The following is a 115,343-nucleotide window of genomic DNA, read 5'->3' on the forward strand; positions in this document are numbered from 1 at the left end:
GCGACGGTGGCGGGGATTTTCTCGCCGGTCAGTTTCAGGTCGGAGACGGTGACGTCCGCGTACTTGAAGCCCGGGCCGACCGTCGTCTGCGGTCCCTCGTCGCCTGGGCCGAGGAGGAAGTGGTAGCCGGTGGAGTAACGCGCCATGTGCCGGATCGAGCCGTCGAACGCGACCGCCCGGCCCGCATACTTGGTCGCGAAGTCCAGGTTCGTGCCGTCGCAGGTGCCCCCCGTCAGCAGCAGCGCCGCGAACTCCGGGTTGTTCTCAGGCGTGATCACCTCAGTGGCAGCCGACTCGGCCGCGGTCGGAGTCGGCGTGGCGGAAGGCTTCTCGTTCGCAGCGGCCGTCGACTTGTCCGACTCGGCCTTCTTCTCGTCTCCGTCGCTGAGCGCAGACGCAACGCCGATGACGATGGCCAGGACCACGAGGACGGCGGCCCCCGCACCGATCAGGAGCAATGGCTGCGGCTTCTTCGGCCGACGGAAGTCGAGGGTGGAGCGAAGTGTGCCCGGGACCTGTTCCACGAGCTCCCAGCCATCCTTCTGCATCTTCGAGATCACCAAGCCGTCGGTGCCGCGAACCGTCCGCACGGTCTTGTGCTCGTACTTGATCTCGCCGGCCATGCGGCTCCGCGCCCCCTGAATGAACTGTTCATACCAACTGCCTCGCGAGCATAAGGGACTCCGCGAGGAACTCGGCATCACCGACGTCACCCTCGGCCCCGAGCTCGCGATGCGGACCGAGGAGCACTCGGTCCGAGGCAAGCTGGCCCGCCAGGTCGAACGCTGCTGTGCGACATCCCGTGAGTTCTCCTGAGCCCGTTGAGTTTCCAACCTCGTGGCCAGGGGGTTGTCCTCTCTCTGGTGGCTCCTCGGGCCCTGACGTAATTTCGGGATTCTTGAAGCGTTCTCACTGTGTCTGACCGCTCGACGGTCAGGGCGAAGCGAGGGGTCTTCGGACTCGACGAGAAGACCGCGATGCGCTATGCGGACTCCGCACGGGCGCTGCTGCAGCAGGCCGCCGAACAAACCCGCGAGAGCCGGCAGTGGCCTTCTGTCATTCTGCTTGCCATGTCCGCACGAAATCGAAGACTGCCCCGGCACCGTGCCTGGCCCCTGACCACCACCGACATCAACGAGTGTCTCGGCCCTTACATGAGCCGCGTCACGGACCTGCGGTTCCTCACGGGGCATGACAGCGGGACCATCGTCCTGGGAGCGGCATGGGTCGCTCCGATCCCCCGTAACTACGGCCGCAACATGCACCCGGACATGGTCGGCTTCCGCATAGACGTCCACCCCGTCGATGCCACTGATCGTGCTGTCACCCGCGCTGTTCTACGGGCGCAGGCCCTCCCGCAACTCCACGAATGGATCACGCAGGCGATCACCGCCGACGAGACCTGGCAACTGACTCCTCACCAGCACTACTGGCGGCTCACCGACGGCCACCTCACTCACCGCGACGAAGCGTGAAACCGAGACCGCACGACACGCACACCCCCACCTCAGCGAGGTCACACGCGCGGGTTCACAACGAACCCAAGGGCCGTACCCGGGAACCGGGACACCCCACCCGCGGGTTCCCGCCGAGAAACCTTCAGTTCCCCTGAACTCACGGGACTCTTGGGGTGCCGGTAAGAACCGTGTCACCAGCCGCAAACGGCAGTCCGTGAACAACAGCACCGCAGCTCAGGGGCCGTTCGCCGCGCCGGGCCCGTCGGTGGTCGTCCTCCCGGCACTGCTGCGGAGGTTCGCGCCGACGCATCTCGGTTAGGCTTCCAGGCTCAGAAATGATCAGGTGCTCGAGGCTCTGACCAGGCCGTCGGGCATGACATCGGGGGATGGGCAAGCACGTGTTCAACGCCGTCTTCGGGGACGACATATGGTTCCTGGCCGAGCTCACAGCCGTGGCCGCCGTCCTGGGGCTCCTCGCGTGGAACGTGGCGCGCCGGCGCCGTATCGCCCACGCGGGCTGGTGGGCGCCGCTGGTGTTCTGTCTCACCGGAGTCCTCGGGGTCACGCTGGCGCTGCGCGGCGGCACGACCGGACGTGCCGAGTGTGTGGTCAACCACGACCTCACCGAGCCGCTGTACACCACGCAGGGTCTGTGGAACCTGGCGATGTTCGTGCCGCTCGGCCTCTTCGGCGTGCTCGCCCTGCGCCGACCGCTGCCCGCGCTGGCCGGCGTCCTGGCACTGCCGGTCCTCATCGAACTCACCCAGGCACTGGCCCCGTTCGTGAGCGGCATCTGCGACAGCGCCGACGTGGAGATGAACGCCGGCGGCGGTGCGCTGGGCGTGGCCGCGGGGCTCGTGCTGCTGCGCGGGCGCGTCGCCTGGCGGGCCTGGGCCGCGCCCACCGCGGCCGTGACCGCCGTCCTCGCCGTGCTCGGGGCGGTCGTCTGCCGGACCACCGTCACCCTGAACCACATGGACGGCTCCAGCGTGCGGGACGCCCGTGGTGACGAGCGCGTGGCCGCCGAGCGGGCCGTGCACCAGGCCTTCGGCGACCGCTACCGGGTCGGCGCCGTCAGGATCAGCCCCGGCCTCGACGGCTACAACGGCTGGATGAACATCCAGTTCGCGGGCGGGTTCCCCGCGGAGCTGATGTGGCCCGGAGGACGCCGACTGAACGTGGACTTCGGGAACACCGCGGGTATGGGAAGCATGGAGAAGGTCGGTTACACGGTGCCGGGCGCCGGCACGCCCCACGGCACCGCCGACGCCTACCGCATCGCCCGCACCTACATGCGCGCCCACTACGCCTGGGCCGAGTCGGCGTCCTGGCACTCCACCCGAGCGGTCCGCGACAGCGCCGGCGCCGGCTGGGTGACCTCCTGGCGGTTCAAGGAGCGGGGCGTGGAGATGCCCCGCAGCCTCGACGTACGGATCAACCCCGCCGGACGCGTGTACGGGATGCAGGTCGACCTCGGCCCCACGCATGTGCCCCTCCCCGCCAAGCTGATCTCGGCACGGCGGGCCGAGGAGATCGTCCGCGAGGAGCGGAGGAAGATCCGTGCCGACACGGCCGGGCTGCGGATTGAGGCCGGTCCGCTCACCACCGAGCGGACCATGGGCCATACGGGTCCGTGGCGCGCGGTGTGGTCGGTGGTCGTCACCGACACCCGGTGCACACCCGACGCGGACGGATACGGCTGCGAACCGATGACGGAGTCGTTGGACGCGGCCACGGGCGAAAGCGTGGGCTGAGGGGGAGCGCAGGCGCGCCAGTGCACTCTTGGCCCCTGGCGCGCTGTGTGGACGTCTGCCTCAGCTCACGTCCGACGGGTCCAGCCGGTAGATCGTGGACTGGCTGGTCTGCGACGACGTCTCGCCGGTCGACTTGGCAGAGCCGGACGTGTGACTCCACGGCGCACCTGCAGCACACGGCATGTGTGACGAGCGCCTTGTCATCATCCCGCACGAGAGCGCTGCTTCCCCAGGAGTGCTCGACTGCGAGAGATGCGTCTCGGCCGGACGCACACCCACATCAGGTCCCGGACCGTCCCGGGCAGATCAACAGAGGCCATGGGATAACTGCAGAGACCATCACCGACGCCGTGGCGGGAAATCTGCCGATACCCCGTCAGCCGCCCACCAGGACCGACGAATGCTCAGCGCACGCTCTGACACGGATGTATCAAGTAGAGACTCCTGTACGCCGTGCGCAGAAAAGACCGGGCGACTCAAACGCCTGGGGAAGAATCCCGCTCCGAAGCCGTCAACGCACCGGAGGTTCGAGTGAAGTTATCGCTGCCGCACGCGGTGAGAACCTCCCCCTACTGGCCGGTGGTCGCTCACCCGGTGCTACGGCGTTTGCTGCCGGGGTACACGGTCTCCTCCCTGGGCGACGGCATGGCCGTAGTCGCCGTCAGCTGGCTGGCAGTCGAGTTGGCCCCCGCCGACGACCGAGGTATCTGTGTGGCGCTCGCGGCAGCCGCCTACACCCTGCCCGGCGCGGCCGGTGCGGTCCTGCTCAACCGCCTCCTGCGCGGACTTGCTCCGGCCCGGCTCGCCACCTGGGACGCGCTGCTTCGCGCCGGCGCGCTCGGCGCGATCCCGCTCGCCCACACCACCGGGGCGCTCTCCATCTGGCTGTACGTCGCACTGCTCGGCGCCTCCTCGGTACTGCACTCCTGGGGCCAGGCCGGCACCTACACCTTGCTCGCCCGCCAACTGCCCGAAGGCCACCACCTCGCGGGCAACGCCGTGCTCTCCACGATCGGCTCGGTGTCCACCGTGACCGGGCCGCTCCTGGCGGCCCCCCTGATCATCTGGGGCGGGGCGACATCCGTGCTCGCCGTCGTCGCCGCCACCTTCGCCGTCCTGGCCGCCACCCTCCGCCTGGGCGTGCCGCCCGACGCCGACACAACCGCCCCCGACCCAGCGGACCAAGCCTCCCGGACCAGCGGCTTCGGTGTGATCCGCCACGACCGCGCCCTGACGGGTCTGCTGCTGCTCAGCGCCGGGTTTTTCCTCCTGTTCGGCCCCGTCTACGTCGCGCTGCCCCTGCACGTGACGGATGACCTGCACGCACCGGTCGGCGTGCTGGCCACCTTCTACAGCCTCTTCGGCGCCGGCGCCGTCGCCGGGGCACTGCTCACCGGCTACCTGCGGCGCCTGCCGCTGGGCCCGGCCGCCGCCGGCATCGTCGCGGTCGCCGGCGCGGCCCTGCTGCCGCTGGGGCTGGGCGCACCCACGCCCGCCGCCCTGGCCGGCTTCGCCCTCGTCGGCCTGCTGTGGCCGCCCTACTCCGCGATGTCCACCACCCTGTTCCAGCGCTCGACCCCGCCCGCCCTGCTGCCCCAGGTCCTCGCCGTGGTCTCCGCCGTGCGCACCCTGGCCGTGCCGCTCGGCACATTCCTCGGCGGTCCGGCGGTGGCCGCCCTCGGTCCCACCCGCACCCTCCTGGTCAGCGCAGTCGGCATGCTCGCTCTTGGCCTCGCCGCAGCCGCTGTGCTGCCACGGAGGGGACGGCCGGCGGAGCGGGACCGCCCACCCGCGGCCCCGGCTCCGAAGCCACCCACCGCCAGCCACTCATAACCGGCGCGGCCGGCCGCCCCTACAGCCTGAGCACTACGGAAAGCGACGAACCCAGGAACGCCGAGCGCGCATACGGATCAGCTGAACAACGGCTCATACCAGTCCGACCTGTTGGTCGCGGAACTTGTGGGACTGCTCAACGACGCCGAGCACTACAACGGCCCCGGCTCCACCCTCGACAGCCGTCTGGACTACCTCGGCCGCCGGGCCGCCCTGCTGCACCAGCTCGTCGACGCCCTCGGTGACGAGTCCTCCCGCTACCTCGCTCAGGACGCCGAGGACCGCGCCGAAGACGCACGGGCCAGGGCCGATGCCTTGGCACGGGAGTGCGGAGACCCACGGCCCGCACCGCGCCAGTTGCAGTGATGTGGGTGCCACAAGGGTGCTGGACAGTCCGTGATACGGATCTACCCGGGCCCGCGCCGACGCCTGGCCGGACGGTCAGACGGCGCGCAGTCGAGGGGGGTCAGGCTGCTCCGGCTCAACCTCCGCAACGACCGTGAGGGGAACGGGGGCCTCGGCGTCGGTGGTCCCCTCCGCCCGGCGGCGCAGCTTCGACCTAAGGCCGATCAGCCCGCTTTTGACGTGCGGCGCGACAACGACCCCCAGCGCGAAGCACGTGCCAGCGATCGCCAGGGCCGTCTTGGTCCCGTCGAACAGCACAGCGTGCGTGTTGAGCGTGTTGTCGTCATTCCGCGCCAGCGGGCTCTTTCCGCCCGGAGTGCTCGACTGCGAGAGGTGTGTGTCGGAGGGACGCTTCGTCAGCATCAGTTGCCAGATCGAGCCACCCCAGTTGAACTCCATGACGCAACTGTAGAGGCGACCAGGCACGCCGCGGCCCGGAATGCCATGTTCTCCACTTTGGTCAACGGACGGGGACCCGGAGACCTTGACACCCTTTCAGTCAGGGCCTTCGGTTCTCCCCAAGGGATGGCCTGCCGACTGTCATAGCGCCAGGCAATCTGTGTCTGTTTGGGTACCGTCGTGTCCCTGGCTCTACTCCTGAACGAGGTCGTAGACAGCCCGTTGAGGGTCGGTTTTGACGATGAGCCCGTCCGCGCACAGGTCGCGAAGGATCTGCCGGACCCGTTTCTCCGCTGCCCGTTGGTCTTCCCACGTGTGCCCGTGGTCGTCCAGAGTCTTGATGGCACGCTGCGGATCCCAGGTACCGCCGAGGGTGCGAATCGCCTGGGCGAGGACATGCCGGTCGGGATGATCCTTCTTGCGGTGGTTGGCGATGCTGGCAGGGGCGCCGCTGTAGTTGCAGTCGGAGCACTTCTCCCACGAGCAGTCCGGATCGGTGACGGCAGCGTGGCGGACGGAATGGTGCGAGCCGAAGCCGTAGGCGTGGAGCAGTTGAGCGACGGACCCGTCGTACTTGAGGGCCATGAGCGCTGCTTCGGCGATCTTGTCGTGGCCGGCGGCGAAGAACTTGCCCAGGCCGACGTCCTTCCCGCAGCCGCACCAGCACTTGCCGGTCGGGATGAGGCGAGGCTTCTCATTGCTTGGCATGAACCCAAGATGTCAATCCTTGGATTGAAGTCAAGGCGTAAATCCAAGGATGCCATCCAAGAATTGTGTCGGCGCAAGCAGGCGTGCAGCCGCAAGCCGGCTTCATGCGCAGCAGGGTCAGCGGCGCGCGTTACCGGGGGCGAGCAGGCTGGTCAGCTCAGAGATCGCTTCGGGCGACGGCTTGAAGTAGCGCGGACGTTCTCCGGCTTCTTGTGCCAGGACTTGGCCATCAGCATCGATGACAGCATTCTTACCGGCACCCCTGCTTCGTGACGGCTATGGCGCCGGACACCGTCGATCCCGCACTTGCCACCCCACCGGATGCGATCCGTGCCCGGCACTGGTGGCCCATCACTCGCCCACCTGCGGGTAGGACACACTCCGCCAGCCTCCGGCCGGGGGCACTCCAATGCTTGGCTCGCTACCGGATTCGGCGTTGGGACCACGACCGCCTACCGCTACGCCACCGGGGCCGTCGACCTCCTGGCCGTCCTCACACCCAGCCCCTGGCCGACGCCGCCCGCACCGCGACGACGAGACTTACCGCTCCTGGACGGCACACTCTGCCGATCGACTGGAGGCACCTCCCGGCCGAAGGCTGGGGGACATGGCCGCAGACCGACGCTTCTACTCCGGCAAGCGCAAGAGGCACGGGATGAACGTGCAGGTCCTCGCGGATCCCTTCGGCCGGCTGCTGCGGGCCTCACCGACTCTGCCCGGCGCCGTTCACGATGTCCGCGCTGCTCGCGAACACGGCATCGTCGATGTGTCGTCTTGTGGGAATTGGTGCGACGTTCTCGTGAGCAGGTGGGCGGGGGCGGGGTCCTGGCGTGGGGGTGTGTACAGGCGGGTGCTGTACGGGGGAGGGCGGCGCTCGTACCCGGTACGGGGGAAACGGGGCCAAGTGGCGCGAAAGCTACCGTGCGTGTCTTTAGGGTGAGTTGTGAGTGACAAACGGGTGTGGCGCCTGCGTCGGGACGAGGTACGGGCGGGCGCCGCTGTGCAGGTGGGTGAGGGAGGTCACCGGTGACGGCTCAAGGCAGTGAGGGTGAGGCGGGCATCCTGCGGTGTTTCGGGCAGCAGTTGCGGCTGCTGCGCACGAGCCGGGGGCTGACGCGGGCGGAGTTGGGTGCGAAGCTCAGTTACGGCGAGGACATGGTCGCGTCGGTGGAGCTGGGGCGGCGGATTCCGAAGCCGGAGTTCATCGAGCGGGCGGACACGGTGCTGGAGGCCGGCGGGCTGCTGACGGTGATGAAGGAGGAGGTGGCGCGGGCGCGGTATCCGGCGTTCTTCCGGGACGCGGCGAAGTTGGAGGCGGAGGCGGTGGAGCTGCATGTGTATGCCAACCAGGCTGTGCCGGGGTTGTTGCAGACGGAGGAGTACGCGCGGGCGGTGTTCGACGCGCGGCGCCCTCTCCTGGACGAGAGGATCATCTCCGAGCGGGTGGCGGCCCGCCTTGAACGGCAGCAGATCTTTGACCGGAAGCCCCTGCCGACGATCAGTTTCGTGATCGAGGAGGCGGTGCTACGGCGGCCGATCGGTGGGTGGGGCGTGTGGCGTGGACAATTGGAGGAGATCTGCCTCCGGGGACAGAGCCGGAACGTCGAGATGCAGATCATGCCGACCGAGGTCAGCGAACATGCGGCGCTGGCTGGACCGTTCACCTTGATCGAGACGGTCAAAGGCCAGAGGATCGCCTATGTGGAGGTTCAGAAGGAAAGCCGCCTGCTCCACGAGCGGAGTTCGGTGCGTGAGCACGAGGAGCAGTACGGCATCCTTCGGGCGCAGGCGCTGACGCCGCGTGAGTCGTTGCAGCTGATCGAGAAGCTACTGGGAGAGAGATGAACGCCGTGGACGAAGCTAAGGCGAACGGTGAACTGGTCTGGCGTAAGAGCACCTACAGCAGCGGCGAGGGTGGCGAGTGCGTGGAGGTCGCTGTCGCTGGCGATGTCGTTTATGTGCGGGACTCGAAGCAGGCGGTGGGGAACGGGCCGGTGCTGAGTGTTGGCTCAGTGGCGTGGTCTGCGCTGCTTGGGACGATGTGAGCTTGTTGCCGCCGTGAGCCGCCTGTCTGATGGCCGGTCGAGCGGAGGTACACAGCAACTTGCGATGGTCGGCGCTTCCTTGGAAGAAGTGCCGACCATCGCTATGGGGAATGGAACTCAGACTTGACGGTTCCCAGGCGGAGTCCAGCGGCCGACGGCGATTTCTTTGTCCAAGCGGGCCTCGAAGTGCGCGTGTGCGGCGCGCATTTCGGCTTCGCGGTCAGCCCTATAGAAGGGTGCAGTGTACCCAGTAGGGGGCGGGGTGATTTTTGGATTTTCCAAGTGGGCTAGGAGGTCGATGTAATCTTGCTTGGTTTGGCCATTGCCATAAGTGTGGTGACTCGCGGCAATTTTTCGGCCGTTCGCGTCGAAGTACATCTGAGATTCGCGCTGCGCCAGGATGTAGAAGCGGGACTTGTAAATGGTTGCCAGCTGATCCGCCGTGATGCCCAGCCAGACAGAGACAAGTGCATCTAGCTCGACGAGAGCGGCGCGGCGCTCGTACTCCGTGCGAAGAGGGGTGTTGTATTCCCAGGAAGGCTTGAGGTGTGCGGCGAGAGGCTTGAGGTTTGGCCAGCCGGGGTTGGCCCAGTCTTCGTAGCCTGGCCATGTTGGGTGGAACAACTCCTCCCACAGCGGAGAGTAAGCGTCGGTCAAGGCATTAAGTCGGAGGGTACGAACTAGGAGGGGCTGAGCAAGGGGGTGACTGACGCTAGGGGCGGGCATTTTATAAGCTTCGGCGACCTGGAGATGGGACCGTCCTGTGATTCTCAGAAGATAGTCCAGGGGGAGTGAGGCCCAGAAGCCCGCAGTCAGAACAGTTAGGTGGTTATTCGGTAGTGCCATAGACTGCACGGTGTGGACGTGCGCAGGGCCTGGGGGGATTAGGGCGGCGAAAAGGCTGCGCTCGCCATCGAAGGCGATCATATCCCGCCAGGCTAGGCGAAAATACTCGGTATAGTGGACCCCGTTCCATTCATCTTGGGCATTCCGATAAGCCTCCAAGTCTGTTGCTCTTGCGTAATTTGTGCGAGGAGTGATTTCTGCTGGGATAGTCGGGAGGTGGAATTCCGTGTAATCGTTGTGATTACGCAGTGGGTGATTGGGTTGCTTTTCGAAGGGGGTGGCGATGCCGAAGTGTGGGCCTTGGAGAATCGCTTCTGTCAAGTCGGTGGGGGAGTGCTCAGTCCACCGAATCAGGCCTTTCTTTTTAGACGTGGACTCGTTGTACCCAGAAGAGATGAGAGGTCGGAGTGAACTCAACCTGTCGTCTGTAGTGGCTAGAGCGGCGACTGCCGACTCTTCGGCGCTCGTTACAGGGTAGAGCAATGCGGTCTGGGTACCTTGAGCTTCCATTTCTCCGGAGAGGCGTTGCCACTCCTGGAGTCTATCCGTATCTACATGGACAAGGCGCTCGCGATGTGGCCTCAACTCCCATTCGCCATCTGGTTTGATGCCGGGGAGTTCACCGCCTCCTTCATGTGTGAGAGACGCGGTCAGGGTCTCTGCGCTGAAGAGCCAACTCACGTGAGGGAAAGAGATCCTGTCGTTTCTGCGACCGTAGACGTTTATCGAGAATTGGCGAGTTTCTTTGATCTCTGGGAATACGCGAAGTTGGTTCCAAAAGTGCGCATGGAATCGAAGGTGTTGGTAAGTGGTTGCGCGCAACCTTCCTTCTTTACTTCCGGAAAAATGAGTATCTGGATGAATTAGTGCGGACATGCCAGGGCTGGCTCCGTGCCGCCAAACCTGTGCCATAAATGCTCGATACAGGTCCGGACGTGTCTTATGCAGCAGTGGGTACGTCGACTCAGAGCTCAGTAGGGTTGCAGTCCCAGCCACCGCGGCCAGTTCGTCCGTGAAGAACCGTAGGTTCGTAGCGCATCCGAGCGCTGCATTTTTCCGTAGACGCCACTCTTCCGCGCTTGGCTTTTCCGAAAGTTTGAACCACGGTTCCAGCTCCGCCAAGACCGCGTCCTCCTGCCAGTCAGGCCGCACCCAGGGTGGATTTCCCACCTGCAAGTCATACCCGCCCCGGGCAAACACCTGCCCGAACTCCAGCTCCCAGTGGAAGAACCCCTGCTGCTCAGCCACGTCCCTTGCGACCGCCGCCCACGGATACCGCGACTCCAGCGAAAAGAACCGCTCCATGCCCATCCACTCGGGCAACTCGTCCTCGTACCGCTCCAGTTCGTCCAGCGTGTCGAACTGGGCCACCAGCGAGTCCGCGGCCACGTCCTGCGTGCCCAGTAGTGACTCGGCGAAGTCGAGCCAGTCGTCCAGGGAGGACAGCCCGATCACCGGGCGACGCTCGCCACGGATCTGCTCCTTGCGGCTGCCGCCCCGCGCGCTCTTCGCCTTGACCTCGACGACCTGGACGTCACCGAACAGGTCCTCCGACTCGTACGTCTCCCGCGCGGGCGCTTCCGCCTGAGCCGGCACCGGGGATGGGACCGCCGACACGGTCCACCCTGCCGACTGCGAGGCGGCCTCCGCCGCCCGCGCGTACGACTCGTGGGAACCGTCCAGCAGCGCAGCGCTCTGCACGGGCCAGAACCACAGCGCGCACCACGCGTCCATCAGCGTCTTCAGGCGCCAGTACGGGGTGTCGACGGCCTCCAGGTCGGCCTTGACCTTCTCCCTCGGGACCGCGACCTCGGGCGAGCGCAGCCAGCCGTTCTCCGCGCCCCAGACGTCGATCCGGCGCGAGATCTCCCGCTCGGAGATCTCCAGTCGGCGGACGACCAGCCCCCACAGGTACTCCGCCCGCCTCGCCAGGCCCTGAAGCCGCTTGGTCTGCGTGGCGCTGGGGGACTTGGTGATCGCCTTGCGCCAGGCCGCCAGTGCCTTCGCCTCCTCCGGGGCCAGTGCCTTGGCCTCCTTCTCGGCCGCGACCGCGCCCCACTCCTTCGCCGGGAGGAGGAAGTGGTGCACCGCCCCTTCAGGCAGCGGGGTGCCCGCAAGTGCCTCCGACAGCGGGAAGCGTTCCGGGGTCGTGCCCAGCCAGCCGCCCTTCTTCAGGCGCTCGGCGGAGTACACCTCCCGACGCCCGCCGATCAGGGAGTTGCCGCGCCGCAGGTGCAGGCCGAACCACGGGGCCTCCATGCCGGGGTGCATGGTGTTGAGCCACAGCGACACCTCCGCCAGCTCCACCGCCGTGTTGTTGAGGTCCACGCCGTAGGAGTTGTGCAGGGCGATGTACGCCTTGGCCTTCTGGAGCTCGACCGCGTACTTCTCGGTGTCGATGGCGGCGCCCAGTTCGTCCTGGCGACGCCGCAGGTACTCCGCCGCGACCTGGTTGATCGCCTCGTTGAGGAACGCGCCCGAGCCGAGCGCCGGCTCGCAGATCTTCCAGTCCAGCAGCTCGCGCGCCTCGGTGACCGTGTCGTCCTGGTCCAGGCGGTGCTGCAACGCGAGCTGGACCGTCACCCGGGTCAGGGATTCCGGAGTGTAGTAGGAGGCCGAGGTCTGACGGTCGCGCCCCGACAGGCGGTACACGAACGCGCCCGGCGCGTACCACACGCGCCGCTCCTCGCCGGTGTCCTCGTCCTTGTGACGGACGAACACGTTGTCGGGATACTCGTCGGCCTTCGACTCCGGGATCAGCCAGGAGCCGTCCTTCGGGTCGCCGTTCTTCGCGACCTCGTACAGCTTCTCGCCCGCGACGAAGCCCGAGTAGGACATCAGGCCCTCGTACACGGCGCCGAGCTGGTTGATGCCGAGCTGGGCGTAGGAGATGAAGCCGCCGCGCTCGCGCTTCTTGCCACGGGTCAGCATCAGCAGGCGCAGCACCCGGTACAGCGTCTCGTTGCGCAGACGGGTGTCGATGAAGCGCTCCCCGCCCTCGGAATCAGCACCGGCCTCGGTGTCGACGCGCGGGTCGGGGACGGCGCGCGCGCCGATCAGCCGGATCGCCTCCGGCTCGAACAGCTTGGAGTGCAGCGGCTCGAACCGCAGGCCCACGTCCTCCGACGTCTTCGCCGTCACGGCCTCCGAAGACTCCGCGTCCGCGCCGTGGGTGCGGCGCGGGCGGTGGCCCTCCTGGACCTTGCGGAACAGCAGGTCCAGCGACTCGTACAGGTAGAAGCCCTGGCGGGACTTCTCGTCGACCAGATCGCGCTCGGCGATCAGCTCGCCGAGGCGGTCGAGGCCGTAGCCCATCTGGTACTCGGGGTAGTCCGAGGGCAGGATGCCCAGTTCGGGGCGGGCCTCCGCGTACAGCAGGAACAGGATCCGGTACAGGTAGCGCAGCGACTCACGGGTCAACTGGCGTCCCAGTTCGGGGAGTTCCTTGACCTCCTCCGGGCGGACGCCGGCCTCGCGCATGCGGTCCAGGACCTCGTTGGCGATGAGTTCGACGCTCAGCCGCAGGCCGTCCCGCAGCTCACTGGAGACGCCCACGGCGTGCTTCGTCGACTTGTCGAGGAGGGTGGCGAGGGGGTTCTCGCCGCCCTCCTCCGGGGTGCGCAGCGAGTCGGCGCCGAACAGGGCGGCCACCGTGTCGAGTTCGCCGCCCGCCTTGATGTCGTTGCGTTCCAGCGCCGTGTCCAGCGACACCGCCAGGTAGCGGCCCTCACCCCACGCGGCCCGGTCGGCGAGCACGACGACGCCGCCGACCAGCAGCAGGACGTAGCGGGGGGCGTCCTCGCAGGCGAAGAGGAAGGAGGCCAGCTTGGAGCCGGTGGTGAGGGTGTGCTGGCCGTCCAGGCGCACCTCGTCCAGGAGGCGTCCCGCGCCGTCGGGGTCCAGGGCGTCGTCCGGCTCGGCGGACCAGCCGCAGTCCAGGGCGACGAGGTCCTTCTCCGCGTGCGCGACCGTCACCTCGTGGGACTGGTCGGCGCGGACGACGGTGAGCGTGCCCGGCTTGGCGTCGAAGCCGAGGGCGTGCAGCACCTCCGCGTTGAGCGCGCGGACGCGGTCGCGCCACTCGGGGGCGTCGTACGTCACGGCGTCGTCGCCGGTCGCCGCGTGCTCCTCGTCCATCGTGAAGTAGGAGCGGGCCGCGAAGTAGGGGCGGCGCAGCGCCCGCAGGCCCGCGCGCGGGGTGATGGGCAGGGCGCCCTCGGGCCGCTCGGCGCCGGCGGCGTCCTCCTCGCGCTGCTTCCACTGGGCGAGCAGACCGGACTTGAGGTCCTTGGGGAGGACCTCGGCGAGGTAGTGCGCGGAGAAGTAGTCGCCGCGGTTGACCAGGGAGTCGAACGTCATCGTGGGAACCTCTGGGTGATCGGTCAGGCGGCGGTGGCGGTGGCCGGGGCGAGGACGGCGAGGACGCGGAGCATCGGGCGGCCGGTGGTGAGGAGGGAGTCCGCGAGGGAGGCGAGGCGTTCGCGGGTGTGGGTGGGCACGGCGCCGCCGTTCGTCAGCGTCGGCTGCTCCCACGAGCCCAGGCGGGCCTTGTACTCCTCGATGGGGGCCCGCAGCGGTTCGTCCCACGCCTCGCGGTGCTGCTCCAGGAACGCCTCCGCGGTGTCCAGGACGCCGGGGATCGCCTCGGCGAGGCGGGCCGTGTCGTGGGCGAGGTCCGGGTTGGCCATCGTCGGGCCGACCTGGGCGCGGCGCAGGACCGCCACCATGTCGTCGTCGACCTCGCCGTCCGCGGTGACCGCCATCCACTTGACGACGGTCGGGCGGCCGAGCGCGTTGGAGTAGATGCCCTGGACGAGGTAGGTGGGCCGGGACACGTCGGCGGTCAGCACCGGCGCCTCCTGGCGGTCCAGGCGGACCAGGACCTTGTCCGTGAGCCACTCCATGACCGGGTGCAGGTCGGTCAGCAGGGAGATGTCGGGCCAGCTCGACGTCGCCGAGGCGCGGGCGCGCGTCAGGCTGCTGTCGGCGAGCCGACGGTTGAAGGTGACCTTCAGGCGGTCGCGCAGGCCCTGCTCGCGGACGTAGTCCGGGGGCAGCGCCTTGAGGCGGTGGACCAGGTCGGAGGGCGGGACGAAGGAGAGCAGGCCGGTCTCCGGGTCGGTGGACAGGTCGAGCCGGTCGTGGGCGTCCGGGTAGACCTCGCGCAGCGCCTCGTCGAGGAACTCGCGGGCGGAGGCGAACAGGCGGGGCACGTGTGCCCTGGGCACCGTCCCGGTGCCGTCGCCGCCGCCCGCGTCGGAGGCGGCGGCGACGTCGGCCTCCGGTTCGTCGTTCACGGCGCCGAAGAAGTCGGCGAGGAAGTCGTCCACGGCGTCGTCGCCGTCGGTGCCGGAGGCGCGGTCGGTGTCCAGGGACTCGTCCACGGTGCGGCCCCGCAGCAGGTCCTGGATGAGGGACTTCTCCTCGGCCTCCGCCCGGTACAGGCCGGAGACCGCCTCCGCCGTGCCCAGTGCCTGGTGGGCCTGCGCCTCGCGCTCCAGCAGGCGCTCCGAGACGAGGGTGTCGTCCTTGGCGCCGTCGACGGAGCTGGTGAGGACCAGCGCCCGGAACTGCGGCTGGTGTGCCTGCCCGTAGCGGTCGATGCGGCCGTTGCGCTGCTCGATGCGGATCAGCGACCAGGGCACGTCGTAGTGGACGAGCTGGTGGCACTGGCGGTGCAGGTTGACGCCCTCGGAGGCGACGTCGCCGGTGAACAGGATGCGCACGGGGGTGTCCGCGAGGCCGAAGTCCTCCACGCACTGCATCTGCTGCTCGTCGGACAGGCCGCCGTGCATGACCCGGGCCGCCTGCTCGGCCGCCTTGCCCTTGAAGCCGAGGGCCCCCGGCACGGTCCGCGCCAGCCACTCCAGGGTCTGCACCCGCTCGGAGAAGACCACGACCCGGGTGTCGGACTTCGGCCCGACGCCGATCTCCCGCAACTGCTCCAGCAGGGCCCCGAACTTGCCCGAGTCCGCCTCCGTCATGCCCGACGCCAGCTCCAGGAGCCGGTGCAGGGCCGCGCGTTCGGCGGCCGTCGCCTCCGGGTCGTCCTTCTTCTCCAGCGTCTTGATGCGCGTGGTGACCGTGGCCTTCAGCGCGGCGTGGGAGGAGAGGAAGGACTTCAGCAGTGTGTACGGGAACAGGGGGACGTCACTGACCGACTTGGAGCCGTCGGACGGCAGCCAGACCGCGGCCAGTTCCTCGAAGACCTTCTCCTCGGCGGGCGTGGCCGTCACCCGGATCGAACGGGAGGGGCCGCGGTCCGCCCACTGGCCCTTCATCTGCTCCCGCACCTCGGGGCTGACCTTGGTGCGGCGGATGAACAGGTGCTTGATGTCCTCGGCGCGGTAGTGCTCCGGGTCGCGGATCGCGGCCGGGTCGAGCAGGGAGATCAGCTCGGCGAAGGAGCGGGCGTCGCCGTTGTGCGGGGTCGCGGAGGCCAGCAGCAGGGCGTCCGTGTGCGGGGCGAGCGTGCGGGCGAGCTGGTTGCGCAGGGAACCCTTGTTGATGAGGTTGTGCGACTCGTCGATGACGACCGCGTCCCAGTTGATCCGCTCCAGGTGGTGCTTGTACTGGTCGGTGTTCTTCAGGGTGTCGATGGAGACGATGACCCGCTTGAAGTACGTGAACGGGTTGCGGCCCGCGGGGATCTCCCGCTGGATCCGCTCGATGCCCACCGAGTCCAGCCGTACGAGGGGGATCGCGAACCGGGTCCACAGCTCGTGCTGGAACTGCTCCAGGACGTGCTGCGGGGTGACGACGAGGATCCGCTCGCCCCGGCCGCGGCGGATCAGCTCGGCGAGGGTGAGGCCGATCTCCAGGGTCTTGCCGAGGCCGACGACGTCCGCGATGAGCAGGCGGGGGCGCAGGTTGCGGCCCGACAGGGCGAGTTGCGCGGGACGCTGCTGGTAGGGGAGGGAGTCCAGGAGGAAGGAGTCCGCGAGCGCGAGGCCGCGCTCGGCCTGTGGCAGCGGCGTCTTGCGCAGGACCGCCTCCAGGAACAGGCGGGAGCGGCGGAAGTTCGGCGAGTCGTCCCGCACCAGGCGGGTGCGCCTCGGGTCGAGCAGTTCGATCCGGTCAAGACCGGTGAAGAACACCGCCTCCTGGTCGCGCACGAAGTCCGAGGCGCCGACCGCCTCGATCCGGGCGCCGTCGTGCTCGGTCCGCGTCGCGTTGCGGACCAGCCACACCTCGTCCCGTACGAGGATCTGGGCACCCGGTGGGAACAGGGCGTCCTCGCCGCGCGTCGCGGGGGCGGTACTCAAGTCGGCGGTCACGCGGGTGCCTCCTGGGCGTTCACGTCGGTGGGCTGGATGCGTCCCGTGGCGGGCGACGGGTGGAGGGTGGCCGGTGGGGCCACCGGCGGACCGGCGGGACGCGGGGTCGGGGGCGGGGAGGGGCGGTGGGGCTCGGTGCGGCGGGCGGGTGCGGGTCTCAGAAGGGAGCCTTCGCCGCATACGCGGCACGGAGGCGCCCCGCTGTTTTGCGGGCCTGCACGGAATGCCGCAGCGTGTGCGTCGCCTCCTTGGGCCGCCTGGGCGCCGTGGGCGGGCGGCGGTCCGGTGCCGGCTGCTCGCGACGGGAGCCGTCGGAGGGCTCCCGCTGGGCGGGAGGGGCGGGAGGCGTGGGGCCGGGGGCGTCCTGAACCGTCGGGTCGGCGGGGCCGGGGGCGTCGAGCACGGTGGGGGAGGGCGTCGGCGCATCGGGCGGGGCCGGCGTGTCCAGATCAGCCGGGTTGATCTCCGTGCCCGGGGCGACGCTCACGGGGACGGGCCAGGCGGAGAGGGTGGAGTCACCGGCGGACGCCGCCTTGTGCCGTTGCCCCGCGGTGTGCGCGGTGAGTCTGCGGCGCGCCTGGGCGATCTTCATGCCCTGGGCCTCGATCACCGAGCGGCACTGCCGCACCACCTCGGTCAGCGACGGCCGGTCCCCGGCGTTCTGGGCGAGCATGCCCGTCAGGAGCGGCACCAGTTCGGTGGGCGCACCGGACAGGTCCGGTGCCGTGTCGGGGTCGGTGACGAGGTGGAACACCATGTACGGGGTCGCCGCCTCGTGCGGGTAGTGGCCCGTCGCGGCGAAGAGCAGCAGCGCGCCCAGCGCGTACACGTCCACGGCCGCCGTCAGCGGCTTCACCCCGGCGGCCTGCTCGGGAGCCATGCAGATCGGGGTGCCGACGACCTGGTGGGGGGCGGTGAGGGAACTGCTCGCCTCGGTGAAGGCGGCCAGACCGAAGTCGATGATCTTCGGGCCGTTCGGTCCGAGCAGGACGTTGGCCGGCTTGAGGTCGCGGTGGAGCAGGCCCTGCGTGTGCACGGCCGACAGCGCCTCGGCGAGGATCGCGCCGAGCGCGGCGGTGAGGACGGACGGCAGCGGTCCGTGCGTCTTCAGGTGCCGGGCGAGGTCCGGGCCGTCCACGTACTCGGTGGCCAGCCACGGTTGTTCCGCTTCCGCGTCGGCGCCCAGGAACGCCGCGAGGCGCGCACCCCAGATGGTCTTGAGCACCTCGATCTCCTGCGCGAACCGCAGCCGGGACACGGAGTCCACGACCGACGGCTTGATCACCTTCACCGCGGCGGGCTCACCACCGGGCGACTCACCCAGGAAGACCTGGCCCATGCCTCCCTGGCCGATCCGGCCGAGGAGCTCGAAGTCGCCCAGTGAGGGCGGGTCCTCGGGGTTCAGGGGCGTGATCTGCACGTGCGTCCTCGACATTCGGTCATGGCGGGCGTCTGATCAGCCGCGATGCGCGCCTGAAGACACGGTAGTGGATGGGGTCGGGGTCCGGGGCGGGGAGTGCGGGATGGGTATATCAACCCCTTGAGGTGGAGAACCTGTGGAGAGTTGCGGTTGGGTGCGGCAGGTGTTGCCCGTCGAGTGGCTTCCGGAGTTCCTTCCGTGAGCGTCCGGCTCCTGCCGTCGGTGCGTCGCCGGTGACGCGAGTGCGCATGAATGCGGCGACAAGGGGTGGTGTCCTGCCTAATGGGGTGAATCGCCGTGCGGTGAACGGGATGTTGCGTCCCGGGACGGCAGCAACTGTCCCCCGGTCAGCCCGCCCGCCAGCAGCCGTGCCGTCTCCTCCGCCAGTCGGGTCGCCCGCTGCGCCTCCGCCCGCAGTTCGTGGACGCGGCGGAACGCCTCCCCGTACCGCTGCTGCTCCTCCAGCGGCAGGAGCGGTACGCGCAGTCGGCCGGGGCTGACGTGCAGCACCGTGCTGCCGGTGGACGCGCCCGCGATGTTGTCCTCCGCGCCCAGGAAGCCGGCCAGGAACCAGGCGTCCAGGCGGGCCGGGTCCGGCCGGAAGAGGTGGACGTGGGGGCCGAGCAGCGCGCCCGCCTCCGCGTCGCCCGCGACCCGGGTCATCGGGCCGTCCTTGCTCGCGACCGCCCGTACGAGGACGTCCCCGACGGCGATCACGGGTGCCGTGCCGCTGCGAAGCTCCGCCGGGTCGCCCGTGGGACCCGACCCGCGCGCGATGTCCGAGCCGGTGAGGACCGCGCGGGCGCCCGGCTGCTCCGAGTCGCCGGCTCCGTCTTCCGCGCGGCCCCGCGTCCCCTCCGGCAGGGTCCGCAGCACCGTGAGCGCGCCGCCGCGCGCGAGGTCGGACGCCGTCGCCGTACGCCACTGCCGGGCCGAACCGCCCGCCGGGTCCCAGTCGTCGTAACCGGCGGCCCGGACAAGGGACTCGGCGGCCTCGACCAGGTTCCGGCGCGTCGCGTCGGCCTCCGCCGCCAGCTTCGCCGGGTCCACGTCGGCGCGTGAGGCGCGGACGAGACGGGTCGGCGTCAGGTCCACGGTCTCGTCCAACAGGTCGACCACGTCGACCGCGCGCGCGACGCCGGGCTCGCCCTCGAAGGCGTCCGGGTCCCGCGTGAAGGCGTGCCAGGCGGCCAGCGCCTGTCCGGTGATCCGCTCCCAGTCCAGCGACGCGGACCGGCTGCCGCCGCGTGTCCGCGGGCCCGTCCGGGCGTCCGTCTTCGCACCGGCCGTCGCCCCGGCCGTGTCGACGAAGAGCACCGACTTGCCTGCCGCGCCGCTCGGTTCGGGCCGTCGCAGGACCCAGATCTGCAGGCCCACGTGGAACGGCACCGACGCGCCGACCGGCAGCGCCACCACCGCGCGCAGGGCGCCGCTGCGGACCAGTTCGGCCCGTACCCGGCGGCCCGAGGCGCGGCCGGCCGTCGCGGGCGGCATGACCAGGACCGCGTGACCGCCGGGGGTCAGGTGGGCGAGCGCGTGCTGCACCCAGGCCAGCTCGGACTCGGCGCGGGCCGGTACGCCGTACGCCCAGCGCGGGTCGTACGCCAGCTCGTCGTGCCCCCAGTCCCGGACGCCGAACGGCGGGGTGCACAGCACCGCGTCGGCGTCCAGGCCGGGGAAGGCGTCCGCGCGGAGGCTGTCGGCGGCGCGCACGGTGACCGTGGCCTCCGGCGCCGCGAGCATCAGGCCCACCGCGCTGCGCCGTGCCTGCACGGGGAGTACGTCCTGGCCGTACAGCTCGGTCGCGCCCCGGCGGGCGGCTGCCTCCAGCAGGGTGCCGCTGCCGCAGGCCGGGTCGAGGACGCGGGCCGGGGTGCCGGGGACGAGGCGCGCGAGGAGGTCGGCGAGCGGGTCCGGCGTGCCGTACGCGCCGCTCGCCGCGCTCTCCTCCAGCTCCCGCTCCGCGAGCACGCCCAGCGTGGCCCGGCCGCCCTCGTCCCGTACGCACACGTACAGCGCGCGGAGCACGGCCGCGTCGGTGCCGGCGAAGCGCACGGCGCCCCCGCTCGGTACGGCGTCGGCGACGCCCGCCGCGTCGCGCTCCGCGCGGACGGCGAGTTCCGCGTCCGGGAGCCGTGCCGCGGCCGTGAGCTGCTCCGGGGTGCGGCGGGCCGCCGCCAGGACGAGGAGCAGCAGGTCCGCCGTACCGCCGCCGTCCGTGCTCGGGGGGTTGAGGCGGAGGGTCGTGCGCAGTTCCTCGGACGGGCTGGCCGCCGAGGCGTGGCCGCGCGAGGCGAGCCAGGCCCTGACCGTCTCCAGGTCGTACAGGGGGCTGCTCTCCGTGCCGCCGGAGGGCTCGGGGAAGTCGTCGTACCGGCGACGCCAGTTGCTGACGGTGGCACGCGTGACCCCGGCGATGCGGGAGATCTCGGCGGCGGTCACCTGCGCGGACGGCTGCTGGGGCATGACGGAAGACCTGGACCTCTCGATAGCGGACGTCAACAACCTACAGCACCCGTCAAGCCGGGCGTGCTGGTTGACAACGCTTTCCCGGGTCTGTTTATCTGGTTGCGCTTCCAGGGGTGCGAAGTGAAGTGCCGGGCGGTGCCGCCGCCCGGACCGGCACCTCGGGGCGCCTCGACTCCAGCGACGGGTGAAGGCCCCGGACGAGTGCCCGCCCACCCCTCGACTCCTCCCACATCGCAGTTCACGCGTCGCAGTTCACGCGTCGCGTCGCGTCGCATCGCACGGAAACGGAGCACGACCATGTCCTTCCAGCAGCCTTCCTCCTTCCCGCAGCCCGACCCCGGCGCGCAGGGCCCCTTCGGTCTCGGCGCGCCCACCGGCCCGGCGCAGCCCCGGAAGCAGCGGGGCCGGTGGCTGAAGTACGGGGCGGTCGCCCTGGTGTCCCTGTTCGTCGGGGTCGGCATCGGGAGCGGCGGCGAGGGCTCGGCGGCGTCGGACAAGGCGGCCGCCAGCACGAAGTCCGGGCCCGGGCCGACGGCCACCGTCACCGAAACCGCCAAGGCCGAGGGCGGCGGCGCCAAGCCCGCGCCCACCGTCACCGAGACCGAGACGGTCACCGCCAAGCCGAAGAAGACGAAGGAGCCGGGTCCGGCGACCAGCTTCTCGGGAGAGGGCGAGTACGTCGTCGGCGAGGACATCAAGGCCGGCACGTACAAGACGGCCGGAGCGGACGGCGATTTCGGCTGCTACTGGGAGCGGGCCAAGGACGCCAGCGGCGAGTTCGGCTCCATCATCGCCAACAACAACCTGAACGGCCCGGGCCGGGTGACCCTCAACACCGGCGAGTACTTCAAGACCAACCGGTGCCAGGAGTGGAAGAGGGTCGGCTGAGGCAGGCTTGGAATGCCGTTCACGCACTCTCCCCTCCTCCGGTCGGGCGACCGCCCGCCATCGCACCCGGGAGCGGCGTCAGGACTCCGGGTCCGGGCGCCCCCGGCGCAGGACGCTGGTGCACCAGCTGATGATCGCGGCGTTGACCGCGGCCCCGATGACGAGCGAGGCGAAGAACATCGAGCCGTGTTCCGGCAGGACAAGGACGACGAGGCTCCCGGGGGCCGTGACGAGGAGCGGGAAGATGAGCGCCATCGCCTCGCCGGAGTCGTCGGTCGCGATCGCCACCACCGCCCACACGAGCACGGCCGCGCAGAGCACGAGGTAGGCGAGCGCGACGAGGCCGACGCGGTCGCGCAGCCGGCGCGGGAGGGACGGGCGGGAGTCCCCGGCGGTACCGGTCATGGGCGCACTCCTGGAGTGGGTCGAGCGGTCGGAGACGGGTGCCGGGCGGGTTCGGTCGGGCGAGGCGAGAGTAATGCGCTTGGACATGGGAAATCCCCCTGGGATCGTGTGTGGTGGAGAATCGGACGCGCCCGCTCACCCGGGTACGGCGTGTACGGCGGGCAAGGACCGCTGAACGCGGCGAAGGCGCTGGTGGGACGTTCTCGGGGAGGCGGTGGTCGGCCGTCTTCTCGATGTGATCGAGCCTAGGTCCGGGCACACGGCGCGGTCGTCGCCCTGCGGGATGACCTGCGGATGGAACCGCGGGCAGAGCATCTGCAACCCAGGTAAGAGACGGGAATCCGCCTTCAGCGGGAGCCGGGCCCCTCGTCCGCGGTCATAGCCTTGTCCAGCCATGAACCGAACCGACGACCGGTTTCTCCCGGTCCTGCTGATCTGTGCCCAGGCCCTGGTGTGGCCGGGGGCGGCGCTGGTGCGCGGGGCGGTCCCGTCCGCGGGCGCCCTCCTGGTGGCGGTGCTCGTCGCCGTGGTGGTGACGGCCGCGCTCGTCCTGCGCCGCAACCGTCCGGTGGTCGCCCTCCTCGTGGTCGTCGCCGCCTGCGCGCTGGGCGCCGGCCCGCTGCCCGCCGGGGCGACGGCGGTGCTCGGCACGGCCGGGGTGGGGCTGGCCCTGTTCACGGTGGCGGCCCGGCGGGACGCCTTCACCGCCGTGCTGTGCGTCCTGACGCTCACCGTCTGGCAGCCGCTGTACAACGTCAGCCTGCACGGGATCAGCAGCCGCGACGGCCTCCACCTCGCCCTGACGGCGCTGCTGTACGCCGCCGCGTGCGGCGCCGGCGTCCGCGTACGACGGACCCGCCGTGCGCGCCGCGCCGCCGAGCGGGTGCGGCAGCGTACGGAGGCCGAGCGCCACCGCCTGCCGGCGGTCGAACGGCGGCGCATGGAACGGGAGCTGCACGACGTCAGCGCCCACCATCTGACCGCCGTGGTCGTCACGGCGGGAGCTGCGCTCGGGCTGCGCGACCGCCGCCCCGAACTCGTGGAGGAGGCACTGGACTTCGCCGTCGGCACCGGTCGCGAGGTCACCCGCGCGCTCAGTGCCGTACGGGCCCCGGCGCCCTCCCGCGAGGACGTTCCCTCACCAAAGGAGCGGCTGCAGGATCTGGTGGCGGGCTTCCGGCGCCTGGACCAGCGGGTCGACTGCGAGATCGACCCGCTGCCGGACGGCACCGTCGCGGACGCGGCGTACGGCATCGTGCGCGAGGCGCTGACCAACGTGGCGCGGCACGCTCCCGGCGCGCGGACGACGGTGCGCGTCCGGTACGGCGACACCGGCACCGACGTCGTGGTCACCAGCTCGGCACCGCCGGCCGGTGCGGCGGCGCACGGCGCGGGACTCGGCGGCGGACGCGGCCAGGGCTTCTTGCGGTCGCGGGCCCGTGAGGCGGGCGGCACCCTCGTCACCGGCCCCACGGCGGAGGGCGGTTGGGAGGTGCGCGCGGCTCTGCCGGGCCGGACCGGAGCCCCGGTGGAACGTTCCGTCCCGCGCGATTACCGCCTGGCGCAGCTGACGGCCGCGTTCGGCCTGGTCGTCCAGCCGATGCTGCCGATGCTGGTGCTCCACCGGGAGGAGGCGCTGCAGCCCGGTGCGACGGTGCCCGCGGGCGTGTTCTTCGGGCTGCTCGCCGTGGCCCAGGCGGTCGCCCTGCTGTGGCTGCGCAGGGCGCCCCGCGCGGCCCGGGGTGCCCTGCTCGCCCTGGTCCCGCTCTGGCCGGTGGCGATGTCCGCGGGCCACTACACCGGCCCGGTGCTGCTCCCTCTCGCGCTGAGCCTGCCGGCCACCTGCGCGGTGCTCGTGGCGGACGCCGCCCGGAGGGCTGCCGCCCCGTCCCGCGCCGGAGCCCGCCCCCCGCACACGGACGCGCGGATCGTCGAGCGGCTGCGCGACCGGTTCGTCGAGATCCGCCCCCCGCACGCGCGGGCGGCGGACACCGCCGGTCCGTCCGCCGTGGGCACCGGCACCCGCTCGCGCCCGACTCCGCCCGCCACCCGGCCGGTGAGGCGCCCGGTTCTCCCGGTCGCCGCCGTGGTCGTGCACGCGGGGGCCGCCACGGCGGCGGTCCTGGACCGGGGCACCACACTCCCCGTCGTGGCGGTCGTCGCCGGGACGACGGCCGCCACGGCTCTGGTGGCCGGCGCGAGCCGCTGGGCCGGGACCCGGCGCGGCCGGCGCGAGCGGGCCGCCCGGGGCGCCCACCAGGACCGGCTCGTCACGTGGACCGAGGAGGCCGTCCGGGACGCGTGGGCCGAGCGTCGCAGGATCGCCGCCGGACTGGAGACCACCGTCCTCTCCCGCACCGCCGACATGGTCGCGGAGGCGGAGGCGGGCCGCCTCGACGCGACCGCCGACCGCGCCCGCGAGGCCCTGGCCGCGATGCGCGCCCTGCTCGACGCGGTCCGCGACGAGGAGGCGGGGCCCGCCCTGCGGCCCCGGCCCACCCTGCAGGCGCTCGACCTGCTCGCCCACCAGTGCCGGGCCACCGGCCGGGACGTGGAGATACGGCTGACCGACCGCGTACCGGCACGTCTTCCCACCGCCGTCGACCTGGCCGCCTACCACGCCGCCGAGACGGTTCTGGCCATCGGCGGGGACGAACCCGCCGTCGTCGAACTGGACGCGGAAGCAGATACGTTGACACTCACCGCCACCGGAGTGCCCGACACCGCGGACACGGCCGCCGACGAGCGGCTGGCCACTCGGGTGACCGCACTCGGCGGCACGCTGACCACCGGCCCCCGGGGCACCGTACGGATCCGGCTGCCCCTCGCGGGCGCGCCGGACAGCGAGGAGGGACAACGATGAGCCTCGACGTGCTGGTCGTCGACGACCAGGGCATCGTGCGGGCGGGATTCGCCGCCGTGATCGACGCCGAGGAGGACATGACGGTCGTCGGTGAGGCCGCCGACGGCGCCGCCGCGGTACGGCTCGCGGAGGAACTGTCGCCCGACGTGGTCGTCATGGACGTCCGCATGCCCGAACTGGACGGCATCGCCGCCACCCGCATCATCACCGGCCGCGAGGACGCGCCCAAGGTGCTGGTCCTGACCACCTTCGACCTCGACGTCTACGTCTTCGACGCGCTGCGCGCCGGCGCGTCGGGCTTCCTCCTCAAGGACGTCCACCCCGCCGAACTGCTCCGGGGAATCCGGGTGGTGGCGACGGGGGAGAGCGTCCTCGCGCCGTCCGCGACCCGCCGCCTCATCGGCCACTACGCGTCCGGACGGGGCCCCGCGGTCCCGGCGGGCAGCTCCCCCGGGCTGGACAGCCTGACCGGCAGCCAGCGCACCGTCCTCACCCTGGTCGCCTCCGGCCTCACCAACGGGGAGATCGCCGAGCGGCTCGGCATCACCGTCGGCACCGTGAAGTCCCACGTCAACGCGCTGCTGCGGAAGCTCGGCCTGCGGGACCGCGTCCAGGCGACGATCCTCGCCTACGATCTCGGCCTCGCCCGCCCGAACCCGCCCGGCACCCGTCTCTGACCGCTCGACCCACTCCAGGAGTGCGCCCATGACCGGGACCGTCGTGGGCTCCCGCCCGTCCCTCCCGCTCCGGCTGCGCCGGAGCCGAAGACGCGCGGCCGGCTGCACGTCGGCGTGTTTCCCCTTCCGCAGATCCGTGGCATCGTCTCGACCGCCGTCTCGCGCTCGGCTGCGGCAGGGGTGGCCTGCTCGGTGTACGCGGTGTCGGCCCGCCTTCACGGAGGCGGGATCAGGCCGATCAGGAACTCCTGGTCGGCGGCGCCGGAGCAGCGGCCTCGGACGATTTCCGTGCCGGCTTCAACGTCCCAGGCAGTACACGCCCACGCACACCAGTCGCTACGGGCCCGGCCGGCGGTACCACAGCGGCCGGTCCCGGACGGGTGCGTGGTCAGCGTGGTCTCACCTCGTCCGTCAGCTTGCCCTTGCGCAGGGTGAGGACGCGGTCGGACTGTGCCGCCAGGCGCTGGGAGTGAGTGACGACGACCACGCACTTGTCCTGTTCACGGGCCAGTCCGCGGAAGATGTCGATGATGCCCTGGGCGGTGTCCTCGTCGAGGTTTCCGGTGGGTTCGTCGGCGAAGAGGATGTCGACGTCGCAGGCCAGGGCGCGGGCGATGGCGACACGCTGCTGCTGGCCGCCGGAGAGCCGCATGACGTTGCGCGTGGCCATGTTCTTGTCCAGGCCGAGCTGCTCCAGGAGTTCCAGGGCGCGGGCCCTGCGGCTGCCACGGTCCGGCTTCGCACCGGTGATCTCCATGGCGGTGGTGACGTTCTGGAGGGCGGTCATGTAGGTGAGCAGGTTGTAGTGCTGGAAGATCGTGGCGGCGTGCTTGTTGCGGTAGCGGCCGAGGCCGAGCTTCGTCAGGTCCTGACCGCGGAAGCTGATGGTGCCCCGGGTGGGTGCGTCGAGGCCGCTGGCGAGGCTGAGCAGGGTGGTTTTGCCGCTTCCGGAGGGCCCCAGGACGGTGTAGAAGGTGCCGCGCCGGAAGCTGTAGTCGATGTTCTTGAGCACGGTGGTCCTGCGGCGCTGGTCGGCGTAGGTGTGGCTGACGCCGTCGAGCCGGAGGACGGGCAGGGTTTCGGTGGCGCTGGTTTCGGTGGCGCTGGTCATGGTGGCTGTCACTTGCCCTTCGTGAGGATGGTGCGGGGGGTGAGCCGCAGTACGGAGGCGGCCGGGACGGCGGTTGCCAGCAGGGCCAGGCCGAGGCCGACGCCGCCCACGGTGGCCAGGGCCGCCGGGTCGAGGCGTACGTCGATCCTGTCGATGGGGTCGGCGTTCTCCACCGGCCGGTCGTCCGGGTCGATTCCCTGGTCGATGCCGGTGGTGCCGGGAGCCGGGGGCTGCCAGGAGTCGAGCTTGTGCCGGGCCGCGGCGGCCTCTCGGCCGAGCAGCGACTGGCCCGCGCTCTGGGTCAGGCTCTGGGTGAACAGGGAGCTCAGGCCGATGGCGAGGGCCGCGACCGCGACGATCTCCAGCGCCTGCTGGGCGATGAGCTTCCCCTTCTTCTCGCCCATGGCCAGCAGTACGCCGTACTCCTTGCGGCGCTGCTTGACCGCGAGGTTGACGAGGAGAGCGAGGACGGCGGCGCCCGCGACGCCGATCAGCCACATCGCGACGGCGGCCGTGGAGCTGATGCTGTCCAGCGGGCCCGTCATCTGCCGGATCGCCTTGTCGTTCGTGGTCAGTGCGAACCCGTCGAGTGCGGAACCCGCGATCCGTTCGGCCTCCTTCCTGAACCTCCCCAGCTCGTCGGCGTCGGAGAGGAGGAAGGTTGCCTTCCTGACCTGCAGGGGCCCGTCCGCAGGGGAGTTGAGCCGGGCGAACCCGCCCACGGACGCGTACAGCATGTTGGCCGGGTTGACGAAGTGCTCCGGCTCGGGCTCGGAGCTGGGGCGCGGGTCCCGGTAGACACCGGCCACCGTGAAGTCCGCCGTGGCCTTTCCCTCGTTCGCGCCCAGGGTGATCTTGTCGCCGGTCTTGAGGCCGTTCTTGCGGGCCAGCCGTTCCTCGATCAGCAGCAGGTGCTCGTCCTTGTCGGCGGCGGTGAGGTGCGCTCCGGACAGGAGCTCGAAATTGCCGCTGCGGAAGTCGGGCAGCAGCGCGGAGTCGAGGACTCCGACGGTGGGGGTGCCACCGGGCCCCATGCCCGAGGCCGCGGCGTCCACGCCCTCGGTCACCAGCTCGGTGCCGCCCTTGAGGACGCCCCGGTCGAACATGGAGTAGTTGTATTTCTGGACCAGCGGGGAGGCGCCCAGCTCGTCCACCACCGTGGCGCTGATCTGAGGGGCCATGAGGCCACCGCCGGCGCCCAGGTTTTCCAGGTCCATCTCCAGGTTGACCTCGGCACCCACGGAGCGCTTGGCCTCGTTCTTGGCCTGGGCCGTCGCGTCCCTGATCATTACGCCGGCCAGCACCATCACGGAGATGACGAGGAAGGTGCACAGGGTGATCAGGGTCCTGCCCCTGCGGGACCACAGGCTGAGCCCTGCTCGTTTGACGAAGTTCATGTCGGTCGGTTCTCTCGTTCCGTATCGGTCGTTCTGTAGGGGTCGTTCTGTAGCGGTGCGGTGCTTATTCGCTGTCGGTGAGGAGGGAGCGGGGGTGGAGGCGGAGAATCCCGATGCCGGGGACGACGGTGGAGACCAGGGAGATTCCGAGGCTGATGCCGGCGACCTTGCCGAGGTCGGAGGGCTCGACGCGCATCCGGGGCGAGTCGGCCGGTGTGTACGGGGGGCCGGCCCTCGGGGAGGGGGCGGGGTCCTGGCGGGCGAGCAACGCGTCACCCGCCTGCTGGACGGCGACCTGACCGGCCAGGGCGGCGACGGCCACGGACGGCAGGCCGACCGCGGCCACTTCCACGGCGTGCTGGCCGATGAGCCTCCACTTCTTCTCGCCCAGCGACAGAAGCACCCCGAGCTCGTCGCGGCGCTCCCGGATCTGCAGCATCACGACGAGTCCGAGGATCAGCGCACCGGCCACGGCGGTGAGCCAGACGATCAGCCCGGCGAAGGTACCGGCCCGCTGGATGGGACGGACCTGGTCCCTGTACGCCTTGTCGTTGACGCGGAAGTCGAACGATCCACCGCCGAGGAGACGTCGGGCCTCGGCGTGCAGATGCTCGGCCTGCTCCGGGGAGCCGATCCTGAAGACCGTTTCGGCGAGGTCCGCCGTGCCGGGGCTCAGCCGCTGAACCGTGCGGACCGGTAGGTAGAGCACGTTGCCGGGCAACTGGTGCGGCGGCACCCACCTCGACGGGTCCTGCGCCGGGTCCCGGTAGATCCCGACGACCGTGAGCGGCACGGTGCGCCTTCCGTCGGCCGACTGCACGCGGAGGGTGCCGCCGACCTTGAGCCCGTTCTTCTCGGCCAGCCGCTGCTCCACCACGGCGACCTTGCGGTCGGCGTCCTCGGGGGTGATCCCACGCCCCTCCGTGATCTTGTTCGAGCCGTACGAGAAAGGCAGCAGCAGGCCCGAGTCCCGTACGCCGTTCAGTGCCAGGGGAGGCGGTGTCTTCGCCCCGGTGCGGTTGCCGCCCGGTCTCGGGGCGTCGGACTCCAGCGGCTCGATGCCGCGGGCCCCGGCCTCGAGCGGGAGCCGCGGGTTGTACCGGTGCACCAGCGGGGACGCACCGAGCCGGTCCGCCAGCGCCGGAGTGAGGCCCTTGCCCTTCAGCGTCACATCGACGCCGATGGTCCGCTGCGCCGCCGCTTCCTGGCGTGCGGTGGCGCCTTGCAGCAGGAAGCCGCCCAGCAGCAGGGTGCAGAGGACGACGAAGATGCCCAGCAGAGCGGCGGTCCTGGCTTTCCTGGCACGCAGGCTCATCCCCGCGCGCTTGACGAAGTTCATGGCCGCAACGGAAGCAGGGCGCCCTTTGCAGCGGGATAAACGCGTTACAGCGGCGTAAGGGCGCCGGCCCCGCGATGCCGGGCCCCGCGATGCCGGGCCCCGCGATGCCGGGCCCCGCGATGCCGGGCCCCGCGATACCGGGCCCCGCGATGCCGGGAACACGTCGCTCCGCCGTCCTTATCCTCCTGCAATGCCGTGCCGGGTTTCATGGGGCCCATGAGAGTTCTGTTGGCCGAGGACCATCGCGTCCTCGCCCGTACGATCGCCACCGGTCTGCGCCGGCAGGCGATGGCCGTCGATCTCGCGGTCTCCGGGGACCAGGCCGAGCGGATGTGCCTGCTCACCGACTACGACGTACTGATCCTCGACCGCGACCTGCCGGTCATGACCGGCGACGAGGTGTGCCGACGGCTGCGCGAACTCACCGACCCGCCGCGGATCCTGATGCTGACCGCGGCCGGCGAGATCACGGACAAGGTCTACGGACTCACCGCTCTCGGCGCCGACGACTACCTGGCCAAGCCCTTCGACTTCGCCGAACTGGTCGCCCGGGTAAGGACGCTCAGCCGCCGCGCGCCCAAGCCGCCACAAGTGGCGCTACGACACGAGGGCATCACCCTGGACCGGGCGCGGCACGAGGTGTCCGTGGACGGCCGGCCGCTGGAACTGACACCCAAGGAGTTCGCGGTCCTGCACCTGCTGATGGAGGCACGGGGGGCGGTGGTGCCGCACGACGAACTCGTGCGCACCGTCTGGGACGAGAACCTCGACCCGCGCACCAACGCGGTGAGGGTCGCCATCAGCCGGCTGCGCCGCAAGCTGGGCGACCCCGGCCTCATCACCGTGGACAAGGGGCGGGGATACCGGCTGTGCGACTGAACCCGCGGGCGCTGCTGCGGGGCATGCCGTTCCGTACCCGGCTGGCCCTGGCCTTCTCCGCGCTCTTCCTGCTGACGGGCGCGGCGTTGCTGACCTTCGTGGTGCTGCTCGCGCGCTACGGGACGGCCCGACAAGTCGAAGCGATCGAGATCACCAAGAGCGACGTGCCGAGCAGCAGCGAGTTCCCCGGCGAGTTCTCCGGTCGGCGCGCGCAGCCCACGGACCTCCAGGGAACTCTTCCGCCGCCGGGCACGACCGGCGACGGCATCGCCCTCGTCCGCAAGATCGACCAGACCGTACAGGCGGTGCAGGACACCGCCCTGCGGCAGATGGTCCTCTGGTCGGCCGTCGGCCTGCTCGTCACGACACTGCTGGCCGGGCTGCTCGGCTGGTGGCTGGCCGGGCGGGCGCTCAGGCCGGTCGCCGCGATGACGGAGACCACCCGCCGGATCAGCGAGCACAACCTGCACCAGAGGCTGGCGCTCACCGGCCCCGACGACGAACTCCACCGCCTCGCCGACACCTTCGACACCATGCTCGACCGGCTGGAGAAATCGTTCGAGAGCCAACGGCGCTTCGTCGCCAACGCCTCCCACGAACTCAGGACACCCCTCGCGGTCCAGCGCACCATCCTGGAGGTCGGCCTAGCCGACCCCCTCCCCGAGGACCTCGTCGAAGTACGCGAGGACCTCCTCGTCGGCAACCGCGAGGCCGAGCAACTGATCACCGCACTGCTGCTGCTCGCCCGCAGCGACCGCGGCCTGGAGGAGACCGAGACCGTGGACCTGTCGGCCGCGGCCCGGCTCGTGACAGCCGAACTCGCCCCACAGGCCGAGGAGGGCCGAGTGGACGTCACCGTGACGTCGGACCGGCCGCTGACCGTCCTGGGTGATCCGCTGCTGCTGCGCCACCTGCTGACCAACCTCATCCGCAACGCCATTCAGTACAACCACCCCGGTGGCCGGGTCCGGGTACGGCTCGAAGGCCACACGCTGACCGTGGCCAACACCGGGCCCCCCGTGCCCGCCGACCGGATACCGGACCTCTTCGAGCCCTTCCGCCGCCTCACCCAGGACCGCGTCGGCACCACCGGCCACGGGCTCGGCCTCGCCATCGTCCGCTCCATCGCCGAGGCCCACGGAACCGAGGCGACGGCCGAACCCGGCCGACCGGGCGGCCTCACCGTCACGGTCCGCTTCCCCTGACGCATGACGCATGACGCATGACGCATGACGCATGACGCATGACGCGGCCCGTCCGGCGGAGCCTCGTCCGCCGCGATGTGCTTCAGCGTCGCGCCGAGGGCCGCGACCTGCCCGGCGGGCCCCGGTGCGGCCGGCACCGTGTCGAGGACGTACGGCAGCAGCCCGGTGCCCGAGCCGTGCGGTTGCTCGGCGAAGGCACCGGCCGGGTACGGGATCTGTCTTTCTAACGTTGCACAGACTCTTCAACTGGGGACCCGACTCATGGCAGTCTGAGCCGGCAACCTCTGGCGGACAACGCTGTCAGGCACGGTCCGTCAGACGCACGGGCAGCCCTGTCGACTCGTTCTCGCAGAAGGAGCACTCGCATGGCCCTCGATCGTCGGCGGCTTCTCCACAGCGGTGCTGCGGCCCTGGGCGCGGTGGCCCTGAGCGGTGCGGTGCCGCCCGGTGCGGCCGCACGCGTGAGTGCATCCGGCAGCCCTCCGGGCGAGGCGCCCGCAGCCGGAAAGCGGTCGATCGGGTCTCCGTTGTATCCGGCGGTGGGCCCCGGAACGGCCTTCCTGGACCACCGGTCACTGCTGGGAGACCTGCCGGAGGCCGAGTGGTACGAGGCGAACATCCCCTTCGTCGACCTGCCCGACGCCGCCATCCGGGACACCTACTACTACCGGTGGCGCGTGATCAAGCACGCCCTGAAATACACCGGGCCCCAAGAAGGGTGGATCCTCTCGGAGTTCCTGGGGCCGGTCGGCTACTCCGCGCCGCACGGCGGGATCAACGCCGCTGCCGCCCACCACATCCGCGAGGCGCGCTGGCTGCGCGACCACCGCTACCTCGACGACTACATCGGCTACTGGCTGCGCGGCAGCGGCTCAGGACCCAAACCGGCCACGGACTTCCTCAACAAGAACACCACCGACTGGGCGCACCAGTACTCCTTCTGGATCGCGGACGCCGTCGTGGCCCGGGCGTCGACCGACGGCAGATGGGAGCAGGCCCTGGGTCTGCTCGACGAGCTGGAGCGCCAGTGGGGGCGATGGTCTCCGCAGTTCGACGACGAAGTCGGCCTCTACTGGCAGACACCGGTGTGGGACGCGATGGAGTACACCGCGAGCTCCTACCAGAGCGACGACCCGTACCACGGTGGTGAGGGGTTCCGCCCCACTCTCAACGCCTACCAGTACGGCGACGCCAAGGCGATAGCCGCGCTCCTGCGGCGCCGCGGCCACCGGGGCGACGCGGCGAAGGCCGACCGCTACGACGAGCGGGCCCGTGCCCTGCAGGTGCAGCAGGAGCGCCTGCTGTGGGACGAGGAGGACCAGTTCTACAAGCACGTCATGCGTGACGGGAATCCCGAGCGGCGCAGGCTCGCCGACCGCGAGCAGATCGGCTTCCTGCCGTGGTACTTCCACATGGCGCCGGCGGGCAACGCTGCGGCATGGGCCCAACTGCGCGATCCCGAGGGGTTCTCCGCGCCTTTCGGCCCCACCACGGTCGAGCGGCGCAGCCCGTGGTTCATGTATCAGGCACTCGAAGGCTGCTGTCGCTGGAACGGTCCGAGTTGGCCGTTCGCCACCAGCCAGACGCTCACCGCCCTGGCCAACCTCCTCATCGACTACCCCGCCCAGTCCCACGTCGACCGCACCGACTACTACGCCGTGCTCCGGGCCTACGCCCTGACCCATCGCAAGGACGGCAAGCCGTATGTCGCCGAGGCGCACCACCCCGACGAGGACCGCTGGATCTACGACGGCCGCGGGCACAGCGAGGACTACAACCACTCCACCTTCAACGACCTGGTCCTGTCGGGGCTGTTCGGGATCCGTTGCCGGCCCGACGCCACCGTTGCCCTTGCGCCACTGGTGCCGCGCGAATGGGACCACTTCGCCGTGGAGAACCTCCCCTACCACGGACACAACCTCAGCGTGCTCTTCGACCGCAGCGGCCGGCACTACGGACACGGAGCGGGCCTGAGCGTCTGGCTGGACGGCCGGCGCATCCACCGGCAGGCCGACCTGGAGCCGGTGACGCTCACCATCGGCAGGGCCAGGCAGCACACCCTGCCCCGCGAGGTCGACGACCTGGCCAACGTCGAGCAGAAGGGCCACCCCCTCGCGCGTGCCTCGTACACGTTCCCCCTCGACAGCCCGGCCAAGGCCATCGACGGACAGGACCTCCACCTCGACACCCCGTCGTCGCGATGGACCAACTACGGCAGCCCCAACGCCGCCGACGACTGGCTCGCCGTGGACTTCGGCGTCCCCACCCCCGTGTCGGACCTGCGGATCTCCTTCTACGACGACGGCGGCGGAGTCCGCACCCCCGACTCCTACGAACTCCACCACCTCGGCCAGGACGGCAGATGGCATCCCCTGCCCGGCCAGCACCGCACCCCGCAGACCCCCCGGCCGGGAACCCCCAACCGGATCCTCCTGGAGAGGGCCGTCACCACCACCGCCCTCAGACTCACCGCCACACGCGCCTCGGGCGGCGCCGTGGGAGTTGCCGCCTGGCAGTCATGGCGCACAGAGGACCCCCGGCTCACCCTCACCATCGAGACACCGCCCAACGGCCTCGTCCCCGTGGAGCCGGGCAGGACCGTGAAGGTCACCACCACCGTCACAGCGACAACCACCACAGTCGTCAGCCCGCAACTGCTCGTCCCCGACAACTGGAAAGCCCTTCCCCAGCACACGATCCACCCCACCACCCTCCGGACGGGAAAGACGCTGCACACACGCTGGCTGGTGACGGCTCCCACCGACCTGCCCCACCAACTGCCGCAGCCCCTGCGCCTGCTGGTCCGGTCCCGGGGCGAGACGGCGGAGCAGTTCGTCACCAGCGTCGTCGCCCGAGCACAGGCCGACTGACGCAGCCGCAGCGGCATGTCCGGCTCGATGAGCTGGACGCGATCTGGGTCTCGCACCTGCACGCCGATCACAGCGCGGACCTGCTCACCGCCTGCTACGCGGCGCCCTTCGCGGACATACGACGTGCCGCGCCCATCCCCCTGTACGGGCCGCCCGGAACCGCTGACCGGCCGGCCCACTTCCTCACCGGCACCTCGACGCGCAGCCCGGTCGGGTCCGCCGCCGAAGCGAAGGACTTGCAGCAGTTCGCCGAAGACGAGCCGGTCGCCGATCCGGCGTCGGTGGCGGCCCAACGGGTGGGTCGGATCGAACTCGGGCCGCTGCGGCAGCAGGACGGCGAGTTGGTCGCACAGCGGTTCGGTCAGCCATGATGGCGGCGCAGGCGCAGGTCCCCCATGATCACAGAACTTCGCAACTCCATGACCGTGGAACCTGTGCCCGCCCCTTCCGGCAACTGGCCCCCACCCGCGCCCAACCGCGCGATCTCTTAAGGAAGTTGTAAATGAAGCTGCGTCATATTGCGCCCGTGGCAGCCGCCGTCCTGGGAGCGGCTCTCATGGGGGTCCCCGCGACGACCGCCGTGGCTGATGACACCGTGCCCCTCACCACCACGTTCAATGATCCGGTGGGCACCACGGCCCAGCAGGACGCCATCCGGGACCAGCTGCTGTCCCTGATCAACCGGGCCCCGGCGGGCTCCATAATCTACGGCAGCATCTACAAGATCACCGACAGCAAGGTGAAGGATGCGCTGCTCGCCGCCGATCAGCGCGGAGTGCTGGTCAAGCTGATCGTCGACGACGACACCGTCGACATCAGCGGCAGCCAGTACCGGGCGCTCGCGGACGGACTGAGCACCGATCTGCCGGCCAAGCGCTCATGGGTGCTGGCCTGCCCGAAAGGCCGTGGCTGCATCGGCAACCGCGCCATCGGTACTGGCCACGCCATCGACCACAACAAGTTCTTCCTGTTCTCCAAGGTCGGCAGCACCGAGAACGTGATCTTCCAGGCCTCGGCGAACCTGACCACTGCACAGCGCCAGACCTTCTACAACAACGCCGTCACCATCCCCGACAACGGCTCCGGCCTCTTCGCGACCTACCTCGCCTACTTCCAGGACCTCAAGAAGTACGGCTCCAACGGGGGCAACGGACTCTCGACGTACTACAAGACCCAGCAGAGCGGTCCGTACAAGACCTACTTCATGCCCCGCCAGGAATCCTCGGGGACCACCTACTCGACCGACGCGTCCACGGATACGATCGTCTCCCTGCTGGGCAACGTGGACTGCGCCGGCGGTGCCACCCAGATCCGCATCGGCATGTACGCCTTCACCCGCTCGCAGATCGCCGACAAGCTGGTGGCGCTGAAGAAGGCCGGTTGCCGGGTGGAGCTCGTCCGCAATGCCGAGGACGGCAACTACGGAACCAAGGTGCAGGGCATCCTCGCCGGAAAGCTCACCTCCATCATGCGGTGCGACGGAACCGCGCAGAACGCCGACGGGACGCAGCGCGTCATCGGCATTCACAGCAAGTACATGCTCATCGAGGGTACCTATCTGGGCACTGCCAACCGGAAGCTCGTCTTCACCGGCAGCCACAACTACACCTACCCCAGCCTCCGCGCGTATGACGAGACCCTGCTCAAGATCGACAACGCGGCCTTCTACGACAGCTTCAAGGCCAACTACACCAAAATCCAGAAGAGCCCCTACTGCACCAAGGAGTGATCCGGCCGGTACCCGTCCCGCGTGAAAACCCGGGTGGGGTTCGGCTGACGCCCCGGCACCGCCGCCGGAGTCGTGTAAGAGGTAGCGCTGACGGACGCTCTGCGATGTCCTTGGCCGATGGCCGTTTCGCGATGGGTGCAGGGGCTGCGGCGGGGGACTCGCGTCAAGCGGCCGTGCCGAAAGGCAGCTTTCCGGTGGCCGCGTAGGCCAGGGGCGTTCCCGGGCGAACATGTCATCCGCCGATCCGGTCGCGCCCGTGTGGTGCTGCTCGGGTACGGACGCAAGGACCTGGTCCGGCTGCTCGACGCGGCCGGTGTCGAGCAGCCGGACGCGCGACCGGCATCGAGCAGCCCGACAGAGGGCAGCCGGACCAGGGGGAGTGGCGCCGAGGGGGTGACGGTGCGTCAGCAGGGCAGGGTCGCCGGGCCGGGGAGGTACTCCGGGTCCACCTGGGACGCCAGGTCCTCGCCCGTGCGGGCGTCGGCCCAGGAGCGGGCGTTGCGGAGGTGGAACTCCACGGCGTGGCGGTGGAGGCGGTCCCAGTCGCGGGGGTGGGAGTCGACGGCCTCGCGCAGGACGGTCAGGGCGTGGCGGTTGTGCGGCTCCAGCGTGCCGAGGGGGTCCGATGCGTTCGGGCCGTGCGGCGTGGCCCGCCCCTGTTCCGCCGCCCGTACCCAGTCCGAGTGCACCAGGTGGGTCAGGAGGTCGTCGCCCACCTGTTCCTTGAGGAAGAGGAGGTCCTCCTCGCACGTCACCTTGTTGCCGACGACCGCGATGCGGATGCCGAACTCCCGGGCGTGGTCCCGGTACTGGCGGTAGACGGAGACGCCCTTGCGGGTGGGTTCGGCGACCAGGAAGGTGAGGTCGAAGCGGGTGAACAGGCCGGAGGCGAAGGCGTCGGCGCCCGCGGTCATGTCGACCACCACGTACTCGCCGGGCCCGTCGACCAGGTGGCCGAGGTACAGCTCCACCGCGCCCAGCTTGGAGTGGTAGCAGGCCACGCCCAGGTCGCTGTCGTCGAACTGACCCGTCGCCATCAGCGGGACACCGCCGGCCCGGACGACGTGCCGCGCGTGCAGTTCGTCGTCGCCCAGCAGGCGCAGGAGGCGTGAGCCGCGGCCGGGCGGGGTCGTCTTGATCATCGACTCGGTGGAGGCGATGCGGGGGTTGGTGCCGCGCAGGTAGGTCTTGATGTCGTGCAGGCGCGGGCCCAGGGGAGGGGGTGTCACCGGGGTGCTCCCGGCGGGGGCGAGGGCTTCGGCCAGGTGCTGGTTGATGTCGCCGTCGATGGCGAGGACCGGGGCGCCGGTGCTCGCCAGGTGACGGGAGAAGAGGGCGGACATCGTCGTCTTGCCGCTGCCGCCCTTGCCGACGAACGCGATCCTCATCGGCACTCCACCGTCTTGAAAACGAATGTCATGTCGGTAGGTTTAGAGGGGGGCCGGGGTGGTGTCAAACCCTTCGGGGCGTGTCGGCGCCACTTCATGCCTACGGGTCGAGGAGGTGTCACCCCGCGACGAGTTCGCGCACCGGCTGTTCGGTGCGTGAGGCGGGCCGCAGCCGCGAGGTGCGCCACAGCCACAGGACGTCGCGGCCGAACGACCACAGCAGCAGGCCCAGAGCCAGCGCCGCCACCCCGACGTTGACCAGGTGCGGCAGCAGGTCCGCGCCCGCCACCAGCAGGAGGACGCCCTGCAGCGCGGCCACCGTCTTGCGGGCCGTGCTCGGCGGGAGGGCGGCGTTCAGCCACGGCCACACCCGGGCCGCGGCGACGAAGACGTACCGCATACCGCCGATCAGCAGCACCCAGGGGCCCATCGCCATCGACACGTACACGCTGAGCACCAGGATGAGGAACGCGTCGACCTCCATGTCGAAACGGGCGCCCAGCGCGGTCGACGTGCCGGTCCTGCGCGCCACCTTGCCGTCCACCCCGTCGAGGACGAGGGCCACGGCGGTCAGTCCGACGAGGAGGGAGACGGGCGGAGTGTCCTGGAAGGAGTCGGCGACCAGCGCGGTCACCCCGCCCACCAGGATCGCCCGGCCGAGCGTGACCCGGTTGGCCGGGCCGAACGAGCGCAGTTGGGACCGGTGCAGGGCCCGGGAGAGCACCGCCCAGGTGGCGATGGTGAACGCGAGGCCGGTCAGCCAGCCCGCCGGGCCCATGCCGATCGCCGTACCGAGAAGCGCCAGCAGCAGGACCTGCACGCCCGCCCCCACAGCGGTCTCCTGCTGTACGAGCCTCGCGTCGTAACTGTTGTTCAGGGCCACCGAACACCCTCCGGCCGTGTGACAGAGTCGATCAACGCCGCTACCTTGTGCGCGGCCTGTGCACCACTCGGTACGGGTGCAACTCGCCGTTCGTTCAGGAGGAATTCGATGAACCGCACCGCTCATGCGTTCTGGCTCGACTCGCCCGGTCGAGGTGAGATCCGCGAGATCGCCCTGCCCGCCCCCGGCGAGGACGAGGTGTTGGTGCGCTCGCTGTACTCCGGGGTGAGCCGCGGTACGGAGACCCTCGTCTTCCGCGGCGGGGTGCCCGAGAGCCAGCACACGGCGATGCGCGCGCCGTTCCAGGAGGGCGACTTCCCGGGACCGGTGAAGTACGGCTACCTCAACGTGGGCGTGGTGGAGGAGGGGCCGGCGGCACTCGTCGGGCGCACGGTCTTCTGCCTCTACCCGCACCAGACCCGCTACGTCGTCCCGGCGAGCGCCGTGACACCCGTGCCCGACGACGTGCCCGCCGGCCGGGCCGTGCTGGCCGGCACCGTGGAGACCGCCGTCAACGCCCTGTGGGACGCGGCGCCGCTGATCGGCGACCGGATCGCCGTCGTCGGCGGCGGCATGGTCGGCAGCTCGGTGGCCGCGCTGCTGGCCCGTTTCCCCGGCGTGCGCGTCCAGCTCGTCGACGCCGACCCCGCGCGCGCCGAGATCGCCGAGGCCCTCGGCGTCGGATTCGCGCTGCCCGGGGACGCCCTGGGCGACTGCGACCTGGTCGTGCACGCCAGCGCCACCGAGCAGGGGCTCACCCGGGCGCTCGAACTGCTCGGCGCCGAGGGCGCGGTGATCGAACTGAGCTGGTACGGCGACCGGAAGGTGAGCCTCCCGCTGGGCGAGGCCTTCCACTCCCGGCGGCTCACCGTCCGCGGCAGCCAGGTCGGCACGGTCTCCCCGGCCCGCCCCGGCCGCAGTTACGCCGACCGGCTCGCCCTCGCCCTCGACCTGCTGGCCGACCCCGCGCTCGACGCGCTGATCACCGGCGAGTCCGCGTTCGAGGAGCTGCCCGGCGTCATGCCCCGCCTCGCCTCCGGCGAGATCCCGGCCCTGTGCCACCTCGTCCGCTACGACCAGGCCACGCCCTGATCAAAGGGGCACCGCCTGACCTGAGAAAAGACGTACCGGAGGCTGAACGCCGAACGGCGAACAGCCGTACTACACGGCATCCCCGGCGGCGATCGGCCGGGGGGCAGACGCGCCGCACCTGGAGGGTCGTCCGTTGTTCAGCATCACCGTCCGCGATCACATCATGATCGCCCACAGCTTCCATGGCGAGGTCTTCGGACCGGCCCAGCGCCTGCACGGCGCCACGTTCCTCGTGGACGCCACGTTCCGGCGCGAACAGTTGGACGAGGACAACCTCGTCGTCGACATCGGCCTCGCGACTCAGGAACTCGGGGCCGTCGTCGGCGAGCTGAACTACCGCAACCTCGACAACGAACCCGACTTCGCGGGGACCAACACCTCCACGGAGTTCCTGGCCAAGGTCGTCGCCGACCGGCTGGCCGAGCGCATCCACAAGGGCGCGCTGGGCGAGAACGCCAAAGGCATCGCGGGGCTCACGGTCACCCTGCACGAGTCGCACATCGCCTGGGCGAGTTACGAGCGTGAGCTGTGAACGACGCCACCGCCACCGTGACCGACACGGCCACCCAGCGGGCCCGCCTGGACTACGTCCCCCAGCAGGCCTCCTTCCCGGCGAACGGAGGGATCATCCCCATGTCCCTGCGCTCCGTGCACTTCCTGATGCCGGGCGGCGTCGACGACCCGACCGCACCGAGCGGCGGCAACGCCTACGACCGGCGCGTCTGTCTGGACCTGCCCGGATTCGGCTGGGAGGTGCAGCGGCACGCCGTGGCCGGTGACTGGCCCCGCCCGGACGCCGCCGCCCGCACCGCGCTCGCCCGCACCCTGCGCGAACTGCCCGACGGCGCCGTCGTCCTGCTGGACGGACTGGTCGCCTGCGGGGTCCCCGAGATCATCGTCCCGGAGGCGGAACGGCTGCGGATGGCCGTCCTCGTCCACCTCCCGCTCGGCGACGAGACCGGGCTCGACCCGGCGGTCGCCGCCGACCTGGACGCCCGTGAGCGTACGGTGCTGCGCGCGGTGCCGGCCGTCATCGGCACCAGCGACTGGGCGGTACGCCGTCTCGTCTCCCACCACGGGCTCGCACCCGACCGGGTCCATGTCGCCGCTCCCGGCGCCGACATCGCGCCCCTCGCCTCCGGCACCGACGGCGTCTCCCGGCTGCTGTGCGTCGCCGCGGTCACCCCGCGCAAGGGCCAGCACCGGCTGGTCGAGGCGCTGGCGGCGGTGTCCGACCTGCCGTGGAGCTGCGCGCTGGTCGGCGGGCTCGGCCATGACCCCGAGTACGTCGCCCATCTGCGGTCCCTGATCGACGAGTACGGCCTCCAGGACCGGCTGGAGCTGGCGGGACCGAAATCCGGCGCCGAACTCGACGCCAGTTACGCCACCGCCGACCTGATGGTCCTCACCTCGTACGCCGAGACGTACGGCATGGCGGTCACCGAGGCGCTGGCGCGTGGCATCCCGGTGCTGGCCACCGATGTCGGCGGCCTGCCCGAGGCGGTCGGCCGCGCCCCCGACGGCGGGGTGCCCGGCATCCTCGTACCGCCGGAGAACCCCGCCGCCATCGCCGTCGAGCTCCGCGGCTGGTTCGGCGAGGCGGACGTCCGCCGCCGGTTGAAGGCGGCCGCGCGCGGCCGCCGTGCCGCGCTCGGCGGCTGGGCGAGCACCGCACAGAGCCTGGCGGCGGTACTGCGCCGGCTTCCGACCGAACCCCGGAGGGCCGCATGACCAGCCCGTCAACAACGCAGACCCCGTCAACAACGCAGACGGCCCAGGCGACGCAGCCGACGGCACCGGGCGGACCGGGCGGTCCCGCCGCCCGGCAGTCCGTCATCCCCGGGGCCGGTCCCGCGCTCCGTCCCGGGGAGCGGGACACCCTCCGGCTGCGGGAGGCCGACACCGCCGACACCGGGGAACCCGCCCGGTACGCGCCCGAGTGGCTCCAACTGCGTGAGCCCGCCGACGCCTACGCACGCGCCCACGACCTGCTCGACCCGCTGCGCATCCGGCTCGCCAACCTGCCGCAGCGGGCCGGCGGTTCCGTCGTCCACGACATCGGCTGCGGCACCGGCTCCATGGGCCGCTGGCTCGCGCCCCGGCTGGACGGCGCCCAGCACTGGATCCTGCACGACCGGGACCCCTACCTCCTCCACTTCGCCGCCGTCGCCTCCCCGCGGTCCGCCGCCGACGGCAGCCGCGTCAGCGTGGAGACCCGGCGCGGCGACGTCGCCCGGCTCACCCCGGAGGCCCTGGCCGGCGCCTCCCTGGTGACCGCGTCCGCACTGCTCGACGTCCTCACCCGCGAGGACGTCGACGCCCTCGCCGCCGCCTGCGCCGGAGCCGGCTGCCCGGCCCTGCTCACGCTCTCGGTGGCCGGACGCGTCGAACTGACCGCGCCGCACCCGCTGGACCAGGAGATCACCGAGGCGTTCAACGCCCACCAGCGCAGGGACGGACTGCTCGGCCCGGACGCGGCCACCGTCGCCGCGGAGGCCTTCGCCGAACACGGCGCGACCGTACGGCTCGACCCGAGTCCCTGGCGGCTCGGCCCCGAGCAGGCCGAACTGACCGCGCAGTGGCTGCGGGGCTGGGTCGGCGCGGCGGTCGAGGAACGCCCCGAACTGGCGGAGCCCGCGGACCGCTACCTGACCGAGCGTCTGGAGGCCTGCGCGGCCGGCGAACTGCGGGTCGTCGTCCACCACAACGACCTGCTCGCCCTGTGCCGGCCGTCGGGCGCCGCCGCGTGAGTGCCCGGACGGTGGAAACACCGGTCCTGGACCCCCCGGTCCCCGGCACTCCGGCTCCGGACCCCCCGCTTCCCGACGCTCCGGTCCTGGACACCCCGGTACCGCGCCCCGGCAGCGCCCCGCGCGCTCTCCTCGCCCGGCTCAACACCCCCGCCGTGCGCACCCGCCTCGGCAGCGCCGCCGGTGTCCTCATCCTCGCCGTGCTGCTGTGGCGCCTGGGCACCGGTGTCCTCCTCGACGGGCTGCGCCGGATCGACGGGCCCGCCGTGCTGGCGGCGCTCGGGATCGGGCTGGTGACCACGGTGTTCAGCGCCTGGCGCTGGGCCCTGGTGGCCCGGGGCCTGAGAATCCGGCTGCCGCTCGCCTCGGCCGTCGCCGACTACTACCGCGCCCTGTTCCTGAACGCGGCCCTGCCCGGTGGCGTCCTCGGCGACGTCCACCGCGCGGTGCGGCACGGGCAGAGCACCGGTGACCTGGGCCGCGGGGTGCGGTCCGTGGTGCTGGAGCGGGCCGCCGGACAGCTGGCGCTGTTCGCCGCCGGGGCCGTGATGCTGCTGACCATGCCGTCCCCGGTCCGGGACGACATGCGGCAGGCCGTCCCGCTCGTGGGCCTCGCCGCACTCGGCGCCTGCGCCGTCGTCCTCGCCCTGCGCATGAACCGGTCGGCGTCCTCACGCCGGGACCGGGCACCGCGGCCGGTACTCGCCGAGGCCCGCGAGGGGCTGCTGTCCCGGCGCAACGGACCGGGTGTGCTGCTCTCCTCCCTCGTCGTGCTCGCCGGATACCTGGCGATGTTCGTCCTCGCCGCCCGCGTCGCCGGAGTCGGCGCGGCGGTCACCGAGCTGCTGCCGCTGGGCGTACTGGCGCTGCTCGCCATGGCGCTGCCGCTGAACGTCGGCGGCTGGGGCCCCCGGGAGGGCGTCGCCGCCTGGGCGTTCGGCGCCGCGGGACTGGGCGCGGGCCGGGGGCTGGCCGTCGCCGTGGTCTACGGGGTGCTCAGCCTCGTGGCGAGCCTGCCCGGAGTGATCGTGCTCGTCGCCCGCTGGTACGCGAAGCTGCGCTCCGGGCGGCGGACGGGCGCCACCGCCGCCCCCGGCGCCCAGGGGCACACGGCCTATGCGCCGTCGCCCACCGCGCCGGCCGAACCGGTGGCGCCCGCCGGACCGGCCGGGGCCGCCGCCTCCGTCGCGGTGCTGCCGGAAGTGAGCATCGAGAAATACGCGCCGAAGGAATCCACGAGGCTCGCCAGAAGCGCTCTGCCCTTTTCCGCGGAGCCCAGTGAAGGGCGTCCGATGACACCGGAATCGGTATAGGCGGCCATTCCCAGGGTGAGCAACCGGCGCCGGTCGTCGGCGACATGATCGGAGGTCTCATAACCGGTACGGAGCAATTCGGGATGAGTGTGCAGAAGGACGGAGGTCTCGATTTCCCCCGCGTGCATGTCGGTGAGCAGCGAGGTGACCACGCCGGCGTGCCGGCGCGCGGTCTCCCAGTCCTCCGGCGCCGGGAACAGCGACATGCGCTCGCCGCGGGCGGAGGATTCCTGAACGACGTTGCCCAGTACGTAGTTTCCGCCGTGCCCGTTGACCAGCACCAGGGTGTCCACGCCGGACCGGCGCAGCGAGTCGGCGATGTCCCGTATCACCGCGTGAAGGGTCACGGAGGAGATGGAGACGGTTCCCGGCCAGGCCGCGTGCTCGTGCGAGCACGAGATCGTCACCGGAGGGAGGAGATGCACCGGGTACGTGTCGGCGATCTCCCTCGCGACGGCACACGCCACCAGCGTGTCGGTCACCAGCGGCAGGAACGGGCCGTGCTGCTCGAAACTCCCGACGGGAAGGACCGCGATCTGCCGTGAGACGTCGGCGCCCCGATTCCGTACATCTTCTGTAGTATCCGCCGGCAACAGACCGTGGACCGGGCCGTATGCCGCCGACCGCTTTTGTGAACCACTCATACCCTCACGGCCTTTCGTCTCTGCTTAGGAACCCGAGAATCATGACAGAAAACATAGGCGTACTCGCCAAGAAGCCACCCCAGCGGACCGGCGTGGAACGTGTCGTGAATGCGCCGTTGCCCACCGTGTACGGAAAGTTCCAGGCGGTCGGCTACCTCGACCACGACCGCGGTGACGAACAAGTCGCCCTGGTCCACGGCGACATCGGCACGGACCGGGTCCTCACCCGGCTGCACTCGGAGTGCCTGACCGGCGACGCGTTCGGCTCCCAGCACTGCGAGTGCGGCGACCAGCTCGCCGCCGCACTGCGCGCGGTGGCCGCCGAAGGGGCGGGCGTCGTCCTCTACTTGAGAGGACACGAGGGCCGCGGCATCGGCCTGCTGGCGAAGCTGCGCGCGATGGCCCTGCAGGCGGAGGGGCTGGACACCGTCGAGGCGAACCTCGCCCTCGGCCTGCCGGTGGACGCCCGCGACTACGGTGTCGCCGCCGGCATGCTCCAGGACCTGGGCGTACGGTCGGTGCGGTTGATGTCCAACAACCCCCGCAAGCACGAGGCGTTGGTACGGCACGGTATCCAGGTCGCCGAGCAGGTACCGCTGTTGATACCGCCGTGCGAGAGCAACATCACCTACCTGCGGACCAAGCGGGAACGCCTCGACCACGACCTGCCCCACCTGGACGCGGTGGCGCACTGGTCCTGACGGCCCACCGGCCCCGGCACCCCCGGCGGCGAACCGGCGTCCGGCCGGACTGCGTTCAGCCGGTCACGGCCTCGTGCACCAGCCGCCTGAGGTCCGGGAACACCGAGTGGGAGGACCGGGGCCGCACCTGCGTGTAGAACTGCACGGTCAGGTCGCGGCCCGGGTCGACCCAGAACGCGGTGGTGGCGACCCCGGTCCAGCCGTACGTGCCGAGGCCGGACGGGGCCCGCGTACGGGACGGGTCGACGACGACGGAGACACCGAGGCCCGAAGCCGATGCCCTCGTTGCCGGGCTCGTCGTGGGCCGGACGGCTGCCGAAGGCGCGCAGATCGGCGCCGCCGGGGAGGCGGTTGCGGGTCGTCAGGTCCACCGTGGCCGGGGTGAGCAGCCGGACACCGTCCAGTTCGCCCCGCCGGCGCAGCAGTCCCATGAAACGGTGCATGTCGTGGGCGGAGACCGCCGTCCCCCCGCTGCCGGACAGGAACCGGGGACGGCCCCGCAGCGGCAGCCCGGCCGCGACGTCCCGCCGCCCGTACGCCGTCAGGTGCCGACCCGCCCGCCCCGCGCGACGGCGACGAGGAAGCCGGGCAGCCGCCCCTCGTCGACCTCGTGCGCGAAGTGCCGGTCCAGCCGGTCCAGCGCCTCCGCGTCCAGTCCGGTCTCCGCCGGGTCGGCCTCCTGCCGCAGCAGTCCCATCGCGCACTCCTTCGATCACGCTCACAAGCCGAGTCCGGGATACCCCGCCCGGAGCACGTCAGACCTCGTCGGGCCGGGTGAACACACCGGCGAATCAGGGCGGACGGCGAGGACGACGGGAACGACGGGGCCGGTGCGGGCGTTGCACCGGGTATGACACAGGACACACTGCCCGCGCTGCTCGCACTGATCGGTGATCACAACGGTGGCGTGCTCGTCACGCTGAAACAGGACGGCCGGCCCCAGCTGTCGAACGTCAACCACGCCTACTACCCCGACGAGCGGCTGATCCGTGTCTCGATCACGGACGACCGGGCCAAGACCCGCAACCTGCGGCGGGACCCCCGGGCGTCCTACCACGTGACCACCCCCGACCGGTGGGCGTACACGGTCGCCGAGGGCACCGCCGAACTGTCCCCCGTCGCCGCCGATCCGCACGACGAGACGGTGCGGGAACTGATCCGGCTCTACCGCGACGTCAACGGCGAACACCCCGACTGGGACGACTACCGCGCCGCCATGGTCCGCGACCGCCGCCTCGTACTGCGACTGCGGGTGGAACGGGCGTACGGGATCCCCCGGCGCGGCGAGGCGTAGGGCCCTCGGCCGCGCCGACGCGAGACCCCCGGGGCCGGGGCCGGCTCCGGGGGTCGGGGCGAGCGGGGTCAGGCCGTTGCCTTCTCCGGCCGGGTCACGCCGTCGGCCGCGCGTTCGCCGAGCAGTTCGGTCGGGACGCGGTGGGTCTCCCGCGCGGAGAGCGCCGCGACCACCGGCGGGACGCACAGGGCGGCCGTGAAGAGCGCCACCGCCGTCCAGTCGTCACCGTCCGGGCCCGCGATCTGCGCGGCGAAGGTGACCGCGAAGCCGGCCACGGCGAAGCCGATCTGAGTGCCGATCGCCACGCCCGAGAGCCGCACCCGGGTCGGGAACATCTCGCCGTAGAAGGACGGCCACACACCGTTCGCGGCGCTGTAGACGACACCGAAGGCGAGGATGCCCAGCAGCATCGTCAGGGCGAAGTTGCCGGTGGAGACGACCCACAGGTACAGGAACATCGTCACCGCGCTGCCGACGGCGCCGACCAGGAAGACCGGGCGGCGGCCGATCCGGTCGGAGAGCACGGCCCACAGGGGGATCGCGGCGAGCGCGGCGACGTTCGCCAGCGCGGCCACCCACAGCATCGACGTGCGGGACATGCCGACCGCGTCACTGGTCGCGTACGCCAGCGCCCACACCGTGAAGATCGTGCTGACCGAGGCGATCAGCGCACCCGCGACCACCCGCAGGACGTCCGCCCAGTGCTCGCGCAGCAGCACGACCAGGGGCAGCTTCACGACCCCCTCGGTGGTGGTCTGCTGCTCGAAGGCCGGGGTCTCGTCCAGCTTGCGGCGGATGACGTACCCGACCACGGCGACCGCGACGCTCATCCAGAACGGCACCCGCCAGCCCCAGGAGAGCAACTGCTCCTCGGGCATCGCGGCCACCGGGATGAAGACCAGCGTGGCCAGCAGCTGGCCGCCCTGCGTACCACTCAGGGTGAAGCTGGTGAAGAAGCCGCGCCGGTGGGGCGGCGCGTGCTCCAGGGTCATCGAGTTCGCGCTGGCCTGTTCACCGGCCGCCGAGATGCCCTGCAGGATGCGGCACAGCACCAGCAGGACCGGCGCGAGGGTGCCGACCTGGTCACGGGTGGGCAGACAGCCGATGAGGAACGTCGACACGCCCATCAGCATCAGCGTGAAGACCATGATCTTCTTACGGCCGACCCGGTCCCCGTAGTGGCCGAGGAACAGCGCGCCGAGGGGCCGGGCCGCGTACGCGACACCGAACGTCGCCAGCGACAGCAGAGTCGCGGTGGCCGGGTCGGAGTCGTCGAAGAACACCTCCGGGAAGATCAGCGCCGCCGCGCTGCCGTAGATGAAGAAGTCGTAGTACTCCAGGGCGCTGCCGATCCAGGCGGCGGTCGCCGCCTTCTTCGGCTGTCCGGGCGGGGAGGCGTCGCGGGGCGGTGCGGGGACGGACACGGCGGGCTCCTTCGAGGGGACTCCACGACGGCACGCGGAGGATGAGCTGAGGGGAGAAGCCGGTGCGCTAATTAACCCACTGGATAGTTAGTCGCGGCTGGGTAGGGATGCTGCGCCCGACGGCCCGCGGTGTCAAGAGGTGGCGTCGTACGGAGTCGGTCCAGGGTTCGCCGGGGCGGAGGGGCGATGCCCTCCGCCGGTCAGTCCGCGGCCCGCTCCGCCGTCAGGTACGCGATCACCATGTCGCCCAGCATCGCCCGGTAGTGCTCGCGCCGGTCCGGGGCGACCAGGTCGCGGCCGAACAGCGCGCCGAAGGTGTGCCGGTTGGACACCCGGAAGAAGCAGAACGAGCTGATCATCGCGTGCAGGTCGACGGCGTCCACATCGGCCGTGAACAGGCCCGACTCCTGCCCCGCGGCCAGGATCCGGCGGATCACGTCGAGCGCCGGCGAGCCCATCCGGCCGAGCTCCTCGGAGGCCGTGATGTGCTCCGCGCCGTGGATGTTCTCGATGCTCACCAGGCGGATGAAGTCCGGGTGCCGCTCATGGTGGTCGAAGGTCACCTCCGCCAGCCGCCGGATGGCCGCCACCGGGTCCAGATGGTCGACGTCCAACTGCTGCTCGGCCTCGCGGATCACGCCGTACGCGCGCTCCAGCACGGCCGTGAACAGCCGTTCCTTGCCGCCGAAGTAGTAGTAGATCATCCGCTTGGTGGTGCTGGTGCGGGCGGCGATCTCGTCGACGCGGGCCCCGTCGTAGCCGGCCCGCGCGAACTCCCGCGTCGCCACGTCGAGGATCTCGGCCCTGGTGCGGGCGGCGTCACGGATGCGCTCGCCGGGCCGTGCCGGTTCTTCGACGCTGGTCATGGAGTTCCTTCGAGTGAGGGTGTGCGGTGCCGGTGATTCTAGAAGGGAGCCGTCGTCGGCCTGCCGGGGCTTCCACGAGGCCCCGACCGGCTGATATAGCTAACGTACTGGTTCGTACATTAGTGAGTGGTCTCTGGAGGCCCCGGTGCTCAAGGACTCGTATCTCGTCGGGCTGATCGGCTCCGGCATCGGCCCGTCGCTCAGCCCCGCGCTGCACGAGCGGGAGGCCGACCGGCAGGGCCTGCGTTGTCTGTACCGGCTCCTCGACCTCGACGTGATCGGCGTACCGCCCGAGGCGGTGGGCGAGCTGCTGCGTGCCGCGCGGCTGCTCGGATTCGACGGGCTCAACATCACCCACCCGTGCAAACGGCTCGTCGTCGAGCATCTCGACGCACTCGATCCGCAGGCCGAGGCGCTCGGCGCGGTCAACACCGTCGTCTTCGAGGGCGGCCGGGCCGTCGGCCACAACACGGACGTCACCGGCTTCGCCGCCTCCTTCGCCCGCAGCCTGCCCGACGTGCCGCTGGAGCGGGTGGTGCAGCTCGGCGCGGGCGGCGCCGGTGCCGCCGTCGCGCACGCCGTGCTCACCCTCGGCGCCGGACGGGTCACCGTGGCCGACGCCCTGCCCGAGCGCGCCGACGAACTCGCCGACTCCCTGAACCGGACCTTCGGAGCGGACCGCGCCGCAGCCGCCCCCCTGGACCGGCTGCCAAAGCTCCTGGCCGCCGCCGACGGCAGCGGCGGCCTGGTGCACGCGACCCCCACCGGCATGGCCGCCCACCCGGGACTGCCGCTGCCCGCGGAGCTGCTGCACCCCGGGCTGTGGGTCGCCGAGGTCGTCTACCGCCCCCTGGAGACCGAGCTCCTGCGCACCGCCCGCGCGGCGGGCTGCGCCACCCTCGACGGCGGCGGCATGGCCGCCTTCCAGGCCGCGGACGCGTTCCGCCTGTTCACCGGGCGGGAACCCGACCGGGCCCGCATGCTCGCGGACCTCACCGAACTCACCGGCCCCGTCGCAGCACCCAAATAGCCCCCAGAGCCTCCAGAACCCCCAGAGCCTCCAGAACCCCCAGAGCCCCCAGAGCCCCCAGAGCCCTCAGAGCACGGAACTTCACGGAAGCAGAGGTACCGACGTGCGTACGTCCATCGCCACCGTCTCCCTCAGCGGCACCCTCACCGAGAAACTCACGGCCGCCGCCCGCGCCGGCTTCGACGGCGTGGAGGTCTTCGAGAACGACCTGCTCGCCAGCCCGCTCACGCCACGGGAGATCCGCGCCCGCTGCCTCGACCTCGGACTCGGCATCGACCTCTACCAGCCGCTGCGGGACATCGAGGCCGTGCCCGCCGAGGCGTTCGCCCGCAACCTGCGCCGCGCCCGGCACAAGTTCGAGCTGATGGGCGAACTCGGCGCCGACACCGTGCTGGTCTGCTCCAGCGTCGACCCCGAGGCGATCGACGACGACGCTCTCGCCGCCGCGCAGCTGAGCGAACTCGCCGATCTGGCACAGGACTTCGGTATCCGGGTCGCGTACGAGGCGCTGGCCTGGGGGCGACACGTCAGCACGTACGACCATGCCTGGCGCATCGTCGAGGCGGCCGGGCACCCGGCGCTCGGCACCTGCCTGGACAGCTTCCACATCCTCTCCAGGGGCTCCGACCCCAAGGGCATCGAGGACATCCCCGGCGAGAAGATCTTCTTCCTCCAGCTGGCCGACGCCCCGCTGCCCGCGATGGACGTCCTCCAGTGGAGCCGCCACCACCGCTGCTTCCCCGGACAGGGCGGCTTCGACGTCGCCGGACTCGTCCGGCACGTCCTGCGCACCGGCTACGACGGGCCGCTGTCCCTGGAGGTGTTCAACGACGTGTTCCGGCAGGCCGAGGCCGCCCCGACCGCCGTGGACGCCCGGCGCTCCCTGCTCGTCCTCCAGGAGGAGGCGGGGGTGGCGCAGCCGCCCGTCCCCGTCGTCCCCACCGGCATCGCCTTCGCCGAACTCGTCACCGCCGACGCCGAACCCCTCACCGGACTGCTGGGCGCCCTCGGCTTCACCCGCACCGCCCGGCACCGGAGCAAACCCGTCGACCTCTGGCAGCAGGGCGAGGCCCGCCTCCTCGTCAACACCGGTACGGCCGTCCGCCGCGACGGCACCCGACTCGCCGCCGTCGGCCTGGAGTCGCCCGACCCCGCCGGTGCCGCCGCCCGCGCTGAGGCCCTGCTGGCGCCCGTACTGCCGCGCCGCCGCGACCCGAAGGACGCCCCGCTGGACGCCGTCGCCGCCCCCGACGGCACGGAACTGTTCTTCTGCGACGCCCGACTCGCCGGCTGGCGGGCCGACTTCGAGGACGTGGGGGAGCCTGCGGCCAGGTCCGCCGCAGCAGATTTGTCTGCCATGCCGGGGACCTGGCGCATCGACCACCTCGCGCTCACCCAGCCCTGGCACCACTTCGACGAGGCGGTCCTCTTCCACCGCAGCGTGCTCGGGCTGCGGGCCGAGGACAGCGTCGACGTCGCCGACCCCTACGGGCTGCAGCGCAGCCGCGCGGTCAGCAACGCCGACGGCACCGTCCGGATCGCCCTCACCGTCCAAGCCGCGCCCGGCGACGACACCGTGCACGCCCAGCACATCGCGTTCGCCACCGACGACGTGGTCGCCGCGGCCCGCCGGCTGCGCGAAGCGGGCGTCCCGTTGCTGCCGATCCCGGCGAACTACTACGACGACCTCGCCGCCCGCCACGAGTTCGCCGACGGCGAGCTGGAAACCTACCGCGAACTGGGCATCCTCTACGACCGCGACGAGCACGGCAGCCTGCGGCACTGCTACACCCGCACCGTCGGCCGGGTGTTCTTCGAACTCCTCCAGCGCGACGGCGGCCACCGCGGCTACGGCGCCCGCAACGCACCGGTGCGGCTGGCCGCCCAACACGCCGTCCGGACGTCGACCGCCCTCACCTCCCAGCCGTAGGGCAGGGCGTCGGCGTCAGGGCCGGGTGTTCCACTCCGCGAGCACCGGGCTGCCGTGCTCCAGCGACAGTCGGCTCAGCGTCCCCGTCTCCAGCCGGAACAGCCGCCCGCCCGTGGGCGGCAGGCCCAGCCGCCGTGCGGTCAGCACCCGCAGCAGGTGACCGTGCGCCACGAGCACCACATCACCCGCGTCGAGCGCCCCGGCCACCCGGGACAGCACCCGGTCGGCCCGCTCGCCGACCTGCGCGGCAGACTCGCCGGGAAACTCCGGACCGGACGGCACCCCGTCGGTCCACAGGTCCCAGCCGGGCCGGGCGCGTCGGATGTCCGTGGTGGTGACGCCCTCGTAGCCGCCGTAGTCCCACTCCCGCAGGTCCGGCTCCGGTACCGCCCCCGCCAGCCCCGCGAGTTCGGCGGTGCGCCGGGCACGGAGCAGCGGACTGGTGAGCACGAGCGCGAAGGCGCGGCCCGCGAGCAGCGGGGCCAGGGACCTGGCCTGGTCCTCGCCGCCCGGGGTCAGGGGCAGATCGGTACCACCGGTGTGCCGTCCCGCCCTGCTCCACTCCGTCTCACCGTGCCGGGCCAGCAGGAGATCTCCCACGACCGCTACGCCCAGTCCTCCTGCTCCTGCTTCTGTTCCTGCTCCTCGTCCTGATCCCGTTTCCGATCCAAGTCGTCCCGGTCCGCGGACTCGACCGCGTGGCCGCCGAACTGGTTGCGCAGTGCCGCGACCATCTTCATCTGCGGCGAGTCCTCCTGCCGGGAGGCGAACCGCGCGAACAACGACGCGGTGATCGCGGGGAGCGGCACCGCGTTGTCGATGGCGGCCTCCACGGTCCAGCGGCCCTCGCCCGAGTCCTCGGCGTAGCCGCGCAGCTTCTCCAGGTGGGCGTCCTCGTCGAGGGCGTTGACCGCCAGGTCGAGCAGCCAGGAGCGGATGACCGTGCCCTGCTGCCAGGAGCGGTACACCTCGCGGACGTTGTCCACCGAGGGGACCTTCTCCAGCAGCTCCCAGCCCTCGGCGTAGGCCTGCATCATGGCGTACTCGATGCCGTTGTGGACCATCTTCGCGAAGTGCCCGGCGCCGACCTTGCCCGCGTGGACGTAGCCGTACGGGCCCTCCGGCTTGAGCGCGTCGAAGATCGGCTTCAACCGCTCCACGTGCTCCTCCTCGCCGCCGACCATGAGGGCGTAGCCGTGCTCCAGCCCCCACACACCGCCCGAGACACCAGCGTCGACGAAGCCGATGCCCCGGGCACCCAGCTCCTTGGCGTGCTTCTCGTCGTCCGTCCACCGGGAGTTGCCGCCGTCGACGACGGTGTCACCGGGCTTGAGCAGGCTCCCCAGCTGATCGATGACGTGCTGGGTGACCGTGCCGGCCGGGACCATCACCCAGACGACACGCGGCCCGTCGAGCCGGTCGACGAGGTCGGACAGGTGGCCGACGTCGGAGCGGTCGGGGTTCGTGTCGTAGCCGACGACGGTGTGTCCGGCGGCACGGATGCGCTCACGCATGTTGCCGCCCATCTTGCCGAGACCAACAAGGCCGATCTGCATGTCAGTTCACTTCCTGGGTTCGGGTAGGGCGGCCCACCGGGGGCGCCGGGTCGGTGCGGGGGAGGGGGCGTCAGACATGGGCGGGGACCTCCTCGGTGGCCTCGCCGCGCAGGGCGACGGCGTACATCTCGTCCGCGTCGAGACGCCTGAGCTCCTCCGCGATCAGCTCGGAGAGGGGGCGCACCTTCAGCGCGAGCCGCCGCGACGGCTGTCCCGGCAGCGACAGCGTGGCCATCGGGCCCTCCGGGCGGTCGATGACGATCTCGCCGTCCACCGTGCCCAGGCGCACGCCGGTGACCACCGGACCGGCCGTCTCCACCCGCTCGACCGGTACGTTCAGCCGGGCCTCCAGCCAGCGCGCCAGCAGCTCCGCGCTCGGATTGTCGGCCTCGCTCTCCACGGCCGCCGACGTCACCGTCAGCTGGGCCTGGTCCAGGGCGGCGGCCAGCATGGACCGCCACGGCGTCAGCCTGGTCCAGGCCAGGTCGGTGTCGCCGGGTGCGTAGCAACGCCTCCGGGCGGTCAGCACCCCCAGAGGGTCCTCGACCGCGTACAGGTCGGTGATCCTGCGCTGGGCCAGCGCGCCCAGCGGGTCCCTCGACGGGTGCTCGGGCCCTTCCGCCGGCCACCAGACCACCACCGGGGCGTCCGGCAGCAGCAGCGGCAGCACCACGGAGTCGGCGTGGTCGGACACCTCGCCGTAGGTCCGCAGGACCACGGTCTCGCCGGTGCCGGCCTCCGAACCGACCCGCACTTCGGCGTCGAGGCGCGGGTGGGTGCGTTCGCGCAGGCTGCGGGCGTGGCGCCGGATGACGACGAGCATGCGCGAGGGGTGCTCGTGCGAGGCCTCCTCGGCGGCCTTGATCGAGTCGTAGGCGTTCTCCTCGTCCGTGACGATCACCATCGTCAGGACCATCCCCACGGCGGGGGTGCCGATGGCGCGGCGGCCCCGCACCAGCGCCTTGTTGACATCGCTTGCCGTGGTGTCGGTGAGGTCGATCTTCATGGCCTGCGCCAGCTCCGTCCGTCTCGTGCGAGCATCTCGTCGGCTTCCGCGGGTCCCCAGCTGCCCGAGGTGTACCGCGCGGGCCTGCCGTGGGATGCCCAGTGCTCCTCGATCGGGTCGAGGATCCTCCACGACTCTTCCACTTCCTGATGGCGGGGGAACAGGTTGGCGTCCCCCAGCAGGACGTCCAGGATGAGCCGCTCGTACGCCTCCGGGCTGGACTCGGTGAACGACTCGCCGTAGGCGAAGTCCATCGTCACGTCGCGGAGCTCCATGGACGTGCCCGGCACCTTGGAGCCGAACCGCACCGTCATGCCCTCGTTCGGCTGCACCCGGATGACGACCGCGTTGGAGGCCAGTTCCTCGGTGGCCGTGGAACCGAAGGGGGAGTGCGGCGCCCGCTGGAGCACCACCGCGATCTCGGTGACCCGGCGGCCCAGCCGCTTTCCGGTGCGCAGGTAGAAGGGGACGCCCGCCCAGCGGCGGTTGTCGACGCCCAGTTTGATCGCGGCGTAGGTGTCGGTGGCGGAGCCCGCGTCGATGCCCTCCTCCTCCGTGTAGCCGCACACCCGTTCGCCGCCCTGCCAGGCACCCGCGTACTGCCCGCGCACGGTGTGCAGGTCCAGGTCCTTCGGCAGCCGCACGGCCCGGAGCACCTTCAGCTTCTCGGCGAGCAGCGACGCCGCGTCGAAGGAGGCCGGTTCCTCCATGGAGGTGAGCGCCATCAGCTGGAGCAGGTGGTTCTGGATGACGTCACGGGCGGCGCCGATGCCGTCGTAGTAGCCGGCCCGGCCGCTGATGCCGATGTCCTCGGCCATGGTGATCTGCACATGGTCCACGAAGGACCGGTTCCAGATCGGCTCGAACAGCTGATTGGAGAAGCGGAGCGCCAGGATGTTCTGGACGGTCTCCTTGCCCAGGTAGTGGTCGATCCGGAAGACCTGGTCCGGGGCGAACACCTCGTGGACGATCGCGTTGAGCTCCTCGGCCGACCTCAGGTCGTGGCCGAAGGGCTTCTCGATCACCGCGCGCCGCCAGGAACCGCCGTTCTGGTCGGCCAGCCCGTGATTCCTCAGTTGCCGGACCACCTTCGGGAAGAACTTCGGCGGTACCGAGAGATAGAACGCGAAGTTGCCGCCGGTGCCTTGGGCGCTGTCCAACTCGGCCACGGACGCTCGCAGTTGCTCGAACGCGGTGTCGTCGTCGAAGTCACCCGGCACGAACCGCATGCCCTGGATGAGCTGCTGCCAGACCTCCTCGCGGAACGGAGTGCGGGCGTGCTCCTTGACCGCGTCGTGCACCACCTGTGCGAAGTCCTGGTCCGCCCAGTCCCGGCGGGCGAACCCGACCAGCGAGAAGCCCGGCGGCAGCAGACCCCGGTTGGCGAGGTCGTACACGGCCGGCATCAGCTTCTTGCGCGAGAGGTCGCCGGTCACTCCGAAGATGACGAGCCCGGAAGGGCCGGCGATCCGGGGGAGCCGGCGGTCGCGGGGGTCGTGCAGGGGATTGGACCAGCCGGCTCCGGCCTCGTTCTCGCCTTCGCCTTCGGCCTCGCCCGTCTCCTCGGTCATTCCGCGTCAGCTCCCTTGGTGTCGAGGGCCTTCCCCCCTACAGGGTGTCCCGGGAAGCGGGAACCTTCACCTCCGAGAAATCCCGGCGGAGCCCGTACCCGTGCTTTTCGCCCGTTCACCCTCAAGGAGCCTTCGGTCCGAAGGAGTGGCTGCCGCTTTACCTTCAGTAGTAAAAGTATGACGTTTCAAGCGGAGGGGTGCCACGAGGTGCTGGTTTCCGGTGGCCGCCCGCATGGGTGAGGGGGCCCCACGCGCGTGGAGCCCCCTCACCGTGGATGGTCAGCGGCCGAAGGTGAACCAGTTGACGTTCACGAAGTCCTGCGGCTGGCCGCTGGTGAAGGTCAGATACACGTCGTGCGTGCCCGTCACGGAGGTGATGTTCGCCGGGATCGTCCGCCACGACTGCCAGCCGCCCGTGTTGCCCACCGCGAAACTCCCGATGGGCGCGTTACCGCGGCTGTCCAGGCGTACCTCGACCAGGCCGCTGACCCCGGTCGGCGCACCGCTCGCCACCCGGGCGGAGAACTGCCGGGCCGCGGAGGAGCCGAAATCGACGCCCTTGTACTGCAGCCAGTCACCGCCCGCCAGCGCACCCACGTTCTGGCCGCCGCCGGAGTCCGAGGTGGTCTCCGTCATCGTGCCGGACTGGGCGTCGAAGGACTCGGCCTGGATGGTGCCGTAGGCGTTCCGGTTGCCGGCCGGCGGGGGCGTGGTGCCACCGCCGCCGGAGCTCAGCACCTGGACGTAGTCGACGAGCATCGAGTGGCCGGGCTGGGTGCCGCCGTCCGGGCCACCGCCGAAGGCGTCGGGGAAGCCGCCGCCCATCGCCACGTTGAGGATGATGAAGAAGCCGTGGTCGGTGGCGTTCCTCCAGGTCGTCGCGTCGACCTGGTTCTCCCGCACGGTGTGGAAGTTGTTTCCGTCGAGGTAGAAACGGATCTGCTCCACGCTCGACGAGCGGTCCCACTCCAACCGGTAGGTGTGGAAGCCGGCCTGACAGGTCGTGCCCTGACAGGTGGTCGAACCGCCGATGCCGCTGTTCTCGTTGCACGGCCCGCCGGGTGCGGTGCCGCAGTGCATCGTGGCGAAGACGGTGTTGTTGCCCTGGGTGTTCTCCATGATGTCGAGCTCGCCGACGGACGGCCAGTTCCAGTAGTTGCCCCGGTACGGCGCGCCCAGCATCCAGAACGCCGGCCAGTAGCCCTTGGCGGCGGCGCCGGTCACGTTCGGCACCTGGATGCGGCTCTCGACGCGCAGCGTGCCCCCGGCGGGCGGCTGGAAGTCGGAACGGTTGGTCTCGATGCGGCCCGAGGTCCAGTTGCCGGAGGCGTCCCGTCGCGGGGTGATACGGAGGTTGCCGTTGCCGTCGAGGGAGACGTTCTCCGGGCTCGACGTCATCGTCTCGATCTCACCGGTGCCCCAGTTGGCGGGGCCGCCCGGGTATCCCTTGCCGGTCGCGTACTGCCAGTCGGAGGTGTTGACACCGCTGCCCGCGGCGCCGTTGAAGTCGTCGACGAAGACCTGGTTCCAGCCCGACGGCGGGGGCGGGGCGGCGGCACTCGCCGACGGGACGGCGGCCGTGGCGGCGGCCGCGGTGAGCCCGAGCGTGCCGACGACGGCGAGCAGCGCCCGCCGCAGCGGGCGGGGTCTGCGGAGGGACCGGGATCTGCGGGGGGTGCCGGAGGTGTCACTCATGTGGGGGCTGCCTCTCGGATGCGGATACGGACACAAGAACGGATGCGGGTGCACAGGTGTGTGCGGGGAGTGCTCGAAGAGCCCGGCTCGATGATCCTGAGAGCGCTCTCAGAGTGTCGCCAATGTGCTCTGCGGCCCCGTGGCCGTCAAGAGGTGTAACCGAGAAAGTCCTTCTGCGCGGGGAGGGTTCATCCCGTGAATCGACGCGAACGGGTGCAACCGCGCCACGTCGACGGCGCACGGACGGCCCGTACCTCAGTGCTCGCTCCGGCCCTCGCCCCGCTCGGGTTGGCTGGACATGCTGGTGTCGACGGCATCGACGGCATCGACGGCATCGACGGCATCGACGGCATCGACGGCATCGGTGACGTCGAGAAGGGAAGGGTGCAGACGTGAAACTGACGATTCTGGGCGGCGGGGGATTCCGGGTACCGCTGGTGTACGGCGCGCTCCTCGAGGACCACGCCGAGGGGCGGGTGACCCGGGTGGTCCTCCATGACGTGGACGACCGCCGGCTGTATGCGATCGCCCGTGTGCTGGCCGACCAGGCGGCCGGGGTGCCCGACGCCCCCGAGGTGACCACCACCACCGATCTGGACGACGCCCTGCGCGGCGCCGACTTCGTCTTCTCCGCGATCCGGGTCGGCGGCCTCGAGGGCCGTGCGAACGACGAACGGGTCGCGCTCGCCGAGGGCGTCCTCGGACAGGAGACGGTCGGCGCGGGCGGCATCGCCTACGGGCTGCGCACCGTCCCCGTCGCCCTCGACATCGCCGCCCGGGTGGCCCGTCTCGCCCCCGACGCCTGGGTCATCAACTTCACCAATCCGGCGGGCCTGGTCACCGAGGCCATGTCCCGCCACCTCGGCGACCGCGTCATCGGCATCTGCGACTCGCCGGTCGGCCTCGGCCGCCGCATCGCCCGGGTGCTCGGCGCGAACCCGCGGGAGGCGTGGATCGACTACGTCGGCCTCAACCACCTCGGCTGGGTGCGCGGCCTGCGGGTCAAGGGCCGCGACGAACTCCCGCGCCTGCTCGCCGACCGCCGCCTGCTCGGCTCCTTCGAGGAGGGCAGGCTCTTCGGCGCCGACTGGCTCCAGTCCCTCGGCGCGATCCCCAACGAGTACCTGCACTACTACTACTTCAACCGGGAAACCGTACGCGCCTACCAGCAGGCGGAGAAGACCCGCGGCGCCTTCCTCCACGACCAGCAGGACCGCTTCTACGCGCAGGTGAGCGACCCCGACGGCACCGGCGCCCCCGCCCTGGACACCTGGAACCGCACCCGCGCCGAACGCGAGGCCACCTACATGGCGGAGAACCGCGAAACCGCCGGCGCCGGAGACCGCGACGAGGACGACCTGTCCGGTGGCTACGAGAAGGTGGCCCTCGCACTGATGCGGGCCGTCGCCCGCGACGAACGGACCACCCTGATCCTCAACGTCCGTAACCGCAGCACCCTTTCGGCACTCGACGCGGAAGCCGTCATCGAAGTCCCGTGCCTCGTCGACGCCGGCGGCGCGCACCCCGTCTCCGTCGACCCGCTGCCGGGCCACGCCACCGGCCTGGTCTGCGCGGTCAAGGCGGTCGAGCGCGAGGTGCTCCAGGCCGCCGAGTCCGGCTCCCGTGCCCGGGCGGTCAAGGCCTTCGCGCTGCACCCGCTCGTCGACTCCGTGAACGTGGCCCGTCGCCTCGTCGACGGCTACACCGCTGTCCATCCCGGTCTCGCCCACCTCAAGTAGCCCCGTGAGGAGAGCACTTCATGCATGACGAACGCCATCGGATCGAAGGCCGCGTCGAGCGCGTCCACACCCAGCGCGTCAAGCCCGCGGTCTACGCCGCCACCGTCCCGCTCACCGTCGAGGCCTGGCACGCGCCGGGCGAGCCGGTCCCCTTCGCACAGGCCGCAGCCGCCCCCTACGAGCCCTTCGCCAGGAACACCCCGTGGGGGCCGCCCTGGGGCACCACCTGGTTCCGGATGCGCGGACAGGTCCCCGCCGCGTGGGCCGGCCGGCGCGTCGAGGCGGTCATCGACCTCGGCTTCACCGGCGCCGGACCGGGCTTCCAGGCCGAAGCCCTGGTGCACCTGACCGACGGCACCCCGCTGAAGGCGGTCAACCCGTTCAACCGGTACGTTCCGGTCGCCCGCCGGGCCGCGGGCGGCGAGGAGATCGACTACCTGGTCGAGGCGGCCTCCAACCCCGACATCCTGGCCGACGGCTTCGCCCGCCCGACCCCGCTCGGCGACCGGCGCACGGCGGGCGACACACCGCTGTACGTGTTCCACGGCGCCGATCTCGCCGTCCTCGACGAACCGGTCTGGCACCTCGACCTGGACCTGTGCGTGCTGCGCGAACTCATGGCCGAACTGGGCGAACACGAGCCACGCCGGCACGAGATCGCGCATGCCCTCGACCGGGCCATGGACGCCCTCGACCTCGACGACGTCTCCGGCAGCGCCCCCGCCGCCCGCGAGGCCCTCGCCCCCGTCCTCGCGCGACCCGCGCACGCCAGCGCGCACACCGTGTCCGGAGTCGGGCACGCCCACATCGACTCCGCCTGGCTGTGGCCGCTGCGCGAGACCCGGCGCAAGACGTCCCGCACCTTCTCCAACGTCACCGCGCTCGCCGACGAGTACGACGACTTCGTCTTCGCCTGCTCGCAGGCCCAGCAGTACGCGTGGGTGCGCGACCACTACCCGCAGGTGTGGGAGGGGATCAAGAAAGCCGTCGACAAGGACCAGTGGGCACCGGTCGGCGGCATGTGGGTGGAGGCCGACGGCAATCTGCCCGGCGGCGAGGCCCTCGCTCGTCAACTGGTGCACGGCAAACGGTTCTTCCTCGAGCACTTCGGCATCGAGACCAAAGGAGTCTGGCTGCCCGACTCCTTCGGCTACACCGCCGCCTACCCGCAACTCGCCAAGCTCGCCGGCAACGAGTGGTTCCTCACCCAGAAGATCTCCTGGAACCAGACCAACAGGTTCCCGCACCACACCTTCTGGTGGGAGGGCATCGACGGCACCCGCATCTTCACGCACTTCCCGCCGGTCGACACCTACAACGCCGCCCTCACCGGCGAGGAGATGGCCCGCGCCGTGCGCAACTACCGTGAGAAGGGCGGCGGTACCCGCTCGCTCGCACCGTTCGGCTGGGGCGACGGCGGCGGCGGCCCCACCCGCGAGCACATGGAACGGGCCCGCCGGCTGGCCGATCTGGAGGGCTCCCCGAAGGTCGTCGTCGAACACCCCGACGCCTTCTTCGCCAAGGCGCGCGGGGAGTACCCCGACGCCCCGGTCTGGAACGGCGAGCTCTACCTGGAACTGCACCGCGCCACCTACACCAGCCAGGCCCGCACCAAGCAGGGCAACCGGCGCAGCGAACACCTCCTGCGCGAGGCCGAGTTGTGGGCCACCACGGCGGCACTGCACGCACCGGCCTACACCTACCCGTACGACACACTCGACCGGCTGTGGAAGACGGTCCTGCTGCACCAGTTCCACGACATCCTGCCCGGCTCGTCCATCGCCTGGGTGCACCGGGAGGCGGAGGCGGAGTACGCCAGGGTCGCCCGGGAACTGGAGGCGCTGACCGGGGAGGCGATCACCGCCCTGGGGGACGGCTCCGGCCCCCGGGTGTTCAACACCAGTCCGTACGACCGCGCCGAGGTGATCCGGGCACCCGGGGGAGCGCCGGTGTGGACGACCGCGCCCGCGAACGGCAGCGCCCCCCTGGAGCCGCCGGCCGGCTTCCCCGGCCCGCAGCCGGTGACCGTCACGGAACGGGTGCTCGACAACGGGATGGTGCGGGTGCGGCTGGCGGACGACGGCACGCTGTCGTCCGTCCGGGACCTCCGCGCGGCCCGCGAGGTGCTGGCCGGCCCCGGCAACCTGCTCCGGCTGCACACGGACCTCCCCAACCACTGGGACGCCTGGGACATCGACCAGCACTACCGGAACCGGTTCACCGAGCTGCCCGCCGCCGGGTCCGTCACCGTCGTCGCCCAGGACCCGCTGGTCGGCGCGGTGCGGGTGGAGCGCGCCTTCGGCAACGGCTCACGGATCACCCAGACGATCACCCTGCGCGCCGGCAGCCCCCGGATCGACTTCGAGACCGAGATCGACTGGCACGAGGCCGAGAAGATCCTCAAGGCCGGCTTCCCGTTCGACATCCGGGCCCCGCACTCCTCCGCGGAGATCCAGTTCGGTCACATCCAGCGCCCCACCCACACCAACACCAGCTGGGAGGCGGCCCGCTTCGAGGTCTCCGGCCACCGCTGGGTGCACATCGGCGAACCCGGCTACGGCGTCGCCGTCGTCAACGACTCGACGTACGGCCACGACGTGACCCGCACGGTCCGCGACGACGGAGGCACGACCACGACGGTCCGCCTCAGCCTGGTGCGCGCCCCGCGGATCCCGGACCCCGAGGCCGACCAGGGCAGGCACCGCCTCACCTACGCGCTGCTGCCCGGCGCGGGCATCGAGGACGCCGTCGCGGAGGGCTACGCGCTCAACCTGCCGCTGCGCGTGGCCCGGGCGGCGGGCGCACCGGACCCGGTGGTCTCGGTGGACGGCGAGGGCGTGACCGTCGAGGCGGTCAAGCTCGCCGACGACGCCTCCGGCGACGTCGTCGTCCGCCTCTACGAATCCCGCGGCGGACGTGCCACCGGCACCCTGCGCACCGGCTTCCCCCTCGGCGGGGCCCAGGTGACCGACCTCCTGGAGCGGCCGCTGGAACCGGCGGGCACCGACGGCGACAGCGTGCCCGTGGCCCTGCGTCCGTTCCAGGTGCTGACCCTGCGGCTGGCGGTGGACCGGAACCGGGACTGACCGCCCGCGCACCGTGCGCGTCGGGTCGGCCGGCCGCCCCCACCGTGATGGCGGCCGGCCCGAGCCCCCCAGCTCCCCGTGCCTTCAGCACCGGCTGTTCGCCGAACATCCGGAACCGGATGTTGGACAGATGGCGCAGGCCGAAACCCTCCGCGAACCGCCGGGCCGGCTCCAGCCACCGCTCGTGCAGGGTGAACCCCCTGCGGCGGCCGTTCTTGGTGCGGCCGACGGCCAGCCGGACCCGGCTGTCCGGCCCGGTGAGGCAGTCCACCGACACCTCCGGCTGCTCGAGCACCGGCATCACCAGCCAGTCCACCGGCTCCTCCGCCTGCCGCACCGCCGCCAGCACCAGATCGAGCGGCACCTGCGGGCTGGGGAAACCGCTCAGCTGCCCGAGGGCGAAGGGGGGGGCACGGGTGATCACCCGGAAGCCCACACCGCCCGCGCCGGACGCGGGCTTGAAGCACGCCCGGTGCCCCAGCGCCTCCAGCTCCTCCACGGCACGGACCAGCTCGTCCGCCGACCGCACCCGCCACCACGGCGGCACGGGCACCCCGATCGCCTGCACGGCCTCATAGGCGATCACCTTGTCGCGGAAGACGGCCACGGCCTCGGGCGGCGGCGCCAGCAGCGCCGTACCGGTCGCCTCGAACTCCACGCGGTGCGCGACGACGGCCCCCTGGTGCAGCCGGGGCACGAACACGTCGATGCCGCGCCGCGCGCACCGGGCGAGCGCGTACTCGACGTACGCCGCCGGGGACAGGTTCCCGGGTTCCAGCTCGGCGGTGTCGGCCGCGGCCGGTACGGGGGAGTCGGGGTCGCCGTGCGTGGCGTGGATCTCGACGGCCCGGTCGTTGGGATTCCTTCCCACCTGATCGATGAAGAACACGTTCTCCGCGTACGTGCGGTTGAGCCGTACTCGTACGCATGAGGCCGTGCAGGCCGCCTTTCACGGTTCGCGGGCAGGCCTCAGCACCACGGGCGTGTCACGGTTTCCCGGGAGAGTCCGGGGAGAGCCGCCCTTGTCCGGGCGACACGGATGTGATCCCTTGGGAGTGTTCGCGGACGCCGGGGTCCCCCTGCTCGAAGAGCCCGGGGAGCGCATGCTGTCCGTACGGGTTGTTCGTTCATCTCCAGGAGGCGACGAGTGGCGTCCACGGCCGGTGGCGACGGACAGATGTGGGCGATCAGCGACCTGCACGTCGGTTACGACGAGAACCGCGCGCTGGTCGAGCGGATGCACCCCGAGTCGGACGACGACTGGCTCCTCGTGGCCGGGGACGTCGCGGAGACGGTGGACGACATCCGCTGGGCGCTCAAGACACTCGCCGGCCGGTTCCACAAGGTCGTCTGGGTGCCCGGCAACCACGAACTGTGGACCCACCCGAGAGACACCGTCGCCCTGCGCGGCGTCGCACGCTACGACCACCTCGTCGAACAGTGCCGGGAACTCGGCGTGACCACCCCCGAGGACCCCTACCCCGTCTGGGACGGCCCCGGCGGTCCGGTGGCCGTGGCCCCGCTGTTCCTGTTGTACGACTACACGTTCCTGCCCGCCGGCTGCGCCACCAAGGACGAAGGACTGGCGTACGCGTACGGCACCGGCGTCGTCTGCACCGACGAGCGCCTGCTGCACCCCGACCCGTACCCGAGCCGGGAGGCCTGGTGCCGGGCCCGGGTCGAGGAGACCGAACGCCGGCTCGCCGAACTGCCGGACGGCCTGCCCGTCGTCCTCGTCAACCACTACCCGCTGCACCGGCATCCCACGGACGTCCTGTGGTACCCCGAGTTCGCCATGTGGTGCGGCACCGAGCTGACCGACGACTGGCACCGCAGGTTCAACGTCCGCACGATGGTCTACGGACATCTCCACATCCCGCGCAGCACCCGCCGGGACGGCGTCCCCTTCGAGGAGGTGTCCGTGGGCTACCCCCGCGAATGGCGGAAGCGGGCGACGCCACCGGGACGGTTGCACCGGATCGTGCCGGGTGAGCACGCGAACGAGGGCAAGGGCGAGCCCGAGGGAGGGCCCCGATGATCGAGGAGCTGCTGCCGGCCACGGTCGTCGTCATGGAGGCCCGCGGCGACGAGGGCGCCGACGCCCCGCTCCACCCCGAGGAGGCGGCGCTCATGGAGCGGGCGGTCGAGAAGCGCCGCCGGGAGTTCCGGGCGGTGCGCTCCTGCGCCCGCCGGGCCATGGAGAAGCTCGGAGTGCCCCCGCAGCCCGTGCTGCCCGGCGAGCGTGGAGCACCGGGCTGGCCGCCCGGGCTGGCCGGCAGCATGACCCACTGCACGGGCTACTGCGCCGCCGCCCTGGTCCGGGCCGACGACCTGGCCTCCCTCGGCATCGACGCGGAGGTCCAGGGGCCGCTGCCCGAGGGGGTGCTGTCCTCCGTCGCCCTGCCCGGGGAGGCGGAGCGGATCGGCCGGCTGGCCGTGGAGCGGCCCGAGGTGCACTGGGACCGGCTGCTGTTCAGCGCCAAGGAAGCCGTCTACAAGGCGTGGTTCCCGCTCACGGGGAAGTGGCTGGACTTCATGGAGGCCGACATCGAGCTGTTCACCGACCCCGGCGAACGGACGCGCGGCGGTTTCCGGGCGGCGCTCCTGGTCCCCGGCCCATGGGTGGGCGACCGCCGCCTCGACCACTTCGCGGGCCGCTGGACCGCCGAGAGCGGCCTGGTCGCGACGGCGGTCGCCGTACCCCACGGCTGACGGGGGCGCCGCGGCGCCCCGCCGCCGCGCGGCACCGGCACGGGCGCCGGCCCGGTCCTGCTCTCCCGGTCACGGCTCCGGGTGCCAGTCGCGGAGCATCCGGAAGAAGGTCTCCTCGTGGCCGGTCAGCCCGGTCCGGGCCAGGGCGGTCTCCGCCTCCGCGAGGACCGGGGGCACGACGACCGGGGCCTGCGGGTGTCCGGCGGGCCGCTCTCCGCGTCGTGGGCGGCGCGGCACCGTGTGTGGCGGCCGCAGGCAGGCCTGGACGGCGGTGCGCTCGCGGTCGGTCAGTACGGCGGTGGGCATCGCTCGGCTCTCCCCGGGCCGCGATCCGGCATCAGACGGCCCGCACGGTGCGGGCCGCCTCCAGCCTGCCGTCCACCACGGACAGTCGGGCTGTGCCGCCCGCCGGTCCGCCCGCCCGGCGGAGCAGCGTCCCACCCGCGCTCCCCAGGTCAGGAGTGGGGCCGCTGGACGCTCTCCAGGAGCATGTCCAGCCACTCCGCGACCTTGTCGCGGTGCTGGTCGGTGGGGAGTTGCGCGGCCCGCCACGCGATTCCGCGCACGCCGTGGTCCCGCAGCAGTCGCTCCAGCGGGTCGTCGGCCGCCGAGGCGGCCCGCCGCTCACGGTCCGCGAGGGTCTGCAGCAGTTCCTGCTCGGTGTGCTGGAGGGCGCCGGCGAGCGCTTCGGGGTCCTCGGCGGTGAGGAATCCGGCGTGCACCCGGAAGAACCGCTGGATGGCGTCGCAGTGTTCCATGGTGGGACGCCGGTCGCCGTTGATCAGGGCGCCGGCCTGCTGGCGGGACATGCCCGCGCCGTCCGCGATCTCCTGCTGCGTGTACTTGCGGCCGTTCGGCTTGAGCCGGGTACGGCGCAGCAGGTCCAGGCGCTGCACGAACCGGGTCTGCACCTCGGGCTCGCCCGCGGGCCGGCCGCTCAGCAGAGCCTTGACCACCGATTCCGGAACACCGGACGCCGCGGACAGCCGGCCGACGTCGAAGATCTCGGCGTGCGGCACGTCGAGCCGGTCGGCGAGTGCGGTGACGCGGGCGACGACGGCCGACAGCGCGGTCGTCGGCGCGGTCGTCGGCGCGGTGTCCGGACCCTCGAAGCCACCCGTCACCGACAGATCTCCTACGTCTCTCACAGGTTTCTCACGAGCGTTTGCCATGAACTTCACGGAGACTAGCCCGTGTCTCGAACTCACATCCAGGTCTCGCCACAACTGTGTCCAATTTCAGCCGTCAACGGGCATGGAATGCCACGATAGTTGACACGCCTCACGTCAGGGCAGCAGGATCGGGGCGCCGCGTCAAGGCCGCACAGGCAAGAGGGGTGACCTCCCGATGGCACATCAGGCAGGAGGGCAGCGGCCGACACCGCGGCCGACCGTCTTCGAGACTCCCGAGGCGCAGGCCTACCTGGAGGACTACGCGGTGTTCCTGAACGCGGTCCCCTTTCCCTCCCTGGTGGTCGACCACCGCTGGGACGTACTGCTGGCGAACGCTGCTTTCCGGACACTTTTCCGGGACGTCGAACCGCACCCGACGGCCATGCCCGGCGACAACTTCCTCCGGTTCGTCCTCTTCCACCCGGACGCCCCCACGGTGCTGGGCGAACACGAGTCGAGCTGGTGCCTGCCGATGCTGGCCCACTTCGCCAAGACGGTGGAGCGGGACGGCCACGACCACGGGCTGCAGGCCATCCGCCGGGACATCGCCCAGGACCCCATCATGGAGGCGGCCTACCGGCAGGGGCTGCCGCACTGGATCCGTGCCGTCGGCGAGCAGGCCGCCGAACACGACGGCGCGGTACGGCCGTTGCGTCATCCCGATCCGCGCTGGGGAGTCACCGACTGCCGTCTCGTCGTGGAGACGACCAGAATCCTCGAGGGTATGGACTGCACCCGGCTCACGCTGGTCCTGCGCGAGACGCGCCGCGCCCCGGCCCGCCGCCGCGGGCACCGTCGCGCCGCCTCCCACCTCAGCGTCGTGTCGGCGGCCGACTGAATCCGGGTGTGCGGTGTCGTTGTGACCCGATGACTCCTCGCCCTCCACACGGTCATCCACGCAGCCCTCCACGCAAAAACTTGCGTTTCTTGCGCTATTCTTGCGTCCATGACGCGACGACTTGCTGTGGTGGCGAAGAAGGTCGGGGTCAGCGAGGCCACGGTCAGCCGGGTGCTCAACGGCAAACCGGGAGTCTCCGAGGCCACCCGGCAGGCGGTGCTCTCCGCGCTGGACGTGCTCGGCTACGAGCGGCCCACCCAGCTGCGCGGTGAGCGCGCCCGGCTGGTCGGCCTGGTACTGCCCGAGCTGCAGAACCCGATCTTCCCCGCCTTCGCGGAGGTCATCGGCGGCGCGCTGGCCCAGCTCGGGCTGACGCCGGTGCTGTGCACCCAGACCCGGGGCGGTGTCTCCGAGGCGGACTACGTGACGCTGCTGCTCCAGCAGCAGGTGTCCGGCGTCGTCTTCGCCGGCGGGCTCTACGCCCAGGCGGACGCTCCCCACGGCCACTACCGGCAGCTCGCCGAGCGGAACATCCCCGTCGTCCTCGTCAACGCGGCCATAGAGCACCTGGGTTTTCCGGGCGTCTCCTGCGATGACGCCGTGGCCGTGGAGCAGGCGTGGCGACATCTGGCCTCGCTCGGTCACGAGCGGATCGGTCTGGTGCTCGGCCCCGCCGACCACGTGCCGTCGGCCCGCAAACTGGCCGCCGCCCGCGCGCTCGCCGCGGAGGTGCCCGACGCACACGTCGCCCGCGCCATGTTCTCCATCGAGGGCGGGCACGCCGCCGCCGCCCGGCTCATCGACCGGGGCGTCACCGGCTTCATCTGCGCCAGCGACCCCCTCGCCCTCGGCGCCGTTCGGGCCGCCCGCCGCAAGGGACTGGACGTCCCCTCGCAGATCTCGGTCGTGGGGTACGACGACTCGGCCCTGATGAACTGCACCGAGCCGCCGCTCACCACCGTCCGCCAGCCCATCGAGGCCATGGGCAAGGCCGTGGTGGAACTGCTGAACGCACAGATCAACGGGCGTCCGGTGGCCGCCGAGGAGCTGCTGTTCGAACCCGAGCTGGTGGTGCGGGGGTCGACGGCGCAGGCGCCCCGCTCCTGAGAGCCGGCCCGCGGCAGGTCCGTTCCCCGCGTGCTTCCGGTCTGTCCCCGGCTGCTTCCGGACGACTGTCGAATAATTTCAAAATGTGCGCGACATATTGCGGACCCATGTCGTCGGTGCTTGAGTGTGCCCCGCCCACCGCTCCTGTCCGAGGGGTTCACCCGCTCCTGTCCCAGAGGGGTCCACCGATGAGAAGCACCGGGATCCGCCGTACCCTCGTCGCGCTAGGCGTCGGCGCCCTCACCCTCACCGCCTGCGGCTCGAACGACGACCGGGCGGCCGACGGCAAGACCCGCATCACGGTCAACTGCATGCCGCCCAAGAGCGCGAAGGTCGACCGCCGGTTCTTCGAGGAGGAGATCGCCGCCTTCGAGAAGGAGAACCCGGACATCGACGTCGTCCCGCACGACGCGTTCCCCTGCCAGGACCCGAAGACCTTCGACGCCAAGCTCGCCGGAGGGCAGATGGAGGACGTGTTCTACACCTACTTCACCGACGCCGGGCATGTCGTCGACATCAACCAGGCAGCCGATCTCACCCCGTACCTCAAGGAGTTGAAGAGCTACGGGACGATCCAGCAGCAGCTGCGGGACATCTACACCGTCGACGGCAAGGTCTACGGCGTACCCCGCACCGGCTACTCCATGGGGCTGGTCTACAACCGGGCGCTCTTCGAGAGGGCCGGCCTCGATCCCGACCGGCCGCCCAGCACCTGGGCCGAGGTCCGAGCCGCCGCCAAGCGGATCGCCGCACTCGGCGACGGTACCGTCGGCTACGCCGACTACAGCGCCCAGAACCAGGGCGGCTGGCACTTCACCGCAGAGCTGTACTCCCAGGGCGGGGACGTCGTCACCCCCGACGGCGAAAAGGCGGCCGTGGACTCGCCCGAAGGCCGCGCCGTGCTGCGGACCCTGCACGACATGCGGTGGAAGGACGACTCCATGGGCAGCAAGCAACTGCTCGTGATCAACGACGTCCAGCAGATGATGGGCGCCGGCAAGCTCGGCATGTATCTCGCCGCCCCCGACAACATCCCGATCCTGGTGAAGGAGAAGGGGGCCGATTACAAGGACCTCGCCCTCGCCCCCATGCCCGGCGGCAAGGCCACCCTCATCGGCGGCGACGGCTACATGGTCAACAAGAAGGCCTCACCCGAGCAGATCAGGGCCGGCCTGAAGTGGCTCGACCACATGTTCCTCACCCCCGGCGACGGTTTCCTCGGCGACTACGCCCGCGCCGGGAAGAACGACGCGCCGGTCGGCCTGCCCGAACCCCGGCTGTTCACCGGCGCCGCCGACGCCAAGGACCAGCAGGTCAAGAAGGCCAACGCCAACGTCCCGGTGGGGAACTACCAGGCCTTCCTCGACGGCAACCAGAGCCTGGAGATGAAGATCGAGCCGCCGCGGGCACAGCAGCTCTACTCCGTCCTCGACGGCGTCGTCTCCGCGGTGCTCACCAAGGAGGACGCCGACATCGACCGGCTCCTGAAGGACGCCTCCGGCAAGATCGACGGCATCCTGGCCCGGGGCTGACCGGCGATGAAGACGGTCGCACGTCAGCCCGCCGAAGCCGTCGAACTCCGCCCGGTGCGGGCGCCGTCCCCGGCCGGGAGCCGGAGACGGCGCCGCCTCACCGACCAACTGCGTGCCTACGGCTTCCTCCTCGGAGGCCTCGTCTGCTTCGCCCTGTTCTCCTGGTACCCGGCGATCCGCGCGGTCGTGATCGCGTTCCAGAGGTACACGCCGGGCTCACCGTCCGAATGGGTCGGCACCGCCAACTTCGCCCGCGTCCTGGACGACCCCGAGTTCGGCGCGGCCTGGCGCAACACCCTCGGCTTCACCCTGCTCGCCCTGCTCATCGGCTTCGCCGTCCCGTTCGTCCTGGCCCTGGTGCTGAACGAACTCCGGCACGCCAAGGCGTTCTTCCGCGTCGTCGTCTACCTGCCGGTGATGATCCCGCCGGTGGTCAGTGCCCTGTTGTGGAAATGGTTCTACGACCCCGGCACCGGCCTCGCCAACGAGGCGCTGCGGTTCCTGCACCTGCCCACCTCGAACTGGTCCAACGGCGCCGACACCGCTCTGGTCTCCCTGGTCGTCGTCGCCACCTGGGCCAACATGGGCGGCACCGTCCTGATCTACCTCGCCGCCCTCCAGTCCATCCCCGGCGAACTGTACGAGGCCGCCGAACTCGACGGCGCGAGCCTGCTCCAGCGCATCCGGCACGTGACGATCCCACAGACCAGGTTCGTCATCCTCATGCTGATGCTGCTTCAGATCATCGCCACCATGCAGGTGTTCACCGAACCCTTCGTGATCACCGGCGGCGGACCGGAGAACTCCACCGTCACCGTCCTCTACCTCATCTACAAGTACGCCTTCCTCTACAACGACTTCGGCGGCGCCTGCGCGCTGAGCGTGATGCTCCTCGCCCTGCTCGGTCTGTTCTCCGCCCTCTACCTCCGACTCACCGACTCCCCGAAGGAGGCGACGTGAGCAGCACCCGTACCCTCGTCTCCCCGGCCGTCCTGGCCCGGCCCCGGGGCAGGACGATCTACTGGACCGTGTTCACCGGCGTCGTCCTGCTCTTCGCGCTCGCCTTCCTCTTCCCCGTCTACTGGATGGTGAGCGGCGCGATGAAGTCACCGGACGAGGTGGCGCGCACCCCGCCCACCCTCCTCCCGGAGCAGTGGGGCACGAGCGGGTACACCGACGCCTGGGACCTGATGCGACTGCCGACCCACCTGTGGAACACGGTGGTGCAGGCGGCCGGCGCCTGGCTGTTCCAGCTGGTGTTCTGCACGGCCGCCGCCTACGCGCTGTCCAAGCTCCGGCCCGCCTTCGGCAAGGTGATCCTCGGCGGCATCCTCGCCACCCTGATGGTCCCCGCGCAGGCCCTCGTCGTACCGAAGTACCTGACCGTGGCGGACCTCGGTCTCCTCAACGACCCCCTCGCCATCTGGCTGCCGGCCGTCGCCAACGCCTTCAACCTCTATCTGCTCAAGCGGTTCTTCGACCACCTGCCCCGGGACGTGCTGGAGGCCGCCGCGATCGACGGCGCCGGGAGACTGCGCACCCTGTGGTCGATCGTCCTGCCCCTGTCGCGCCCGGTGCTCGGCGTGGTGTCGATCTTCGCGCTGGTCGCCGTGTGGCAGGACTTCCTGTGGCCGCTGATGGTCTTCTCCGACACCGGGAAACAGCCGATCAGCGTGGCTCTGGTGCAGTTGTCGCAGAACGTCCAGCTGACCGTGCTCATCGCCGCGATGGTGATCGCCAGCATCCCCGTGGTCGCGCTGTTCCTCGTCTTCCAGCGGCACATCATCGCCGGGATCAGCGCGGGCGGCACCAAGGGCTGACGCCGAATCCGTCCACCCAGAAGAAAGGCACGCACCGTGGGACAGCCCACCCCTGCCCGAAACGACGACGACTGGTGGCGCTCCGCCGTCATCTACCAGGTGTACGTCCGCAGCTTCGCCGACGGCGACGGCGACGGCACCGGCGACCTCGCCGGAGTCCGCGCCAAGCTGCCCTACCTCGCAGAACTCGGCGTGGACGCCCTGTGGTTCACCCCCTGGTACCTGTCCCCGATGAAGGACGGCGGCTACGACGTCGCCGACTACCGGGCGATCGACCCGGCCTTCGGCACCCTCGCCGAGGCGGAGAAACTCATCACCGAGGCACGGGGGCTGGGAATCCGCACGATCGTCGACATCGTGCCGAACCATGTCTCCGACCAGCACCCCTGGTTCCGCGCCGCCCTCGCCGGCGGCCCCGAGCGTGAACTGTTCCACTTCCGCCCGGGCCGCGGGGCGCACGGTGAACTGCCGCCCAACGACTGGCGGTCGGAGTTCGGCGGCCCGGCCTGGACCCGCCCACCCGTCTCCCCCCACCACCCTTCCAAGGAAGGCCCTTCGGACCCTGCTGATTCCGTCTCCCATGATTCCGGCGGCGACTGGTACCTCCACCTGTTCGCACCCGAGCAGCCCGACCTCAACTGGGCGCACCCCGCCGTCCGTGAGGAGCACGAGGACATCCTGCGGTTCTGGTTCGAGCGGGGCGTGGCCGGCGTGCGCATCGACTCCGCCGCGCTGCCGGTGAAGGACCCCCTGCTGCCCGACTTCACCGAGGGCCTCGACCCGCACCCGTACGTGGACCGCGACGAGCTCCACGACATCTACCGCGGCTGGCGGGCCGTCGCCGACGAGTACGGGGCCGTCTTCGTCGGCGAGGTCTGGCTCCCGGACACCGAACGCTTCGCCCGCTACCTGCGTCCCGACGAACTGCACACCGCGTTCAACTTCTCCTTCATGACCTGCCCCTGGGACGCGGCACGGCTGCGCGCCTCCATCGACGAGACCCTGGCCGAGCACGCCCCGATCGGTGCCCCCGCCACCTGGGTGCTGTGCAACCACGACGTGACCCGCACGGTCACCCGCTACGGCCGCTCGGACACCGGCTTCGACTTCGCCACCAAGGCCTTCGGCACCCCGACGGACCTGCCCCTGGGCACCCGCCGGGCCCGCGCCGCCGCCCTGCTGTCGCTGGCGCTGCCGGGCGCGGTCTACGTCTACCAGGGCGAGGAACTCGGCCTGCCCGAGGCCGACATCCCGCTCGACCGCATCGAGGACCCCATGCACGCCCGCTCCGGGGGCACCGACCCCGGACGTGACGGATGCAGGGTGCCGCTGCCGTGGACGGCCGACGCGCCGCACGCCGGTTTCGGCGGCGAACCGTGGCTGCCACAGCCCGCCGGCTGGGATTCGTACGCCGCCGACCGGCAGGCCCGGGACCCCGGCTCCATGCTCGCCCTGTATCGCGAGGCGATCCGCCTGCGCCCGGCCTTCGGCGAGGGCCCGTTCACCTGGCTGCCCACCACCGACGGCGTACTCGCCTTCACCCGCGCGGACGGCGGCGCCATCTGCGTGGTGAACCTCGCGGACGCGCCCGCCGCCCTCCCGCCCCACACCGGACTGCTCCTCGGCAGCGGCCCTCTCGACCCCGACGGACGCCTGCCCAAGGACACGGCGGTCTGGCTGCGCACCTGAAGACCGCACCCGCTTGTTCCCGTACCCCCACCATGAAGGGACCAGCCATGCGCACCTCCGGATTGACTGTCAGGAGCATGTCAGTCATCGGTACGGTCGTCGCCGTCACCGCCGGCATGCTCGCCGCCCTCGCGCCCGCGCCCGCCCACGCCGCCGCGGGCGCCACCCTCCCCTTCACCTCGGTCGAGGCCGAGTCCGTCACGACCACCGGGACCAGGATCGGTCCCGACCACACCCAGGGCACCCTCGCCTCCGAGGCCTCGGGCCGTCGGGCCGTCCGGATCGACGCCGGTCAGCGGGTCGAGTTCACGGTGCCGCGCGCGGCCAACGCCGTGAACGTCGCCTACAGCGTCCCCGACGGGCAGTCCGGCTCGCTCGACGTCTACGTCAACGGCGAGAAACTGGCCAAGACCCTGCCGGTGACCTCCAGGTACTCCTACGTCGACACCAGTTGGATCGCAGGCTCCAAGACCCATCACTTCTTCGACAACGCGCGCCTGCTGCTCGACCGGAACATCCGGGCCGGTGACACGGTCACCCTTCAGGCCACGGGAGTCCAGGTCACCGTCGACGTGGCTGACTTCGAGCAGGTGGCCGCACCCGCCGCCAGACCGGCCGGTTCGGTCTCCGTCACCGACAAGGGCGCCGACCCCAGCGGCCGGGGTGACTCCACGCAGGCCTTCCGGGAGGCCGTCTCCGCGGCCCAGGGCGGGGTGGTCTGGATACCGCAGGGCGAGTACCGGCTCACCTCCGCACTGGGCGGCGTCCAGAACGTCACCCTCCAGGGCGCGGGCCACTGGCACTCCGTCGTGCGCTCCTCCCGCTTCATCGACCAGTCGAATTCCGCCGGCAACGTCCACATCAAGGACTTCGCCGTCATCGGCGAGGTCACCGAGCGGGTCGACTCGAACCCCGACAACTTCGTCAACGGCTCGCTCGGCCCGAACTCGTCCGTCTCCGGCATGTGGCTCCAGCACCTCAAGGTGGGTCTCTGGCTGACCGGCAACAACGACAACCTGGTCGTGGAGAACAGCCGCTTCCTCGACATGACGGCGGACGGCCTCAACCTCAACGGCAACGCACGCGGGGTGAAGGTCCGCGGCAACTTCCTGCGCAACCAGGGCGACGACTCGCTCGCCATGTGGTCGCTGTACGGGCCCAACAGCAACAGCAGTTTCGAGAACAACACCGTCTCGCAGCCGAACCTCGCCAACGGCATCGCGATCTACGGCGGCACCGACATCACCGTCAGGGGCAACCTGATCGCCGACACCAACGCGCTGGGCAGCGGTATCGCGATCTCCAACCAGAAGTTCCTCGACCCGTTCCACCCGCTGGCCGGCACGATCACCGTCGACGGCAACACCCTGGTCCGCACCGGTGCCATGAACCCCAACTGGAACCACCCCATGGGTGCCCTGCGCGTCGACTCCTACGACAGCGCCATCGAGGCACAGGTCAGGATCACCGACACCACCATCACCGACAGCCCTTACAGCGCCTTCGAGTTCGTCTCCGGCAGCGGACGCGGGCACGCCGCGAAGAACATCACCGTCGACGGCGCCACCGTCGCCGGGGCCGGTACGGTCGTCGTCCAGGCCGAGACACCGGGCGCCGCCACCTTCCGGAACGTCACCGCCACCGGCATCGGTCCGGCCGGCGTCTACAACTGCCCCTATCCGGCCGGCTCGGGCACCTTCACCCTCACCGACGGCGGCGGCAACTCCGGCTGGGACAGCACCTGGTCGGACTGCTCCACCTGGCCGGAGCCCGGCCAGGGCAACCCCGACCCCGACCCGGACCGTAATCTCGCCCAGGGCCGCCCCGCGACCGCCACCGGCTCCCAGGACGTCTACACGCCGGCCAAGGCGGTCGACGGCGACACGAACACCTACTGGGAGTCCGCCAACCACGCCTTCCCGCAGTCCCTGACGGTGGACCTCGGCTCCAGCCGGGCCGTCCGGCGGCTGGTGCTGAAACTGCCCCCGCAGTCCGCGTGGCAGACCCGCACCCAGACCCTCGCCGTCCAGGGCAGCACCGACGGCTCCGCGTACACGACGGTCCTCGCCGCGAAGGAGTACCGCTTCGACCCGGCCACCGGCAACACGGCCACCGTGACGCTGCCGGAGGGCACCGACCTGCGCCACCTCCGCCTGCACGTCACCGGTAACACCGGTTGGCCGGCGGCCCAGTTCAGCGAAGTGGAGGCATACCTTTCCTGACGTTTTTCCGCACGGCCCCGGCCGCTGCTCAGGTCCGCTGTGCGGCGGCGGGGTCGGTCACGCCTCCCGGGCAGGCGTTCCGTTCGATGTCCCAGCCCGCCGTCTCCGCGCCGGCCCGGTAGGCACTCTGCAGGAAGGCGAGTACGTCGGCGCGCGGCGAGGGCGCGGTCCTGGCCTTCTCGTACTCGAGGATCGCCAGACGGCTGCCGGTGCCGCGTTCGACCCACGAAGCGGCGGCGGGCTGCAGCGGACGGCGTGCCAGGCCGGTCGGTTCGGGCGCGGTGTAGGAGTAGAACGCCGCCTGAGGGAAGGCCGGGTCGCCGAACCAGAAGCCCGCGCTGATCACCTCACGGGAGTACGCCTCCCTGGTGACCGGATCGACGGATTCGGATTGGGCGACGGCGGTGTCGGAGAACCTGGTCACCGCGATGTCGAAGGTGTGCCAGAAGTGGTGCACCGGACTCGTCTTTCCGGACCACTCGGCGGCGTACTCCTCCAGGACCAGGTTGACCTGGGACAGGATGACCCAGTAGCGGTTCACCGACTCCTGGTCGTAGGCGCGGTGTTCCGTGTCCTCGTCGAAGGGGCGGTCGGAATCCGGGAGGTCGAAGGGGCGCGGTCGCCCGATGTGCACGGAGACGTCGAGTTCGGTGAGCGCGGACTGCAACCGCCGGTAGAAGTCGGCCACCGAGAGGCCGGGCAGCGGGAACGACACCTCGCGACCCGAACCGGTCGTGACGAGAAGCCTGTGGTCGACGAAGTCGAAGTCGATGCAGAAGAAGCGGCCCTGGTCGTCCAGGCCCATCGGGCGGGTGGTGATGCCACGTCCGGTGAGATGGTAGGGAACGTTCCACCAGTGGTTACGGCGTGGCGACGCCGCGAGCCGCACCTTTCCGACCACCTGCGCGAACCGGTGCAGCGTCTCCTTGGTCGCCCGCCATTCGGCGTAGGGCAGCGGGGGAAAGAGTTCCACAGCTCCTCCAGGATGCCGCGTATGCGCGCATGTCGGAATACGGGCCTGCCTGCCCTTAAAGGTATCCCCCTCAAGGGAAGGCCGAAAGGCGAAAGTGCCCGGTGCGCCCGCTCGCGGTGCGCCGGACGGGCTTGCGCGATCGGAGCAGTGGAAGGCGCTTCGATCTGCCGGTGAGTGCCGTGCGCCCTAGGCTGGACCGCGATCGCGCTTCACCTTGCCACCGGGAGCCCTCATGCGTCTGCCCATCGAACCCAGGCACGTAGCGCCGCGTCTGGCCACGGGAGCGTTCATCCTCAACTCGGGCCTGTCCAAGCGTGGGGTCGACGAGGAGACCGCGGCCCAGCTGCATGGAATGGCCAAGAACACCTACCCGGTCCTGGACCGGATGCAGCCCGCGGCCTTCGTGCGGCTGCTGTCCACCGGGGAGATCACGCTGGGAGCCGCCCTGCTCCTGCCCTTCGTGCCCACGGTGGTGGCGGGTGCCGGGCTCGCCGCGTTCTCGTCGGCGCTGCTGGGGCTGTACCTGCGCACTCCGGGGATGCGGCGGGAAGGCAGTCTGCGGCCGACCCAGGAGGGCATCGTGTTGGCCAAGGACGCCTGGATGCTCGGCATCGGTCTCGGATTCGTCGTGGACGAGATGACGCGCGACACGCGCTGACCGGCCGGTCACGGGGCGAATCGGCTGCTTCACCCGCACAGGGTCCTGCCCGGCCGGGCGGGACCCTGTTTCCTGTGATCCCCGGCCGTCACCGGTGGTGGAACGATGCCATGAAGCACTATTCTCACAGGTAGGATTCGTGAAAATTCGGGGAGGAGGACGTCGTGACCTATGTGATCGCGCAGCCCTGTGTCGACGTGAAGGACAAGGCGTGCGTCGACGAGTGCCCGGTCGACTGCATCTACGAGGGCCGGCGGTCCTTGTACATCCACCCGGACGAATGTGTCGACTGTGGCGCCTGTGAACCGGTCTGCCCGGTCGAGGCCATCTTCTACGAGGACGACACTCCCGAGGAGTGGAAGGACTACTACAAGGCGAACGTCGAGTTCTTCGACGACCTCGGCTCGCCCGGCGGCGCCTCCAAGCTGGGGCTGATCGAGCGGGACCACCCGCTGATCGCCGCGCTGCCGCCGCAGGACGGAGCGACGTGACCTCCGGGGAACGCGCCGGGGGAGGCGATCCGGTGACCCCGCGCCGCCGTGCCGTGCTCGAGGTGCTGCGCACCGCCGGCGCGCCGCTCGGTGTCAACGAGGTGGCGGAGCGGGTGGGGGTCCACGCCAACACGGCGCGCTTCCACCTGGATTCGCTGGTGACGCGCGGGGCGGTGGAGCGGACCCTGGAGGCGTCGTCCGGGCGGGGGCGCCCCCGCGCGGTGTATGCGCCGCGTCGCGGAATGGACCGCGGAGGGCGGCGTGAGTACCGACTGCTGGCCCGGATGCTGCTCAGCCGGCTCGCGTCGACCGGCGCCGAGGCGGAGGCCGTGGAGGCCGGCCGGGCCTGGGGGCGGCATCTGGTCGACCCGGCGCCGCCCTTCCACACCGTGACCGGCCGCGAAGCGGTCGACCGGCTGGTCGGACTCCTCGCCGACCTCGGCTTCGATCCGGTGACCCCGGTGACCCCGGTGACCCCGGTGACCCCGGTGACCCCGGTGACCCCGGTGAACGGCGAGTCCGATGAGGTGCCGGACGTCATCCGTCTGCGGCACTGTCCGTTCCTCGAACTCGCCGAGGAGTACCGGCAGATCGTCTGCCCGCTCCATCTGGGCTTGATGAAGGGCGCGTTGGCCGAACTGGACGCGCCCGTCGCCGCCGACCGGCTGGAGCCGTTCGCCGAACCCGACGTCTGTCACGCCCATTTCGTCCACGCGCGCGCCGCGTAGAGGAAGGACAGTCCGGCAGTGAACTCCTTATCGGCCGCCACAGCGGGCGCCGCCGTCCTCGTCTGGCTCGGCATGGTGCTGGCGGTCTCCTTCCTGGAGGCGCCGTTGAAGTTCCGGGCTCCGGGGGTGACCGTCCCGATCGGCCTCGGCATCGGCCGCGTCGTCTTCCGGGCGCTCAATCTCGTCGAGCTCGTCCTCGTCGCGACCACCCTTGTCGCCTTGGCGGCCGGCGGGCCCAGCACCTCGGTGGTCGTGCTCGCCGTCGTGGTGACCGTGGTGCTGGCAGCTCAACTCGGTGTGATCCGGCCGCGGCTCAACCGCCGGTCCGACCGGGTGCTCGCCGGAGAGCAACTGCCCCGCTCCCACGCCCACTGGTACTACGTGGCGTTCGAGGCCGTCAAGGCGGTGGCGCTCCTGGTTCTCGGCATCCTGCTCCTCGCTGCCTGAGCGCCACCCGGCCGTCGCGTCAGCGGGTCAGACGTCCTGGCCGTTGCCGCCGCGGCCCTCCGCCTCCTCGATGCCCTCGATGATGTCGTCGAGGACCGACTGCCTCTGGTCGGTGTCCAGACCGAAGCGGATCACGACGATCTGCTTCGGCTGCGCGGGGGAGGGGAGGGCCAACGACTGGACGTACCCGTCGGAGCCCTTGCTGGTGACCGCCCTCCAGCGCACCAGGTAGCCCTTCTGTCCGGCGACGTCCACCGCCTTCGACTCGAGGACCTCGTGCGAGGTGATCCTCCCGTAGGAATCGCCGCCGTACGACTCCTCGGCATTGGCGGCGATGTCCGCCTTGGCGACCTCCTCGGCGGTGGAGCCGCGGATGCCGAGGGCCGGCGCCGGCGCCGAGTAGGCCCCGCCCTTGGTGCAGGTGCTGGAGGTGTTGCCGGGGCATTCGTAGGTGTCCTCCGACATGATCTGGGCGCCCACCTGGCCCTCCTGGCCGTACCAGCCGTCCGGGATGGGCAGGCTGATTCCGCTCAGCCCGTCGGTCACCGACCCGCTCTCGACCCGTGGCGGCTGAGAGGTGTCCGGGCCGGACCCCTCCCCGTCGGGACCGCCCTTCGGACCGCCTTCCGAACCACCGGGGCCGCCGTCCCGTCCGCCCGGCCCCTGCGAGGCCGCGGAGTCACCGGCCCCGTTGTCGTCGGTCAGCGCGTACACGCCGACCCCGATGCTCGCCAGCACGGCGACGGCCGCCGCCACGGCTATTCCGATCCGCAGCCCGCGCCCCCGGCCGGAACCGGAGCCGGACTGCACGACCCCGGGATATCCCGGATGCACCGGGTACGCCGGATGCACCGGGTACGCCGGATGGGCCGGGTACGCCGGCCCGGCCGCCGTGCCCGGTGCCGGAGGGCCCCAGGCGGGTGCCGAGCCCGTCGGCCGGACCTGGTCCGTCCAGGCGGTGCCGTCCCACCAGCGCTCGGTGGCCGGTCCGTCATTCGTCTGCCCGGGGTCGGGATACCACCCGGGAGGAGTCGCCTGCGTCATGTCCCCACCGTATGAGGCGTCGATGAAAGCCGGATGAGACCGGATGAGACCGGAGGGGAGAGGTCCGTCACCTCCGGTGACCGGCCACCCTCTGCCCCGGCCCCGCCCCGACCGGCCACCCCGGCCCCGGACACCCTCGGTGCACCCCCGGCAGGGCCGGCGCGCCGCCGCCTCACCGCAGGCTTTCCCCTGCCCCGTCGCGCCCCTGTGAAACTGATCCGACGCTCCGTCACCATCGCTTTCCCTTAAGGCTGTTGACTCCGGACGCCCAGGTGGGCGGCGGGACGCGTCGACCTCTGTACCGCGTGTCACCCGTCACGGCAAGAGCGGGCGCGGTACTGCTCCATCAGGGCTGCCGGAGGACTACGCTCGACGCCTGTACGTCGTTCGGGCGACTTGGGGAGGCAGCGGGATGACGGAGGTACGGCCCACGGGCGAGGCCCCGCCCTCCCTCTGGGAGCGGGACGAGGAGATCGCCGCCATCACGGCGGTGGTCGACACCCTGTGCGCGGACCGGTCCTCACCCGGCGACCTGCTGGTGCTCCGGGGCGAGGCGGGGCTCGGCAAGACCGCGCTGCTCGCCGAGACACGGCGCATCGCCGAACAGCGCGGCTGCACCGTCTGGTCGGCCCGCGGCGGCGAGACCCTGCGCTCCGTCCCCTTCAACGTCGTGCGTCAACTCCTCCAGCCCGCACTGGTGTCGATGCTGCCGGAGGAGGTCCGCGAGTACCTCGGCGACTGGTACGACATCGCCGGCCCGGCCCTCGGCGTCGCGGAGCCCGGCGACCGGCACATCGACCCGCAGGGCGTCTGCGAGGGGCTGGTCGCCGCGGTGCGACGGCTGGCCCGCCGGGACTGGCCGCTGGTGCTGACCATCGACGACGCCCACTGGGCCGACCAGGAGACCCTGCACTGGCTCGCCGTCTTCGCCGAACGCCTGGCGGAGGTACCCGTCCTCGTCGTGGTCTCCCGCCGGCCGGGCGAGGTCTCCGGGGTGAGCGCCCGCCACCTGGACGCCGTCGCCGAGGCGGCCGACCACCCCGTCACCGTCCTCAGCGCCCTGACCCCGCTCGCCACGGCCGGACTCACCCGCGCCACCCTGGGCGAGAACGCGGACGCCGCGTTCTGCCGCGAGGTGTGGGCCGTCACCGGCGGCAACCCGTACGAGACCGTCGAACTCCTCGCCAAGGTCCGGGACAGCGAACTCGAACCCGTCGAAACCCACGCGGGCGAACTGCGCGCGCTGAACCGCTCCGCCCGCGGCGGCGGACTCGTGGCCCGCCTGGAACAACTCGGCATAGACTCCACCCGGTTCGCCTGGGCCGCCGCCATCCTCGGCACCGACATCACCGTCGAGCTGGTGGCCCGGCTCGCCACCCTGAACCGTGACGACGCCGTCCGCTGCGCCGAACTCCTGCGCGGCGCCCGCATCCTCACCGTCCCCGACCCCGGCACCGGCCGTACCGGAGTGGCCGACCTCGAGTTCGTCCACCCGCTCATCGCCACCGCCGTCTACAACTCCATCCCCGACGCCCTGCGCCGGGCCATGCACGGCATCGCCGCCCGGATCGTCACCGACTCCGGACACGGCGCCGCGTCCGCCTCCCGGCACCTCCTCGAGGTGCACCCGGACGACGACGAGGAACTCGTGTGGCAACTGCGTGAGGCCGCCCGCGAACACCTCGCCACCGGCGCCCCGGACGCGGCCCGCCGCTGCCTGGAACGCGCGCTGGAGGAACCGCCCCGCCCCGAGGTGCACGCGCACGTGCTCTACGAACTGGGCTGCGCCACCTTCCTGACCGCACCCGCCCGGACCATCGGCCATCTGCGGACCGCACTCGGCATGTCCGGCCTCGACGGCGACGCACGGGTGGACGCCGTGGTCCGGCTCTCGCAGGCGCTGCTGCACAACAACCAGACGGAGGAGGCCCTCCGCACCGTCGAGGCGGAGGCCGCCCGGCTGGAGCCGGGACCCGCCCGGATGCGGCTGCAGGCCGTGCAGTTCATGTGGGAGGGCATCCACGCCGGCGAGACCCCCGCACCCGGCCGCAGCGAACGCCTGGCCGCCCTCGCCGCCACCTGCACCGGCCGCGACAACTCCGAGCGCGCGCTGCTCATCCTGCGCGGCTTCGACGCCATGATGCGCGGCGAGAACGCCGAGGAGGTCGCCGAGATCTGCGACCGCGCCCTCGTCAACGGCCGCCTCGCGCCCGGCCTCGGCTGGACCGACTCCGAATGGGGCGTCGAACTGCTGCTGATGCTCGCCGGGGTCTACGCCTACACCGACCGGCTCGACCGCGCCGAAAGCCTCTACAACGAGGCCCTGCGCGCCTACGAGACGGCAGGCTGGAGCGGCGGTCACCTGGCCCTCGCCCACGCCTACATCGGTCTCGGGCACCGCAGGCGGGGCCGTCTGGCGGCGGCGGAGAAATCGTTGCGCGAGTCCCTGCGTCTGGCCGAACGCGTCGGCCGCGGTCTGCCCCTGTACTGGACGGCGACCTGCAACCTGGTCGACACCCTGCTCGCCCGCGGGCACGTGGACGAAGCCCGGGCGGTCGCCGAACGGCACGGCTTCGCACCGCCCTACCCGTCCACCATCGTGCTTCCCGACCTCCGCTCGGTGCGCGGCAGACTGCTGCTCGCGGTCGGCCGCACCGAGGACGGCGTCAACGAACTGGAGGCCGCCGAGAAGGCGGCGGCCGCCCGCGGCCACCACAACCCCGTCCACGTCTTCTGGGCCGCCGACCTGGCCCGCGCCCTCGCCGGGACGGACCCGGCCCGTGCCGCCCGGCTCGCCGTGGAGTACCGCAGGCAGGCCGAACGCTTCGGCACGGACACCGCCGTGGGGGAGGCCCTGCGCTGCGCCGCCGCCCTGGAGACCGGCCAGCGGGCGGTGCGGCTCGCCGCCCGGGCCGTCGCCTACCTGGAGTCCTCGCCCTGCCAGTACGAACACGCCACCGCCCGCGTCGAGTACGGCATCCTCGCCCGCTCGAGGACCGACCTGGAGCGCGGTCTGGCGCTCGCACGGTCCTGCGGCGCGGACGGGCTGGCCGCGCGGGCCCGGGCCGAACTGGCCTCGGTCACCGGACAGGCGTCGGCCGCCGCGCCGGCCCCGACCGCCGGGCGGGTCGCGGACAACCGGCCGTAGCGCCCCGCCCCGGCACGGGCCCCGGGCCCGTCACGACGTGCCGTCGGTCTCCTCCGCCAGTACCCGCTGGGCCGTGGCGAAGGCCGAGTTGGCCGCCGGTACGCCGCAGTACACCGCCGTCTGCATCAGCACCGCTCCGATCTCCTCGGGGGTGAGCCCGTTGCGCAGTGCCGCGCGGACGTGCATGGCCAGCTCGTCGTAGTGGCCGTGCGCGACCAGCGCGGTGAGCGTGATCATGCTGCGTTCGCGGCGGGTGAGCGTCGGATCGGTCCAGATCTCGCCCCAGGCGTAGCGCGAGATGAAGTCCTGGAACCGCGCGGTGAACGCCGTCTGCCGGGCCTGGGCCCGGTCCACGTGCGCGTCCCCGAGGACCTCGCGCCGTACCCGCATCCCGCTGAGCGCGTCCCCGCCGAAGTGGGCCCGCAGCGCCGTCAGCACCGCCTCGGGACGCTCCGCCGGCGCCAGATGAGAGGCACCCGGGATCTCCACGAGCCCCGCGCCCGGCACCGCGTCGGCGATCTCGCGCAGATGCGCCGGGGGCGTCGCCGGGTCCTCCCGGCCGGCCACCAGCAGGGTCGGCACCCGGATCTGTGCGAGGTGCTCCCGCAGATCGAACGCGGCCAGCGCGTCACAGCAGGCGGCATACGCCCCGGGATCGGCGTCCCGGTGGTCGCGGACCAGCTCCGGCACCGTGAAACCGGGCGTGAACCAGCGGGCGTCCGCATTCTCCGCGAGTCCCGAAAGACCCTCGCTCCGTACCAGCGCCGCCCGCTCCTCCCACGCCTTCGCGCCGTTGAAGTGCGCCGAGGAACAGATCACGGCCAGGGACGACACCCGCTCCGGGTGACGCACGGCCAGTTCCAGTCCCACCGCGCCGCCCAGCGACACGCCCGCATGGGCGAACCGCTCGATGCCGAGCGTGTCGGCGAGCCCGATCACCAGATCCGCCAGCTCACCGACGGTCGCGCCGGGACCGATCAGCCCGGCCGCCGAACCGCCGTGCCCCGGCAGGTCCCAGCGGACCACCCGGTGCGTGACCGACAGCTCGGGCGCCACCTTGTCCCACAGCGCGTACGACGTGCCCAGCGAGGGGCCGAGCAGCAGCGGGGGAGCGGAACTGGGCCCCTCAATAAGGTGGTTGAGGACGGTGTCGGTCACGAGCGCTCCAGTGCACGGTCGGTGAGAGGTCCGGCGGAACCGGTGTAACGGGTGGGATCGGTCGCGGCGGCGATGTCAGCGATGTCGGTGTGCTTCAGTTCCGGAAGTTCGGCCGACTCGACCTGTTCGGCGAGGAGTTCACCGAGGTCGCGGCCCTCGGCGTAGGCGCGCCGCGCCAGGCGGGTGAGCAGTTCCTTCGCCCGGCCGCGGCCGAGTACGGGCGCCAGCTCCACGGACAGCCGCTCGGAGACGATCAACCCGTGGGTGAGGCCGAGGTGTTCGCGCATCACGTCCGCGTGCACCCGCAGCCCCTCGGAGAGTTCGGCGGCGTCCCGGGCCGCTCCACCGGCCAGGCGGAGCAGGTCCCGCAGCGGTTCCCACTCGGCGTGCCAGGCACCGGCCGGCCGCTCGTCCTCGGCCACCAGTGAGCCGTACAGCGTGGCCGCGAGCTGCGGTGCGCGCCGGGCCGCCGCCGCGATCAGCGTCGAACGCACCGGGTTGGCCTTGTGCGGCATGGCCGAGGAGCCGCCACCGCTGCCCTCGGAGAGCTCCGCGATCTCGGTGCGGGAGGAGGTGAGCACGTCCGCCGCGAGCTTGCCCAGCGCCCCGGCGGTGAAGGCGAGGGCGCCGGCGAGATCGGCGACCGGAGTGCGCAGCGTGTGCCAGGGGAGAGCGGGCGGGCACAGTCCGAGCTCCCGGGCGTAGAGCGCGGGGAGCGCGGTCGCGTCCGTCGCCCCGTACGCCGTGAAGGCCGCCAGGGTCCCGGCGGCACCGCCGAGTTGGGCCGGCAGCGAGGCGCGTACGGCCGTCGCCCGGTCGCGGGCGTCGAGCACCAGCGACCGCCACCCGGCGGCCTTCAGCCCGAACGTCGTCGGCACCGCGTGCTGGGTCAGCGTCCGCCCCGGCAGCACCGTGTCGCGGTGCTCGGCGGCGAGACCGGCCAGCGCCCGCTGACAGCGGTCGAGGTCGTCGAGGAGCGGGCCCAGGGCGCGGTGGGCGACCAGCATCATCGCCGTGTCCATGATGTCCTGGCTGGTCGCACCCCGGTGCACGGAGGGGCCGTGCTCCTCGCCGACCGCCCGGGTCAGATCCGCGACCAGCGGGATCACCGGGTTCCCGCCGCCCCGCGCACGCTCGGCGAGGGACGCGGGATCGAAGCGCCCGGGGTCGGCGGCCACCTCCGTGACCGCCGCCGCGGCCTCGGCGGGGACGAGCCCCGCGGCGGCCTGCGCCCGGGTCAGCGCGGCCTCGGCGTCCAGCAGCGCCCGCAGGACGGCGCCGTCGTCGGTCTCGGCGGCGGCCGGGGAACCGGCCCACCCGGGGGCGAGCAGGCCGGTACCGGTGTCGGGTGATGTCACTGGAACTCCAGGAAGACCGTCTCGCCCTCGCCCTGAAGGCGGATGTCGAAACGGTACGTCCCGTGGCCCTCGTCCACCGCGATCAGCGTGTCGCGGCGGTCCGCGTCGAGCCGGGACAGCAGCGGGTCCGCCGCGAGCACGGCCTCGTCGCCGGGCAGGTGGATCCGGGTGAACAGATGCATCAGCAGGCCCCGCGCGAACACGCACACACTGAGGTACGGCGCGTGCCGGCCCCGCGCCCCCGGCCGCAGCGTGCGCACGTACCAGTGGCCGTCGGCATCGGTCTGGATCCGGCCGAAGCCGGTGAACTCCACCCCGTTGCGGCCCAGGAAGTCGCCGCTCGCCGGGTCCCGCCGCATCGAGCCGTCGGCCGTCGGCAGATTGCCCTCCGGATCGGCGCCCCACACCTCCAGCAACGCGTCCGGCAGCGGCTTGCCCTCGCCGTCGTACACGTACCCGTGCACGGTGACGGTGTCCGGGTGGCCGAGCGGCGCGATGTCCTCGCCGCCGCGGAAGGGCAGCGCGTAGCCGTAGAACGGGCCGACGGTGTGCGAGGGGGTGGGCAGCACGTTCTCCGGGCTGCTCGTGTCGATCTTCGTCATGGTGGTCAGCGCCCTTCTTCCATCCAGGTGGCCCGCGGTCCGTCGAGCACGATGTCCCAGTGGTAGCCGAGGGAGAACTCCGGCACCGACAGGCTGTGGTCGTAGGTCGCCACCAGCCGCCGGCGGGCCGCGTCGTCGGTCACCGACTGCAGGATCGGGTCGTAGGGGAAGAGCGGGTCGTTCGGGAAGTACATCTGCGTCACCAGCCGCTGGGTGAAAGCCGACCCGAAGACGGAGAAGTGGATGTGCGCCGGGCGCCACGCGTTGACGTGGTTGCGCCACGGGTACGGGCCCGGCTGGACGGTCGTGAAGCGGTAGAAGCCGTCGGCGTCGGTCAGGGTGCGGCCGGCGCCGGTGAAGTTGGGGTCCAGCGGGGCGTCGTGCTGCTCCCGCTGATGGGCGTACCGTCCGGCCGAGTTGGCCTGCCAGATCTCCACCAGCTGGCCGCGCACGGGACGCCCGTCGCGGTCCAGCAGCCGTCCGGAGACGGTGATGCGCTCACCGACGGGCTCGCCGTCGTGGTGGCGCGTGAGGTCGTTGTCGACCACGGTGATGTCCCGCTCACCCCAGGCGGGGGAGGACAGCTCCACCAGCTCCGGGTCCTTGGACACGTCGACGGCGATCGCCGGCTGCCTGGGGTGGCGCAGCACCGAGGAGCGGTACGGGGCGTAGTCGCGGCGGGGATGGTGCTCGACCGGGGCGCCGCCCGCCACCCGCTTCTCGTACGCGGCGTGCTCGGCCGTGATCTCCTGGTCGATGTCGTGCTGGGTGAGTGCGTTCGTCACGACAGTCCCTCCACAACGGTCGGTCCGGCTCCGGCCGGGGCGGTGATCCCCCCCGACCACCTCCGCCACTGCCTCCGCGGCGGAGGCCAACACCTTGTCCATCGGGAAACCCCTTCCCTTCCAGTCCGGCCGACCGGGTGCGCACCGGTCCGCGGCCGTGTGTCGTCGGCACCGAGATAATCAGGGCACTGAGTATTTTCGCAGCAGTCCTTCACGCTGCCATCACTGGGTCGAGGCGTCAATACCCTCTTCTGTCCAGCGATGACGTCTTCAGGAGGCGATGTCCTCAGGAGCCGCAGACAGGTCCGCCCTCGCACGGGTATTGTTCAGTGCACCAACGAAACGACGTGAGGCAGTGGGGGCGTACATGGCAGCGGTGGACCTCACCAGCCATCCCGGGCATCTGGCCCGGCGGCTCCAGCAGGCGCACCACCTGCTGTGGAACACGATGGTCTCCGAGGAGATCACCTCGCCGCAGTTCGCGGTCCTCAACGCGCTCGTAGCCGAGCCCGGCCTGGACCAGCGCACGGTGGGGGAGCGGGTGGGACTCGACCGGTCCACCGTCGCCGAGGTGATCGGCCGGCTCCTCCGGCGGGACCTGCTCGACAAGGTCCGTGATCCGCAGGACGGCCGCCGCTTCCTGCTCCGGCTCACGGACGACGGCCTGCGCGCCCACCGCAAGCTGGTGGTGCGCACCGCCCGGATGAACCAGGTCTTCCTGGCCCCGCTGGGTGACGACGAGCAGGCCGCCTTCTTCGAGCTGATCCGCCGGGTGGCGGACGCGGCCGAGGGGCTGCGCCATCCCGCCGCCCCGTCGAACCGGTGACACGGTGACGCGGTGCCGCGGTGCCGCAGTCGCGACGCCGGGTGACGGACCCGCGCTGATCAGGGGGCCTTCGCGTAGACCACCCACACCTGCCCCCGCGCGAAGTTCACCGGAGCGCCGTCGTTCGTCGTGAACGAGGTGCCGTCCGTGGCGTCCGGCCGGCTCCAGCGGACCTCGTGGGCGCGCCCGTCGCGCAGCACGGTGGCCTCCCCGGAGCCCACCGTCTCGGTGTACGGCGTGTTGTTGCCGAGGTAGTCGCGGTAGTCGGAGGGGCGAACGGTCACGTACTGCACGACGACGGTCGCGGGCGCCAGCCGCTCGCCCCGCGGGGTGACCGCGGGATCGCCGTCCATCGAGACCAGCCAGCGGTCGCGGGCGTCGGACCAGGTGAAGGCGAAGCGGGCCGCCGGATAGCGCACCGTGTGCGTGGCCTCGGGTGTGCCGCCCCGGGGCGGCGGACCGTGGTGGAAGCCGGTGGTCAGTGCGGACCGGCCGGGCGGGTCGTCCAGGAGCCGCCGGGGGTGGAGATAGAGGTTGTGCGGGGAGGACCGGTCGGTGGCCCGGCCGTAGACGCCCGCCTTGGAGCCGGGCGTCCCCGGGGTCAGGGCCTCCAGCGGTGCCTCGTCGATCAGCGGCAGCAGTCTGCTCTGCGCCCCGGAGAACGCCAGGACCGGCCGGTCGAACTGGCGCAGCAGCTCCAGATCGGCCTCCCGGGCGCTGCGCACCGGCCCCACGGACTCGGGCAGCCGGGTGGCGTAGACCGCCATCAGCCGGCTCAGCCCGCCCTCGACCTGCTCGACGTACACCACGTCCGCCGCGTCCAGGCCCGTCTGCGGCCGGGCCGCGGGAGCGTTGTCGAGCTTCACGGCGAGCACCGGAGGGCTGCCGGTCCCGTCCGGCCGCGGTTCGAGCGGCGACGGCCAGGGCTCTCCGCGGCCGTCGTCGACCGGGCTGTCCGAGGCCGTGCAGCCGGCCGCCAGACCGGCCGTCAGGAACACCGCCAGCAGTGCTCCCGCCGTTGCCGTGCGCCGTGTACGTGTCGTGCGCCGTGTACGTGCCGCGCGTCGTGTGCGCGTCCCTCGTCCCATGCCCACCGTCGCCACCCTGCCTGCCCTGAATCATCAGTTGTCTTGATTGTGCGCTTTTCCGATCGTCGGTGGCCATCGCTGATCAGCGGCGGTCCCGCGCGGTGGCTTCCGCCGATCGGCCCAGTGGCGCGGTTCGGCACGGGCCGCTCGGGTACCCGGGACCCCGCACGAAGAAGCCACGGAGAAGCCACGGAGAAGCACAGCGGCAACGGCACACCGGCCACCACGAAGGGAGCGGGCGGCGATGAGGGCAGTGACCTGGCAGGGAAAGCGGGACGTGAGGATGGAGAACGTGCCCGATCCCCGGATCGAGGAACCCACGGACGCCGTCATCCGGATCACCTCCACCGGCCTGTGCGGCTCCGACCTGCATCTGTACGAGGTGCTCACCCCGTTCATGACCCCGGGCGACATCCTCGGCCACGAGCCGATGGGCATCGTCGAGGAGGTCGGCGCCGCCGTACCGGACCTCCAGGCCGGCGACCGGGTCGTGGTGCCGTTCCAGATCGCCTGCGGCAACTGCTGGATGTGTCTCACCGGCCTGCCCACCCAGTGCGAGACCACTCAGGTCAGCGCCGAGGGCATGGGCGCGGCCCTGTTCGGCTACACCCGCCTCTACGGCGCGGTGCCGGGCGGCCAGGCCGAGTACCTGCGGGTCCCGCAGGCCCAGTACGGCCCCATCAAGGTCCCCCAGGGACCGCCCGACGACCGGTTCGTCTACCTCTCCGACGTGCTGCCCACCGCCTGGCAGGCGGTCGCCTACGCCGATGTCCCGAAGGGCGGCAGCATCGCCGTGCTCGGCCTCGGTCCCATCGGCGACATGGCCTGCAGGATCGCCCGGCTCAAGGGAGCCGACCGGGTCTTCGGCGTGGACCTGGTCCCGGAACGCCTGCGCCGGGCGCGTGACCGGGGCGTGGAGACCTTCGACCTGCGCTCCTTCGACGACGAGAAGGAACTCGTCACCGCCATCCGCGACCGGACCGACGGCCGCGGTCCCGACGCCGTGATCGACGCCGTCGGCACCGAGGCGCACGGCAGCGCGGCGGCCCGCATGGTGCAGAACGCCTCCGCGCTGCTGCCCCGCAAGCTGAGCGGGCCCCTGGCGGAACGCTTCAGCGTCGACCGCCTCGCCGCCCTCCACACCGCGATCGAACTCGTGCGGCGCGGCGGCACCATCTCGATCACCGGCGTCTACGGCGGCATGGCCGACCCGATGCCCATGCTCACCCTGTTCGACAAGCAGATCCAGATGCGCATGGGGCAGGCGAACGTACGCCGCTGGAGCGACGAGATCATCCCCCACCTCACGGACGACGACCCCCTCGGCGTCGAGGACTTCGCCACCCACCGCGTACCGCTGTCGGACGCACCCCGGGCCTACGAGATGTTCCAGCACAAGCAGGACGGCGCGGTCAAGGTGCTCATGCAGCCGTGAGGTCCGGGCAGGGCCGGGAAGCCGCAGACCCGCGGCTTCCCGGCCCTCTGTCGGCCGGGTCCAGCTCGACTCGACTCGGTTTCCGGTCAGTGCCGTCTCACGGCAGTTCCTTGATCCGGACGTCCCGGTACGAGACCACGTCGGTGGTGCCGTGGACCTGGAGCCCGACGTAGCCGGAGGCGAACCGCCGTCCGTCCGTGCCCGGGTCGTCCGAGCGCGGCGGGGTGAAGTCCTGACCGCCGTTGTTGTCGAACTCGTTGATCAGCACACCGTTGCGGTAGACCGCGTAGTGCTGGTCCACCACGCGGATCTCGTAGTCGTTCCAGGTGCCCTTCTGCGTCACGCCCGCACCGGCCAGGCCCACCCGGTCGAAGCCGTAGACCGAGCCCGTCTTGTACATGTCGCCGGTGGGGGAGTCGAACACCTGCACCTCGTGCCCGTACTTGATGGCGACCCACTCCGGCCGCGTCTCCTCCGGGTGGTCGTGCACCTGCGGGAACCGCACGAACACACCGGAGTTGGCGTTGCCGGTGCCCGGTGCGTCGTCCCGCCACTGCAGCTTCAGCGAGAAGTCGCCGTACTTGCGCTCGGGGAACCACAGCATGCCGAGTCCGGCCCTGGTGGTGCCGGAGGTGATCGACCCGTCCGGGTTCAGAGCGAACGAACCCCCGCCCACCTGCTGCCACTTGGCGAACGACTCCGCACTGCCGTCCAGGATCGTGCGGTAGCCCTCGGTCCGGCCCGGCGTACCGATCCCGGACTGGCGGGCCGCCTGGTTGATCGCCCGGTACTCCCGCTGGTCGACGACTCCCTCCTTCTTGAGCTTGTCCAGCACGCCCCTGACGTGCTTCAGGAACAGCGCGTGGGACGTCCACTCCTTCTCGTCCTCGATCAACTCGCCCACCCGGCAGCGGTTGTTGGTGACCCGGTTGGGCACACCCGAGTCGACCTCGCCGACGAACACCGTCAGCCGCTCGTCGAACTCCGGGCAGGGCGGCGGGGGAACCTGGCCCGACACGACCGTGAAGCTCACCGTGAGCGGGGCGGAGGTGTTGCCCGCCTTGTCGCTCGCCCGGTACGCCAGGGTGTGCCTGCCCGCCCGGTCGACGACCACGGGCGCCGTGTACGCCAGGTAGGGCCCGCCGTCGAGCGAGTACTCGATGCCGGCGACGCCGGAACCGGGCCCGTCGGTGGCGCTGACGGTCACCCTCGCGCTGCCGACGTACGCCCCGGCGGAGTTCTTCGAACCCTCGACGGTCACGCCGGTCACCGGCGGGGTGGTGTCCTGCGGGGGCGCGGAGACGACGGTGAACCCGACGCTCTTCTCGGCCGCCGCGTTGCCCGCCTTGTCCGTGGCGCGGTAGCGCACGGTGTGCGTACCGACCTGATGCACCATCACCGGGCCGGTGTACGCCCGCCAGGCGCCGGAACCGATCGCGTACTCGATGGTGTTGACACCGGAGCCCGTGTCGGAGGCGGTGACGGTGACGGTCGCCATGTCGATGTACGCGCCGTCGGCGTTCTTCTCACCGTCCACCGTCGCCGAGGTCTCCGGTGCGGTGGTGTCGTCCGTCGGCGGGGCGACGACGGTGAACCCGACGTTCCGCTCCGCCGAGACGTTGCCCGCCTTGTCCAGGGCGCGGTAGCGCACCGTGTGCGTACCGACCTGGTCGACGACGACCGGCGCGGTGTACGGCTGCCAGGCTCCGTCGGCGCCGATCGCGTACTCGATCCGGTCCACGCCCGAGCCCTCGTCGGTCGCCGTGACGGCGACACTCGCCGAACCGACGTAGGCGCCCTCGGCGTTCCGCGCGCCGGTCACCTCCGCACTCGCCTCGGGCGCCGTGGTGTCCTCACCGCTGCCCTCGGTCACCACCAGGATGCCCTGCATCTGACCGTGGCCGGGGATCGTGCAGTGGTAGAAGTAGCGGCCCGGGGTGAGCGTGACCTCGGCGGTGTACCGGCCTTTCTGGGCGTCGTTGGGGTTGGCCAGGATGTTGAGCTGGACGTCGTCGTTGAACTCGGGGTCCGAGGTGACGAACGTCAACGTGTGCGGCATGCCGGTGGTGTTGCCGGTGGCCACGCTGTTCTCGAAGACGATCGTCGCCGGTCCGGCCACCGCGGTCGCCGGTGCCGAGAGGTACTTGTCGATGTCGTTGCCCGCGGTCCAGGTGAGCACCTGGTCCGCCGCCTCGGCCCCGGGGGCCTCGGTGTCGTCGGCCGCAGAGACGGTCTGCAGCCCGAGCGTCATGAGCAGGGCGGCCAACAGGGCGGCCCAGAATCTACGTTGCCGTATCACTCGGTTCCCCTCGCCAGCTGACCGGCGGCCGGGGTCGGGCCGCCGCCCTTGTAGGTGACCCGCCACAGAGCGGACTTGGCGTCCGAGGTGAAGAAGCCGCGGCCGTAGTCGAGGACGTACAACGCGCCGTCCGGACCGAACTTCCAGTCCATCAGGTTCTTGATGCCGTCGTTTCCGATCGGCACGATCTTCTTCAGGGACTCCGAGTGCACCGGCAGTCCGCCGTCACCCTGGGTCCTCGGGTTCATGAGCACCGCGTTGCGCGGCTGGTCGGCGTCGTAGAAGTCGCCGACGAACCACTTGCCGTCCCAGTAGGCCGGCCACTTGGTGTCACTGCCGTTCGCCTCGTCGAAGCGGTAGACGGGCCCGTTCATCGCGGCCTGCCCGCCGCCCTTGAGCCAGGGCAGCTCGTAGGTGGTCTCCTCCTGCTTGTAGGAGGGGATGCCGTTTACGTCCCGGGGGAAGACCGGGCCGCCGCCCTGCGGCGAGTACCAGATGTTGTTGCCGGTCACCGGAGGCAGGTTGACCAGGCCGTCGTTGTTCGGCGACTCGTTCTTCGGGCGGTCGCAGTCGTACCAGCCCAGCGGCTGGGACGGATCGGGCAGATTGCGGTCCCGGTAGGGCTGCTTGTCGCCCATGCAGTACGGCCAGCCGCGGTTGGACGCCTTGGTGATCGCGGCGAAGGTGTCGTACTTGGCCGGGCCCCAGGTCGTCGACGGCTGCCCCGCGTCCGGACCGACCCAGCCGGCGTAGAGCACGTCGGTCACCGGGTCGACGAAGATGCGCGCCGGGTTGCGCACACCCATCACGTAGATCTCGCCGCGCGTCTTGCCGCCGCCCTCGGCGCTCTCCTTGCCGGTGAACAGATTGCCCTCGGGGAGCGTGTACGTCCCGTCCGGCTCCGGGTGGATGCGCAGGATCTTGCCGTTGAGGTTGTTGGTGTTGCCGGCCGTGCGGCGCGCGTCCGCGAAGGAGACGCCCCTGAAGTTCGGCTCGGGGTTGTTGCCCGAGTAACCGCCGCTGAAACCGCTGGAGTTGTTGTCACCGGTGGCGATGTACAGGTTGCCCTTGGAGTCCCAGGCCAGCCCGCCGCCCGCATGGCAGCAACTGTGGATCTGCACCGGCCAGTCGAGCAGCACCTTCTCACTGCGCAGGTCCAGCTTGCCGGTGGACTCGTCGAACGTGAAGCGGGAGACCCGGCGGTCGGCCATGCGCTTGACGCGGTCGATCTCCGAGTGGGGGGTGTAGTGCAGATACACCCACCCGTTCCGCTCGAACGCCGGGTCCAGCTCGATGCCGAGCAGCCCCTCCTCGACCTTGACCAGTTCGTCGCCGCCGCCCTTGTTCCCGAAGACGGTGAGTGCGCCGGCCAGGGTGACCTTCCCGGTCTTCGGGTCGTAGACGTGGATCTCGCCCTTGCCCTTGCCGATGTCGGGGTTGTTCCAGTCGGTGATCACCGGCTGGGAGGAGTCGGCGCCGCCGCGGCCGATGTAGAAGACGCGGCCGTCGGGGGCGGTGACCAGTCCGTGCGGCTCGCCGATCTGGTCGTTCTGGCCCGGCTGGTTGGGCCGGGTGAGCCGCTCCGCCGCGTAGTTGCCGTTGATGGTCGCCTTGCAGTCCGCCTGGACGAGCCGAGTGGTCCACAGCAGGGCGCCGCGCAGGTGGTCACGGAAGTCGGTCTCGTCGTACGACGACACCGTGCCGCCCATCCCGGTGTAGAAGGACCGGCCGCCGTCGTAGTCGCGGCACCAGCTCACCGGGTGGTCCGCGCCGTTGGCGCTCGATCCGGGCCGGTAGGTCGACTCGCGGACCCTGGCCACGGTGTGCACCTCGCCGGACGGGTTCTTCGTCCAGTTCAGCCACTTGTCGGGCCGCTTCCACTCCTGCGGCAGGCTCTTGGTCGCCGGATGCCGCCGGTCGCCGACCTCGACGGTCGCGCGCTGGACCCCCGCCGGGCCGGACGCGGCCGGACGGGCGCCGATGAGACCGGTGAACCAGTCCGAGTACGGCTCCGCGCGGGCCGCGTCATGAATGCCGACGAACCCGCCGCCGGCCTCCATGTAGGCCTCCAGGCCCGCCTCCTGGGCCGGATCCAGGACGTCCCCGCCGCCGGTGAGGAACACGATCGCGTTGAAGCGGCCCAGCCTCTTGTCGTTGGTGAAGACCGAGGCGTCGTCCGTCGCGGTGACCTCGAACCGCTGGTTCGCCGGGCCGGACAGCCCGATCTTCTCGATCGCCTCGATCCCGGCGTTCACCACCGGGGACTCGTCACCGGCCGCGGCGGAACCGTGGAAGAGCAGCACCCGCACGTCCGCGCCGCCCGGAGGCGACTTGATCGACATCGTTGTCAGGGCCGGGTCGTCGTCCGGGCGTGCGCTGGCGGCGGGACCCGACAGCAGTCCGGCGGCGACGACTCCGGCGGTGACGGTCGCCGCCCACGCCCTTCGTCCCGCTCCGGTCCTTCTCGCGCTTCTGGTGCTTCTTGTGTTTCTTGTGCTCAACCCCTTTAAGCGCATGGGTTCTTGATGCGATGTGAACCGCATGTGGCCACCCACCCCTCTTCGGTCGCAGCGACAGCGTCAAGGAAGCTAGACCGCTTTGCGCCACACGCCAATACCTATGGCCGCAATGAAACGAACTTTGTCCCGAGTGTGGATAAACGAGAGGGTGACCGGTACGGTTTTCCAGGTTCATGACAGCAACATCACGGCCATTGTGCTCACGTCTCTCACAGATCCGCACCATCAAGTCCCTTACCAGTAGGGAGAGTTCGGCATGCAAAGACGCGACTTCAACCGGCGGGTGCTGCTGGGCGGCGCGGTCGTCGCGACATCGATGTCCCTGGGGCCCGAGGCGGTCAGCGCCGCCACGCCGGCGAAGACCGCGCCCGCCGGCGGCGAGGTGAGGCGCATCAAGCTGTACGCCGAACGACTGAACGGCGGAGGGATGGGCTACGGCCTGGAGAAGGGCAAGGCGTCCGTCCCCGGCCCCCTGATCGAGCTCAACGAAGGCGACACGCTGCACATCGAGTTCGAGAACACCATGGACGTGCCGGTGAGCCTGCACGTCCACGGCCTGGACTACGAGATCTCCAGCGACGGCACCAGGATGAACCGCAGCGACGTCGCGCCCGGTGACACCCGCACCTACACCTGGCGCACCCACAAGCCCGGACGGCGCCCGGACGGCACCTGGCGGTCCGGCAGCGCCGGCTACTGGCACTACCACGACCACGTCGTCGGCACGGAACACGGCACCGGCGGCATCCGCAACGGCCTGTACGGCCCGGTGATCGTGCGGCGCAAGGGAGACGTCCTGCCGGACCGGACGCACACGATCGTCTTCAACGACATGACGATCAACAACAGGCCCGCCCACACCGGCCCCGACTTCGAGGCCACCGTCGGCGACCGTGTCGAGATCGTCATGATCACGCACGGCGAGTACTACCACACCTTCCACATGCACGGTCACCGCTGGGCCGACAACCGGACCGGCATGCTCACCGGCCCCGACGACCCGAGCCAGGTCATCGACAACAAGATCGTGGGCCCGGCGGACTCCTTCGGCTTCCAGATCATCGCGGGGGAGGGGGTGGGGGCGGGCGCCTGGATGTACCACTGCCACGTCCAGAGCCACTCCGACATGGGGATGACCGGGATGTTCCTGGTGAAGAAACCGGACGGCACGATCCCCGGCTACGAGCCGCACGAGCACGGTCACGGGCCCGCGGGGGAGGGCGAGGCGCACGAGCACTGACGGGGGCACCCGCGAGAGCGCTCTCACCTCTGCCGCGACCGGGGCTATCCTGATCCGCAGCCGCAGGTGAGGAGCCGCCGACGTGACCGAGACAGTGCCGCGCCCCACGCTGGAGGCCGTGGCCGCGCGGGCCGGGGTCTCGCGGGCCACCGTCTCCCGCGTGGTCAACGGTGCCGACGGCGTCACCGAACCCCTGGCCGAGCGGGTCCGGCAGGCGGTGGACGAACTCGGCTACGTGCCCAACCAGGCAGCCCGCAGCCTGGTGACCAACCGCCACGACGCCATCGCCGTCATCGTCGCCGAACCGGAGAGCCGCGTCTTCTCCGATCCCTTCTTCGCCCGCCAGCTGCGCGGCATCAGCAAGGAGCTGACGGCGCACGACAACCAGCTCGTGCTGCTGCTCACCGAGGGCCGTGCCGACCACGCCCGGGTCGCCCGCTACCTGGCCGGCGGCCATGTCGACGGCGCGCTGGTGTTCTCGCTCCACCTCGACGACCCGCTGCCCGAACTGATCCAGCGCGCGGGCGTCCCGACGGTGTTCGGCGGCCGGCCCGGCTGGTCCGGCGGCAGGGACGGGGTCGTGTACGTCGACAGCGACAACCGGGGCGGCGCCCGCGACGCCGTACGGCACCTGCTCGGCCTCGGCCGCAACCGGGTCGCGCACATCACCGGTGCCCTGGACCAGACCTCGGCGGTGGACAGGCTGGACGGCTTCCGGGACGCCGTGGTCGACGCCGACCCGCGGCTCGTGGTGGAGGGCGACTTCACCGTGGCCGGCGGCGAGCGGGCGATGCGGGAACTCCTGGAGCGCTGCCCCGGCCTGGACGCGGTGTTCGCCGCCAACGACCTCACGGCTGCGGGCGCGCTGCGGGTGCTGCGCGAGCACGGGCGGCGGGTACCGGACGACGTGGCGGTGGTCGGCTTCGACGACATGCTGCCGTTCGCCGAGCAGACCGACCCCCCGCTGACCACGGTCCGCCAGGACATCCTGGAGATGGGCCGGCTGATGGCCCGTCTCCTCCTGCGCGGACTCGACCGCACCGCCCGCCCGCACGACACCGCGGGAGGCGACCCCGCCGGCGTGATCCTCCCGACGACGCTGGTGCGCCGCGCCTCCGCGTGACATGTCTCCGCGCGCCGCCGTGCGTTCCGGCGTCCGCGCGGGCATCGTTCCTGCGGTGTCCTGCGGTGTCCTGCGGTGTCCTGCGGTGTCCTGCGGTGTCCGACGGTGGCCGGTGGAGGCCTGCGGTCCTCGGCGTGGCGCGTTGATCCGGCGTTGATCGAACGTTTTTCGACGGTCGGCACGCTTTCGGTCATGCACATCGACACCATCGCGTCGCCCGAACTCGCCTGGCAACAGGAGGCCCTGTGCGCGCAGACCGGAGGCGACTTCTTCTTCCCCGAGCCCGGCAGTTCGGTACGTGAGGCCAAACGGATCTGCGGTCTGTGCCCCATCCGCGCCACCTGCCTCGACTACGCCCTGACCAACGACATGCGCTTCGGCGTCTGGGGCGGACTGTCGGAGAGGGAACGGCTGGAGCTACGGCGTACGTCTCGCTAGACAGAACAGCGGGCCGCCCGGTCTGCCCGGGGCGGCCCGCCGGTGTCTGCGGGGAGTGCGGGGTCAGCCGGCCGCGCGCGCCGCCATCCGGGCCTTGCGGGCGGCGAGCTTCTCGTCGAACTTCGCCGCCTCGGAGTCCAGACCGCCGAGGAACATCCCGAGCTCCTCCTGGGCCTGACGGCCCTCGGCGCCCAGCCCGTCGATCTCCATGACCTTCAGGTGGCGGATCACCGGCATGAGCACGTCGTCGTGGTGGATGCGCAGGTTGTAGACCTCGCCGATCGCCATCTGCGCCGCCGCCCGCTCGAAGCCGGGAATGCCGTGCCCCGGCATCCGGAAGTTCACCACGACGTCCCGCACCGCCTGCATCGTGAGGTCGGGGGCGAGCTCGAACGCCGCCTTGAGCAGGTTGCGGTAGAAGACCATGTGAAGGTTCTCGTCGGTCGCGATGCGGGCCAGCATCCGGTCGCAGACCGGGTCACCGGACTGGTGGCCGGTGTTGCGGTGCGAGATGCGGGTGGCCAGCTCCTGGAACGCGACGTAGGCGATCGAGTGCAGCATCGAGTGGCGGTTGTCCGACTCGAAGCCCTCGCTCATGTGGGACATGCGGAACTGCTCGAGCTTGTCCGGGTCCACCGCCCGCGAGGCGAGCAGGTAGTCCCGCATCACGATGCCGTGCCGGCCCTCCTCCGCGGTCCAGCGGTGCACCCAGGTGCCCCAGGCGCCCTCCCGGCCGAACAGCGTGGCGATCTCGTGGTGGTAGCTCGGGAGGTTGTCCTCGGTCAGCAGGTTCACCACCAGGGCGATCCGGCCGACCTCGGTGACCTTGGACTGCTCCTTCTCCCACGCCTCGCCGTCCTCGAAGAAGCCGGGGAAGTTACGGGCGTCGCTGAACGGCACGTACTCGTGCGGCATCCAGTCCTTGGCGACCTTCAGGTGTCGGTTGAGCTCCTTCTCGACCACTTCCTCCAGCGCGTACAACAGCCGGGCGTCGGTCCACACGGCCGGGCTGCCGAGGTGGGGAGAAGTGATCGACATGGGGTACTCCAGGGGGGACGGGGACAGACAGGAGTCGTCGACGGGCGGCGCCGACAACCTACGGGATCGTAGGCTACGAAAGCGTAGGTTACGAAACCGTAGGTTAAGGGCACTGTAAAGGCCGCAGATCAGGAGGGTCACCCGTCAGGCGTACAGGTCCCGGAGTCGGACCGAGAGGCAGGTGACGCAGCCCTCGAGCTTCTCGAACTCCCCGATGTCCACCGGCACCGGCGCGTAGCCGAGGTCCGCGAACAGCTCCGCGGTCTTCGGCGCGCTCGCCGCCATCAGCAGCCGGTCCCCGCCGAGCAGCACCACGTGTGCACCGGACTCCTCCGGCACCGGCAGGAAACGGGGGAACAACGACGGCGCGTCCAGGTTCGGGACGTGGCCGACGACCGTCCCGTCCGGCAGCGCCGTCACCGCCGACTTCAGGTGCAGCACCTCGTTCACGGGCACGGCGACGACCCGGGCGCCCAGCGGTTCGAACGTCGCCCGGAGCTGCTGGATCCCGGCCGCGTCGGTTCTCCCGCCCCGGCCCACGTACACGGTGTCGCCGATCTTGAGCACGTCCCCGCCGTCCAGGGTGCCCGGCTCCCGGATCCAGTTCACCGAACAGCCCAGCGCGGTCACGGCCTCCTCGACCCCGACGGTCTCCGCGCGCCGGGACTCGGCACCGGACCGGGCGATCAGGGCCACGTTCCGGTACATGACGACCGTGTCCTCGACGAACACGGAGTCGGGGCAGTCGTCGGCCGGATCCACCTCGACCGTCTCCCAGCCGTGGCCGCGCAGCGCCTCGGTGTACGCCTCCCACTGCTCCAGCGCGCGACCGACGTCGACGCCCTCCCGCTCGATGTGTGTCACCAGCCCTTCGGCCAGTCGGGGGCCGGGACGGCGGACGAGGGCCTTCTTGCTGGGCACGAGCGTGACTCCGTATCGGACGGGGCAGTCTGGCACCGTCACCGAGGGCGCCGGTGGGCCGGCCGGTCTCCCACGGATGACGGCGCAGCCATCATGCAGGGAGAAGCCGGTCGGGGCCACCCCTGGCGGCGGTGAGATCTACCGCCGGTAACCAGCCGGGCCGTCCTGGTCCATGCCGTCCTGGTCCATGCCTGCGGAGGGCCATGCCTGCGGAGGGCCGGTCAGCCGACGGCGTCCGGTGTGGTCTCCCTCAGTTCTCCCTCCTCCAACAGCAGCCATCGCGTGATCCCGACCGACTCCAGGAACGGCAGGTCGTGGCTGGCCACGATCAGCGCCCCCTCGTAGGACTCCAGGGCCGTGGTGAGCCGGCGGACGCTCGCGATGTCGAGGTTGTTGGTCGGCTCGTCCAGCATCAGCAGCTGGGGCGCGGGCTCGGCCAGCATCAGCGCGGCCAGTGCCGCCCGGAAGCGCTCGCCGCCGGAGAGCGTCAGCGCCTTCTGGTCGGCGCGGGCACCCCGGAACAGGAAGCGGGCGAGCCTCGCCCGGATCCGGTTGTCGGTGGCACCCGGCGCGAAGCGGGCCACGTTCTCGGCGACGCTGAGCTCGCCGTCGAGGACGTCGAGCCGTTGCGGCAGGAACCGCAGCGGTACCTGTGCCGTCGCCTCGCCGGACACCGGCGAAAGCTCGCCCGCGACGGTGCGCAGCAGCGTCGTCTTGCCCGCGCCGTTGCGCCCGATCAGCGCGACCCGCTCGGGGCCCCGCAGCTCGAAGTGGCCCTCCACCCGGGCGCCGTAAGCCAGTTCCAGACCCCTGAGGGTGAGGACGGTGCGCCCCGGTGGTACGGCGGTGTGCGGCAGGTCGACACGGATCTCGTCGTCGTCCCGTACGGCCTCCACCGCCTCGTCGAGTCGCTCCTTGGCTCCGGCGAGCTTCTCCTCGTGCATGATGCGGTGTTTGCCCGCGGACTCCTGTGCCGCGCGCTTGCGGGCGCCCATCACGATCTTCGGTTCGCGTTTGCTGTCCCACATCTTCTGCCCGTACCGCTTGCGGCGGGCCAATTTGACCTGGGCGTCCGCCAGTTCGCGCTTCTGCTTGCGCAGATCCGACTCGGCGGCCCGCACCGTGCGTTCCGCCGCCTCCTGTTCGATCGTGAGCGCCTCCTCGTAGGCCGAGTAGTTGCCGCCGTACCAGGTGACCTCTCCGGAGCGCAGATCGGCGATCTGGTCGACCAGCTCCAGGAGGTCGCGGTCATGGCTGACCACGACCATGAGGCCCGGCCAGTCCTCGACGGCCGTGTACAGCCGTCTGCGTGCGTACAGGTCGAGATTGTTGGTGGGCTCGTCGAGCAGCAGCACGTCGGGCCGGCCCAGCAGCAGCGCGGCCAGCCGTAGCAGCACCGACTCGCCGCCCGACACCTCGCCGATGGTGCGGTCCAACCCGATTTGTCCGAGGCCGAGTTCACCGAGGGTGGCCAGGGCGCGTTCCTCCACGTCCCAGTCGTCGCCGACGGTCTCGAAGTGCGCCTCGGCCACGTCGCCCGCCTCGATGGCGTGCAGTGCGGCGCGCTGCGCGGCGATGCCGAGAGCGTCGTCGACCCTCAGCGCGGTGTCGAGCGTCACGTTCTGCGGCAGGTACCCCACCTCGCCGGCGACGCGTACGGCGCCGGCGGCCGGCCGGAGTTCACCGGCGATGAGCTTCAGCAGGGTTGATTTTCCTGACCCGTTGACGCCGATGAGTCCGGTCCGGCCGGGACCGAAGGCGGCGTCGAGGCCCTCGAAGACGGGGGTGCCGTCGGGCCAGGTGAAGGACAGGGAGGTACAGGTGATGGATGCGGGCATACGGGCCTCCGCGCGGTTGCGTGATGCGGTCGGGTGCGAACGCGTATCGAGACACCGCGGGACGACAGGCCGGGCGGGAGGGTCCGGGCATGAAAAAAGCCCTGTTCCGCAAGGACGGCTCGTACGCCGAGGTCGCACGCGACGTGCACACCACACAGGTGTGACGCGGTGTCTCAGGACCTCAGACGAGCAACGTCCCTCTCCGATCGACGGCAACAGAAGCGTTATGAACGGTACGAGAGGCCCGATTCGCTGTCAACGCGATTTCGGAGCGGCGGACGGGCGGCCAGGAAGCCGGGCGGTTCAGCCGGCGAACGGCCCGCCGTCGCCGAAGGCCAGCTTCGCGAAGCGCTCGCCGATGCGACGGTGCGTGGCGGCGTCCGGGTGCAGCGCGTCGGGCAGCGGCAGCTCGGCGTGGTCCGCCTCGCCGTAGAGCTCGCGACCGTCCAGGTAGTACAGGTTCGGGTCGTCGGCGGCCCGCTGCTCCACCAGCCGGGCCAGCTCCTCCCGTATGACGTTGAGGGTGAGCTTGCCGGCGGCCCGTTCCTCGGGGTTCCCCATGGCCGCGAACCGGAGCCGGCCCTCGCCGATGGTGCTGAAGTCGGGGACGCTCGGGCCCGGGGTGTCCTCGTGGAGGGGGCACAGGATCGGCGAGACGACCAGCAGCGGCGTCGTCGGATGGCCGTCGCGGATGGTGTCGAGGAAGCCGTGCACCGCCGGTGCGAAGGCACGCAGCCGCAGCAGATCGGCGTTGACCAGGTTGATCCCGATCTTGACACTGATCAGGTCCGCGGGGGTGTCCCGCATCGCCCGCGCGGTGAACGGGTCGAGCAGCGCGCTGCCGCTCAGCCCCAGATTGACCAGGTCCACCCCGCCGAGGGAGGCGGCCAGCGCCGGCCAGGTGGTGGTCGGGCTCGCGGCGTCGGACCCGTGGCTGATCGAGCTGCCGTGGTGCAGCCACACCCTGCGGTCCCCACCGGCCACCGGCTCCACGGGGGCGTCGGTGCGCAGGGCGATCAACTGGGTCATCTCGTTGTGCGGGAGCCAGATCTCGACGCGCTTGTCATGGTCCGGAAGCCCGGCGAACCGGGCGGTGCCGACGGGGCCCGGCCGCAGGTCGGCGGAGCCCGTGGCCATGTCCACCAGCATGACGTTCCCACCGGTGACCTCGGTCTGCCCGGCCGGTTCGCCGTCGATCAGCAGGTCGTAGAGGCCGTCCGGACGGGGCGGGGCGCCCTCGTAGGCCATCTTGGTGCGGAGCGCGTCCAGCTCGATGGCGGTGGCCCGGGTGCGGAACACCAGCCGGACGCCGGAGGGTTGCGCCTCCGCCATGTTCAGCTGACCGTCGGCACCCTGCGCGCGGGCCCGGGCGGGCAGCCGGTGCGGTTGCACTCCCCGCGCGGTCCGCTCCAGTTCGAGCGCGCCGCGCAGCAGCTCCTCGGTGAGCGGGGTGGTGATCCAGCCCTCTGCCGGGGGTGTCGGCGTGACGCCGGGGGCGGGGTCGCGGGGGACAGGGGTATTCATGATCGCAGGCTGTCAACCGGGTGGGCGGTCCGCAAACGCTTTTCCGGGCACGGGCGCCCGGCTCGCCCCACGCCGGGGCTCAGCAGGCGTCGCGGATCAGTTCCGCGAGGTCGTGGTCCAGGTCGAACTGAAGGTGCTCCAGGCCGACCGGCACGAGTTCGCCGGCGGCCTCGAGGAATCTGCGGATCTCGCCCGAGCGGACATGGACGACGGCGGTTCCCTCGGGCGCGTGGAACTCCAGCACCGTCCGGTCGTAGCCGTACGGCCGCACCCGTACGTCGCCGTGGCCCTCGGGTTCGTGCAGCCCCGCGGAGAGCAGTTCGCGGGCGAAGGTCCAGCAGACCTCGACGCCCTCCAGGGTGGCGGGGGCGGGGAAGGTCATACGCACGGCGAACGGGTCGCTCCGGTCGTAGTGCAAAGTGGCGGGAATGCTCGGCATCCGCGGCGCGGCGGCGACGAGCCGGGCTTCGACGGGCTGCTCGATGACGGTGGACAACGCCTTGCTCCCTCGTGACGGCTGAACGACGGCTGAACGGCTTCCGGGCGGATAGGGCGGCCTACTCAAAGAGACGACGGAATCAGCCAATCCGTGCCCACCAGAACAGAGTGACCTCTGTCACCGCCTTCATGCGTCCGAGTGGCCGAAGTCTCCCGGCGGGTGGTACACGCGGCCTGCGCGGGACCCGCCCCGCCGCGAAAGACCCCGGGCCCGTAGGCTCGTCGCCACCATGACGAACGTACGCATCCCCGCGGACTGGCCCACGACCGAGGAGCAGGCCCGCGCGGTCCAGGACGGACTGCGCGGGCGGGTGGTGCTCGACGAGCCCGGCCCGCCGCCCGGAACGGGCCGTGTCACCGGGGTGGACGTGGCGTACGACGACGAGCGGGACCTCGTCGCGGCGGCGGCCGTGGTCCTGGACGCGGGCAGCCTGGAGGTCGTGGCCGAGGCCACGGCCGTCGGCCGGATCTCCTTCCCGTACGTTCCGGGCCTGCTCGCCTTCCGGGAGATCCCCACCGTCCTGGCCGCCCTCGACGCCCTGCCGTGCCCGCCGGGACTGGTCGTCTGCGACGGCTACGGACTCGCCCACCCCCGCCGCTTCGGTCTCGCCAGTCACCTCGGGGTGCTCACCGGACTGCCGACGATCGGCGTCGCCAAGAACCCCTTCACCTTCACTTTCACGACCCCGGCGACCCCGCGCGGCAGCACGGCTCCGCTGCTCGCCGGGGCCGAGGAGGTCGGCCTGGCCCTGCGCACCCGGGACGCCGTCAAGCCGGTCTTCGTCTCGGTCGGCCACCGGGTGACCCTCGCCAACGCCCGCGCCCACACCCTCGCGCTGACCCCCGCGTACCGTCTCCCGGAAACCACCCGCAGAGCGGACGCCCTGTGCCGCCGGGCCCTGCGGGAGGCGGCGGAGGCGGCGGGCGCCGGCGCCTAGGCGGTTTCCTGCCGCTCGTCCTGCTCGACGCGCCAGCGTCCCACCTCGCGGTACTCCGAGTCGTAGATCTCCGCTTCGTCCCCGGGCTTCATCGGGTAGTGGCGCAGGTTCCCGCCCCAGTACCGCAGAATCCGCCCCAGCTCACCCGCGGGATTTTCGGCCAATGCCTCGTCGTCCATGCTCACTTCGAGAAGGAATCGCATACCCTCGATTGTTTCATTGAACTCCCCTTTGAGACTTGGGTGAAAGGCGTGGTCGGCCTGCGGGAGACGAGCATCGAAAAGTCTCAACCCGGGCTCAGGACGGGCGGGTCGCGGCGACGCGGAAGCGGATGCCCGCGGCCCGCAGCCGCTCGATCAGCGCGTCGCCCATCGACACCGCGGTGGTGACCTGTCCCGAGGCCGGCGGGAGGTCGTCGAGGGCCAGGCAGAGCGCCGCCTCGGCGAGCATCTTCGCCGTCTCGTCGTAGCCGGGGTCGCCGCCCGCGACCTCCGTGTAGACCCGCCGTCCGCCGCCCTCGCCCACGAAGCGGACGGTGAACCAGCTCCTGGCGCGCTTCTCGGGTCCCGGTCCGTCACCGGGTGCCAGCCGGTCGGACAGACGGCGCCGCAGGGGCGGCAGTTGGGCCGCCGCGACCAGCGCGGCCACGGCCGCGACCCCGCCCACCGCGAACGGCAGGTGCCGGACGGCCGCGTAGTGCCGGTAGCGGAAGTCGGGCCCGTACCGGTCGAGCGCCTTCGCCGACCGGCGCACGATCCGCGCGTCGATGGTCGGCAGGGGCAGCGCCCAGGCGCCGACCTCGGGGGCGTAGCGCGGCCCGCCCGACGGCGCCGACACCCGGCGCCCCATCAGCCGCGGCTCGTGCCGCAGCCGGTCCCGGGCCGCCGCGCGGAGCTGCCGGGGCCGGGCGAACTGGCCCAGCGCCGAGGCGAAGGTCCCGCCCGAGAAGGTGGCGTCGGCGGTCACGAAACCGTCCACCGTCAGCGGCACCCCCTCCGGCAGCTGCCGCACGGTGAAATACGCGCCCAGGTCGTGCGGAACCGAGTCGAAGCCGCAGGCGTGCACCAGGCGCGCGCCGGTCTCCCGCGCGCGTGCGTCGTGGCGGACGTACATCAGGTCCACGAACTCCGGTTCACCGGTGAGGTCGAGGTAGTCGGTGCCGGTGTCCGCGCAGGCGGCGACGAGTTCCTCGCCGTAGGTCACATAGGGGCCCACGGTCGTGGCCACCACACGCGCGTGCTCGGCGAGCGTGCGCAACGAGGCCGGGTCGGACACGTCCGCCCGCAGCACCCCGATCTCCGGCGCGCCGGAGGACCGTTCCAGCCGCTCCCGCAGGCGCTCCAGCTTCTCGGGGGAACGGCCCGCGATCGCCCAGCGCAGACCGGAGGGCGCGTGGGCGGCGAGGTACTCGGCGGTGAGCGTCCCGACGAAGCCGGTGGCTCCGAAGAGCACGATGTCGTAGGGACGGCCGTCCGTCCCATTCATCCTGTTCATGACACCCCTTGTCGTGGCGCCCCTCGTGATCGTGGCGCCCCTGGCTCCGTGGTCGTGCCGCTGTCGGTGGCCGAGGCTAGCGTGAGGTGTGCGGAACCCGATGACCGCGGTGGAAACGCCGCGCCGAGCGGGAGCACGGCGCGGACCGCACCGTAGAGTGGCCGAAACGCGTGGCCAAGCGCTTGCTCGGCCTCTTGTGCCGGATGGAACGTGTTCTTAGCATCACTGGTGTTACATCAGTTGTGTCACAGCTGGGGGTGCGATGACGAAGGTACCGACGCAGGGGCCGCTCACCGGCGTGCGCGTGGTCGAGCTGGCCGGGATCGGCCCCGGCCCGTTCGCCGCCATGCTCCTCGCCGACCTGGGCGCCGACGTCGTCCGGGTGGACCGCCCCCGCGCCCCGGTGCTCGCGATCGAGGCCGCGTACGACGTCACCAACCGCAACAAGCGCTCCGTGGTCGTCGACCTGAAGGCCCCCGAGGGCGCCGACCGCGTCCTCGATCTGGCCGAGCGCGCCGACGTCCTCCTCGAGGGCTACCGCCCCGGCGTCGCCGAGCGCCTCGGCGTCGGCCCCGGGGACTGCCACGCCCGCAACCCGCACCTCGTCTACGGCCGGATGACCGGCTGGGGCCAGCAGGGCCCGCTCGCCGACCGCGCGGGGCACGACATCGCGTACATCGCCCGCACCGGCGCCCTCGGCATGATCGGCAGCCCCGACCGGCCACCGGCCGTCCCGGCCAACCTGCTCGGCGACTACGCGGGCGGCTCCCTCTACCTCGTCGTCGGCGTCCTCGCCGCGTTGCACCACGTGCGCGCGGGCGGCACCGGGCAGGTCGTCGACGCCGCCGTCGTGGACGGCACCGCCCACCTGTCCGCGATGATCCACGGCATGCTCGCCGCCGGCAGCTGGCAGGACCGGCGCGGCGGCAACCTCCTCGACGGCGGCTGCCCGTACTACGGCACCTACGAGACGGCCGACGGCGGGTACATCGCGGTCGGCGCGCTGGAGCCGCAGTTCTACGCCGATTTCCTGCGGCTCCTCGGCATCGAGGACCAGGCGGACGCCCACACGGACGTCACCCGGTGGCCCGCGCTCCGCGAGCACGTCGCCGCCCGCTTCAAGGCCCGTACCCGCGACGAGTGGACCGCCGTCTTCGACGGCTCCGACGCGTGCGTGGCCCCCGTCCTGTCGCTGCGCGAGGCCCCGCACGACCCGCACCTCGCCGCCCGCGGCACCTTCACCGACCACGACGGCATCACCCAGCCCGCACCGGCCCCGCGGTTCTCCGCCACCCCCACCACCGTGCGCACCGGGCCCGCCCGGCCGGGCGCCGACACCGACGACGTGGCCCGCGACTGGGACGTCCCCCGACTGCTGTCCGCGCCCCGAGACCCTCAGCGATCCGCGCCCCGAGACCCTCAGCGAAAGGCCACCCCGTGAGCACCGAAGCGTACGTGTACGACGCGATCCGCACCCCGCGCGGTCGCGGCAAGGCGAACGGCGCCCTGCACGGCACCAAGCCCGTCGACCTGGTCGTCGGCCTCATCCACGAGATCCGCGACCGCTTCCCGGGCCTCGACCCGGCCGCCGTCGACGACATCGTGCTCGGTGTCGTGGGCCCCGTCGGCGATCAGGGATCCGACATCGCCCGGATCGCCGCCATCGCCGCCGGACTGCCCGACACCGTGGCCGGCGTCCAGGAGAACCGCTTCTGCGCCTCCGGCCTGGAGGCCGTCAACCTGGCCGCGGCCAAGGTCCGTTCCGGCTGGGAGGACCTCGTGCTGGCCGGGGGCGTGGAGTCGATGTCCCGGGTGCCGATGGCCTCCGACGGCGGCGCCTGGTTCAACGACCCGATGACCAACCTCGCCACGAACTTCGTTCCCCAGGGCATCGGCGCCGACCTGATCGCCACCATCGAGGGCTTCTCGCGCCGGGACGTCGACGAGTACGCGGCCCTGTCGCAGGAGCGGGCGGCCACCGCGTGGAAGGAGAACCGCTTCGCGCGGTCCGTCGTCCCCGTGAAGGACCGCAGCGGACTCGTCGTCCTGGACCGGGACGAGCACATGCGGCCCGGCACCACCGCCGACTCCCTCGCGGGGCTCAAGCCGTCCTTCGCGGACATCGGCGACCTGGGCGGCTTCGACGCGGTGGCGCTGCAGAAGTACCACTGGGTGGAGAGGATCGACCACGTCCACCACGCGGGCAACTCCTCCGGCATCGTGGACGGCGCCGCCCTGGTCGCCATCGGCTCCCGGGAGGTCGGTGAGCGTCACGGGCTGACCCCGCGTGCGCGGATCGTCTCCGCCGCCGTGTCCGGCTCCGAGCCCACCATCATGCTCACCGGCCCCGCTCCCGCCACCCGCAAGGCGCTCGCCAAGGCCGGGCTGACCATCGACGACATCGACCTCGTCGAGATCAACGAGGCGTTCGCGGCGGTCGTGCTCCGCTTCGTGAAGGACATGGGTCTGTCGCTGGACAAGGTCAACGTGAACGGCGGCGCCATCGCGCTCGGCCACCCGCTCGGCGCCACCGGCGCGATGATCCTCGGCACCCTCGTCGACGAACTCGAACGCCAGGACAAGCGCTACGGCCTCGCCACCCTGTGCGTGGGCGGCGGCATGGGCATCGCCACCGTCGTCGAACGCATCTGAACCCCGGCGACCCACACGCGACTTCTACGGAGACCCTCATGACCGAGAGCACCACCATCCGCTGGGAACAGGACGACACCGGCGTCGTCACCCTCGTCCTCGACGACCCCGACCAGTCCGCGAACACCATGAACCAGGCGTTCCGCGACTCGCTCGCCGTGATCACCGACCGCCTGGAGGCGGAACTCCGGGCCGACCCGGACTCCATCCGCGGCATCATCCTCACCTCCGCCAAGAAGACCTTCTTCGCGGGCGGCGACCTGCGCGACCTGATCCGGGTCACCCCCGACACGGCGCAGGACCTGTTCGACGGCGGTCTGGCGATCAAGCGGCAGCTGCGCCGCATCGAGACGCTCGGCAAGCCGGTCGTCGCGGCGATCAACGGCGCCGCCCTGGGCGGCGGTTACGAACTCGCCCTGGCCTGCCACCACCGCGTCGCCCTCGACGCGCCCGGCTCCAGGATCGGCTGTCCCGAGGTCACCCTCGGCCTGCTCCCCGGGGGCGGCGGCGTCGTCCGCACCGTCCGCCTGCTCGGCATCGCCGACGCCCTGCTGAAGGTGCTGCTCCAGGGCACCCAGTACAGCCCGCGACGCGCCCTGGAGAACGGCCTCGTCGACGAGGTGGCCGACACCCGCGAGGAGCTGCTGGCCAAGGCCCGAGCCTTCATCGACGCCCACCCCGAGTCCGCCCAGCCCTGGGACCGGCCCGGCTACCGCATCCCCGGCGGCACCCCGTCCCACCCCAAGTTCGCCGCCAACCTGCCCGCCTTCCCGGCCACCCTGCGCAAGCAGACGAACGGCGCCCCCTACCCGGCCCCCCGCAACATCCTCGCCGCCGCCGTCGAGGGCGCCCAGGTCGACTTCGAGACCGCCCAGGTCATCGAGGCCCGCTACTTCGTCGAGCTGGCCGCCGGACAGACGTCGAAGAACATGATCCAGGCGTTCTTCTTCGATCTCCAGGCCGTCAACGCCGGCGCCAACCGACCCCAGGGCGTCGAGCCCCGCCAGGTCCGCAGGGTCGCCGTGCTCGGCGCCGGGATGATGGGCGCCGGCATCGCCTACTCGTGCGCACGCGCGGGGATCGACGTCGTCCTGAAGGACGTCTCCCTGGAGGCGGCCGTCAAGGGCAAGGGCTACTCCGAGAAGCTGTGCGCCAAGGCCGTCTCCCGGGGCCGGACGACCCAGGAGAAGGCCGACGCGCTGCTCGCGCGGATCACGCCCACCGCGGAGGCGCAGGACCTGGCCGGCTGCGACGCGGTCATCGAGGCCGTCTTCGAGGACACCGCCCTCAAGCACAAGGTGTTCCAGGAGATCCAGAACGTCGTCGCCCCCGACGCGCTCCTGTGCTCCAACACCTCCACCCTGCCCATCACCGCCCTCGCCGAAGGCGTCGAACGCCAGGACGACTTCATCGGGCTGCACTTCTTCTCGCCCGTCGACAAGATGCCGCTCGTCGAGATCATCAAGGGCGAGCGGACGGGGGACGAGGCGCTCGCCCGCGCCTTCGACCTGGTCCGGCAGATCAAGAAGACGCCGATCGTCGTCAACGACTCGCGCGGCTTCTTCACCTCCCGCGTCATCGGCCGCTTCATCGACGAGGGTGTCGCCATGGTCGGCGAGGGCGTCGAACCGGCCTCCGTCGAGCAGGCGGCCGCCCAGGCGGGCTACCCGGCCAAGGTGCTGTCCCTGGTGGACGAGCTGACCCTCACCCTGCTGCGCAAGATCCGGACCGAGTCCAGGCGGGCCGTCGAGGAGGCCGGCGGTACCTGGACCGGGCACCCCGCCGACGCTGTCATCGACCGCATGGTCGACGAGTACGACCGCCCCGGCCGCGCCGCCGGTGCCGGTTTCTACACGTACCAGGAGGACGGCGGGCGCGACGCCCTGTGGCCCGGCCTGCGGGAGCACTTCACCAAGCCCGGCTACGAGATCCCGTTCCGGGACATGCAGGAGCGGATGCTGTTCTCCGAGGCGCTGGACACGGTGCGGCTGCTGGAGGAGGGCGTGCTGACCTCGGTCGCCGACGCCAACATCGGCTCCATCCTCGGCATCGGTTTCCCCGGCTGGACCGGCGGCGTCCTGCAGTACATCAACGGCTACGACGGCGGCGCCGGGGGAGAGACGGGCCTGCCCGGCTTCGTGGCCCGCGCACGTGAACTCGCCGAGCGCTACGGCGAGCGGTTCACGCCGCCGGCGCTGCTGGTGGCCAAGGCGGAGAAGGGGGAGCGGTTCACGGACGCCGGCTGAGGCGCCCGAGGAGCCCTGGCGGGGGGACGGGAACGCGGGCCCGTCTCCCTGCCCGTCCCCCCGTCCGTCCCCGTCTCCCCGTTCATTCCCCGTCGTCGAGCCACTCCCGCAGTTCCTCGCGCAGCGACCGCTGGAACGACGTCAGCAGCGCCTGCACCACGAGCGGATGCATATGGGCGGACAGTGATTTCACGTCCCGCGTGTCCCGCTCCGCCACCGCGTCCCGCAACAGACGCGACAGGTCCTGGGCGGCCGCGCGCGCATGCCCGGTGAGCGCCGCGCGGGCGGCGAGGATCGTCTCGTGCGCCAGCGGTACGTCCAGCAACTCGAGACCGAGCCGCAGCAGACCCGCGTCGACCCGGAAGTCCTCGCCGTCCCGCTCGACGACGTCCAGCGCGGCCAGCCGCCGCAGATCCTCCTCGTCCAGCGTCCGCCCGGCGCGCCGCTCCAGCTCCTCGCGCGGCACCCTCTCCACCGTGTCGGGCGCCCAGGAGGCCACCACCGCACGCTGGATCGCCAGATCCCGCACGCTCAGATCCGGCGGCAACCGCCCCAGATACCGTTCGATGGCCGCCAGCGTCATGCCCTGCCGCTGCAACTCCTCGATCAGTGCCAGCCGGGCCAGGTGCTCCGGCCCGTAGTGACCGACGCGACGCGGCCCGATCACCGGGGGCGGCAGCAGCCCCCTGCTGCCGTAGAACCGGACCGTCCGCACCGTGACCCCGGCCTTCGCCGCCAGCTCGTCGATGGTGAGGGCCGGCCCCTCCATGTCGGTCGTCATGTACAGCAGTATCACTGTCCCACCAGCCGTGCGACACCTCGGCCACCCCGACCGTCGGTCACGATCAGGCCGCCGATCGACAGGACGAAGACTGCCCGGAGGTGAATTTCACGCCATATGTGGTAGGGGCTTGTCTGGGGGAGTGAAGCTCCCCCATCGGCTCGACGAAAGGTGCCGCCCGTGACACAGGACCAACCCGGCGACAAGGACCGTACGGGAGGCCCGGAGTCGGCTTCGGGAACGGAAATCACCGGACGTGGGAGCCCTCGCACCGACCGGGTGGTGTTCGGTGTCACGGCCGTGCTCACCGTCGCGTTCGTCGTGTGGGGCGCCACAGCGACCGAATCGCTCGAGGCCGTCTCGAGCAGCGCGCTCAGCGGTCTGATGCACAACGGCGGCTGGGCGTTCATGCTGGCCGCCTCCGGCTTCGTCGTCTTCGCCCTCTGGCTCGCGATCAGCCGCTACGGAAAGATCCATCTCGGCGCCGAGGGCGAGAAACCCGAGTTCCGCACGGTCTCGTGGGTCGCGATGATGTTCAGCGCGGGCATGGGTATCGGCCTGATGTTCTACGGCGTCAGTGAGCCCTTGGCGCACTACATCACACCGCCGCCGGGCACCCACCCCGCCGACTCGGGCGAGCGCATGGAACTGGCCATGGCGACCACGCTCTTCCACTGGACGCTGCACCCGTGGGGGATCTACGCCGTGGTCGGCCTGGGCATCGCCTACAGCACCTTCCGCAGGCGGCGCCGGCAGACCATGAGCGCGGTCTTCACCCCGCTCATCGGGGCGAAGCACGCCAACGGAGCCGTCGGCCGCGTCATCGACATCCTCGCGATCGTGGCGACCATCTTCGGCTCGGCGGCCTCCCTGGGCCTCGGCGCGCTGCAGATCGGCTCCGGCATGCAGGAGCTGAACTGGATGGACAAGGTCAGCACGGGCCTGCTGGTCGGCATCATCGCGGTGCTCACGGTCGCGTTCATCGCCTCCGCCGTGTCGGGCGTGGAGAGGGGCATCCAGTGGCTGTCCAACACGAACATGGTGCTGGCACTGGTGCTCGCCCTGTTCGTGTTCGTGGCCGGCCCGACGATCCTCGTCCTCGACCTGCTGCCCACCTCCGTCTTCGGCTACCTGGGCGATCTGCCCCAGCTGGCCGGCCGTACGGAGGTCAGCGCCGGCCAGGGAGTGGCGAAGTGGCTGGGCAACTGGACGGTCTTCTACTGGGCGTGGTGGATCTCCTGGACGCCGTTCGTCGGTATGTTCATCGCCCGCATCAGCCGGGGCCGCACGATCCGCCAGTTCATCGGCGGAGTCATCCTCGTGCCCAGCACGGTCAGCCTGATCTGGTTCGCGATCTTCGGCGGTACCGCGATGCGGCTCCAGGAGCAGGGCCGGCTGGGTAAGGAGGCGACCCCCGAGGGCCAGCTGTTCGGGGTGCTCCAGGAGTACCCCATCGCCACGGCCTCGAGCCTGCTGGTGATGATCCTCGTCGGCATCTTCTTCGTCTCGGGCGCGGACGCGGCTTCGGTCGTCATGGGCACCCTCTCGCAGAAGGGGGCGCTCGAACCGAGCCGCCTGGTGGTGGTGTTCTGGGGCGTGGTCACCGGCGCCGTCGCCGCGATCATGCTGCTGGTGGGCAGCGGCCAGGGCGACGCGCTGACCGGCCTGCAGAACCTCACGATTCTCGCAGCGGCCCCGTTCGTCATCGTGATGATCATGATGTGCGTGGCGCTCATGCGCGATCTGCGCCGCGATCCGCTGATCGTGCGGGGCGAGATGGCCTCCGAGGCGGTCGACATGGCCGTCGTCGCGGGTCACACGAAGTACGACGGCGACTTCGAACTCCGTATCGGCCCCGGTCCGGGGCCGGACGTGGAGGGAGACCCGATCGGCAGGCAATGACCGCCGACGCCGCTTCGGCCGCCCCCGGCGGCAGTGGACGGGCCGGCCGCCCCCGTGGAAGCGGGGTGGCCGGCCCGCCCACTGCCGGGCCCGCCCCTTGCGGCCTTAGCGGAATATGTCATGCCGTACCCGTCTCCGCCCGACTGCGGTAATACTCACAGCATGTCTGCCGAGTACGCGACCTTCGGCCTGACACCGGCGATCCGTGCCGGTGGACTCCTCTCCGGCGGTGACCACCAGGTCCACCGGGACTTCGTCGACTTCGTCGTCGACGGACGCCCGCTGCTGTTCCGCCTCTGCGATCTCGACGCCGTCTCCCCGCTCGCCTCCGACGTGCCGCCCGCCATCTTCACCGCCCAGGTCCGCAGCCTGCTGCTGGAGACCGAGGCCCCGCTGCCGTCCGGCCGGTACATCGTCTACGGCTGCCCCGACTGCGAGGACCTCGCCTGCGGCGCGGTGACCGCCGCCATCGAACGGGACGGCGAGGACTACATCTGGCGGGACTTCGCCTGGCAGACCGACGAGCACGCCGACCTGGAACGCAACGGCTACCACGGCCTGGGCCCGTTCCGCTTCCGCGGCACCGACTACCGCACGGCCCTCGCCGCGCTGCTGGACGGCGCTGACGGCACCCGCCGCCGTGTCCTGCTGATCGGAGCCCGCGTCGCCCTGCTCGCCAGGCTCGCCGCGGCCCTGCGCACCATCGGGGTCGGCGCCGACATCGCCCAGGACGCCGACGGCGTCCCCGCCGACGAGCTGCGCGGCTACAGCGCCGTGGTCTTCGGCCGGTCGGCCGGCGCCGCCGAACGGGACGCCGTACGCGGCGCGTTCGCCGCCGCCGGCGTCGACGTGCCCTGCGTCGACGGCCTCGCCCCGGTCGTCCCCCTCCTCGTAGCCCAGACCGAACACGCCCTGGACCGCAGCCCGCCCGAGCAGCGTCGCCTCACCGCTCTGAGCGCCTCGGTCTCCGCGACCGGCGCCGTGGCGGAGGTCGGGGTCACCTCGTCCTGCCGGGTACGGCTCACCGCGTACCGCGTCGACCGCCTCTCCCGCACCCACACCCACGAACTCTTCGACGGCGTTCTGGAACCGGGACTCCACCGCATCCCCCTGGACGCGAAGGCGGTGAAGGGGGAGTCCTACCTGGTGGCCCGCACCGCCGGGGCGGTACGGACGACGTCCGTGCGCCGGTGAGGACCGGGGGCGGGGGAAAGCCGGGGGGAGCGGCACGACGTCCGTGCACCGGCCGGAACCGGCACGTCGGCGGATGAGCCCAAAGGCTAGGATCAGCGGTCTGATGACTGCCACCCTCGTCGCCAAGAACCTCTCCGCCGGCCATGGCGACCGCTCCCTGTTCAGCGACCTCGACCTCGTCGTCGCCCCCGGCGACGTGATCGGCCTGGTCGGCGCCAACGGCGCCGGCAAGTCCACACTGCTGCGCCTGCTCGCCGGCCTCACCGCGCCGGAGCAGGGCGAGCTGCGTCTCTCCCCGCCCACGGCGACCGTCGGACACCTCCCGCAGGAGCCGGAGCGCCGGCCCGGCGAGACCGTCCGGGAGTTCCTGTCCCGGCGTACCGGTGTCGCCGAGGCCCAGCGGACCATGGACGAGACGACCCAGGCCCTGGTCGACGGGGCGCCAGGCGCCGACGACGCGTACGCCGACGCCCTGGAGCGGTGGCTGGCCCTGGGCGGCGCCGACCTCGACGAGCGCGCCGAGGAGGTCACCGCCTCCCTCGGCCTGACCGTCGGCCCCGACCACCTCATGACCGCCCTGTCCGGTGGCCAGGCGGCCCGGGTCGGCCTCGCCTCCCTCCTCCTGTCCCGCTACGACGTCTTCCTGCTCGACGAACCGACCAACGACCTCGACCTGGACGGCCTGGAGCGCCTCGAACGCTTCGTGAGCGGGCTGCGCGCCGGGACGGTCGTGGTCAGCCACGACCGCGAGTTCCTCACCCGCACCGTCACCAAGGTCCTCGAACTCGACCTCGCCCAGCGGCGGATCAACCTCTACGGCGGCGGCTACACGGCCTACCTGGAGGAACGGGAGGTGGCCCGCCGGCACGCCCGCGACGAGTACGAGGAGTACGCCGACAAGAGGTCCGTGCTCCAGGACCG

92 protein-coding genes and 6 pseudogenes (2 of these 98 cut by a window edge) are annotated in these 115,343 nt (G+C 71.2%); 54 read left to right on the forward strand and 44 right to left on the reverse strand.

The features are described 5' to 3' along the window. On the reverse strand, window positions 1–623 hold the 5' portion of the coding sequence (locus ACVW19_RS30050; protein WP_457463328.1) for a DUF4839 domain-containing protein. Its footprint begins 97 nt before the window's first position; only the first 623 of its 720 coding nucleotides appear in the window; the start codon lies at window positions 621–623; its stop codon lies beyond the left edge, outside the window. A gap of 19 nt (window positions 624–642) precedes the next feature. Between ACVW19_RS30050 and ACVW19_RS30055 the strand changes: the two genes are divergently transcribed. The 5 genes from ACVW19_RS30055 (at window position 643) to ACVW19_RS30075 (ending at window position 5,410) form a co-directional block, all read left to right on the forward strand. After that, on the forward strand, window positions 643–816 hold the full coding sequence (locus ACVW19_RS30055; RefSeq protein WP_457463329.1) for a hypothetical protein: 174 nt from the start codon (window positions 643–645) through the stop codon (window positions 814–816). 98 nt (window positions 817–914) lie between these two features. Then, window positions 915–1,475, forward strand: coding sequence for a hypothetical protein (locus ACVW19_RS30060; RefSeq protein WP_457463330.1), 561 nt, complete (start codon window positions 915–917; stop codon window positions 1,473–1,475). A 368-nt stretch (window positions 1,476–1,843) separates the two neighbouring features. Continuing rightward, a complete protein-coding gene (locus ACVW19_RS30065) occupies window positions 1,844–3,211 on the forward strand; it encodes a VanZ family protein (RefSeq protein WP_457463331.1) in 1,368 nt (455 codons plus the stop codon). A gap of 579 nt (window positions 3,212–3,790) precedes the next feature. Further along, the gene (locus ACVW19_RS30070) at window positions 3,791–5,044 is read left to right on the forward strand and encodes an MFS transporter (RefSeq protein WP_457464843.1); all 1,254 of its coding nucleotides are present in this window, start codon (window positions 3,791–3,793) and stop codon (window positions 5,042–5,044) included. 111 nt (window positions 5,045–5,155) lie between these two features. After that, on the forward strand, window positions 5,156–5,410 hold the full coding sequence (locus ACVW19_RS30075) for a hypothetical protein (RefSeq protein ID WP_457463332.1): 255 nt from the start codon (window positions 5,156–5,158) through the stop codon (window positions 5,408–5,410). A gap of 75 nt (window positions 5,411–5,485) precedes the next feature. On the opposite strand, the gene ACVW19_RS30080 is transcribed toward ACVW19_RS30075, so the two are convergent. From ACVW19_RS30080 to ACVW19_RS30090, 3 genes and pseudogenes are all read right to left on the reverse strand, one after another. Then, the gene (locus tag ACVW19_RS30080; RefSeq protein WP_457463334.1) at window positions 5,486–5,848 is read right to left on the reverse strand and encodes a hypothetical protein; all 363 of its coding nucleotides are present in this window, start codon (window positions 5,846–5,848) and stop codon (window positions 5,486–5,488) included. A 192-nt stretch (window positions 5,849–6,040) separates the two neighbouring features. Beyond that, a complete protein-coding gene (locus ACVW19_RS30085) occupies window positions 6,041–6,556 on the reverse strand; it encodes a hypothetical protein (protein ID WP_457463336.1) in 516 nt (171 codons plus the stop codon). A 117-nt stretch (window positions 6,557–6,673) separates the two neighbouring features. After that, window positions 6,674–6,792: pseudogene (locus ACVW19_RS30090) on the reverse strand (site-specific integrase); the annotation flags it as partial. 118 nt (window positions 6,793–6,910) lie between these two features. Here ACVW19_RS30090 and ACVW19_RS30095 point away from each other — a divergent pair. The 3 genes and pseudogenes from ACVW19_RS30095 to ACVW19_RS30105 form a co-directional block, all read left to right on the forward strand. Continuing rightward, a pseudogene (locus ACVW19_RS30095) lies at window positions 6,911–7,421 on the forward strand (transposase family protein); the annotation flags it as partial. Between the two features lie 161 nt (window positions 7,422–7,582). Then, window positions 7,583–8,401 (forward strand): helix-turn-helix domain-containing protein, encoded by an 819-nt coding sequence (locus tag ACVW19_RS30100; RefSeq protein WP_457463338.1) that lies wholly within the window; start codon window positions 7,583–7,585, stop codon window positions 8,399–8,401. After that, window positions 8,398–8,601, forward strand: a complete 204-nt coding sequence (locus ACVW19_RS30105; RefSeq protein ID WP_457463340.1) for a DUF397 domain-containing protein — start codon at window positions 8,398–8,400, stop codon at window positions 8,599–8,601. The genes ACVW19_RS30100 and ACVW19_RS30105 overlap by 4 nt, the downstream gene beginning before the upstream one ends. Window positions 8,602–8,718: 117 nt before the next feature. On the opposite strand, the gene ACVW19_RS30110 is transcribed toward ACVW19_RS30105, so the two are convergent. The 4 genes from ACVW19_RS30110 to ACVW19_RS30125 all read right to left on the reverse strand — a co-directional run bounded on the left by ACVW19_RS30110 (window position 8,719) and on the right by ACVW19_RS30125 (window position 20,610). Further along, window positions 8,719–13,806, reverse strand: a complete 5,088-nt coding sequence (locus ACVW19_RS30110; RefSeq protein WP_457463342.1) for a class I SAM-dependent DNA methyltransferase — start codon at window positions 13,804–13,806, stop codon at window positions 8,719–8,721. 23 nt (window positions 13,807–13,829) lie between these two features. After that, window positions 13,830–16,724: an SNF2-related protein gene (locus ACVW19_RS30115; RefSeq protein ID WP_457463344.1), complete on the reverse strand. Its 2,895-nt coding sequence runs from the start codon at window positions 16,722–16,724 to the stop codon at window positions 13,830–13,832. A 157-nt stretch (window positions 16,725–16,881) separates the two neighbouring features. Continuing rightward, window positions 16,882–18,144, reverse strand: coding sequence for a serine/threonine-protein kinase (locus ACVW19_RS30120; RefSeq protein ID WP_457463346.1), 1,263 nt, complete (start codon window positions 18,142–18,144; stop codon window positions 16,882–16,884). A 279-nt stretch (window positions 18,145–18,423) separates the two neighbouring features. Continuing rightward, window positions 18,424–20,610, reverse strand: a complete 2,187-nt coding sequence (locus ACVW19_RS30125; RefSeq protein ID WP_457463348.1) for an N-6 DNA methylase — start codon at window positions 20,608–20,610, stop codon at window positions 18,424–18,426. 300 nt (window positions 20,611–20,910) lie between these two features. Between ACVW19_RS30125 and ACVW19_RS30130 the strand changes: the two genes are divergently transcribed. Further along, a complete protein-coding gene (locus ACVW19_RS30130; protein ID WP_457463349.1) occupies window positions 20,911–21,501 on the forward strand; it encodes a hypothetical protein in 591 nt (196 codons plus the stop codon). Window positions 21,502–21,579: 78 nt separating this feature from the next. Here ACVW19_RS30130 and ACVW19_RS30135 read toward each other — a convergent pair whose 3' ends face one another. After that, complete coding sequence (locus ACVW19_RS30135) at window positions 21,580–21,906, reverse strand: SCO4225 family membrane protein (protein ID WP_457463350.1); 327 nt, start codon at window positions 21,904–21,906, stop codon at window positions 21,580–21,582. 394 nt (window positions 21,907–22,300) lie between these two features. Between ACVW19_RS30135 and ACVW19_RS30140 the strand changes: the two genes are divergently transcribed. Both ACVW19_RS30140 and ACVW19_RS30145 read left to right on the forward strand, forming a co-directional pair. Next, entirely contained in the window at window positions 22,301–24,769 is a 2,469-nt protein-coding gene (locus tag ACVW19_RS30140) for a histidine kinase (protein WP_457463352.1), read from the forward strand. Further along, window positions 24,766–25,446 carry a response regulator gene (locus tag ACVW19_RS30145; protein WP_457463354.1) on the forward strand — a complete coding sequence of 227 codons (681 nt, stop codon included), beginning with the start codon at window positions 24,766–24,768 and terminating at the stop codon, window positions 25,444–25,446. Before ACVW19_RS30140 ends, ACVW19_RS30145 begins: the two co-directional genes overlap by 4 nt. A gap of 388 nt (window positions 25,447–25,834) precedes the next feature. On the opposite strand, the gene ACVW19_RS30150 is transcribed toward ACVW19_RS30145, so the two are convergent. From ACVW19_RS30150 to ACVW19_RS30160, 3 genes are all read right to left on the reverse strand, one after another. After that, window positions 25,835–26,557 carry an ABC transporter ATP-binding protein gene (locus ACVW19_RS30150; RefSeq protein ID WP_457463356.1) on the reverse strand — a complete coding sequence of 241 codons (723 nt, stop codon included), beginning with the start codon at window positions 26,555–26,557 and terminating at the stop codon, window positions 25,835–25,837. An 8-nt stretch (window positions 26,558–26,565) separates the two neighbouring features. Then, window positions 26,566–27,954, reverse strand: a complete 1,389-nt coding sequence (locus ACVW19_RS30155; protein ID WP_457463358.1) for an ABC transporter permease — start codon at window positions 27,952–27,954, stop codon at window positions 26,566–26,568. Between the two features lie 64 nt (window positions 27,955–28,018). Then, on the reverse strand, window positions 28,019–29,293 hold the full coding sequence (locus tag ACVW19_RS30160) for an ABC transporter permease (RefSeq protein WP_457463360.1): 1,275 nt from the start codon (window positions 29,291–29,293) through the stop codon (window positions 28,019–28,021). A 216-nt stretch (window positions 29,294–29,509) separates the two neighbouring features. Between ACVW19_RS30160 and ACVW19_RS30165 the strand changes: the two genes are divergently transcribed. From ACVW19_RS30165 to ACVW19_RS30185, 5 genes are all read left to right on the forward strand, one after another. Continuing rightward, window positions 29,510–30,172, forward strand: coding sequence for a response regulator transcription factor (locus ACVW19_RS30165; protein WP_457463362.1), 663 nt, complete (start codon window positions 29,510–29,512; stop codon window positions 30,170–30,172). Continuing rightward, window positions 30,169–31,377, forward strand: a complete 1,209-nt coding sequence (locus ACVW19_RS30170; protein WP_457464845.1) for an ATP-binding protein — start codon at window positions 30,169–30,171, stop codon at window positions 31,375–31,377. Before ACVW19_RS30165 ends, ACVW19_RS30170 begins: the two co-directional genes overlap by 4 nt. 365 nt (window positions 31,378–31,742) lie before the next feature. Then, a complete protein-coding gene (locus ACVW19_RS30175) occupies window positions 31,743–34,247 on the forward strand; it encodes an MGH1-like glycoside hydrolase domain-containing protein (protein WP_457463364.1) in 2,505 nt (834 codons plus the stop codon). A 236-nt stretch (window positions 34,248–34,483) separates the two neighbouring features. Continuing rightward, complete coding sequence (locus ACVW19_RS30180; protein WP_457463366.1) at window positions 34,484–34,618, forward strand: hypothetical protein; 135 nt, start codon at window positions 34,484–34,486, stop codon at window positions 34,616–34,618. Window positions 34,619–34,773: 155 nt separating this feature from the next. Further along, window positions 34,774–35,976 (forward strand): phospholipase D-like domain-containing protein, encoded by a 1,203-nt coding sequence (locus tag ACVW19_RS30185; RefSeq protein WP_457463367.1) that lies wholly within the window; start codon window positions 34,774–34,776, stop codon window positions 35,974–35,976. Window positions 35,977–36,380: 404 nt separating this feature from the next. On the opposite strand, the gene ACVW19_RS30190 is transcribed toward ACVW19_RS30185, so the two are convergent. Together ACVW19_RS30190 and ACVW19_RS30195 are read right to left on the reverse strand one after the other, a co-directional pair. Continuing rightward, complete coding sequence (locus ACVW19_RS30190) at window positions 36,381–37,364, reverse strand: ATP-binding protein (protein WP_457463369.1); 984 nt, start codon at window positions 37,362–37,364, stop codon at window positions 36,381–36,383. Window positions 37,365–37,482: 118 nt separating this feature from the next. Further along, on the reverse strand, window positions 37,483–38,247 hold the full coding sequence (locus ACVW19_RS30195; RefSeq protein ID WP_457463371.1) for a CDP-alcohol phosphatidyltransferase family protein: 765 nt from the start codon (window positions 38,245–38,247) through the stop codon (window positions 37,483–37,485). 108 nt (window positions 38,248–38,355) lie between these two features. Here ACVW19_RS30195 and ACVW19_RS30200 point away from each other — a divergent pair, with 108 nt between their 5' ends. From ACVW19_RS30200 to ACVW19_RS30220, 5 genes are all read left to right on the forward strand, one after another. Then, on the forward strand, window positions 38,356–39,339 hold the full coding sequence (locus tag ACVW19_RS30200; protein WP_457463373.1) for a zinc-dependent alcohol dehydrogenase: 984 nt from the start codon (window positions 38,356–38,358) through the stop codon (window positions 39,337–39,339). Between the two features lie 133 nt (window positions 39,340–39,472). Further along, window positions 39,473–39,871 (forward strand): 6-pyruvoyl trahydropterin synthase family protein, encoded by a 399-nt coding sequence (locus ACVW19_RS30205; protein WP_457463374.1) that lies wholly within the window; start codon window positions 39,473–39,475, stop codon window positions 39,869–39,871. Next, window positions 39,868–41,070 carry a glycosyltransferase family 4 protein gene (locus tag ACVW19_RS30210; protein WP_457463376.1) on the forward strand — a complete coding sequence of 401 codons (1,203 nt, stop codon included), beginning with the start codon at window positions 39,868–39,870 and terminating at the stop codon, window positions 41,068–41,070. Before ACVW19_RS30205 ends, ACVW19_RS30210 begins: the two co-directional genes overlap by 4 nt. Next, entirely contained in the window at window positions 41,067–42,089 is a 1,023-nt protein-coding gene (locus tag ACVW19_RS30215) for a class I SAM-dependent methyltransferase (RefSeq protein ID WP_457463378.1), read from the forward strand. Before ACVW19_RS30210 ends, ACVW19_RS30215 begins: the two co-directional genes overlap by 4 nt. Window positions 42,090–42,100: 11 nt before the next feature. Further along, on the forward strand, window positions 42,101–43,402 hold the full coding sequence (locus ACVW19_RS30220) for a lysylphosphatidylglycerol synthase transmembrane domain-containing protein (protein WP_457463380.1): 1,302 nt from the start codon (window positions 42,101–42,103) through the stop codon (window positions 43,400–43,402). Here ACVW19_RS30220 and ACVW19_RS30225 read toward each other — a convergent pair. After that, window positions 43,288–44,046: pseudogene (locus ACVW19_RS30225) on the reverse strand (creatininase family protein); the annotation flags it as partial. The gene ACVW19_RS30220 and the pseudogene ACVW19_RS30225 sit on opposite strands and share 115 nt — an antisense overlap. A gap of 41 nt (window positions 44,047–44,087) precedes the next feature. Here ACVW19_RS30225 and ribA point away from each other — a divergent pair. Continuing rightward, complete coding sequence (gene ribA, locus ACVW19_RS30230; RefSeq protein WP_363042003.1) at window positions 44,088–44,747, forward strand: GTP cyclohydrolase II; 660 nt, start codon at window positions 44,088–44,090, stop codon at window positions 44,745–44,747. A gap of 55 nt (window positions 44,748–44,802) precedes the next feature. On the opposite strand, the pseudogene ACVW19_RS30235 reads toward ribA, so the two are convergent. Next, window positions 44,803–45,259 (reverse strand): annotated as a pseudogene (locus ACVW19_RS30235) (serine hydrolase); the annotation flags it as partial. A 29-nt stretch (window positions 45,260–45,288) separates the two neighbouring features. Beyond that, entirely contained in the window at window positions 45,289–45,444 is a 156-nt protein-coding gene (locus tag ACVW19_RS30240) for a hypothetical protein (protein ID WP_457464908.1), read from the reverse strand. Between the two features lie 153 nt (window positions 45,445–45,597). Here ACVW19_RS30240 and ACVW19_RS30245 point away from each other — a divergent pair, with 153 nt between their 5' ends. Continuing rightward, window positions 45,598–46,041, forward strand: a complete 444-nt coding sequence (locus ACVW19_RS30245; RefSeq protein WP_457463382.1) for a PPOX class F420-dependent oxidoreductase — start codon at window positions 45,598–45,600, stop codon at window positions 46,039–46,041. Window positions 46,042–46,109: 68 nt separating this feature from the next. Here ACVW19_RS30245 and ACVW19_RS30250 read toward each other — a convergent pair whose 3' ends face one another. Beyond that, a complete protein-coding gene (locus ACVW19_RS30250) occupies window positions 46,110–47,465 on the reverse strand; it encodes an MFS transporter (protein WP_457463383.1) in 1,356 nt (451 codons plus the stop codon). 200 nt (window positions 47,466–47,665) lie between these two features. Beyond that, on the reverse strand, window positions 47,666–48,331 hold the full coding sequence (locus tag ACVW19_RS30255; RefSeq protein WP_457463385.1) for a TetR/AcrR family transcriptional regulator: 666 nt from the start codon (window positions 48,329–48,331) through the stop codon (window positions 47,666–47,668). 145 nt (window positions 48,332–48,476) lie between these two features. Here ACVW19_RS30255 and ACVW19_RS30260 point away from each other — a divergent pair, with 145 nt between their 5' ends. Together ACVW19_RS30260 and ACVW19_RS30265 are read left to right on the forward strand one after the other, a co-directional pair. Next, window positions 48,477–49,361, forward strand: a complete 885-nt coding sequence (locus tag ACVW19_RS30260) for a shikimate dehydrogenase (RefSeq protein WP_457463387.1) — start codon at window positions 48,477–48,479, stop codon at window positions 49,359–49,361. 103 nt (window positions 49,362–49,464) lie between these two features. Next, entirely contained in the window at window positions 49,465–51,291 is a 1,827-nt protein-coding gene (locus ACVW19_RS30265) for a bifunctional sugar phosphate isomerase/epimerase/4-hydroxyphenylpyruvate dioxygenase family protein (protein ID WP_457463388.1), read from the forward strand. 15 nt (window positions 51,292–51,306) lie between these two features. Here the strand turns inward: ACVW19_RS30265 and ACVW19_RS30270 are convergent, their stop codons facing one another. From ACVW19_RS30270 to ACVW19_RS30290, 5 genes and pseudogenes are all read right to left on the reverse strand, one after another. Continuing rightward, window positions 51,307–51,891: a histidine phosphatase family protein gene (locus tag ACVW19_RS30270; RefSeq protein WP_457463390.1), complete on the reverse strand. Its 585-nt coding sequence runs from the start codon at window positions 51,889–51,891 to the stop codon at window positions 51,307–51,309. 86 nt (window positions 51,892–51,977) lie between these two features. Further along, window positions 51,978–52,847 (reverse strand): annotated as a pseudogene (gene gnd, locus ACVW19_RS30275) (phosphogluconate dehydrogenase (NAD(+)-dependent, decarboxylating)); the annotation flags it as partial. Between the two features lie 70 nt (window positions 52,848–52,917). Continuing rightward, window positions 52,918–53,853 (reverse strand): glucose-6-phosphate dehydrogenase assembly protein OpcA, encoded by a 936-nt coding sequence (gene opcA / locus ACVW19_RS30280; protein WP_457463392.1) that lies wholly within the window; start codon window positions 53,851–53,853, stop codon window positions 52,918–52,920. Then, window positions 53,850–55,424 (reverse strand): glucose-6-phosphate dehydrogenase, encoded by a 1,575-nt coding sequence (gene zwf, locus ACVW19_RS30285; protein WP_457463394.1) that lies wholly within the window; start codon window positions 55,422–55,424, stop codon window positions 53,850–53,852. The genes opcA and zwf overlap by 4 nt, the downstream gene beginning before the upstream one ends. Window positions 55,425–55,703: 279 nt before the next feature. Further along, window positions 55,704–57,119: a glycoside hydrolase family 16 protein gene (locus ACVW19_RS30290; RefSeq protein WP_457463396.1), complete on the reverse strand. Its 1,416-nt coding sequence runs from the start codon at window positions 57,117–57,119 to the stop codon at window positions 55,704–55,706. Between the two features lie 195 nt (window positions 57,120–57,314). On the opposite strand from ACVW19_RS30290, the gene ACVW19_RS30295 reads away from it, so the two are divergent. Genes ACVW19_RS30295 through ACVW19_RS30305 form a run of 3 tightly spaced genes read left to right on the forward strand, consistent with a single transcriptional unit; the run spans window position 57,315 to window position 61,944 of the window. Further along, a complete protein-coding gene (locus ACVW19_RS30295; protein ID WP_457463397.1) occupies window positions 57,315–57,515 on the forward strand; it encodes a hypothetical protein in 201 nt (66 codons plus the stop codon). Further along, window positions 57,512–58,858 carry a 6-phospho-beta-glucosidase gene (locus ACVW19_RS30300; RefSeq protein ID WP_457463399.1) on the forward strand — a complete coding sequence of 449 codons (1,347 nt, stop codon included), beginning with the start codon at window positions 57,512–57,514 and terminating at the stop codon, window positions 58,856–58,858. The genes ACVW19_RS30295 and ACVW19_RS30300 overlap by 4 nt, the downstream gene beginning before the upstream one ends. A 20-nt stretch (window positions 58,859–58,878) precedes the next feature. After that, window positions 58,879–61,944 carry an alpha-mannosidase gene (locus ACVW19_RS30305; RefSeq protein ID WP_457463401.1) on the forward strand — a complete coding sequence of 1,022 codons (3,066 nt, stop codon included), beginning with the start codon at window positions 58,879–58,881 and terminating at the stop codon, window positions 61,942–61,944. 57 nt (window positions 61,945–62,001) lie between these two features. On the opposite strand, the pseudogene ACVW19_RS30310 reads toward ACVW19_RS30305, so the two are convergent. Then, window positions 62,002–62,833 (reverse strand): annotated as a pseudogene (locus ACVW19_RS30310) (ATP-grasp domain-containing protein); the annotation flags it as partial. 258 nt (window positions 62,834–63,091) lie between these two features. Between ACVW19_RS30310 and ACVW19_RS30315 the strand changes: the two are divergent. Then, entirely contained in the window at window positions 63,092–63,982 is an 891-nt protein-coding gene (locus tag ACVW19_RS30315) for a metallophosphoesterase family protein (protein WP_457463403.1), read from the forward strand. Further along, a complete protein-coding gene (locus ACVW19_RS30320; protein ID WP_457463404.1) occupies window positions 63,979–64,656 on the forward strand; it encodes a 4'-phosphopantetheinyl transferase family protein in 678 nt (225 codons plus the stop codon). Before ACVW19_RS30315 ends, ACVW19_RS30320 begins: the two co-directional genes overlap by 4 nt. 69 nt (window positions 64,657–64,725) lie before the next feature. On the opposite strand, the gene ACVW19_RS30325 is transcribed toward ACVW19_RS30320, so the two are convergent. Next, window positions 64,726–64,962 carry a hypothetical protein gene (locus tag ACVW19_RS30325; protein WP_457463406.1) on the reverse strand — a complete coding sequence of 79 codons (237 nt, stop codon included), beginning with the start codon at window positions 64,960–64,962 and terminating at the stop codon, window positions 64,726–64,728. Window positions 64,963–65,111: 149 nt separating this feature from the next. Continuing rightward, window positions 65,112–65,780 (reverse strand): helix-turn-helix domain-containing protein, encoded by a 669-nt coding sequence (locus tag ACVW19_RS30330; protein ID WP_457463408.1) that lies wholly within the window; start codon window positions 65,778–65,780, stop codon window positions 65,112–65,114. 223 nt (window positions 65,781–66,003) lie between these two features. Here ACVW19_RS30330 and ACVW19_RS30335 point away from each other — a divergent pair, with 223 nt between their 5' ends. The 7 genes from ACVW19_RS30335 to ACVW19_RS30365 all read left to right on the forward strand — a co-directional run bounded on the left by ACVW19_RS30335 (window position 66,004) and on the right by ACVW19_RS30365 (window position 75,036). Next, entirely contained in the window at window positions 66,004–66,666 is a 663-nt protein-coding gene (locus ACVW19_RS30335) for an MmyB family transcriptional regulator (protein WP_457463409.1), read from the forward strand. A gap of 108 nt (window positions 66,667–66,774) precedes the next feature. After that, window positions 66,775–67,773 (forward strand): LacI family DNA-binding transcriptional regulator, encoded by a 999-nt coding sequence (locus tag ACVW19_RS30340; protein ID WP_457463411.1) that lies wholly within the window; start codon window positions 66,775–66,777, stop codon window positions 67,771–67,773. Between the two features lie 188 nt (window positions 67,774–67,961). After that, window positions 67,962–69,305, forward strand: coding sequence for an ABC transporter substrate-binding protein (locus tag ACVW19_RS30345; protein ID WP_457463413.1), 1,344 nt, complete (start codon window positions 67,962–67,964; stop codon window positions 69,303–69,305). Window positions 69,306–69,311: 6 nt separating this feature from the next. Beyond that, window positions 69,312–70,265: a carbohydrate ABC transporter permease gene (locus ACVW19_RS30350; RefSeq protein WP_457463414.1), complete on the forward strand. Its 954-nt coding sequence runs from the start codon at window positions 69,312–69,314 to the stop codon at window positions 70,263–70,265. Continuing rightward, the gene (locus tag ACVW19_RS30355) at window positions 70,262–71,125 is read left to right on the forward strand and encodes a carbohydrate ABC transporter permease (RefSeq protein WP_457463415.1); all 864 of its coding nucleotides are present in this window, start codon (window positions 70,262–70,264) and stop codon (window positions 71,123–71,125) included. The genes ACVW19_RS30350 and ACVW19_RS30355 overlap by 4 nt, the downstream gene beginning before the upstream one ends. A gap of 36 nt (window positions 71,126–71,161) precedes the next feature. Beyond that, complete coding sequence (locus tag ACVW19_RS30360; RefSeq protein WP_457463417.1) at window positions 71,162–72,814, forward strand: glycoside hydrolase family 13 protein; 1,653 nt, start codon at window positions 71,162–71,164, stop codon at window positions 72,812–72,814. A 47-nt stretch (window positions 72,815–72,861) separates the two neighbouring features. Then, window positions 72,862–75,036: a discoidin domain-containing protein gene (locus ACVW19_RS30365; protein WP_457463419.1), complete on the forward strand. Its 2,175-nt coding sequence runs from the start codon at window positions 72,862–72,864 to the stop codon at window positions 75,034–75,036. Window positions 75,037–75,064: 28 nt separating this feature from the next. Here ACVW19_RS30365 and ACVW19_RS30370 read toward each other — a convergent pair whose 3' ends face one another. Further along, window positions 75,065–76,009 carry a DUF5996 family protein gene (locus ACVW19_RS30370; protein WP_457463420.1) on the reverse strand — a complete coding sequence of 315 codons (945 nt, stop codon included), beginning with the start codon at window positions 76,007–76,009 and terminating at the stop codon, window positions 75,065–75,067. 232 nt (window positions 76,010–76,241) lie between these two features. Between ACVW19_RS30370 and ACVW19_RS30375 the strand changes: the two genes are divergently transcribed. The 4 genes from ACVW19_RS30375 to ACVW19_RS30390 all read left to right on the forward strand — a co-directional run bounded on the left by ACVW19_RS30375 (window position 76,242) and on the right by ACVW19_RS30390 (window position 78,333). Next, on the forward strand, window positions 76,242–76,667 hold the full coding sequence (locus ACVW19_RS30375; protein WP_457463421.1) for a hypothetical protein: 426 nt from the start codon (window positions 76,242–76,244) through the stop codon (window positions 76,665–76,667). A gap of 164 nt (window positions 76,668–76,831) precedes the next feature. Then, entirely contained in the window at window positions 76,832–77,158 is a 327-nt protein-coding gene (gene fdxA / locus ACVW19_RS30380; protein WP_109380233.1) for a ferredoxin, read from the forward strand. Then, the gene (locus tag ACVW19_RS30385) at window positions 77,155–77,886 is read left to right on the forward strand and encodes a helix-turn-helix transcriptional regulator (protein ID WP_457463423.1); all 732 of its coding nucleotides are present in this window, start codon (window positions 77,155–77,157) and stop codon (window positions 77,884–77,886) included. Before fdxA ends, ACVW19_RS30385 begins: the two co-directional genes overlap by 4 nt. Before the next feature lie 18 nt (window positions 77,887–77,904). Continuing rightward, window positions 77,905–78,333: a hypothetical protein gene (locus ACVW19_RS30390; RefSeq protein ID WP_457463425.1), complete on the forward strand. Its 429-nt coding sequence runs from the start codon at window positions 77,905–77,907 to the stop codon at window positions 78,331–78,333. Between the two features lie 27 nt (window positions 78,334–78,360). On the opposite strand, the gene ACVW19_RS30395 is transcribed toward ACVW19_RS30390, so the two are convergent. After that, window positions 78,361–79,377 (reverse strand): DUF2510 domain-containing protein, encoded by a 1,017-nt coding sequence (locus tag ACVW19_RS30395; protein ID WP_457463427.1) that lies wholly within the window; start codon window positions 79,375–79,377, stop codon window positions 78,361–78,363. Window positions 79,378–79,789: 412 nt separating this feature from the next. Here ACVW19_RS30395 and ACVW19_RS30400 point away from each other — a divergent pair, with 412 nt between their 5' ends. Beyond that, the gene (locus ACVW19_RS30400; RefSeq protein ID WP_457463428.1) at window positions 79,790–82,525 is read left to right on the forward strand and encodes an ATP-binding protein; all 2,736 of its coding nucleotides are present in this window, start codon (window positions 79,790–79,792) and stop codon (window positions 82,523–82,525) included. A 30-nt stretch (window positions 82,526–82,555) separates the two neighbouring features. On the opposite strand, the gene pcaDC is transcribed toward ACVW19_RS30400, so the two are convergent. From pcaDC to pcaH, 4 genes are read right to left on the reverse strand one after another with little or no spacing between them, the layout of a single operon-like run. Beyond that, complete coding sequence (gene pcaDC, locus ACVW19_RS30405) at window positions 82,556–83,683, reverse strand: bifunctional 3-oxoadipate enol-lactonase/4-carboxymuconolactone decarboxylase PcaDC (RefSeq protein ID WP_457463430.1); 1,128 nt, start codon at window positions 83,681–83,683, stop codon at window positions 82,556–82,558. Continuing rightward, window positions 83,680–85,041 (reverse strand): 3-carboxy-cis,cis-muconate cycloisomerase, encoded by a 1,362-nt coding sequence (gene pcaB, locus ACVW19_RS30410; protein ID WP_457463431.1) that lies wholly within the window; start codon window positions 85,039–85,041, stop codon window positions 83,680–83,682. Before pcaB ends, pcaDC begins: the two co-directional genes overlap by 4 nt. Continuing rightward, a complete protein-coding gene (gene pcaG, locus ACVW19_RS30415) occupies window positions 85,038–85,643 on the reverse strand; it encodes a protocatechuate 3,4-dioxygenase subunit alpha (protein WP_457463433.1) in 606 nt (201 codons plus the stop codon). The genes pcaB and pcaG overlap by 4 nt, the downstream gene beginning before the upstream one ends. A gap of 5 nt (window positions 85,644–85,648) precedes the next feature. Next, complete coding sequence (pcaH, locus tag ACVW19_RS30420) at window positions 85,649–86,428, reverse strand: protocatechuate 3,4-dioxygenase subunit beta (protein WP_457463434.1); 780 nt, start codon at window positions 86,426–86,428, stop codon at window positions 85,649–85,651. 367 nt (window positions 86,429–86,795) lie between these two features. On the opposite strand from pcaH, the gene ACVW19_RS30425 reads away from it, so the two are divergent. Further along, complete coding sequence (locus tag ACVW19_RS30425; RefSeq protein WP_457463436.1) at window positions 86,796–87,254, forward strand: MarR family winged helix-turn-helix transcriptional regulator; 459 nt, start codon at window positions 86,796–86,798, stop codon at window positions 87,252–87,254. Window positions 87,255–87,313: 59 nt separating this feature from the next. On the opposite strand, the gene ACVW19_RS30430 is transcribed toward ACVW19_RS30425, so the two are convergent. Beyond that, window positions 87,314–88,342 (reverse strand): DUF3048 domain-containing protein, encoded by a 1,029-nt coding sequence (locus ACVW19_RS30430; RefSeq protein ID WP_457463438.1) that lies wholly within the window; start codon window positions 88,340–88,342, stop codon window positions 87,314–87,316. Between the two features lie 244 nt (window positions 88,343–88,586). Here ACVW19_RS30430 and ACVW19_RS30435 point away from each other — a divergent pair, with 244 nt between their 5' ends. Then, a complete protein-coding gene (locus ACVW19_RS30435; protein WP_457463439.1) occupies window positions 88,587–89,777 on the forward strand; it encodes a zinc-dependent alcohol dehydrogenase in 1,191 nt (396 codons plus the stop codon). Window positions 89,778–89,874: 97 nt separating this feature from the next. On the opposite strand, the gene ACVW19_RS30440 is transcribed toward ACVW19_RS30435, so the two are convergent. Together ACVW19_RS30440 and ACVW19_RS30445 are read right to left on the reverse strand one after the other, a co-directional pair. After that, the gene (locus ACVW19_RS30440; protein WP_457464847.1) at window positions 89,875–92,028 is read right to left on the reverse strand and encodes an OmpL47-type beta-barrel domain-containing protein; all 2,154 of its coding nucleotides are present in this window, start codon (window positions 92,026–92,028) and stop codon (window positions 89,875–89,877) included. 44 nt (window positions 92,029–92,072) lie between these two features. Then, window positions 92,073–94,592: a ThuA domain-containing protein gene (locus ACVW19_RS30445; RefSeq protein WP_457463441.1), complete on the reverse strand. Its 2,520-nt coding sequence runs from the start codon at window positions 94,590–94,592 to the stop codon at window positions 92,073–92,075. A gap of 259 nt (window positions 94,593–94,851) precedes the next feature. Here ACVW19_RS30445 and ACVW19_RS30450 point away from each other — a divergent pair, with 259 nt between their 5' ends. The 3 genes from ACVW19_RS30450 to ACVW19_RS30460 all read left to right on the forward strand — a co-directional run bounded on the left by ACVW19_RS30450 (window position 94,852) and on the right by ACVW19_RS30460 (window position 97,396). Beyond that, on the forward strand, window positions 94,852–95,835 hold the full coding sequence (locus ACVW19_RS30450) for a multicopper oxidase domain-containing protein (RefSeq protein ID WP_457463443.1): 984 nt from the start codon (window positions 94,852–94,854) through the stop codon (window positions 95,833–95,835). An 82-nt stretch (window positions 95,836–95,917) separates the two neighbouring features. After that, complete coding sequence (locus ACVW19_RS30455; RefSeq protein ID WP_457463445.1) at window positions 95,918–96,958, forward strand: LacI family DNA-binding transcriptional regulator; 1,041 nt, start codon at window positions 95,918–95,920, stop codon at window positions 96,956–96,958. A 192-nt stretch (window positions 96,959–97,150) separates the two neighbouring features. Further along, window positions 97,151–97,396, forward strand: a complete 246-nt coding sequence (locus ACVW19_RS30460) for a WhiB family transcriptional regulator (RefSeq protein WP_457463447.1) — start codon at window positions 97,151–97,153, stop codon at window positions 97,394–97,396. 63 nt (window positions 97,397–97,459) lie between these two features. Here ACVW19_RS30460 and ACVW19_RS30465 read toward each other — a convergent pair whose 3' ends face one another. The 5 genes from ACVW19_RS30465 to ssgD all read right to left on the reverse strand — a co-directional run bounded on the left by ACVW19_RS30465 (window position 97,460) and on the right by ssgD (window position 103,213). Further along, entirely contained in the window at window positions 97,460–98,434 is a 975-nt protein-coding gene (locus tag ACVW19_RS30465; RefSeq protein ID WP_457463449.1) for an acyl-ACP desaturase, read from the reverse strand. A gap of 144 nt (window positions 98,435–98,578) precedes the next feature. Next, window positions 98,579–99,355 (reverse strand): dimethylargininase, encoded by a 777-nt coding sequence (gene ddaH, locus ACVW19_RS30470; protein ID WP_457463451.1) that lies wholly within the window; start codon window positions 99,353–99,355, stop codon window positions 98,579–98,581. A gap of 221 nt (window positions 99,356–99,576) precedes the next feature. Next, complete coding sequence (locus ACVW19_RS30475; RefSeq protein WP_457463452.1) at window positions 99,577–101,193, reverse strand: ABC-F family ATP-binding cassette domain-containing protein; 1,617 nt, start codon at window positions 101,191–101,193, stop codon at window positions 99,577–99,579. A 303-nt stretch (window positions 101,194–101,496) separates the two neighbouring features. Further along, window positions 101,497–102,717: a GDSL-type esterase/lipase family protein gene (locus ACVW19_RS30480; RefSeq protein WP_457463454.1), complete on the reverse strand. Its 1,221-nt coding sequence runs from the start codon at window positions 102,715–102,717 to the stop codon at window positions 101,497–101,499. A gap of 79 nt (window positions 102,718–102,796) precedes the next feature. Further along, entirely contained in the window at window positions 102,797–103,213 is a 417-nt protein-coding gene (gene ssgD / locus ACVW19_RS30485; protein ID WP_457463455.1) for a spore wall synthesis regulator SsgD, read from the reverse strand. Window positions 103,214–103,445: 232 nt separating this feature from the next. On the opposite strand from ssgD, the gene ACVW19_RS30490 reads away from it, so the two are divergent. Further along, the gene (locus ACVW19_RS30490; protein ID WP_457463456.1) at window positions 103,446–104,153 is read left to right on the forward strand and encodes an endonuclease V; all 708 of its coding nucleotides are present in this window, start codon (window positions 103,446–103,448) and stop codon (window positions 104,151–104,153) included. On the opposite strand, the gene ACVW19_RS30495 is transcribed toward ACVW19_RS30490, so the two are convergent. Both ACVW19_RS30495 and ACVW19_RS30500 read right to left on the reverse strand, forming a co-directional pair. Then, entirely contained in the window at window positions 104,150–104,356 is a 207-nt protein-coding gene (locus ACVW19_RS30495; protein ID WP_457463458.1) for a hypothetical protein, read from the reverse strand. The two genes, ACVW19_RS30490 and ACVW19_RS30495, sit on opposite strands and share 4 nt — an antisense overlap. Window positions 104,357–104,450: 94 nt before the next feature. Continuing rightward, window positions 104,451–105,647, reverse strand: a complete 1,197-nt coding sequence (locus ACVW19_RS30500) for a saccharopine dehydrogenase family protein (protein ID WP_457463460.1) — start codon at window positions 105,645–105,647, stop codon at window positions 104,451–104,453. Between the two features lie 262 nt (window positions 105,648–105,909). Here ACVW19_RS30500 and ACVW19_RS30505 point away from each other — a divergent pair, with 262 nt between their 5' ends. From ACVW19_RS30505 to ACVW19_RS30515, 3 genes are read left to right on the forward strand one after another with little or no spacing between them, the layout of a single operon-like run. Next, on the forward strand, window positions 105,910–107,088 hold the full coding sequence (locus ACVW19_RS30505; protein ID WP_457463461.1) for a CaiB/BaiF CoA transferase family protein: 1,179 nt from the start codon (window positions 105,910–105,912) through the stop codon (window positions 107,086–107,088). Beyond that, complete coding sequence (locus tag ACVW19_RS30510; RefSeq protein ID WP_457463463.1) at window positions 107,085–108,299, forward strand: acetyl-CoA C-acetyltransferase; 1,215 nt, start codon at window positions 107,085–107,087, stop codon at window positions 108,297–108,299. Before ACVW19_RS30505 ends, ACVW19_RS30510 begins: the two co-directional genes overlap by 4 nt. Before the next feature lie 38 nt (window positions 108,300–108,337). After that, a complete protein-coding gene (locus ACVW19_RS30515; RefSeq protein ID WP_457463465.1) occupies window positions 108,338–110,545 on the forward strand; it encodes a 3-hydroxyacyl-CoA dehydrogenase NAD-binding domain-containing protein in 2,208 nt (735 codons plus the stop codon). A gap of 82 nt (window positions 110,546–110,627) precedes the next feature. On the opposite strand, the gene ACVW19_RS30520 is transcribed toward ACVW19_RS30515, so the two are convergent. Next, on the reverse strand, window positions 110,628–111,326 hold the full coding sequence (locus ACVW19_RS30520) for a MerR family transcriptional regulator (protein WP_457463467.1): 699 nt from the start codon (window positions 111,324–111,326) through the stop codon (window positions 110,628–110,630). A gap of 180 nt (window positions 111,327–111,506) precedes the next feature. Here ACVW19_RS30520 and ACVW19_RS30525 point away from each other — a divergent pair, with 180 nt between their 5' ends. The 3 genes from ACVW19_RS30525 to ACVW19_RS30535 form a co-directional block, all read left to right on the forward strand. After that, window positions 111,507–113,228 carry a BCCT family transporter gene (locus ACVW19_RS30525; RefSeq protein ID WP_457463468.1) on the forward strand — a complete coding sequence of 574 codons (1,722 nt, stop codon included), beginning with the start codon at window positions 111,507–111,509 and terminating at the stop codon, window positions 113,226–113,228. 162 nt (window positions 113,229–113,390) lie between these two features. Then, the gene (locus ACVW19_RS30530; RefSeq protein ID WP_457463469.1) at window positions 113,391–114,422 is read left to right on the forward strand and encodes an oxidoreductase; all 1,032 of its coding nucleotides are present in this window, start codon (window positions 113,391–113,393) and stop codon (window positions 114,420–114,422) included. 103 nt (window positions 114,423–114,525) lie between these two features. After that, window positions 114,526–115,343: the 5' portion of an ABC-F family ATP-binding cassette domain-containing protein gene (locus ACVW19_RS30535; protein ID WP_457463471.1), read on the forward strand. 823 nt of this gene lie beyond the right edge of the window; only the first 818 of its 1,641 coding nucleotides appear in the window; the start codon lies at window positions 114,526–114,528; its stop codon lies off the right edge, out of view.

This window comes from Streptomyces sp. TE5632, from assembly GCF_054061295.1.

What these genes read in the sequence shown, in the direction of transcription:
- ACVW19_RS30055 (WP_457463329.1), top strand. Translation starts at nt 643, where the DNA reads ATGAACTGTTCATACCAACTGCCTCGCGAGCATAAGGGACTCCGCGAG.
- ACVW19_RS30065 (WP_457463331.1), top strand. Translation starts at nt 1,844, where the DNA reads ATGGGCAAGCACGTGTTCAACGCCGTCTTCGGGGACGACATATGGTTC.
- ACVW19_RS30080 (WP_457463334.1), bottom strand. Translation starts at nt 5,848, where the DNA reads ATGGAGTTCAACTGGGGTGGCTCGATCTGGCAACTGATGCTGACGAAG.
- ACVW19_RS30085 (WP_457463336.1), bottom strand. Translation starts at nt 6,556, where the DNA reads ATGCCAAGCAATGAGAAGCCTCGCCTCATCCCGACCGGCAAGTGCTGG.
- ACVW19_RS30105 (WP_457463340.1), top strand. Translation starts at nt 8,398, where the DNA reads ATGAACGCCGTGGACGAAGCTAAGGCGAACGGTGAACTGGTCTGGCGT.
- ACVW19_RS30110 (WP_457463342.1), bottom strand. Translation starts at nt 13,806, where the DNA reads ATGACGTTCGACTCCCTGGTCAACCGCGGCGACTACTTCTCCGCGCAC.
- ACVW19_RS30125 (WP_457463348.1), bottom strand. Translation starts at nt 20,610, where the DNA reads ATGCCCCAGCAGCCGTCCGCGCAGGTGACCGCCGCCGAGATCTCCCGC.
- ACVW19_RS30130 (WP_457463349.1), top strand. Translation starts at nt 20,911, where the DNA reads ATGTCCTTCCAGCAGCCTTCCTCCTTCCCGCAGCCCGACCCCGGCGCG.
- ACVW19_RS30135 (WP_457463350.1), bottom strand. Translation starts at nt 21,906, where the DNA reads ATGACCGGTACCGCCGGGGACTCCCGCCCGTCCCTCCCGCGCCGGCTG.
- ACVW19_RS30140 (WP_457463352.1), top strand. Translation starts at nt 22,301, where the DNA reads ATGAACCGAACCGACGACCGGTTTCTCCCGGTCCTGCTGATCTGTGCC.
- ACVW19_RS30145 (WP_457463354.1), top strand. Translation starts at nt 24,766, where the DNA reads ATGAGCCTCGACGTGCTGGTCGTCGACGACCAGGGCATCGTGCGGGCG.
- ACVW19_RS30150 (WP_457463356.1), bottom strand. Translation starts at nt 26,557, where the DNA reads ATGACCAGCGCCACCGAAACCAGCGCCACCGAAACCCTGCCCGTCCTC.
- ACVW19_RS30155 (WP_457463358.1), bottom strand. Translation starts at nt 27,954, where the DNA reads ATGAACTTCGTCAAACGAGCAGGGCTCAGCCTGTGGTCCCGCAGGGGC.
- ACVW19_RS30160 (WP_457463360.1), bottom strand. Translation starts at nt 29,293, where the DNA reads ATGAACTTCGTCAAGCGCGCGGGGATGAGCCTGCGTGCCAGGAAAGCC.
- ACVW19_RS30165 (WP_457463362.1), top strand. Translation starts at nt 29,510, where the DNA reads ATGAGAGTTCTGTTGGCCGAGGACCATCGCGTCCTCGCCCGTACGATC.
- ACVW19_RS30175 (WP_457463364.1), top strand. Translation starts at nt 31,743, where the DNA reads ATGGCCCTCGATCGTCGGCGGCTTCTCCACAGCGGTGCTGCGGCCCTG.
- ACVW19_RS30190 (WP_457463369.1), bottom strand. Translation starts at nt 37,364, where the DNA reads ATGAGGATCGCGTTCGTCGGCAAGGGCGGCAGCGGCAAGACGACGATG.
- ACVW19_RS30200 (WP_457463373.1), top strand. Translation starts at nt 38,356, where the DNA reads ATGAACCGCACCGCTCATGCGTTCTGGCTCGACTCGCCCGGTCGAGGT.
- ACVW19_RS30215 (WP_457463378.1), top strand. Translation starts at nt 41,067, where the DNA reads ATGACCAGCCCGTCAACAACGCAGACCCCGTCAACAACGCAGACGGCC.
- ribA (WP_363042003.1), top strand. Translation starts at nt 44,088, where the DNA reads ATGACAGAAAACATAGGCGTACTCGCCAAGAAGCCACCCCAGCGGACC.
- ACVW19_RS30240 (WP_457464908.1), bottom strand. Translation starts at nt 45,444, where the DNA reads ATGGGACTGCTGCGGCAGGAGGCCGACCCGGCGGAGACCGGACTGGAC.
- ACVW19_RS30245 (WP_457463382.1), top strand. Translation starts at nt 45,598, where the DNA reads ATGACACAGGACACACTGCCCGCGCTGCTCGCACTGATCGGTGATCAC.
- ACVW19_RS30255 (WP_457463385.1), bottom strand. Translation starts at nt 48,331, where the DNA reads ATGACCAGCGTCGAAGAACCGGCACGGCCCGGCGAGCGCATCCGTGAC.
- opcA (WP_457463392.1), bottom strand. Translation starts at nt 53,853, where the DNA reads ATGAAGATCGACCTCACCGACACCACGGCAAGCGATGTCAACAAGGCG.
- zwf (WP_457463394.1), bottom strand. Translation starts at nt 55,424, where the DNA reads ATGACCGAGGAGACGGGCGAGGCCGAAGGCGAAGGCGAGAACGAGGCC.
- ACVW19_RS30290 (WP_457463396.1), bottom strand. Translation starts at nt 57,119, where the DNA reads ATGAGTGACACCTCCGGCACCCCCCGCAGATCCCGGTCCCTCCGCAGA.
- ACVW19_RS30305 (WP_457463401.1), top strand. Translation starts at nt 58,879, where the DNA reads ATGCATGACGAACGCCATCGGATCGAAGGCCGCGTCGAGCGCGTCCAC.
- ACVW19_RS30320 (WP_457463404.1), top strand. Translation starts at nt 63,979, where the DNA reads ATGATCGAGGAGCTGCTGCCGGCCACGGTCGTCGTCATGGAGGCCCGC.
- ACVW19_RS30325 (WP_457463406.1), bottom strand. Translation starts at nt 64,962, where the DNA reads ATGCCCACCGCCGTACTGACCGACCGCGAGCGCACCGCCGTCCAGGCC.
- ACVW19_RS30335 (WP_457463409.1), top strand. Translation starts at nt 66,004, where the DNA reads ATGGCACATCAGGCAGGAGGGCAGCGGCCGACACCGCGGCCGACCGTC.
- ACVW19_RS30340 (WP_457463411.1), top strand. Translation starts at nt 66,775, where the DNA reads ATGACGCGACGACTTGCTGTGGTGGCGAAGAAGGTCGGGGTCAGCGAG.
- ACVW19_RS30345 (WP_457463413.1), top strand. Translation starts at nt 67,962, where the DNA reads ATGAGAAGCACCGGGATCCGCCGTACCCTCGTCGCGCTAGGCGTCGGC.
- ACVW19_RS30350 (WP_457463414.1), top strand. Translation starts at nt 69,312, where the DNA reads ATGAAGACGGTCGCACGTCAGCCCGCCGAAGCCGTCGAACTCCGCCCG.
- ACVW19_RS30365 (WP_457463419.1), top strand. Translation starts at nt 72,862, where the DNA reads ATGCGCACCTCCGGATTGACTGTCAGGAGCATGTCAGTCATCGGTACG.
- ACVW19_RS30375 (WP_457463421.1), top strand. Translation starts at nt 76,242, where the DNA reads ATGCGTCTGCCCATCGAACCCAGGCACGTAGCGCCGCGTCTGGCCACG.
- ACVW19_RS30395 (WP_457463427.1), bottom strand. Translation starts at nt 79,377, where the DNA reads ATGACGCAGGCGACTCCTCCCGGGTGGTATCCCGACCCCGGGCAGACG.
- ACVW19_RS30400 (WP_457463428.1), top strand. Translation starts at nt 79,790, where the DNA reads ATGACGGAGGTACGGCCCACGGGCGAGGCCCCGCCCTCCCTCTGGGAG.
- pcaG (WP_457463433.1), bottom strand. Translation starts at nt 85,643, where the DNA reads ATGACGAAGATCGACACGAGCAGCCCGGAGAACGTGCTGCCCACCCCC.
- ACVW19_RS30425 (WP_457463436.1), top strand. Translation starts at nt 86,796, where the DNA reads ATGGCAGCGGTGGACCTCACCAGCCATCCCGGGCATCTGGCCCGGCGG.
- ACVW19_RS30430 (WP_457463438.1), bottom strand. Translation starts at nt 88,342, where the DNA reads ATGGGACGAGGGACGCGCACACGACGCGCGGCACGTACACGGCGCACG.
- ACVW19_RS30435 (WP_457463439.1), top strand. Translation starts at nt 88,587, where the DNA reads ATGAGGGCAGTGACCTGGCAGGGAAAGCGGGACGTGAGGATGGAGAAC.
- ACVW19_RS30440 (WP_457464847.1), bottom strand. Translation starts at nt 92,028, where the DNA reads ATGACGCTCGGGCTGCAGACCGTCTCTGCGGCCGACGACACCGAGGCC.
- ACVW19_RS30445 (WP_457463441.1), bottom strand. Translation starts at nt 94,592, where the DNA reads ATGCGCTTAAAGGGGTTGAGCACAAGAAACACAAGAAGCACCAGAAGC.
- ACVW19_RS30450 (WP_457463443.1), top strand. Translation starts at nt 94,852, where the DNA reads ATGCAAAGACGCGACTTCAACCGGCGGGTGCTGCTGGGCGGCGCGGTC.
- ACVW19_RS30460 (WP_457463447.1), top strand. Translation starts at nt 97,151, where the DNA reads ATGCACATCGACACCATCGCGTCGCCCGAACTCGCCTGGCAACAGGAG.
- ACVW19_RS30465 (WP_457463449.1), bottom strand. Translation starts at nt 98,434, where the DNA reads ATGTCGATCACTTCTCCCCACCTCGGCAGCCCGGCCGTGTGGACCGAC.
- ACVW19_RS30475 (WP_457463452.1), bottom strand. Translation starts at nt 101,193, where the DNA reads ATGCCCGCATCCATCACCTGTACCTCCCTGTCCTTCACCTGGCCCGAC.
- ACVW19_RS30480 (WP_457463454.1), bottom strand. Translation starts at nt 102,717, where the DNA reads ATGAATACCCCTGTCCCCCGCGACCCCGCCCCCGGCGTCACGCCGACA.
- ACVW19_RS30490 (WP_457463456.1), top strand. Translation starts at nt 103,446, where the DNA reads ATGACGAACGTACGCATCCCCGCGGACTGGCCCACGACCGAGGAGCAG.
- ACVW19_RS30495 (WP_457463458.1), bottom strand. Translation starts at nt 104,356, where the DNA reads ATGCGATTCCTTCTCGAAGTGAGCATGGACGACGAGGCATTGGCCGAA.
- ACVW19_RS30500 (WP_457463460.1), bottom strand. Translation starts at nt 105,647, where the DNA reads ATGAACAGGATGAATGGGACGGACGGCCGTCCCTACGACATCGTGCTC.
- ACVW19_RS30505 (WP_457463461.1), top strand. Translation starts at nt 105,910, where the DNA reads ATGACGAAGGTACCGACGCAGGGGCCGCTCACCGGCGTGCGCGTGGTC.
- ACVW19_RS30515 (WP_457463465.1), top strand. Translation starts at nt 108,338, where the DNA reads ATGACCGAGAGCACCACCATCCGCTGGGAACAGGACGACACCGGCGTC.
- ACVW19_RS30520 (WP_457463467.1), bottom strand. Translation starts at nt 111,326, where the DNA reads ATGACGACCGACATGGAGGGGCCGGCCCTCACCATCGACGAGCTGGCG.
- ACVW19_RS30530 (WP_457463469.1), top strand. Translation starts at nt 113,391, where the DNA reads ATGTCTGCCGAGTACGCGACCTTCGGCCTGACACCGGCGATCCGTGCC.